Origin of the sequence: Croceivirga sp. JEA036 (assembly GCF_011882165.1) — a bacterium.
In the GTDB taxonomy this organism is placed as follows: Bacteria; Bacteroidota; Bacteroidia; order Flavobacteriales; family Flavobacteriaceae; genus Croceivirga.
On the sequence record NZ_JAATON010000005.1, the window covers coordinates 1 to 115343 of the forward strand.

General features: G+C 36.3%; 108 protein-coding genes and 1 other RNA gene (1 of these 109 running past the window's edge). 32 read left to right on the top strand and 77 right to left on the bottom strand.

The annotated features are described in order from the left end of the window. The 13 genes from HCO57_RS13055 to HCO57_RS13115 form a co-directional block, all read right to left on the bottom strand. Positions 1–2526 (bottom strand): beta strand repeat-containing protein (locus tag HCO57_RS13055; RefSeq protein WP_167989389.1); only part of this gene is annotated, 2526 nt, incomplete at its 3' end. Positions 2527–2792: 266 nt separating this feature from the next. Further along, complete coding sequence (locus HCO57_RS13060; RefSeq protein ID WP_167989390.1) at positions 2793–4688, bottom strand: OmpA family protein; 1896 nt, start codon at positions 4686–4688, stop codon at positions 2793–2795. Between the two features lie 6 nt (positions 4689–4694). Next, positions 4695–5627: a type IX secretion system membrane protein PorP/SprF gene (locus tag HCO57_RS13065; RefSeq protein WP_167989391.1), complete on the bottom strand. Its 933-nt coding sequence runs from the start codon at positions 5625–5627 to the stop codon at positions 4695–4697. A 3-nt stretch (positions 5628–5630) separates the two neighbouring features. Next, positions 5631–10721, bottom strand: coding sequence for a gliding motility-associated C-terminal domain-containing protein (locus tag HCO57_RS13070; protein WP_167989392.1), 5091 nt, complete (start codon positions 10719–10721; stop codon positions 5631–5633). Between the two features lie 166 nt (positions 10722–10887). After that, positions 10888–12315 (bottom strand): CCA tRNA nucleotidyltransferase, encoded by a 1428-nt coding sequence (locus HCO57_RS13075; protein WP_136950852.1) that lies wholly within the window; start codon positions 12313–12315, stop codon positions 10888–10890. A 5-nt stretch (positions 12316–12320) separates the two neighbouring features. Further along, a complete protein-coding gene (locus HCO57_RS13080; protein WP_167989393.1) occupies positions 12321–12881 on the bottom strand; it encodes an L-threonylcarbamoyladenylate synthase in 561 nt (186 codons plus the stop codon). Positions 12882–12883: 2 nt separating this feature from the next. Next, positions 12884–13654, bottom strand: a complete 771-nt coding sequence (locus HCO57_RS13085) for a glycosyltransferase family 2 protein (protein WP_167989394.1) — start codon at positions 13652–13654, stop codon at positions 12884–12886. Further along, complete coding sequence (locus HCO57_RS13090) at positions 13647–14723, bottom strand: glycosyltransferase (protein WP_167989395.1); 1077 nt, start codon at positions 14721–14723, stop codon at positions 13647–13649. The genes HCO57_RS13085 and HCO57_RS13090 overlap by 8 nt, the downstream gene beginning before the upstream one ends. After that, complete coding sequence (locus tag HCO57_RS13095) at positions 14724–15836, bottom strand: glycosyltransferase family 4 protein (RefSeq protein WP_167989396.1); 1113 nt, start codon at positions 15834–15836, stop codon at positions 14724–14726. It abuts the gene before it with no gap. Positions 15837–15856: 20 nt separating this feature from the next. Next, positions 15857–16663 (bottom strand): glycosyltransferase, encoded by an 807-nt coding sequence (locus HCO57_RS13100; protein ID WP_167989397.1) that lies wholly within the window; start codon positions 16661–16663, stop codon positions 15857–15859. Positions 16664–16670: 7 nt separating this feature from the next. Then, positions 16671–17414, bottom strand: coding sequence for a glycosyltransferase domain-containing protein (locus tag HCO57_RS13105; protein WP_167989398.1), 744 nt, complete (start codon positions 17412–17414; stop codon positions 16671–16673). A 102-nt stretch (positions 17415–17516) separates the two neighbouring features. After that, a complete protein-coding gene (locus HCO57_RS13110) occupies positions 17517–18335 on the bottom strand; it encodes a glycosyltransferase family 2 protein (RefSeq protein ID WP_167989399.1) in 819 nt (272 codons plus the stop codon). A gap of 219 nt (positions 18336–18554) precedes the next feature. Then, positions 18555–19370: a 2,3,4,5-tetrahydropyridine-2,6-dicarboxylate N-succinyltransferase gene (locus HCO57_RS13115; protein ID WP_167989400.1), complete on the bottom strand. Its 816-nt coding sequence runs from the start codon at positions 19368–19370 to the stop codon at positions 18555–18557. Between the two features lie 101 nt (positions 19371–19471). Here HCO57_RS13115 and ruvX point away from each other — a divergent pair, with 101 nt between their 5' ends. The 3 genes from ruvX to HCO57_RS13130 are packed head-to-tail and all read left to right on the top strand — an operon-like array spanning position 19472 to position 20955. Then, positions 19472–19882: a Holliday junction resolvase RuvX gene (ruvX, locus tag HCO57_RS13120; RefSeq protein WP_167989401.1), complete on the top strand. Its 411-nt coding sequence runs from the start codon at positions 19472–19474 to the stop codon at positions 19880–19882. 4 nt (positions 19883–19886) lie between these two features. After that, the gene (def, locus tag HCO57_RS13125) at positions 19887–20477 is read left to right on the top strand and encodes a peptide deformylase (protein ID WP_167989402.1); all 591 of its coding nucleotides are present in this window, start codon (positions 19887–19889) and stop codon (positions 20475–20477) included. A gap of 55 nt (positions 20478–20532) precedes the next feature. Next, on the top strand, positions 20533–20955 hold the full coding sequence (locus tag HCO57_RS13130; RefSeq protein ID WP_167989403.1) for a DUF5606 domain-containing protein: 423 nt from the start codon (positions 20533–20535) through the stop codon (positions 20953–20955). A 52-nt stretch (positions 20956–21007) separates the two neighbouring features. Here HCO57_RS13130 and HCO57_RS13135 read toward each other — a convergent pair whose 3' ends face one another. The 4 genes from HCO57_RS13135 to rlmD are packed head-to-tail and all read right to left on the bottom strand — an operon-like array spanning position 21008 to position 24405. Further along, positions 21008–21733 (bottom strand): carbon-nitrogen hydrolase family protein, encoded by a 726-nt coding sequence (locus HCO57_RS13135; protein WP_167989404.1) that lies wholly within the window; start codon positions 21731–21733, stop codon positions 21008–21010. 5 nt (positions 21734–21738) lie between these two features. Then, positions 21739–22512 (bottom strand): DUF6048 family protein, encoded by a 774-nt coding sequence (locus HCO57_RS13140; RefSeq protein WP_167989405.1) that lies wholly within the window; start codon positions 22510–22512, stop codon positions 21739–21741. Next, on the bottom strand, positions 22493–22987 hold the full coding sequence (locus tag HCO57_RS13145) for a DUF6452 family protein (RefSeq protein ID WP_167989406.1): 495 nt from the start codon (positions 22985–22987) through the stop codon (positions 22493–22495). The genes HCO57_RS13140 and HCO57_RS13145 overlap by 20 nt, the downstream gene beginning before the upstream one ends. Before the next feature lie 8 nt (positions 22988–22995). Continuing rightward, positions 22996–24405: a 23S rRNA (uracil(1939)-C(5))-methyltransferase RlmD gene (gene rlmD / locus HCO57_RS13150; protein WP_136950867.1), complete on the bottom strand. Its 1410-nt coding sequence runs from the start codon at positions 24403–24405 to the stop codon at positions 22996–22998. A gap of 276 nt (positions 24406–24681) precedes the next feature. Here rlmD and rocD point away from each other — a divergent pair, with 276 nt between their 5' ends. Then, positions 24682–25965, top strand: a complete 1284-nt coding sequence (gene rocD, locus HCO57_RS13155) for an ornithine--oxo-acid transaminase (protein ID WP_167989407.1) — start codon at positions 24682–24684, stop codon at positions 25963–25965. Here the strand turns inward: rocD and HCO57_RS13160 are convergent. The 4 genes from HCO57_RS13160 to HCO57_RS13175 all read right to left on the bottom strand — a co-directional run bounded on the left by HCO57_RS13160 (position 25962) and on the right by HCO57_RS13175 (position 31220). After that, positions 25962–27017, bottom strand: a complete 1056-nt coding sequence (locus tag HCO57_RS13160) for an LD-carboxypeptidase (protein WP_167989408.1) — start codon at positions 27015–27017, stop codon at positions 25962–25964. The genes rocD and HCO57_RS13160 overlap by 4 nt on opposite strands. Positions 27018–27039: 22 nt before the next feature. Then, on the bottom strand, positions 27040–28314 hold the full coding sequence (locus tag HCO57_RS13165) for a carboxypeptidase-like regulatory domain-containing protein (protein WP_167989409.1): 1275 nt from the start codon (positions 28312–28314) through the stop codon (positions 27040–27042). Positions 28315–28389: 75 nt separating this feature from the next. Continuing rightward, complete coding sequence (locus HCO57_RS13170) at positions 28390–28773, bottom strand: VOC family protein (protein WP_167989410.1); 384 nt, start codon at positions 28771–28773, stop codon at positions 28390–28392. After that, the gene (locus HCO57_RS13175; protein WP_167989411.1) at positions 28773–31220 is read right to left on the bottom strand and encodes a M14 family metallopeptidase; all 2448 of its coding nucleotides are present in this window, start codon (positions 31218–31220) and stop codon (positions 28773–28775) included. The genes HCO57_RS13170 and HCO57_RS13175 overlap by 1 nt, the downstream gene beginning before the upstream one ends. 126 nt (positions 31221–31346) lie before the next feature. Here HCO57_RS13175 and bshC point away from each other — a divergent pair, with 126 nt between their 5' ends. Continuing rightward, a complete protein-coding gene (gene bshC / locus HCO57_RS13180) occupies positions 31347–32948 on the top strand; it encodes a bacillithiol biosynthesis cysteine-adding enzyme BshC (RefSeq protein ID WP_167989412.1) in 1602 nt (533 codons plus the stop codon). Here bshC and HCO57_RS13185 read toward each other — a convergent pair. Continuing rightward, positions 32937–33479 carry a pyridoxamine 5'-phosphate oxidase family protein gene (locus HCO57_RS13185; RefSeq protein ID WP_167989413.1) on the bottom strand — a complete coding sequence of 181 codons (543 nt, stop codon included), beginning with the start codon at positions 33477–33479 and terminating at the stop codon, positions 32937–32939. The two genes, bshC and HCO57_RS13185, sit on opposite strands and share 12 nt — an antisense overlap. Positions 33480–33681: 202 nt before the next feature. Next, entirely contained in the window at positions 33682–34341 is a 660-nt protein-coding gene (gene pgmB / locus HCO57_RS13190; RefSeq protein ID WP_167989414.1) for a beta-phosphoglucomutase, read from the bottom strand. Between the two features lie 226 nt (positions 34342–34567). Between pgmB and guaA the strand changes: the two genes are divergently transcribed. Genes guaA through HCO57_RS13210 form a run of 4 tightly spaced genes read left to right on the top strand, consistent with a single transcriptional unit; the run spans position 34568 to position 39202 of the window. After that, entirely contained in the window at positions 34568–36100 is a 1533-nt protein-coding gene (gene guaA, locus HCO57_RS13195; protein WP_167989415.1) for a glutamine-hydrolyzing GMP synthase, read from the top strand. Then, positions 36100–38259, top strand: a complete 2160-nt coding sequence (locus tag HCO57_RS13200; protein ID WP_245167597.1) for a LysM peptidoglycan-binding domain-containing protein — start codon at positions 36100–36102, stop codon at positions 38257–38259. The genes guaA and HCO57_RS13200 overlap by 1 nt, the downstream gene beginning before the upstream one ends. A 5-nt stretch (positions 38260–38264) precedes the next feature. Next, on the top strand, positions 38265–38678 hold the full coding sequence (locus tag HCO57_RS13205; protein ID WP_136950878.1) for an OsmC family protein: 414 nt from the start codon (positions 38265–38267) through the stop codon (positions 38676–38678). Next, positions 38657–39202 carry a DUF922 domain-containing protein gene (locus tag HCO57_RS13210; protein ID WP_209066167.1) on the top strand — a complete coding sequence of 182 codons (546 nt, stop codon included), beginning with the start codon at positions 38657–38659 and terminating at the stop codon, positions 39200–39202. Before HCO57_RS13205 ends, HCO57_RS13210 begins: the two co-directional genes overlap by 22 nt. A 31-nt stretch (positions 39203–39233) precedes the next feature. On the opposite strand, the gene HCO57_RS13215 is transcribed toward HCO57_RS13210, so the two are convergent. From HCO57_RS13215 to HCO57_RS13230, 4 genes are all read right to left on the bottom strand, one after another. Beyond that, positions 39234–39785, bottom strand: coding sequence for an HNH endonuclease (locus HCO57_RS13215; RefSeq protein ID WP_136950879.1), 552 nt, complete (start codon positions 39783–39785; stop codon positions 39234–39236). A gap of 252 nt (positions 39786–40037) precedes the next feature. Then, a complete protein-coding gene (locus tag HCO57_RS13220) occupies positions 40038–41618 on the bottom strand; it encodes a family 20 glycosylhydrolase (RefSeq protein ID WP_167989417.1) in 1581 nt (526 codons plus the stop codon). A 10-nt stretch (positions 41619–41628) separates the two neighbouring features. Then, the gene (locus tag HCO57_RS13225; RefSeq protein WP_167989418.1) at positions 41629–42276 is read right to left on the bottom strand and encodes a GDSL-type esterase/lipase family protein; all 648 of its coding nucleotides are present in this window, start codon (positions 42274–42276) and stop codon (positions 41629–41631) included. A gap of 100 nt (positions 42277–42376) precedes the next feature. Continuing rightward, positions 42377–43255, bottom strand: a complete 879-nt coding sequence (locus HCO57_RS13230; protein ID WP_167989419.1) for an alpha/beta hydrolase — start codon at positions 43253–43255, stop codon at positions 42377–42379. 131 nt (positions 43256–43386) lie between these two features. Here HCO57_RS13230 and mazG point away from each other — a divergent pair, with 131 nt between their 5' ends. From mazG to HCO57_RS13255, 5 genes are read left to right on the top strand one after another with little or no spacing between them, the layout of a single operon-like run. Then, positions 43387–44163: a nucleoside triphosphate pyrophosphohydrolase gene (mazG, locus tag HCO57_RS13235; RefSeq protein WP_167989420.1), complete on the top strand. Its 777-nt coding sequence runs from the start codon at positions 43387–43389 to the stop codon at positions 44161–44163. A gap of 6 nt (positions 44164–44169) precedes the next feature. Beyond that, positions 44170–45558: an MATE family efflux transporter gene (locus tag HCO57_RS13240; RefSeq protein WP_167989421.1), complete on the top strand. Its 1389-nt coding sequence runs from the start codon at positions 44170–44172 to the stop codon at positions 45556–45558. A 17-nt stretch (positions 45559–45575) separates the two neighbouring features. Beyond that, entirely contained in the window at positions 45576–45803 is a 228-nt protein-coding gene (locus tag HCO57_RS13245; RefSeq protein WP_136950885.1) for a hypothetical protein, read from the top strand. 11 nt (positions 45804–45814) lie between these two features. Then, positions 45815–46387, top strand: coding sequence for a phosphatase PAP2 family protein (locus tag HCO57_RS13250; RefSeq protein ID WP_245167598.1), 573 nt, complete (start codon positions 45815–45817; stop codon positions 46385–46387). Then, the gene (locus HCO57_RS13255; protein WP_167989422.1) at positions 46377–48035 is read left to right on the top strand and encodes an ArnT family glycosyltransferase; all 1659 of its coding nucleotides are present in this window, start codon (positions 46377–46379) and stop codon (positions 48033–48035) included. Before HCO57_RS13250 ends, HCO57_RS13255 begins: the two co-directional genes overlap by 11 nt. Here HCO57_RS13255 and HCO57_RS13260 read toward each other — a convergent pair. From HCO57_RS13260 to meaB, 3 genes are read right to left on the bottom strand one after another with little or no spacing between them, the layout of a single operon-like run. After that, entirely contained in the window at positions 48028–48906 is an 879-nt protein-coding gene (locus HCO57_RS13260) for a lysylphosphatidylglycerol synthase transmembrane domain-containing protein (protein ID WP_167989423.1), read from the bottom strand. The genes HCO57_RS13255 and HCO57_RS13260 overlap by 8 nt on opposite strands. Beyond that, positions 48887–49849, bottom strand: coding sequence for a glycosyltransferase family 2 protein (locus HCO57_RS13265; protein WP_136950889.1), 963 nt, complete (start codon positions 49847–49849; stop codon positions 48887–48889). The genes HCO57_RS13260 and HCO57_RS13265 overlap by 20 nt, the downstream gene beginning before the upstream one ends. A gap of 38 nt (positions 49850–49887) precedes the next feature. Beyond that, positions 49888–50928 carry a methylmalonyl Co-A mutase-associated GTPase MeaB gene (gene meaB, locus HCO57_RS13270; protein ID WP_167989424.1) on the bottom strand — a complete coding sequence of 347 codons (1041 nt, stop codon included), beginning with the start codon at positions 50926–50928 and terminating at the stop codon, positions 49888–49890. A 163-nt stretch (positions 50929–51091) separates the two neighbouring features. On the opposite strand from meaB, the gene HCO57_RS13275 reads away from it, so the two are divergent. From HCO57_RS13275 to HCO57_RS13290, 4 genes are all read left to right on the top strand, one after another. Beyond that, positions 51092–51514, top strand: coding sequence for an Ohr family peroxiredoxin (locus tag HCO57_RS13275; RefSeq protein WP_167989425.1), 423 nt, complete (start codon positions 51092–51094; stop codon positions 51512–51514). Between the two features lie 131 nt (positions 51515–51645). Next, on the top strand, positions 51646–52188 hold the full coding sequence (locus tag HCO57_RS13280; protein WP_136950892.1) for an RNA polymerase sigma factor: 543 nt from the start codon (positions 51646–51648) through the stop codon (positions 52186–52188). After that, positions 52172–52753, top strand: coding sequence for a hypothetical protein (locus tag HCO57_RS13285; protein WP_167989426.1), 582 nt, complete (start codon positions 52172–52174; stop codon positions 52751–52753). Before HCO57_RS13280 ends, HCO57_RS13285 begins: the two co-directional genes overlap by 17 nt. Further along, positions 52728–54161 (top strand): hypothetical protein, encoded by a 1434-nt coding sequence (locus tag HCO57_RS13290; protein WP_167989427.1) that lies wholly within the window; start codon positions 52728–52730, stop codon positions 54159–54161. Before HCO57_RS13285 ends, HCO57_RS13290 begins: the two co-directional genes overlap by 26 nt. Positions 54162–54196: 35 nt before the next feature. Here HCO57_RS13290 and msrA read toward each other — a convergent pair whose 3' ends face one another. Beyond that, a complete protein-coding gene (msrA, locus tag HCO57_RS13295) occupies positions 54197–54892 on the bottom strand; it encodes a peptide-methionine (S)-S-oxide reductase MsrA (RefSeq protein WP_167989428.1) in 696 nt (231 codons plus the stop codon). Positions 54893–54947: 55 nt separating this feature from the next. Then, on the bottom strand, positions 54948–55631 hold the full coding sequence (locus HCO57_RS13300) for a metal-dependent hydrolase (protein ID WP_167989429.1): 684 nt from the start codon (positions 55629–55631) through the stop codon (positions 54948–54950). Between the two features lie 91 nt (positions 55632–55722). On the opposite strand from HCO57_RS13300, the gene HCO57_RS13305 reads away from it, so the two are divergent. The 3 genes from HCO57_RS13305 (at position 55723) to HCO57_RS13315 (ending at position 57345) form a co-directional block, all read left to right on the top strand. Next, on the top strand, positions 55723–56391 hold the full coding sequence (locus HCO57_RS13305) for a peptidoglycan DD-metalloendopeptidase family protein (RefSeq protein WP_167989430.1): 669 nt from the start codon (positions 55723–55725) through the stop codon (positions 56389–56391). A 183-nt stretch (positions 56392–56574) separates the two neighbouring features. Beyond that, complete coding sequence (locus HCO57_RS13310) at positions 56575–56814, top strand: hypothetical protein (RefSeq protein ID WP_167989431.1); 240 nt, start codon at positions 56575–56577, stop codon at positions 56812–56814. A 297-nt stretch (positions 56815–57111) separates the two neighbouring features. Continuing rightward, the gene (locus HCO57_RS13315) at positions 57112–57345 is read left to right on the top strand and encodes a hypothetical protein (protein ID WP_167989432.1); all 234 of its coding nucleotides are present in this window, start codon (positions 57112–57114) and stop codon (positions 57343–57345) included. A gap of 51 nt (positions 57346–57396) precedes the next feature. Here the strand turns inward: HCO57_RS13315 and HCO57_RS13320 are convergent, their stop codons facing one another. The 4 genes from HCO57_RS13320 to HCO57_RS13335 all read right to left on the bottom strand — a co-directional run bounded on the left by HCO57_RS13320 (position 57397) and on the right by HCO57_RS13335 (position 60713). Continuing rightward, positions 57397–57879, bottom strand: coding sequence for a MepB family protein (locus tag HCO57_RS13320; protein WP_167989433.1), 483 nt, complete (start codon positions 57877–57879; stop codon positions 57397–57399). Between the two features lie 48 nt (positions 57880–57927). Beyond that, positions 57928–58830, bottom strand: coding sequence for a GTP-binding protein (locus tag HCO57_RS13325; RefSeq protein ID WP_167989434.1), 903 nt, complete (start codon positions 58828–58830; stop codon positions 57928–57930). Between the two features lie 74 nt (positions 58831–58904). Continuing rightward, positions 58905–59807, bottom strand: coding sequence for a class A beta-lactamase, subclass A2 (bla, locus tag HCO57_RS13330; RefSeq protein WP_167989435.1), 903 nt, complete (start codon positions 59805–59807; stop codon positions 58905–58907). 66 nt (positions 59808–59873) lie between these two features. Beyond that, entirely contained in the window at positions 59874–60713 is an 840-nt protein-coding gene (locus tag HCO57_RS13335) for a type 1 glutamine amidotransferase domain-containing protein (RefSeq protein WP_167989436.1), read from the bottom strand. Between the two features lie 367 nt (positions 60714–61080). Here HCO57_RS13335 and HCO57_RS13340 point away from each other — a divergent pair, with 367 nt between their 5' ends. Then, positions 61081–61401 (top strand): hypothetical protein, encoded by a 321-nt coding sequence (locus tag HCO57_RS13340; protein ID WP_209066169.1) that lies wholly within the window; start codon positions 61081–61083, stop codon positions 61399–61401. Positions 61402–61496: 95 nt separating this feature from the next. Here the strand turns inward: HCO57_RS13340 and HCO57_RS13345 are convergent, their stop codons facing one another. Beyond that, the gene (locus HCO57_RS13345) at positions 61497–61877 is read right to left on the bottom strand and encodes a DUF4345 domain-containing protein (protein WP_209066170.1); all 381 of its coding nucleotides are present in this window, start codon (positions 61875–61877) and stop codon (positions 61497–61499) included. Positions 61878–62169: 292 nt separating this feature from the next. Between HCO57_RS13345 and HCO57_RS13350 the strand changes: the two genes are divergently transcribed. Then, positions 62170–62418: a hypothetical protein gene (locus tag HCO57_RS13350; RefSeq protein ID WP_167989438.1), complete on the top strand. Its 249-nt coding sequence runs from the start codon at positions 62170–62172 to the stop codon at positions 62416–62418. 3 nt (positions 62419–62421) lie between these two features. Here the strand turns inward: HCO57_RS13350 and HCO57_RS13355 are convergent, their stop codons facing one another. From HCO57_RS13355 to HCO57_RS13395, 10 genes are all read right to left on the bottom strand, one after another. Next, on the bottom strand, positions 62422–63969 hold the full coding sequence (locus HCO57_RS13355; protein ID WP_317171174.1) for an amidohydrolase family protein: 1548 nt from the start codon (positions 63967–63969) through the stop codon (positions 62422–62424). A gap of 18 nt (positions 63970–63987) precedes the next feature. Further along, on the bottom strand, positions 63988–66498 hold the full coding sequence (locus tag HCO57_RS13360; RefSeq protein WP_167989440.1) for a M14 metallopeptidase family protein: 2511 nt from the start codon (positions 66496–66498) through the stop codon (positions 63988–63990). A 37-nt stretch (positions 66499–66535) separates the two neighbouring features. Then, positions 66536–67414, bottom strand: coding sequence for a sensor histidine kinase (locus tag HCO57_RS13365; RefSeq protein WP_245167599.1), 879 nt, complete (start codon positions 67412–67414; stop codon positions 66536–66538). A gap of 147 nt (positions 67415–67561) precedes the next feature. Further along, the gene (secA, locus tag HCO57_RS13370) at positions 67562–70927 is read right to left on the bottom strand and encodes a preprotein translocase subunit SecA (protein ID WP_167989442.1); all 3366 of its coding nucleotides are present in this window, start codon (positions 70925–70927) and stop codon (positions 67562–67564) included. 137 nt (positions 70928–71064) lie between these two features. Next, complete coding sequence (locus tag HCO57_RS13375; protein WP_010520089.1) at positions 71065–71289, bottom strand: DUF2795 domain-containing protein; 225 nt, start codon at positions 71287–71289, stop codon at positions 71065–71067. Positions 71290–71411: 122 nt separating this feature from the next. Continuing rightward, a complete protein-coding gene (locus tag HCO57_RS13380; RefSeq protein WP_167989443.1) occupies positions 71412–71972 on the bottom strand; it encodes a cob(I)yrinic acid a,c-diamide adenosyltransferase in 561 nt (186 codons plus the stop codon). A 36-nt stretch (positions 71973–72008) separates the two neighbouring features. After that, positions 72009–72143 (bottom strand): hypothetical protein, encoded by a 135-nt coding sequence (locus HCO57_RS16755; RefSeq protein ID WP_255578253.1) that lies wholly within the window; start codon positions 72141–72143, stop codon positions 72009–72011. Positions 72144–72166: 23 nt separating this feature from the next. Beyond that, entirely contained in the window at positions 72167–72661 is a 495-nt protein-coding gene (locus HCO57_RS13385) for a hypothetical protein (RefSeq protein ID WP_167989444.1), read from the bottom strand. Then, positions 72661–74538 carry an ABC-F family ATP-binding cassette domain-containing protein gene (locus HCO57_RS13390; RefSeq protein ID WP_167989445.1) on the bottom strand — a complete coding sequence of 626 codons (1878 nt, stop codon included), beginning with the start codon at positions 74536–74538 and terminating at the stop codon, positions 72661–72663. Before HCO57_RS13390 ends, HCO57_RS13385 begins: the two co-directional genes overlap by 1 nt. A gap of 6 nt (positions 74539–74544) precedes the next feature. Next, positions 74545–75714 carry a DUF4105 domain-containing protein gene (locus HCO57_RS13395; protein WP_167989446.1) on the bottom strand — a complete coding sequence of 390 codons (1170 nt, stop codon included), beginning with the start codon at positions 75712–75714 and terminating at the stop codon, positions 74545–74547. A 99-nt stretch (positions 75715–75813) separates the two neighbouring features. On the opposite strand from HCO57_RS13395, the gene HCO57_RS13400 reads away from it, so the two are divergent. Next, complete coding sequence (locus tag HCO57_RS13400) at positions 75814–76542, top strand: CDP-alcohol phosphatidyltransferase family protein (protein WP_167989447.1); 729 nt, start codon at positions 75814–75816, stop codon at positions 76540–76542. Here HCO57_RS13400 and lptB read toward each other — a convergent pair. Genes lptB through HCO57_RS13420 form a run of 4 tightly spaced genes read right to left on the bottom strand, consistent with a single transcriptional unit; the run spans position 76539 to position 79481 of the window. Further along, positions 76539–77279 (bottom strand): LPS export ABC transporter ATP-binding protein, encoded by a 741-nt coding sequence (gene lptB, locus HCO57_RS13405; RefSeq protein ID WP_136950912.1) that lies wholly within the window; start codon positions 77277–77279, stop codon positions 76539–76541. The genes HCO57_RS13400 and lptB overlap by 4 nt on opposite strands. Positions 77280–77336: 57 nt before the next feature. Beyond that, positions 77337–77687: a carboxymuconolactone decarboxylase family protein gene (locus HCO57_RS13410; protein WP_136950913.1), complete on the bottom strand. Its 351-nt coding sequence runs from the start codon at positions 77685–77687 to the stop codon at positions 77337–77339. Next, the gene (gene tatC, locus HCO57_RS13415) at positions 77680–78516 is read right to left on the bottom strand and encodes a twin-arginine translocase subunit TatC (protein ID WP_136950914.1); all 837 of its coding nucleotides are present in this window, start codon (positions 78514–78516) and stop codon (positions 77680–77682) included. The genes HCO57_RS13410 and tatC overlap by 8 nt, the downstream gene beginning before the upstream one ends. Continuing rightward, positions 78516–79481: an SIS domain-containing protein gene (locus HCO57_RS13420; RefSeq protein ID WP_167989448.1), complete on the bottom strand. Its 966-nt coding sequence runs from the start codon at positions 79479–79481 to the stop codon at positions 78516–78518. The genes tatC and HCO57_RS13420 overlap by 1 nt, the downstream gene beginning before the upstream one ends. A gap of 176 nt (positions 79482–79657) precedes the next feature. Here HCO57_RS13420 and HCO57_RS13425 point away from each other — a divergent pair, with 176 nt between their 5' ends. After that, a complete protein-coding gene (locus HCO57_RS13425; protein ID WP_167989449.1) occupies positions 79658–81859 on the top strand; it encodes an ATP-dependent DNA helicase RecQ in 2202 nt (733 codons plus the stop codon). Positions 81860–81938: 79 nt separating this feature from the next. Here the strand turns inward: HCO57_RS13425 and HCO57_RS13430 are convergent, their stop codons facing one another. Both HCO57_RS13430 and HCO57_RS13435 read right to left on the bottom strand, forming a co-directional pair. Continuing rightward, the gene (locus tag HCO57_RS13430; RefSeq protein ID WP_136950917.1) at positions 81939–82277 is read right to left on the bottom strand and encodes a CCC motif membrane protein; all 339 of its coding nucleotides are present in this window, start codon (positions 82275–82277) and stop codon (positions 81939–81941) included. A gap of 10 nt (positions 82278–82287) precedes the next feature. Then, complete coding sequence (locus HCO57_RS13435) at positions 82288–82584, bottom strand: DUF2752 domain-containing protein (RefSeq protein WP_136950918.1); 297 nt, start codon at positions 82582–82584, stop codon at positions 82288–82290. Between the two features lie 87 nt (positions 82585–82671). Between HCO57_RS13435 and HCO57_RS13440 the strand changes: the two genes are divergently transcribed. After that, on the top strand, positions 82672–83208 hold the full coding sequence (locus HCO57_RS13440; protein ID WP_136950919.1) for a Smr/MutS family protein: 537 nt from the start codon (positions 82672–82674) through the stop codon (positions 83206–83208). On the opposite strand, the gene HCO57_RS13445 is transcribed toward HCO57_RS13440, so the two are convergent. After that, positions 83205–83708, bottom strand: a complete 504-nt coding sequence (locus HCO57_RS13445) for a hypothetical protein (RefSeq protein ID WP_136950920.1) — start codon at positions 83706–83708, stop codon at positions 83205–83207. The two genes, HCO57_RS13440 and HCO57_RS13445, sit on opposite strands and share 4 nt — an antisense overlap. Before the next feature lie 108 nt (positions 83709–83816). On the opposite strand from HCO57_RS13445, the gene HCO57_RS13450 reads away from it, so the two are divergent. Continuing rightward, a complete protein-coding gene (locus HCO57_RS13450) occupies positions 83817–84965 on the top strand; it encodes a cysteine desulfurase family protein (RefSeq protein ID WP_167989450.1) in 1149 nt (382 codons plus the stop codon). On the opposite strand, the gene HCO57_RS13455 is transcribed toward HCO57_RS13450, so the two are convergent. Genes HCO57_RS13455 through HCO57_RS13465 form a run of 3 tightly spaced genes read right to left on the bottom strand, consistent with a single transcriptional unit; the run spans position 84962 to position 89787 of the window. Next, entirely contained in the window at positions 84962–85612 is a 651-nt protein-coding gene (locus HCO57_RS13455; RefSeq protein ID WP_136950922.1) for a hypothetical protein, read from the bottom strand. The genes HCO57_RS13450 and HCO57_RS13455 overlap by 4 nt on opposite strands. 7 nt (positions 85613–85619) lie before the next feature. Beyond that, on the bottom strand, positions 85620–88121 hold the full coding sequence (locus HCO57_RS13460; RefSeq protein WP_245167600.1) for a carboxypeptidase regulatory-like domain-containing protein: 2502 nt from the start codon (positions 88119–88121) through the stop codon (positions 85620–85622). Then, positions 88096–89787: a M23 family metallopeptidase gene (locus tag HCO57_RS13465; protein WP_167989452.1), complete on the bottom strand. Its 1692-nt coding sequence runs from the start codon at positions 89785–89787 to the stop codon at positions 88096–88098. Before HCO57_RS13465 ends, HCO57_RS13460 begins: the two co-directional genes overlap by 26 nt. Before the next feature lie 158 nt (positions 89788–89945). Here HCO57_RS13465 and HCO57_RS13470 point away from each other — a divergent pair, with 158 nt between their 5' ends. The 4 genes from HCO57_RS13470 (at position 89946) to rny (ending at position 92342) form a co-directional block, all read left to right on the top strand. Beyond that, positions 89946–90239 carry a hypothetical protein gene (locus HCO57_RS13470; RefSeq protein ID WP_136950925.1) on the top strand — a complete coding sequence of 98 codons (294 nt, stop codon included), beginning with the start codon at positions 89946–89948 and terminating at the stop codon, positions 90237–90239. A 14-nt stretch (positions 90240–90253) separates the two neighbouring features. Further along, positions 90254–90550 (top strand): cell division protein ZapA, encoded by a 297-nt coding sequence (locus HCO57_RS13475; protein ID WP_136951082.1) that lies wholly within the window; start codon positions 90254–90256, stop codon positions 90548–90550. 54 nt (positions 90551–90604) lie between these two features. Continuing rightward, a non-coding RNA gene (gene ssrS / locus HCO57_RS13480) (6S RNA) lies at positions 90605–90713 on the top strand. A gap of 57 nt (positions 90714–90770) precedes the next feature. After that, entirely contained in the window at positions 90771–92342 is a 1572-nt protein-coding gene (gene rny / locus HCO57_RS13485; protein WP_167989453.1) for a ribonuclease Y, read from the top strand. A 35-nt stretch (positions 92343–92377) separates the two neighbouring features. Here rny and HCO57_RS13490 read toward each other — a convergent pair whose 3' ends face one another. From HCO57_RS13490 to HCO57_RS13570, 17 genes are all read right to left on the bottom strand, one after another. Beyond that, the gene (locus HCO57_RS13490; RefSeq protein ID WP_209066171.1) at positions 92378–92872 is read right to left on the bottom strand and encodes a hypothetical protein; all 495 of its coding nucleotides are present in this window, start codon (positions 92870–92872) and stop codon (positions 92378–92380) included. Positions 92873–92926: 54 nt separating this feature from the next. Further along, complete coding sequence (locus HCO57_RS13495) at positions 92927–93301, bottom strand: hypothetical protein (protein WP_167989455.1); 375 nt, start codon at positions 93299–93301, stop codon at positions 92927–92929. A gap of 35 nt (positions 93302–93336) precedes the next feature. Beyond that, a complete protein-coding gene (locus HCO57_RS13500) occupies positions 93337–94794 on the bottom strand; it encodes a potassium/proton antiporter (protein ID WP_167989456.1) in 1458 nt (485 codons plus the stop codon). Between the two features lie 111 nt (positions 94795–94905). Beyond that, positions 94906–96906, bottom strand: coding sequence for a DUF349 domain-containing protein (locus tag HCO57_RS13505; protein WP_167989457.1), 2001 nt, complete (start codon positions 96904–96906; stop codon positions 94906–94908). 150 nt (positions 96907–97056) lie between these two features. Then, complete coding sequence (locus HCO57_RS13510; RefSeq protein ID WP_167989458.1) at positions 97057–97800, bottom strand: shikimate dehydrogenase family protein; 744 nt, start codon at positions 97798–97800, stop codon at positions 97057–97059. Then, complete coding sequence (locus HCO57_RS13515; protein WP_167989459.1) at positions 97760–98791, bottom strand: DUF368 domain-containing protein; 1032 nt, start codon at positions 98789–98791, stop codon at positions 97760–97762. The genes HCO57_RS13510 and HCO57_RS13515 overlap by 41 nt, the downstream gene beginning before the upstream one ends. Then, positions 98791–99720 (bottom strand): DUF368 domain-containing protein, encoded by a 930-nt coding sequence (locus tag HCO57_RS13520; protein WP_167989460.1) that lies wholly within the window; start codon positions 99718–99720, stop codon positions 98791–98793. Before HCO57_RS13520 ends, HCO57_RS13515 begins: the two co-directional genes overlap by 1 nt. Positions 99721–99750: 30 nt before the next feature. After that, on the bottom strand, positions 99751–101157 hold the full coding sequence (locus HCO57_RS13525) for a tetratricopeptide repeat protein (RefSeq protein WP_167989461.1): 1407 nt from the start codon (positions 101155–101157) through the stop codon (positions 99751–99753). A 98-nt stretch (positions 101158–101255) separates the two neighbouring features. After that, positions 101256–102434: an aspartate aminotransferase family protein gene (locus HCO57_RS13530; protein ID WP_136950935.1), complete on the bottom strand. Its 1179-nt coding sequence runs from the start codon at positions 102432–102434 to the stop codon at positions 101256–101258. Positions 102435–102461: 27 nt separating this feature from the next. Continuing rightward, positions 102462–104180 (bottom strand): OstA-like protein, encoded by a 1719-nt coding sequence (locus HCO57_RS13535; RefSeq protein WP_167989462.1) that lies wholly within the window; start codon positions 104178–104180, stop codon positions 102462–102464. A 102-nt stretch (positions 104181–104282) separates the two neighbouring features. Further along, positions 104283–104882 carry an aminotransferase class IV gene (locus HCO57_RS13540; protein WP_167989463.1) on the bottom strand — a complete coding sequence of 200 codons (600 nt, stop codon included), beginning with the start codon at positions 104880–104882 and terminating at the stop codon, positions 104283–104285. Continuing rightward, positions 104866–105840, bottom strand: a complete 975-nt coding sequence (locus tag HCO57_RS13545; protein WP_167989464.1) for an aminodeoxychorismate synthase component I — start codon at positions 105838–105840, stop codon at positions 104866–104868. Before HCO57_RS13545 ends, HCO57_RS13540 begins: the two co-directional genes overlap by 17 nt. 15 nt (positions 105841–105855) lie before the next feature. Continuing rightward, a complete protein-coding gene (locus tag HCO57_RS13550; protein ID WP_167989465.1) occupies positions 105856–107124 on the bottom strand; it encodes an adenylosuccinate synthase in 1269 nt (422 codons plus the stop codon). A gap of 11 nt (positions 107125–107135) precedes the next feature. Further along, a complete protein-coding gene (locus tag HCO57_RS13555) occupies positions 107136–107594 on the bottom strand; it encodes a Fur family transcriptional regulator (RefSeq protein ID WP_136950940.1) in 459 nt (152 codons plus the stop codon). 39 nt (positions 107595–107633) lie between these two features. Then, a complete protein-coding gene (locus tag HCO57_RS13560) occupies positions 107634–109838 on the bottom strand; it encodes a RelA/SpoT family protein (RefSeq protein WP_167989466.1) in 2205 nt (734 codons plus the stop codon). A gap of 44 nt (positions 109839–109882) precedes the next feature. Beyond that, positions 109883–111115, bottom strand: a complete 1233-nt coding sequence (locus HCO57_RS13565) for a M48 family metallopeptidase (RefSeq protein ID WP_136950942.1) — start codon at positions 111113–111115, stop codon at positions 109883–109885. 3 nt (positions 111116–111118) lie between these two features. Further along, the gene (locus HCO57_RS13570) at positions 111119–111916 is read right to left on the bottom strand and encodes a TrmH family RNA methyltransferase (RefSeq protein WP_167989467.1); all 798 of its coding nucleotides are present in this window, start codon (positions 111914–111916) and stop codon (positions 111119–111121) included. Between the two features lie 72 nt (positions 111917–111988). On the opposite strand from HCO57_RS13570, the gene HCO57_RS13575 reads away from it, so the two are divergent. Beyond that, positions 111989–112792 (top strand): DUF6503 family protein, encoded by an 804-nt coding sequence (locus HCO57_RS13575; protein WP_167989468.1) that lies wholly within the window; start codon positions 111989–111991, stop codon positions 112790–112792. Here the strand turns inward: HCO57_RS13575 and HCO57_RS13580 are convergent, their stop codons facing one another. The 3 genes from HCO57_RS13580 to HCO57_RS13590 all read right to left on the bottom strand — a co-directional run. Continuing rightward, positions 112793–113614, bottom strand: a complete 822-nt coding sequence (locus HCO57_RS13580; protein ID WP_167989469.1) for an endonuclease/exonuclease/phosphatase family protein — start codon at positions 113612–113614, stop codon at positions 112793–112795. A gap of 91 nt (positions 113615–113705) precedes the next feature. Continuing rightward, a complete protein-coding gene (locus HCO57_RS13585; RefSeq protein WP_167989470.1) occupies positions 113706–114998 on the bottom strand; it encodes an amidohydrolase family protein in 1293 nt (430 codons plus the stop codon). Positions 114999–115011: 13 nt separating this feature from the next. Continuing rightward, positions 115012–115343: the 3' end of an amidohydrolase family protein gene (locus HCO57_RS13590; RefSeq protein WP_167989471.1), read on the bottom strand. 2605 nt of this gene lie beyond the right edge of the window; the window shows 332 of its 2937 coding nt (coding positions 2606–2937); its start codon lies off the right edge, out of view; its stop codon occupies positions 115012–115014.

Consider the following 115343-nt stretch of genomic DNA (forward strand, 5'->3'; position numbering starts at 1 on the left):
TAAAGTAATTGGGTCGTTATCGGTAGCTGGGTTGCCCGCTACATCCGTAACATCCGCAGTTACGGTGATGGTACCGTTATTCAATCCAGAGATATCGGCATCGGTAGCCGTCCACGCGTTACCAGTTACGGTAGCGGTAGTGGTCACTGGAGGATTAATACCATCATCAAAAGTTACGGTCACGACTTGTCCATCTTCTACACCTGTGGTAGTTCCTGAGATGGTAACGTCGTTATCTTCCGTTGCACTTACAATATTATCGAACTCAATAGGAGTTGTAATATCGATAGTTGGAGCGGTATTATCCAGGGTAATTGGGTCGTTATCGGTAGCTGGGTTACCACCAAAATCGGTGACATCCGCCGTTACGGTGATGGTACCGTTATTCAATCCAGAAATATCTGCATCAGTAGCGGTCCACGCATTACCAGTTACGGTAGCGGTAGTGGTCACTGGAGGATTAATACCATCATCAAAAGTTACCGTTACCACTTGTCCATCTTCTACATCTGTGGTAGTCCCTGAGATGGTTACATCGCCATCTTCGGCAGCACTTACAATATTGTCACCCTCGATAGGTGTGGTGATATCGATAGTAGGAGGGTTTTTGGTGCCATTTAGTGTAATAATAAGGTTAGCCGTATCACTGGTATTACCATCTGTTAACCTGTAGAGAAAATTTTCTGTTAAGGTTTCTCCAATTAATAAACCAGCAACAGCAGGATTGCTAGTATCTGGGGTATATACATAACTTCCATCATTATTAACTACAATGCTACCATAGGTACCCATGTAAGTAGTATTTACATTTGCGCCGCTACCATCAATTTCGGACACCATAATATTCGGATTGTCTCCCTGCCAATAAATGTCAGAAACACCAGCAATTTGTCCAGAAGGATTTGCTGCGGTCACATCTGGTCCGTAGTTATAGCTTAATCTAAGCTCATTAATGGGTTGGTCAAAAAATACATTAATGTTACCAGTAGCATCACTTTGTATAGCATTCCCAGTTCCATAAAATGTATTATTGCCAGCATCTACAACTCCACCTGTAGTAGTAAACATATAATTAGAAGGTGTACCATCTAAAGAGCCATTGATTTTAATAAGGTCTTGCCATACTGTACCTTGAGAATAATCAATATCAACCAGTAAAAAGCCTAAGTTAAAAACTGGTTCAGAAAAAGTAATTACCAATTCGGTGTCATTAACCGGATTAGTTGCTCCATCTATTACAAAACCAAAATATCCCGTGTGCCCGCCATTCGTAGAATTTTGATACACCACTTGGTTTCTTGTTGCAACCCCTGCATTAGATGGGTCAGTAGAAGAAAAATTAACAGTAACTCCGTTAATATTTCTTGTTGCTCCGTTCACAGACGTTGATCTATTTGGGTCGTTAGCTACTACAGCACTAAATTCATTTTCCCAAATAAGTCTAGAGAGCCCTCTATCTATAAAATCGGCTCCATCTACACCAATATCAGTAACAATATTTCCTTCAACACTTGTTTCAGTAATAACATCAATTTGATTAGTATTATCTAAAGCTACCGGAGCGTCATCCACACCATTAATAGTCACTGTTAGGATACCATAGTCTATAAAGCCATAGGTATCTCTTATAGTATAGGATACAATATCTTGTATGCTTTCACCATTTTTTAATCCTACCACAGAGGTATTAGTCTCATCTACATCATATACATAAGAACCATTAGATTGTATGGTAATGCTACCATATAAGGTAGAATACGCGTTACCAACTTGTGCAGGATATACGTCTACTTCGGTTACACTGATAGAATTTCCCGTATCCGGAGTGCCACCAGTCATAACATTACCTGATACCGTTCCTGCAGTATTGGCAATAATGCTATTGGTGTCATCATTTGCAACAGGACGCGTATGAACAATAAGTTGCGACCTGGAGGTAGACACACCACCCACAGCAGTTACTGTAATATCTATGTTACGTACACCATCTGTATACGGATTGGCAAGATCTCCATATTGTAAAGCATTGATAAGTATTAAGAAGTCGGAGTTGGGAATAGGATTACCAAATTGCTCTGTAATGGTGAACGTGGTATTAGAAGTTTGTCTCAATACCAGTCTAGAGCCAGGTAGGTTGTATACGTAAGTATCGAATGCTGTATTAAAGAACAACAAATCAAAATTGCCACCACCTTTATTTACTGCTAATAATTCTCCATTTGGGGTATCCTGAACACCAGTTACAGTTATGGTAGCACTAGTGATGGTGTTTAAATCTGAAGTTAAGGTAGCTCCAGACGATATAGGATAAACATTAGATGTTGTTGGAATTATAATGTTTTGGTACGTTGTACCGGCACCTGTCCCGTTCAAATCCAAGACAGGAACAGCGAATGGCGCATTTGTAACTGTTTTAGTATTTGTTGCTAAATTTTTTAAGGGCCTACCAGAAAAAAATAGTAACACACAAAATGTTGCAGTCAAAACGCTTCCCAATTTTGACAATGCTTTCCAATACTCTTTCATACCTAAAATACCTAAATCTTTAATTATTCAGTTCTTGTAACTGAAATTTAAAATAAATCAGTAGTTAAATTCTTACTAAAAAAATGTTGTCATATGTCGATAACTGTAGGTAAAATCTTATATAAATGTAATGAGTATTAACGTAGCTGTAAGATTTTTATCGGATTATTTTGTTAGTTTATCTAAAAAATAACCCTAGCTTAAGACAAAAAAAAACCTTCAACTGGGAGTTGAAGGCGATACTTTTTTTTGATGTAAAAGGCAATCTATTTTTTAATAATAAATTCAGACCTTCTGTTTTTTTGATGTTCATTTTCAGTGCATTCTATGTTGTTGCTACAAGAATTTACCAAGCGTGTTTCTCCATACCCTTTTGCAGAAAGTCGAGCAGTAGATATTCCCTTACTAATAATGTAATCTTGGGTACGTTTAGCGCGCCTATTAGATAACCACAAATTATAGGCGTCTTCTTCTCTACTATCTGTATGAGAACCAATTTCTAAATTAACTTCTGGATGTGCTTTTAAATAAGTAACAACCTTATCTAAATTGGCGTAGGCATCAAAACGTAGGTAAGAACTATTTAAATCAAAATAAATGGGGTCTAATTGTAATAATTTAACCAAGTCTGTGCCAGTTGCATCGTCATTACCAATAGTAACAGTTATAGGTTCATGGGCTTCGTCATTCTTAAAATTGCGTATCTCAAAGGTACCTTGCCTATAGCCATCTTTACCCGCTATTATTGTTACTTCTTCTTGGCAAGGTAGTGTAGCGGTAAAGCTCCCATCTGTAGCCGTATTAACAGTAAGTAATTCTTGGCCACCATCACCAATAAAAAGTATACTAGCATCTGCTACAGTACTTTCAGTACTTTCTTCCTTAACCCAGCCCGTTATCGTTTTTTCACAGTTAGCATCTGCCAGTTTTACTGCGTAGATGTCGTCTTGTCCAGCACCGCCAGTACGGTTAGACGCTAAATAGGCAAAGGTAGCATCAGGATTTGTAACATAAGAAAAATCGTCGGCCTGACTATTTATAGGAGCGCCAAGATTTATTACTTTTTGTAGTTCCTCATCAAACTTAAAAATATCCATTCCACCCAAACCAGGATGTCCATCAGAGGCAAAATGCAATTTGCCATTTGTTGCTACAAAGGGAAAATTTTCTTTAGCTTCTGTATTAATTTCTGGACCTAGGTTTACGGGTGTTCCAAAACTACCGTCTTTTCGTATTTCCACTTTAAATATGTCTGATGCCCCATGCGTACCAGGCATGTCAGAACTAAAATAAAGGGTAGTGCCAGTGGTATCTAGTGCCGGGTGTGCAGTAGAGTATAAGTCACTATTAAAAGAGAGGTCTTCTGCTGGGCTCCATTGTCCATTTTTAAAATGGGAACGGTAAATTTTTAAACGACTAATACCATTTTTGTCACGTACAAATTTGCCCTTTTTCATATTATTTCTGGTAAAGTACATGGTTTTACCATCTTTACTAAACACAATAGAACTTTCATTAGCTTCTGTATTTATACTAGTAGAAAATTGTTTTGGACTCTCTGCTGGTATACCTTCGGTCAGTTCAGCAGAATACAAATTTAAATAAGGACGTTTCAGCTTTTCATCAGTATCTTTTGTTTTGGCTGTGGCATACACCAATTGTTGGTTTAGAATGGCAGGTGCAAAATCTGTTTCGCTGGTATTTATATTTTTAAGGTTGATGAGTTCTGTACCCACAGAGGCTTGGTTAATTTTTTTGAGGTAGTCTCTATTTGCCGCAAACTGCTTGGCGCGTAAATCTGAGGGATTTAACAAAACGAACTTTTCCATCCATCTGTCAGAAGCTTCATATTCCCCAATACTTTTAAGACACAAAGACAATCTAAAAAGGTAATTTGGGTCATAATCTTTTTCTGCTGTACGCTCCATCAATTTTGCATACCAATAAGAGGCAACATCATATTTTCCTTTTAAGTAATTAGCATTCCCTAGGGTCTTGTAAATTTCTAAGGGAGGCATGCCATTGTCTAATAGTTTTTTATAGGGCGATGTGTCTACCATGTACCCGTAATGGTCATAGTTTTTGGCTTTGTCCACTTTTTTTTGAGCGCTTAGGGATACAAAGCACAAACTGATAATTGCTATGGTGATTTGTTTAATCATTAGGCACTAAAAAAATCTGGGAGTTAAATCTATTTTCTCTTTTTTGATAAATTCATATCTAAGAAAAACTTCAAAAGAACCATTGTTAAAAGTTTCTCCTCCAAACGTAGAAGTCTCCTTATCGTAAGCTAGTCCCATCAACAGTTTTTCGTTCAATTGAAAACCAACCAAACCACTTAATGCATTATTAATACGGTAAGCACCGCCCAATATGAACTTTTGGTTAAACATAAAGTTGGCAGATACATCCACCGCTAATGGAGCTCCGTTGGTCATCTTAACCAAAGCTGCAGGTTTAAATTTGGTTTTAGCACCAATGTCAAACACATATCCCATAATTCCGTACCATGTAATATTTTCTAAATAAATACTACTATCATTGCTGTTATCGGTATCAAAATGCTCAGTTTTTAAAAAGCTAGGCGTGGAGAATCCCGCATAGAATTTTTCATTGTGATAATAAATTCCTGCGCCCACTGTGGGGGCAAACTTTTTATAGACGTCGCCATTACCAATGGGAGCTGTAGAGGCATCATAATTGGTGAGATTGGCAAAATTTACATTTAAAAAACTAGCTCCCGCAGATAATCCAAAAGATAGCGTGGAGTTGCCAGTGGGTACATGATATGCAAATACGCCTTGAAAAAAGGAATCTTGTATAGTTCCATTTCCTATTTCGTCATTTACAAAAGAGAATCCTAACCCAACACGCTCGCTTACTGGCGAACTTAAACTTAAAGTCTGGCTGGTAGGGGCGCCATCTAGACCCACCCATTGAGAGCGATGCAACCCGGTAATTCCTAAGCTTTCTCGCGAACCGGCGTAGCCTGCGTTTACTACCTGTGTATTATACATATATTGGGTAAACTGGGCATCTTGCTGACCAAATACAATTTGGATGCCTTGGAAAACCAATAAGAATAAAAGAATTTTTTTCATGGCTTATTTGTTGATAAACAGGTATCCTTTTTTTGTTTTATAACTGTCGTTTACACGGTATCTAATGGTGTAGTAATAAATACCACTTGGTAACTGTTTACCATCATTACCATAACCCTTAAAATTGTTACTTTCATTATGGTACTGCTGTGTATTCCAGACTAAGGTGCCGTATCTATTTAGTAATTCTACTGTATTTTCTGGATAATAAGCGATATTGAAAATTCTAAAATATCCATTTGTAGCGCTAGGAGTTACAACATCATTTTTAATAAACAGTTCACAATCACTGTTTGCAGGGGGTGTGCCTCCTAAGGAATCACATGGATCTAGGGGACTTGTACCGTCTAGTACTTCTTGTCCATCATCTATACCATCACCGTCTGTATCTGGATTGTTCGGGTCCGTACCCAAGGTGTTTTCCTCCGTGTCTATTAAGCCATCGTTATCTGCATCCATAGTGTCATTTAACCTAAAATCTATATTACCGTTTCCAGCATTGTTTACGGCGTCACTAGCGGTTATTTGTAGCACTGTGTCATAACTGTCATTTTCATAAAAACCAGAGATAGGTGTGGCTATAGCCAAATCTATTTGCCAATTTCCGTTAATATCTGTTGTGGTTTCATAAACAACGTCGGTTACGGAATCACTATCGATATCAATCTCTATAAGCAATTGTTCGTTAATATCAGCTTGACCAGTAATTACAGGAGCAAGAATAGTAGCTGTATAACTATCTACTATTGGAGCATTTATATCCACATTATAATTATGAATAATGGCTGCAGAACCTGTATTTCCAGATATATCTCTGGTCACAATTTGTGCCACTAGTCCCCAATCATCATCTAGTATCAAATCTTGTCCAGATACGTCAATGGCAAAAATTCCATTAGTATCAATAATACCAGAATAGGTAGTGTTATTACTGATTAGATTTACCGAATCTCCTGGACTAAAATCACCACCGACTATCCCTGTAACCATAATATTTGTTGTGGATTCAGCAATATTTATGATATTATCTAATGTGATTGCGTCTACCTGAATTGTAGGCAATAAAATTATAGGTGGACTTTCAGCACAATCGGGAATAGAATTACCATTTGCGTCTGTTGTATCCTCTATAACTTCCACTTCTGCAATGGCATCAACAGTACAAGGCGAAGTTGCGGGGACAGTGTAAACATATGTTCCAGCACCAGCCAAAGCGGGTGACCAAGTTCCAGTGTTGTCCGGAGTGCCACCGAGTTGCGCAAAAAGTTGTGCAGCGGTGACGGTTGCTCCTTCGCAAATGACTAAAGTTCCATTACTGCCTGCATCTGGAGCAGCTTGTTCAGTTACTTCCACTTCTGCAATGGCATCTGCAGTACAAGGCGAAGTTGCGGGGACAGTGTAAATATATGTTCCAGCACCAGCTAAAGCAGGTGACCAAGTTCCAGTGTTATCAGGAGAACCACCAAGCTGCGCAAAAAGTTGTGCATCGGTAACGGTTTCTCCCTCACAAATGACTAAAGTTCCATTGCTACCTGCATCTGGAGCAGCTTGTTCCGTTACTTCCACTTCTGCAATGGCATCTGCAGTACAAGGCGAAGTTGCGGGAACAGTGTAAGTATATGTTCCAGCACCAGCTAAAGCGGGTGACCAAGTTCCAGTGTTGTCAGGAGAACCACCGAGTTGCGCAAAGAGCTGTGCAGCGGTGACGGTTTCCCCTGCGCAAATGACTAAAGTTCCATTACTGCCTGCATCTGGAGCAGCTTGTTCCGTTACTTCCACTTCTGCAATAGCATCTGTCGTACAAGGCGAAGTTGCGGGGACAGTGTAAGTATATGTTCCAGCACCAGCTAAAGCAGGTGACCAAGTTCCAGTATTGTCAGGAGAACCACCGAGTTGCGCAAAGAGCTGTGCAGCGGTGACGGTTGCTCCTTCGCAAATGACTAAGGTTCCATTACTGCCTGCATCTGGAGCAGCTTGTTCAGTTACTTCCACTTCTGCAATAGCATCTATCGTACAAGGCGAAGTAGCTGTAACTGTGTAAGTATATGTTCCAGCACCAGCTAAAGCAGGTGACCAAGTTCCAGTATTGTCAGGAGAACCACCGAGTTGCGCAAAAAGTTGTGTAGCGGTAACGGTTGCTCCTTCGCAAATGACTAAAGTACCATTGCTACCTGCATCTGGAGCAGCTTGTTCCGTTACTTCCACTTCTGCAATAGCATCTATCGTACAGGGCGAAGTTGCGGGGACGGTGTAAATATAAGTTCCAGCACCAGCTAAAGCGGGTGACCAAGTTCCAGTGTTGTCAGGAGTGCCACCGAGTTGCGCAAAAAGCTGCGCAGCGGTGACGGTTGCCCCTTCACAAATGACTAAAGTTCCATTACTGCCTGCATCTGGAGCAGCTTGTTCGGTTACTTCCACTTCTGCAATGGCATCTGAGGTACAAGGCGAAGTTGCGGGGACAGTGTAAATATATGTTCCAGCACCAGCCAAAGCGGGTGACCAAGTTCCAGTATTGTCAGGAGAACCACCGAGTTGTGCAAAAAGTTGTGCAGCGGTAACGGTTGCCCCTTCACAAATGACTAAAGTTCCATTACTGCCTGCATCTGGAGCAGCTTGTTCGGTTACTTCCACTTCCGCAATAGCATCTATCGTACAAGGCGAAGTTGCGGGGACAGTGTAAGTATATGTTCCAGCACCAGCTAAAGCAGGTGACCAAGTTCCAGTGTTGTCCGGAGTGCCACCGAGTTGCGCAAAAAGTTGTGTAGCGGTAACGGTTGCTCCTTCGCAAATGACTAAAGTTCCATTACTGCCTGCATCTGGAGCAGCTTGTTCCGTTACTTCCACTTCTGCAATAGCATCTGCAGTACAAGGGGAAGTTGCGGGGACGGTGTAAATATATGTTCCAGCACCAGCTAAAGCAGGTGACCAAGTTCCAGTGTTATCAGGAGAACCACCGAGTTGCGCAAAGAGCTGTACAGCGGTGACGGTTTCTCCTTCGCAAATGACTAAAGTTCCATTACTGCCTGCATCTGGAGCAGCTTGTTCAGTTACTTCCACTTCTGCAATAGCATCTGTCGTACAAGGCGAAGTAGCTGTAACTGTGTAAGTATATGTTCCAGCACCAGCTAAAGCAGGTGACCAAGTTCCAGTATTGTCAGGAGAACCACCGAGTTGCGCAAAGAGCTGTGCAGCGGTGACGGTTTCTCCCTCACAAATGACTAAAGTACCATTGCTACCTGCATCTGGGGCAGCTTGTTCAGTTACTTCCACTTCTGCAATAGCATCTATCGTACAAGGCGAAGTTGCGGGGACAGTGTAAGTATATGTTCCAGCACCAGCTAAAGCAGGTGACCAAGTTCCAGTATTGTCAGGAGAACCACCGAGTTGCGCAAAAAGCTGTGCAGCGGTAACGGTTGCTCCTTCACAAATGACCAAACTGCCGTTAGTTCCAGCATCTGCTTGAGCAGCATAAGAAACAAAAACAGTAGCCGATGCATCTTGCGTGCATGGAGCTGTGGCAGTCACCGTATAAGTGTAACTATCGTTTCCATTATCTGTCCACGTTCCACCAGTATCTGGAGTCCCAGTAAGTGCAGTAAATAAATCTGTTTGAGTTGGTGTGGAACCCTCACAATACTTTAAAAGTGCGTTTCCACCGGCTTCAGGACAACCATTAACGGTAATAGATACGTTTGCATTTACAATATGTCCTAAGGCATCAATTATACCATATATAAAACTATCTGAACCCGAAAAGTCGGGGTTTGGAGCGTAGGTAAAAAAATCGTCTGTTGGGTCCGTTGGTGTACCGTTTACATTGAGATTAGCGACTCCGTTAGAAGGGTTGCTAAATAAAAATATACCTACAGTTCCAGGACCATTGCCACCGAAAGAATCGTTCGTTGTAACATAGATAGCTCTTGACACGTCTTCATCTGTACTCACATTGTCATCTTGTGGCACGGGAAAGAAGCTCTCAGTAACATCATTTTCAGTATTACCATCCGTATCGATGCCATCGTCAGAAATATCTATTGTATCTGCAGGACCATAAGGACTATCTCCTGTAACAGTAACTTGATTTAAAAATCCACCATTAGGTAAATCGCCTGCTGTAAGCGTATAGCTAGCAACATAGGTGGCTACTTCACCAGCTTGTAATGTGCCCATAGGAGACCCCATAGTATTAGTAACATAATTAGGTCCGGTAATGGTTAATGGGTTTAAATTGGCATCCGTAAAAGAGTCATTTAGTGTAATGTTATTCAGGGTTACATTACCTGTGTTTTCTACTTCTATAGTATACTGCACTACATCGCCTGCAGAAACAGGGTTACTATATGCTTCGGTTACGGTTTTTGTAACTTCAATTTGAGGTTCAGCAATAATGAGATTTGATAAAACAAATTCTACTTTATCAGAAGCCGTAAAAAGAGGAATTCCTAATAAGCCTCCAGTTACATTTGTATTCATTTGAATAACGTGCGAGGGCTCATTCACCGATAGGCTTCCAGCACCTGTTCCACTATCTAATCCATTTCCACACTCGCCACCATTACTTATTAGAAGCGCAGAATCATTTATATTAAAGGATGTTGCAGTAGATTGAAAAATTGGTCCAACCGAACTCAATTCGTTCCAAGTGCCATTGGTAAAATTAAAATTTGCTGTAGCCGAGTCTCCTAGTGTTATTGAAAATGTACCTATTTTATCTACATTTATGATAGGGTTTACTATATATACTGGAATGTTACCCGGAGTATTTTCATAAAATTCAAAAGATAGATTGCCTGCAGCTATAGAACTGACTTCAATCTCTATAGAAGAACTGCCCACAATAGCCGGGTCGGAATACGTATTGGTTTTAGCACAATCTATATTCTCGTTCCCATTAATAGCGGTACCGTTACTAACTTTACAAACCACAAGAACTTTTCCATCACTAGAAACACTTTGCCATTCGGTAAGACTATTTTGTGTCCATGTAGTAGTTTGTTGGGCTAAAAGGGTAGGTGCACCAAAAAAACTAAACAAAAATAAGGCACATATAGCACGTATATAAAACAAAGTTTGGTTGGTCAGTTGTTTACGCATATAAGTATACTGGTAGCCAATAAAATATGGGGGGAGTCTTGACTATTTTAATTAAGCGTAAAAGTATATGGGACTAACAGTTGCTAAAATTTTATGTTGTAAAATAGGGCTACACCCACGTGAATACCCTTGTTTCTGTGGGGATACAACTAAGCTTTATACTGTTTTAGTTGTTTTGTTCTAATCCTAATTCTTTTCCTTTAGTAAGCATAAAAGCAAAGGCAGCTACTTTATCGTTAGGAATTTCACCTTCTAAAATAGCTTCTTTAATAGCTTCTTTTATGATACCAATTTCTTTGGAAGGTTTAAGGTTAAAGGTCTCCATAATTTCTTCACCACTTACTGGAGGCTGAAAATTTCTGATGCGGTCCCGTTCTTCTACTTCCTTTATTTTTTGACGTACCAACTTGAAGTTGTTAAGATAACGACGTTGCTTTTTAGGATTTTTAGTGGTAATGTCTGCTTCGCATAAAGTGAGCAAATCCTCCACATGTTCTCCGGCATCAAACACCAATCTTCTAACAGCGGAATCTGTCACATGGTCTTCAGATAGAATAATAGGCCTAGAGCTCATTAAAACCATTTTCTGGACAAACTTCATCTTGTCATTTAATGGCATCCGTAAACGCTTAAATAATTTGTAGACCATTTTACTACCCACAAATTCATGCGCATGAAAAGTCCACCCTATTTTTTTATGAAACTTTTTAGTAGGTGCCTTACCAATATCGTGTAATAATGCAGCCCAACGTAGCCAAAGGTTATCTGTGGTTTTAGCAATATTGTCTACCACCTCTAAGGTGTGCCAAAAATTGTCTTTATGACGTTGTCCTTCAATCTCTTCAATACCTTGGAGTGCTTTTAATTCGGGCAATATATAGGGTAGTAGGCCAGTTTTATGCATTAGGGCAAAACCAATAGAAGGCTGCTCACTATTTAGGATTTTGTGCAGCTCATCAACAATACGCTCTTCGGAAATGATTTTGATACGCTCTTTATGTTCACTAATAGCTTGTAAAGAACTTAATTCAATTTCAAAATTCAACTGTGTCGCAAAGCGTATAGCACGCATCATTCGTAACGGGTCATCAGAGTAAGTTATCCCTGGTTCTAAAGGGGTACGTAGAATACCTTTTTGTAAATCGGCTAATCCTTTAAAAGGGTCTAATACTATTCCAAAATTATGTGCATTGAGCCCCAATGCCAAAGCATTAATGGTAAAGTCTCTACGGTCTTGGTCTTCTTGCAAGCTGCCGTCTTCTACAATAGGTTTTCTACTATCCCTAGTGTAACTCTCTTTACGTGCGCCAACAAACTCTATTTCCATGCCTTTATAATTTAGCATGGCGGTACCAAAATTCTTAAAAACTTTTACGTCAGAACTACCCTTAAGCAATTTAGCAACTGCTTTTGCTAAAGCAATGCCACTCCCAACAGCAACTACATCTATATCTTTGGCAGAACCTCGTTTTAAAAAAAAGTCGCGTACATAACCACCAATAACGTAGGCTTCCAGACCAAGTTCATCGGCAGCGGCACCAATAGATTTAAAAACAGGATGGGTTAATGCTTCTAGATATTTTTCCGACTTCATGTATGCTATTCCCTAATTACCTTTACCGTACCGTCATTCCCTAATTTAATAATGGAAGAAGGAGAAGGATTTGTTTTTTCGCGATGCAAATTTACTACATAATCTACGCCTTCTAAAATACGGTGGTCTATTTCTGAGAATTGCGCTGGTGTTGGTGCTCCAGAAATATTTGCAGAGGTAGATACGATGGGTTTTTTAAACCGTTGAATAAGATTTCTGCAAAAATCGTCCGAAGCTATCCGTATGGCTAAAGAATTATCTGCTGCAATTAGGTTTTTGGCCACACCTTTGGGTTGGTCGTAAATTATAGTGGTGGGCTTTGTTGCTAAATCAATAATATCCCATGCTACATCTGGAACTTGTTCTACCGTACGTTCTAACATAGCATCATTGGCTACAAGGCAAATCAATGCTTTAGAATCCTCCCTATTCTTAAGTGCGTATACTTTTTTTACAGCATCTACATTAGTAGCATCACAACCTATGCCCCAAACCGTATCTGTGGGGTACAAGATAAGTCCACCATTTTGTAAGGTTTCCAAACATTTTGCTAGGTCTTCTTTCATGGCTATTTTAAATTAGATTTTTGTAATCGTTTTAGTTCTTTATATCTACTGTGAACGCCTAATGCATTAAGGTAACAAATGACTATTCCTCTTTTACCGTCTAAGAAACCAAACCGTAAAATATAGTGGTTAATAAATTTCCAAAAAGGTCTAAATATAGAATGATACCATCTTGCTTTTTTACCATTGTAAAAAGCTTCTTTAGCTTTCATTTCTCCATATTTTATCATTTTATCCTTATATGTGCTGTAAGAGTTAAATGAATAGTGAATTAGTTTATTTTTTAATGTTTTGGAAACGCCATTAACTTCTAATGTTTCGTGAACAATCCTATCCTTCACAAACTTTACTTTATTTTTTTGAAATAGGCGATAATTCTTATCTGTCTGCCAACCACTAAAACGAAGCACTTTATTTTTATACATAAATGTCCTTAGAAAGTAATAAGCAGCCGCAGGGGATTTTAAATTAATGGTTACCTCAATTTCATTTTTGAGTTTTGGCGTAACTCTTTCATCAGCATCCATAAATAAAACCCAGTTGTTTGTGGCTTGGTCTAAGGCAAATTGTTTTTGGTCTGTATAATTTTTAAAGGCTCTTTGAATTAGTTTAACATGAGGATAATTAGCAATAATTTTTGTGGTATTGTCAGTGCTAAAAGAATCTACAACAATAATTTCATCACAAAAAGAAAGGTTTTCTAACACTTCCTTTATGTGTTTTTCCTCATTGAGAGTTATTAATAAAGCTGTTATTTTTTCTGTTCTATCCATGCAATAAATAGCCTTCTATTTCTTTGAGCTTTTTTGCTTTATCAAAATGATTAATAATATACTCCCTAGCTGCTTTCCCTTTCTCTATCAAATCCTCCTTATTTTCACTCAATTTCAGGATTGCTTCTACAAAAGCGTCTACATCGTTTGGAGGAGTTAAAACACCGGTTTTATTTTGTTTAATAACCTCTGGGTTACTACTAATATTAAAAGCCACCGATGGTAGTCCACAAAGGCCAGCTTCTGCTAACACATATCCAAAGCCTTCCCAGTGAGAGGGTAGTAAAAAAATATCTCCTTGCTTAAGAAACTCCATCGGATTATCTATAAAACCAGCCATGGAAATAGTTTCCCTTAGATTAAATTCTGATATTTTTTGTTCTAAATCTGTTCTTAAACGACCTTCCCCACCTATAATCATCTTAAATTCTACCTTACGGTCCTCTAATTGTTTTGCAACATCAATTAAAAAGGTCTGATTTTTTTGGTATTCTAATCGACCTAAATTAATTAAAGTGAAATGCTTTTTGTTATCCCAAGAGATACGATTTAAATTATCAGGAATGGCAATTCCATTATGTATTACAGTTATCTTATCTTTTGGAAATAGAGTGGGATTTTTTTGATTTATTGTTTTTTTAGTTGCTAGTGAGTTAGCTAATATTTCGGTTAGTACATTTTTAAAAAGATATCTGTTTAACCGATTATTTTTAATGGGAATAGCGCTACCTCTTCTGTAAATAATTCTTTTAACACCCAACTGTTTGGCAATGGGACCAGCTATTTTTACATCACTAGACAGATTCATGACAATGGTTTCTAATTGTCTTTTTGCTAAGGTCTTCTTTACAATTACTCTTTTTACTGGGTTTAAAAAGCTTAAATTACCGAGTGCGATGGTTTGAAAAGGAATATTGGTTTTGCTTAGTTTGGCGGCCAATACACTATCTGGATGCGCAATGACAAAAACAGAAAATCCTCGGTCATTCAAGTATTGACTAACTTCTAAATGCCATTTTTCTCCTCCACCCCAAGCTTTTGCGGTATTAAAAAAGCAAATTGTTTTCATCTACCTTAATTTGTTATAGATTGCTAATAAATCTGCTCCTACTTTTTGATCGGTAAACCGCTGCGCAAAATCGTACCCTTTGCTTGCCATCTCTGCTCTTATAGCAGGGTTTTTATACAAGTACTCAATTTTTTCTAGTATTTCTTTTGGGTCGTCTGGATTTACATAGATACTATGCGGACCTGCAGCTTCTGGAAAGCAACCATCTTTAGTTACTATAATAGGTAATTTACTAAAAAGCGCTTCTATCAACGGTATTCCAAAGCCTTCACAATAAGAAGGATAACAGAACACTGTAGCCGCTTGGTATAATTTAGGTAAGTCTTGTATGGAAATGTTTTTTACAAAAGTAACCTGTCTTTCCATTTGGTGATCAGCTATGTATTTTTTAAGTTTTTTAGCATACCCCTTTTCACCACCCACCAATGCCAGATGATACGTAGTGTCTTTTATAGCCTTTATAATGGTTAAAGCATTTTTACGCTCTTGTATGGTGCCTACATTTAAAATAAACTTATTTGGCAAGTTGTATCGTCTCCTTATGGCTTCCACATCTTTTTCTAGAAATTGTTGCTTAAATGCATTATGACAGCCTTGATATACCACACTAATTTTGGTAGGTTTTACCTTTAAAAAATGGATGATATCTTTTTTGGTCTGCTCGCTTATGGCAATTACATGATCAGCAGCATGTACCGCATAATTGAATTTTAATTTATAGATAATTCTATCCCAAATTTTGTAATAATGTGGGTGACTAAGAAAAATAAGGTCGTGGATAGTAACAATGGTTTTTACCCTCTGTTTTTTTAGTTTAATTGGGATTTCTCCAGATAAGCCATGATAACAGTTTAACTCATTTTCATTTATTTGTTTCCACTGTCCAAGTATCCTCCAGAGGGCAGGTATTTTTTTCCAAAACCATCCTTTAGGATAAACAATGGTGGTCTTTACATCTGGGATACTTCTATTAACGGTGGGTTGTCTGGTGTTAAATAAGTAAAAGGACTCTATTTCTGTAAAATCTGTTAGGATACGAATAACATCCCGGCCATAATTACCCAAACCGGTTTTGTTATGAAAAATTCGTTTGGCATCGTATCCAATTTTCATGTAAACTTTAAAATTTTAATTTAAGACTTACTTAATGTATCTAGCCCATTTAAACATACAAAGTTATTCGCTTCTTGTTTTTCTCTCAACAATTCTCGGTTTTTTTCAACCCCTTCCGCAGAATACCCTTTTTTATGGTATAAGTGGTAAACAATTGCCTTGTTTTTCATGGATTTACTGCCGATTCCATTCTTTTTTAAACGCCATTCTATATCTGTATCCTCACCAACGGCAGCTCTTATATAATCTTCATCGAATCCATTTATGGCAAGTAAATGTTGTTTCTGTATTCCCCAATTACAGCCCAATAAACCTTTGTCTTTTAGTGTAAAAATTAAGCTTTTGTTTTTTAAGTATATGGCTTCTTTTTTCTTGCCAGATTTAGATGTTAGAATATTAAATAATGCTAAATACCTTAGCGAATTTGTATTTTTAATTTTATTGGTAGTCACTTCATCTAGCATAACTCTTCTGCCTTTGAGCATTACATTGGGTATGGTTTGGTCAATATATGCTTTAACAAAATGTTTATGAGGTATACAATCACCGTCTATAAAAACAATGGTTTTGCCTTCAGCAACTTTTATAGATTTATTAAGCATTTGGTTTTTTCTGAACCCAATATCCTGTTGTTGGCAGGTATGCTTTATGGGAAAATTATACAGACCTTTATTTTTTTGTAAAAACAAAGATGTTTCTGGATTATTATCGTCCTCAGAAATTATTGCCTCAAATTCTTTTGCACTTTGATTGTTTAAGGCTTTTAGGATAAGCTTTAAGTTGTCTAGTGCTTTGTAGTAAGAAATTATAACAGATACTTTAACCATTGCAGTATCAATATTTACGTATTCCTAGTAATCGTTTAAACTTTAGTTTAAACAATCTATAGGCGTATGATTTTTGCGCTATAGATACAAAATAGAAATAGGGGTTTCCTCTTCTTAAATCACCATTAATTATAGATGTTTTAAAATTGTTTTTCCAAGCGGCATAATCAAAACTTAATTGGTCTCTCTTACTTCTGGTAGAGACCATTTGCCACCAATCTTCCATAACTTTTATAACCTCTGGGTCATTGTGTTTACGTACAAGGACAGCAGAAAAAATTAAACCATTATTCTTTGGGTAATTTTCTGATTTTAAAAATGCTATTTGCTTTTCCATTACTTCTGGAGCATCTTTAAAACTACCACGTTCCTTTCCCAGTTTTATAAGGGCATCAAACTCATCGTAGACGCAGTCTCTTTTATCATCACATTGGTTGTGGTCAAAAATTGCCATTTTAAAATTTCCTAGGCTTTGGATAAGCTCGTGTATGTCCCCAACAATTAAATAATTAGAGTCAATATAAATGCTAATATCGTAATCCTTAAAATAAAGATGAGGAAGTATTTTTGGATGTCGATTTTTTCTACCCTCATCAGGATGGTCACTGAGTAATTCTATGGTTTTCCAAGGTGATTTTATCTTGGTTTTATCATCAGTAAAGCAAAAGAAGTCGGCACCGGGTATTTTTTTTTGAGGAATTATACCGTAATTTTTCCCAAATGCACCTGTATAAATTGCAATTTTGTTCATCTAGGGGTAAAGATAGAACTATTATTATAGTCTTATATAAGTAAGCCCATTTACTTAGTAGAAAGGCTGAAATTCAAGAAAAAGAGGTGCAAATAGCCTTAATTAGGCTGTTTTTAGATGGTATTCCTTTTCTTGTTCAGTAGTAGAAGAAAGATGAAGTTCATTTTTAAGAAGATACAGTTTAGAATACCGTATGTATACACTCAATGCATTTAAATAGCAAATGATAAACCCTTTGTAGCCATCTAAAATTCCTAAACGGAAGAAATAATTATAGACAAACTTCCAAATAGGTTTAAAGACCAATTTTAAGATATTAAAAGATTTATTTTTTAAAAAAAGCTCCGAAGCTTTTAGACTTCCATATTGAACCATTTTTCTTTTGTAGTCCTTATAACTTTTGTAACAATAATGTGTCAACTTCTCATTTAGAGCAGAGGTCTCTCCTTTAACTTGTAAGGTTTCATGCACCAATCTACCTTTAGTAAAAGAGCAATGACTCTTTTTAAAAAGCCTTATATTTTTATCGGTTTGCCAACCACTAAAATTTAGGCTGTGATTTTTAAACATGAATTTTCTATAGAACCAATACGCACTGCTTGTATTTAAACTATTAATTGTAGTTAATATTTCATTTTGTAAAGGCTTGGAGACCACTTCATCTGCATCAATAAACAAAACCCAATTGTTAGAGGCCTTACTTAAGGTATATGCTTTTTGATCTGTAAAGTTTGAGAATTCTTTTTGTAGCACAATTACGTTTGACAACGACTTTAAATATTCAAAGGTGCCATCTGTACTGAAAGAATCCACTACAATAATTTCATCCGCGAATGATACGGAGGCAACACTTTGTTTAATGTGCTCCATTTCATTATAGGTAATTAATAAAGCGGTAAGCTTTTGGTTTGCCTTGCTCAAATCAACAACTATTTTGGTTAGAATTGTTATTGTACCATTATTAACTTGCAAAAAAGGTTTTAATTGTATTAATGAATACTTTTCTTACAAATTATTCTTTAGCTAGACTACATTAGTTCATAAAGGTTGCGTGTAAAGGTTGTTAAATTAATAAAAAAGCCCACGGCTATTTTTTGCAAACGGCCATGGGCAATGTTTTTTATCGGATGAGCAAACAGTCTATACTGCTACGTCATATTCGCGTAAAGCATCGTTTAAACTGGTTTTTTTATCCGTACTTTCTTTACGTTTTCCAATGATTAATGCGCAAGGCACCTGATATTCACCAGCAGCGAATTTTTTTGTGTAACTACCAGGAATTACCACAGAACGAGCTGGGACTCTACCTTTCATCTCAACAGGTTCCTCTCCAGTAACATCAATAATTTTGGTAGATGCAGTAAGCACAACATTGGCGCCTAGTACGGCTTCTTTTTCTACGCGTACACCTTCTACAACAATACATCTAGAACCTATAAAAGCGCTATCTTCTATGATAACTGGGGCAGCTTGTAGCGGTTCTAAAACGCCACCTATGCCAACACCACCACTTAGGTGAACATTTTTGCCAATTTGAGCACAACTCCCTACAGTAGCCCATGTATCTACCATGGTGCCTTCGTCTACATATGCACCTATATTTACGTAAGAAGGCATTAAAATAGTACCCTTAGAAATGTAGGCGCCGTGGCGTGCAACCGCATGTGGTACAACACGAATACCTTTTTCTTTATAACCTTTCTTTAAAGGAATTTTATCATGATATTCAAAAATGCCAGCTTCTAGAACTTCCATTTGCTGTATAGGGAAGTATAGCACAACACCTTTTTTTACCCATTCATTAATTTGCCAACCGTCTGCAGTTGGTTCTGCACAACGCAAACTACCTTCATCAATTAAGTCTATTACTTTTCTTATAGCGTTCTGAGTCGCTTCTTCTTTTAATAATTCACGATTATCCCAAGCCTTTTCTATAAGCGCTTTAAGTTCTGTCATTGCTTCAATTTTGCGGTAAAGATAGCTTTAGGAAGGCAATAAACTCGTCAATTTTTAAATGCATAACATTTTTAAGGCTATTTTTGCCAAAATTTAGTATTGTGGCTAGAATCTTAGCGTTGGATTATGGTAAAAAGAGAACAGGTATTGCAGTTACAGATGAACTGCAAATAATTGCTTCTGGACTTACTACTGTAGCTACGGAAGAATTGTTACCATTCTTAACCGCATACATTGAGAAAGAGTCTGTAGAACGTATAATTGTTGGTGAACCCAAACAGATGGATGGTTCTGCTTCCCAGTCAGAAGAGTTAATTCTTCCATTTATAAAAAAGTTACAACAACAATTTCCGCAGGTTCCTGTAGAACGCCAAGACGAAAGATTTACCTCTAAAATGGCGGTTAGAACCATGATAGATGGTGGATTAAAAAAGAAAAAGCGACAAGACAAGGCTATGGTAGACCAAATAAGTGCTACCCTAATTTTGCAATCTTATCTAGATAGAAAATAGAATTATGATTTTACCGATTACGGCTTACGGAGACCCCGTATTACGAAAAAAAGCAACAAACATAACCAAGGATTATCCTAACCTAGAAACCTTACTTAACAATATGTGGGAGACCATGTATAATGCTAGCGGTGTAGGTTTAGCCGCTCCACAAGTAGGTTTACCTATCCGTATTTTCTTAGTGGATACTACTCCTTTTTCTAAGGACGAGGATTTAACGGAAGATGAACAATCCCAATTAGACGGATTTAAAAAAGTGTTCATCAATGCAGAAATTTTAGAAGAAACAGGAGAGGAATGGGCATTTAATGAAGGTTGCTTGAGCATTCCGGACATAAGAGAAGATGTACAACGCAAGCCAAAAGTAACTATTAAATACATGGACGAAAATTTTAAGGAGCATACAGAAACTTTTGATGGACTGTTGGCGCGTGTTATACAGCATGAATATGACCATATAGAAGGAATTTTATTTACCGATAAACTATCGTCTTTAAAAAAGCGTTTACTTAAAGGACGTTTGGAAAAAATTTCCAAAGGAAAAATTAATGTTGAGTATAAAATGAAGTTTCCACAAATGAAAAAAGGACGTTAATCCTTTGGTGGTTACTTTAAAAGTATAAATTTGCGCGCATAAAATTTGAATAAGCATGGCGTTGGAGAAAATATTATCTATAGGTGGTAAACCAGGATTGTACAAATTGCTAACACAAACCCGTTCTGGTTTTGTAGGTGAATCTTTAATGGACGGAAAGCGTATTTCTGTGGGTTTACGTAGTAATGTTAGTGTGTTGTCAGAAATTGCCATCTACACCTTAGAAGAAGAAGTGCCTTTAAGAGAAGTGTTTCAAAAGATTAAGGAGAAAGAAGACGGTGGTAAAACTTCGGTACACCATAAAGACGAAAAAATTAAATTAGAAGAGTACTTTTTTGAAGTGTTACCTACTTATGATGAAGATAGAGTGTACGCGAGTGATATTAAGAAGATTGTACAATGGTACAATTTATTGCATGATAATGGTATCACCGATTTTACTTTAGAAGCAGAGGAGACTTCAACAGAAGAGGAATAAATAGAATTAGGTTCTATTACACAACTATAAAGCTCGGTTAGCCGAGCTTTTTTTATGGGATAATTTTGGTAGTATTTTGTAGGGTGTCAATAAGTAAAATACCCTCTTTGTTATAAGGTAACATTCCAAGTTGTTCCCCTGCAGTGTTGAAAAAGCTAGTCAGACCCCCGCTTACATAAGAATCGTTTGGTCCTATGGCATTGACGATTCCTAGGCCTAAAGATGTTTTTGTAGCAAGCTTTTTAAGATAGTTAAAGGAGTTTAGGCAGCTTTCTTCAGTTTTGGCCACACTGGCTATAACCATATCAGGTTGCTCATTGCTAATTTCTTCTGCTATTTGGGGTGTAAATGTTTCGTAGCAAATAGTGGGTTTTATGGTTTTATTTTTAATTGTCGCAGTATAGGATTCTTTCCCTTGTTCAAAAAAAGGAAATTCGTCTGCATGTAAAAAACGTTTAGCATAGTGGGTAAGCGTTTCATCTGCTTTGGTGATTCTTAAACCTATTTTGGACTTATTGAGCCCTGGAATGGGTAAGCCTAACCAAATTTCAGAATTTAATTGTGTGGCAAATTCTTCAATTTGGCTATAATCTAACTGGTTTAATGGCTCTAATAGGTTCTTTGCTAAAGAAGGCTCATAACCACTTAAACTTAATTCAGGAAATACCACTAAATTGGGTTGGAATGGTATGAGTTTACGTAACCAATTTAGATGGTTGGCTAGGTTGTACTCTAGATTACCCGGTTGAGCTTGTAGTTGTACTAGCGCAACATTCATTAGTATTAATTTTCTAGATTTTCTTCCTCTGGCTTTTTCTTTTTAACCTTTTTATAGAGTGGTATAAAATAAGATATGCTGTAGTTGTAGCCTACTCCCCATTTAGCTTCTTCTGTAACCTTATTAAAACCAGGAATCCATAAGTTGTCAAAATTATCGGGTTTGGTGTTAGATAAAAGGTGACTCATCCTAACACTCATCCCCAAATACATATTCTTAATCAATTCTACCTTTAGCCCTAAAACAAATTCTAGCCAAGTAGCGTTAAGCCCTTCATGATTAATTGGCGTGTCGCTACCAAAAATGAGCTCATTTTCTGGCGCATACGTTCTATTTAAGTTCCAATAATTAAAATTGTGAATAGTAGAGGAAAAGCTGCTATGGGCTAAACGCCCACCTACGGTTATTTGATTCCGCATTCCGTACCAGTTAGAGTAGGTATTGTAGTCCATACCTGCTTTGGCATAATTACCTTTTGTGGTATAGCTGTATAAGATAGATTGATTTAAGTTTTCATCATCAGACTTTTCTTCGTTACCTACTTCTACAGCTATGTACCATTTATCTGATAATCGGTAATCTGCTACAAACTCTAATCCATTATAATCTTCATTAAGCACACCCATTACAGGTTTGCTTAAATCTACCCCAATTCGTAAACCGTAGGCGTATTTTCTGGTAATCGTATCCTTAGGATTAAGGTCTATAGATTTATCCTGAGCCCAATTTAATTGGCTAAAAAGACCAAAAATTATAAGACTAATGAAATATCTTAACATGTATTAAAGTGTCTCTTTTAACAGTAGTTTCTACCACAGCTACGCTGTCTATCCAATTAGCAGAATCATTACTAAGTGTATAGCTTAACTCGTTGTAATTAGCAATAAATCCACAAGCTCTAGATAAGAATTCTTCCTGTACAGTGTAATTAAAAGTAATAGTATCAGAGTTACCAGATACGGTGCCATCGGTTGCTTGGCTATAGTTATTGGTAAGTACAAAAGTGGAGTTGTTAGTTTCTATGCGTAATGGTAAAGAGTCACTGGTTTTAGCTCCAACCGTATTTACAACTACATTTAATTCTGTCTCTACTGACCGTAAATTAGGAACCGATTTTTCGGTATCTGGGTCTTCGTAGTTAAAGAATCCAAGCATTAATACTGGCGTGTCTCCGGCAACACAAATGTCATCTTTTTCACAAGAGGAGAATTGTATTATAACTAGCAACAAAACAAATGGCAAAAATCGCTTCATGCGGTATTTTATCGTTTTTGTAAAAGTACTACATTTTCTACGTGATGGGTCTGCGGAAACATATCTACGGGTTGTACCTTAACAACTTTATACATATGGTCTAATAAGGCTAAATCACGTGCTTGTGTAGCGCTATTGCAACTTACATAAACAATTTTAGCTGCCCCAACGTTTAACAATTGTTCAACAACTTTTTTATGCATACCATCTCTAGGTGGATCCGTAATAATAACATCTGGCTGACCGTGTGTTGCTATAAATTCCGGGGAGAAAACATTTTTCATGTCGCCCACGTAAAATTCTACATTGTTAATCTTATTGTGCTCGGCATTTGCTTTTGCGTCTAAAATTGCTTCTGGTACAGATTCTATACCTATCACTTTTTTGGCCTTTTTTGCCACAAATTGAGCAATGGTTCCAGTGCCAGTATATAAATCGTACACCAATTCTTCCCCTGTCAATTCTGCAAAATCACGGGTTACCTTGTAAAGCTCGTATGCCTGCTCAGGATTGGTTTGATAAAAGGATTTTGCATTTATTTTAAATTGCAATCCTTCCATTTCTTCAAAAATGTGGTCACGACCGTGGTAACAAATAATGTCTTGGTCGTAAATAGTGTCGTTTTGCTTGTTATTGATTAGGTATTGCAAAGAGGTGATTTCAGAAAAGTTTTCTTGTAAGCCATTTAATAAGAGTTCTCTAGAGGCTTTATCGTCCTCAAAAAACTGTATCACTACCATTACCTCACCTATGGTGCTAGTTCTGAGCATTAAGGTACGTAGTAGTCCTTCTTGGTTTCTAGGATTAAAAAAAGACAGTTGGTGTTTTTCTGCAAATGCCTTTACCCACAATCGGATAGCATTACTGGGGTCTGGTTGTAAATAACATTTTTTTACATCCAAAATTTTATCCCACATTCCAGGAATATGAAAACCTAAGGCGTTTCTGTTTTCTATCTGTTGGTCAGAGATTATTTCTTCTTGACTCAGCCATCTAGAGTCAGAAAAAGAAAATTCCATTTTATTGCGATAAAAATACTGTTTACCAGAACCAAGAATTGGTGTAACCTCTGGAAGATTTACCTGCCCTATACGCGTTAAGTTTTCTTCTACTTCCTTTTGTTTGTAAAACAATTGATGTTGGTACTCCATGTGCTGCCATTTACAGCCGCCACAGGTACCAAAATGTTCGCAAACTGGGTTCGTACGTTTATCAGAATAGGTATGGAACTTTATAGCTGTGCCTTCAAAAAAATTCTTTCTTTTTTTAAAAGTCTGTACATCAACTACATCGCCAGGAATGGCGTTAGAAAGAAAAATTACTCTACCGTCTGGGGCTTTGGCAACAGATTTGCCTTTAGCGCCAGCATCTACAACAGTTACATTCTCAAAAACTTTTCTTCTATTATTTCTTCTCATGCCGCAAAAATACATCTTCTTTAAACTTTGAACTTACGCATGGCTTTTTAAAATGATTTTAAATTGATTTTATAGGTGCTGGGGATACTTTCGATTTTCGCACAGATTTATAAGATGTAATTCATCTTTCTTAAACGAATTACGTACAAACTTTTAAGTTTTATTAACTTTGGCACTCTAAGGGATGATTTCTCTCCCACGCTGCTTTTCTGAAGCTCTTCAGGAAAAAAAAGGTACAGAAGGAATGGTTATTTTAACAATTATAAAACTATTAAAATGGCTGTTTTACAAGATTTAACTTCACAGCAAGCAATTGAATTAGAAGACAAGTACGGTGCTCACAACTACCACCCACTGCCTGTGGTATTAACCAAAGGAGAAGGTGTTTTTGTATGGGATTTAGAAGGAAACAAATATTATGACTTTCTTTCTGCATATTCTGCCGTTAACCAAGGACATTGTCATCCTAAAATTATTAAAGCACTAACTGATCAAGCTCAGCAATTAACCCTAACGTCAAGAGCGTTTTATAACGACCAATTGGGAAAGTTTGAAAAGTTTGCCACTGAATATTTTGGATTCGATAAGCTTCTACCAATGAATACCGGAGCAGAAGCTGTTGAAACCGCTTTGAAATTAGCGCGTAAATGGGGGTATGAGAAAAAGGGAATTCCTGCAAATAAAGCAAAAATCATAGTTTGTGAGAATAATTTTCACGGTAGGACTATATCTATAATATCTGCATCCAACGACCCTGTAGCAACGGAAAATTTTGGCCCATTTACTCCTGGAATTGTTTCTATTGCCTATAATGATTTGTCTGCTTTAAAAACTGCTTTAGAAGAAGATAATATTGCGGCATTTTTAGTAGAACCTATACAAGGAGAAGCGGGTGTTTTTGTGCCAGACGAAGGTTACATTAGAGCAGCTAGAGCATTGTGTAAGGATAAAAATGTACTCTTTATTGCCGATGAGGTACAAACCGGTATTGCAAGAACAGGAAAGCTTTTGGCTACTTGTGGGGACTGTAATTGCGCGGATAGAAATTGTTCTGGAGAGCCAGAAGTGAAGCCAGATATTTTAATTCTTGGTAAGGCAATTTCTGGTGGTGTATTTCCAGTTTCTGCTGTTTTGGCAAATAATGAAATAATGGAAGTGATACGCCCTGGTAACCATGGTTCTACCTTTGGAGGTAATCCTCTAGCCTGTGCTGTTGCAACTGCTGCTTTAGAAGTAGTTAGAGAAGAACGTTTAGCCGAAAATGCTGCCGAATTGGGAGCACTTTTCCGTTCAGAAATGGAAAAAATTATTGCAGAAACTGACTTAGTAGTAAAAGTTAGAGGTAAAGGCTTGCTTAATGCAATTGTAATCAACGATACCGAAGATAGCAGTACGGCCTGGGATATTTGTATGGCCCTAAAAGAAAATGGTTTATTAGCCAAGCCAACCCATGGTAATATTATTCGTTTTGCTCCTCCTTTGGTGATGAATAAAACGCAATTGCAAGATTGTGTGGCAATAATAGCTAAAACCTTAAAAGGTTTCAAAAAACAAGCTTAGACCACAGCATTTTCTAACAAATGTAAAGACAATTGGTCTGCATCTAGTTGGGCCATAATTCCTGTGGGTAAGGTAAAGTTATTGGGAACATGCCCAAAACTGAATCCATACGCCGCAGGAATCCCCATTGGGGAGATTCTATCCAGGATGACTTCTTTTAAGGTGAAATTACGATTATCTTTAGGGGTGTCACAACCAATGCAAACACCAAAGAAAATACCTTTTGCTTTATTAAAAGTCGACGTAGATAACAGTTGGGTAAGCATGCGGTCTATGCGGTAAGGCCGCTCTTCTATATCTTCTAAGAAAACTAATTTATCTGTAAAGTCAAGTTCGTATGGTGTGCCAATTAGCGCCGTAACCAATGTTAGGCTACCGCCTATAAGTTCACCCGTTGCTGTACCAGCTGTAATTGTGTAGCGTTCATAGGTGGTATCTGATAACATTTCCACTTTAGTTAAAACCACATTTTTTAAGGTTGTGTGCTGCTGGTTGTGCATCACAACTTTTTTCAAGTATTCTTGGCTATAAGCATCATCCAGTGTGCTGCCTACGGGACCATGAAAGCCAACCAATCCCGTCTTTTTGTAAATGGCATTCAAAAGTGCTGTAACATCACTAAAACCTATAAGTACTTTTGGGTTATTCTGTATAGCATCATAATCCAAAAGATGTAGTATTCTGGTGCAGCCGTAACCGCCTCTAGCACACAGGATGCCATCTATTTCTGGATTTTTAAACATCGCCATAATATCTGCTGCGCGTTCTTCATCAGTATTACTAAAATAGCCGTAGTTACCTATAATACGTTGAGTATGTACAGGCATAAATCCCATTTTTTTTAGCGCATCTAAACTAGTTTCTAGTACTTCTTTTTTAACAGCATAACCAGGGGCGATTACACCAATGGTAGCTCCTTTTTCAAGTTTTTTCGGCTTAATTTTAGATAAGTTATTGTCTGAATGGGGTGTTTTACCCAAAGCAAATTGAGAAAAGTAAGTTGTTGCTCCCAGAGCAAGAGAGGATTGTATAAATAACCTTCTTTTGGTCATAGCAATTGTTTATTTAATAGGACTAAGGTTTAGCAGCACCATTTTTATTGGCTCGTTTTATTTGGCGTTGTATTTTTTTTATGGCACTCTCAATAGATTTTTCAGGTTCAATAATATTGTATTCTCCCCAGAAATCTGGATCAGAGAACCCAATAGCTTCATCTGCCAGAATAATACTTCGTTTTAGTTTTTCTTTATTCTTAAGATTTTGTTGTTCTGTATTTTGTTTCCAATCTGTTACTGCCATTTCAGCAGCCATGCTGTAGAGTGAATTAAAGAGCTTTCCTTCCCAATTTACTTTAAATTCCATCAAAATATTACTATAACCATAATACCATTTTCCGTTCTTTTCTCGGTAATCAACACGGTAAGCTACTTCTGTTGGCCACACATCTACTTGTGCAGGTTTTCTTCTGACAAATAATCTAGATGCTTTTTCGCGGTCTGTAATATTCAATTGGTATACGGCGCTTGCCAAAGTTTTGTTTTCTACATCAATATATAATTTTCCCTTATACAAAGGGTCTGCAATGCTCTCTAATTGATTAAAAGCGATGACGTAAATCTGGCGGTCATCAATTAATGTGGAACCTTCGTATTTAAATCGGTATTCATCTACTAAGCCACCAGCAAAGATGTATTCTGGATATTTCATCAGGTCTACATACAAGGTGTTAAATGGGCCGCCTTGTAGCTTTAAAGCCACGGTATCTAATTTATTATAATCGGTACTTTTACGAGCTTTGTACAAGCGCATCGCATCGTTTTTGTCTGATGCGTAGGGCGATTTATAAATGTTGACAACTGCTTCTGATAGCGAAACATTTCTTCTTCGCTTTTTAATAGTCTCTCTGTAAAAAGCTGTCATAATAGATGGCGCATCAAGGTAATGTTCTCCTTTTTTACTCAACACTTCACGCACCAATTTCTCTGCATCTTTTGGTGCATTAATATTTACTGGTTCTAAAGCGGTCACTGCCACTTTAAGGTGAATTTTATTATTTTTTTGATTTAATGTTGTAAGCGGAATTGATTTAGTTTCATACCCCAAAAAAGCAATTATTACTTGCGCATTTTTGGTGGTTAAAGGTACTTTTAAACTGAACTCACCGTCTGTATTTGTGATGGTGCTAATATTGGTATTTTCAATGCTTATGGTAGCAAGCGCTAAAGATTTGTTGCTGCCTTCTTCTAAAACTTCTCCATTATATTCTCGGAACTGTCCATTTTGGGCTACAACGCTAAATGTTGTAGTACAACATACAGCGAATAAAATAAGGGTGAATATCTTTTTCATAATCAACAGTTTCTAAGTTTAACTAGTTTGCAGTTTTACTACTAAAATTACAAAATATCAGCTTAAATTATGATTTCATACTTCATATAATTCTAACGGTAATTGGTCTGGGTCTTCAAAAAAAGTAAATCGTTTTCCCGTAAGTTCATCTATCCGGATAGGTTCTGTAGCAACATCAAAGGAATGCAAGCGTGCAATAGCATCATCTAAATTGGTAACGCAGAAGGCTAAATGACGCAGACCAGCTGCTTCTGGTCTAGAAGTTCTTTGTGGTGGATTGGGAAAAGAAAAGAGTTCAATACAATACTGATCAGCAACGTCTAAATCTAATTTGTAAGAAGCCCTAGCCTCTCTATAGGTCTCTTTACGAATAGAGAGACCTAGAATCTCCGTGTAAAAATGTTTCGACTTTTTATAATCAGAACAAATTATGGCGATATGGTGTATTCCTGTAAACATTAGTCTACCATGAACAGGGCATTAGCAAAGAATAGCTTGCCGTTTTCCCAAAAACCTCTGAATAGAGGATTATCTACCATATAAATTACTTGTCCACGACCGTAGTTTTGATTGCCAAAAACAAGAGTGTTACCCAGTTTTTTTTGTGCGTTAGTGCCTGCAAAGCCAGAAACTGGAGTAGCATCTTTCTCTAAGTAAACTGCGTTGCCTTGTTTTAGATAATCATAACTGTCTGTACCTAGTTTTAATGTAAAGTAGCTGTTGCCATACCCATATGCCAAAGGATTACTATTATCTATTCTAGTTTTAAAAATAGCTCCAGTAATAGCATTTTTCATTCGCTCTCGTTCTATAGCATGGCTAGGCGTAAGGGATGTAGCTTCAGTTTCCTTTTCTAATTCTTTTGTTTTTAGACCAAACCCATTACTGCCGGTTAAGCTTTTTAAGGCGCCACCCATAGCAATGAGTTTGCCACCTGCTTTAACCCAATCTTTAAGCTCTGCCATGGTGGTATCATCCAAATAAGAACTGTAACGGCCATTGGGCAGAATCAGTACATCATAGGCGTCTAAATCTATATTTTTAAAATAAGCTTCGTTTAAAATGGTCACGGGATAGTTCAATTGTTGCTCAAAGAAATGCCATACTTCTCCAAATTGTAGGGTGGAGCTAGGTTTACCATTAAAGACTGCAACCTTAGGCTTTTTAATCATTCTTACAGCACTAGAACCAAAATCTTTGCCGCCATCCACAAATCCGGTGTTTACGGCCTCTAAACTTTTAAAATGTTTGGTAGCTACTTCTTGCAATTTTGCTTCCATATCAGCCACTTGTTCGTTATCAGTTTTGGTGATAATAAGACTACCACGTTCAAAAGATTTTCCATTAAGTGTAAACGAATGGTGTGCCGCACGTATTTTTATTCCATTTTGGAGTAATTCTGCTAAAAAACGAGCATCATACATACTGTTCCAATCTGTTACATACGCATACGCATTAGAGGTTACTTTGGTTGTAATAGGTTGGTCCATGAAATTTTGCTTGCTAACAGTATTTGTGCTTGCTACGGCATCCAGACCGTACGCATAGGGTAAAGACCAAGCCGTGATATCATAAGTTAAAGAATCACTCAACTTGGCAGCGGGTTCAAATAATACTTTTACCATGGTACCTTTGGGTTGGTTGGTAGAAACCACTAAGCTATTCTCATTACTTTTTAAAGAAGTTTGGCGATTGGTTTGGTAGCCAAAACCCTTAACGGTACTGTTGGTACCTTGATGATATGCTATTTCATGTTTGTTCAATAGAGAACTAAGAGCCCTAATTTTATCAACATCACCATTTAATACATAATCTTTATAGGTAAAGTTTTTTTGCTGATAGAACTTTTTAAACTCGCTATTTAGACGTTTTGCGTTGCTAGCAGCTACTTCTACTGTAGATAAGCCTGTTGTAAAATGGTGGTCTATACGGTCTTGTAGCGTAAGCGTGTCCCCATTTTTTGTAATAATACCTAAGCCAGCACGGCCACTGCCGCCTTGCTCATACGTCATTCCAATACTTCCATTATACATAGGGTAGGTGTCTCCATAACTAGGATAGAGCAAATCAAAAACCTCTTTGGTGAAATAAAACCAACCCTTGGCATCAAAATATTTTGCATGATTTCTGCCTATAGTTTCTTGAAATTCGCGCTGAAAATCGGTTATCACCTCATGGTAAGGTTCTGCAGCAGGTGCAAAATAATATGGATTATCTACGCCTTGTTCATGAAAATCTACATGTACATGCGGTAACCATTGATTAAAAATTTTTAATCGTTGTTGACTTTCCACTTGGGTCAACCATGCCCAATCCCTATTTAAATCGAACATATAATGATTACTTCTGCCAGACAACCAACCCTCGTGATGCTCCACACTATTTGGGTCTACCTGATTAGGAGTGTTTTTATTCTGATTATACCAGTTTACATACCAATCTCTACCATCCGGATTAATACAAGGGTCTATAATCACTATGGTGTTTTTAAGATATTCTTTTTTATCGGTTAATAAGCTGTAAATGGTTTTCATAGAAGCTTCTGTACTTACGCTTTCATTACCATGAACGTTATAACTTAACCAAACGATAGCCTTATCATTAGTGCCAGTGCCCGTAGTATTTTTTAAATGCTCTTTGCGTATTTCTTCTAGATTTGCTAGGTTTTCTGCACTAGAAACATAAGCCAGTTGTAAAAGTCTACGTTCATTAGTCTTACCGTAGGTAATTAACTTTACATTTTCTGGTGCTACAAGGGCTAAATATTTATAGTAACCTACAACCTCATGGTGTCTGCTAAATTCGGTTCCTAGCTCATATCCCAAGAACTCAGAAGGACTTTTAAGGGTCTGTGCATAAGTGCTTAAAGCGATAGAAAGGACTAGTAGCGTAAAAATTTTTTTCATAAATGTGTTTGATTGTGGCGTAAACTCAAAGCTAGCAATATTTTTTGCAAGCGGCAATTAACGAAATTTTTAGGCTTCTACTGTTTGAAGTAACTTATCTTTAACCCGATTTTTTTTCTTGAGTTCATGGATGTAGACTGTATACCTTACCAAAAAACCGGTTATTTTTCCAAGCTTATTTGCGATTATATTTCAGAAGAGCCAAAGCTTTCTAAATTCTATGGACACTTTCCTAGAATTGAAAATTTTGAATCACAGATTAAGACAAAAGAACAATCGTTTTCTGTAACCACAAGAAAAATATTGGTGCAGGCCCTCAAAGCACAGTATCAAGGAATATCCACATCACCCAATACACAAGCAAATATAGAGGCACTGGGCTTAGAAAATACGTTTACTGTTGTTACAGGACACCAACTGAATTTGTTTACAGGACCCCTTTATTTCTTATATAAGATTATTAGTACAATTAATCTTACTGAAGAATTACAACAAAAGTACCCAGATAAAAACTTTGTGCCTGTGTACTGGATGGCAACAGAGGACCACGATTTTGAAGAAATAAACTACTTCAATTTTAAAGGCAAGAAAATACAATGGAATAAAAAGGCTGCTGGACCAGTGGGTAGGTTAGATACTACGGGTTTAGATGAAGTATTTAAAGTTATAGAGGCTCAAATGGGAACTACCCAACGAGCAGAAGAACTAAAAAAGTTATTTAAAGAGGGGTATTTACAGCACGCTACTTTGACAGAGGCTACACGGTATATTGTCAATCAGTTATTTAGGTCTTACGGACTGGTTATCGTAGACGGGGACGATGCTGATTTAAAGCGATTGTTAATACCGTACATGAAAGCAGACATTTTAGATCAGCAGCCTTATGCGTTGGTTTCTAAGACTATAAATGCTTTGAGCAATGCTTCTGAGGATTATAAAATTCAAGTAAACCCAAGAGAAATTAACTATTTCTACATTAAGGATAATTTGCGAGAGCGAATTGTACAGCGTGGTGCCGATTTTTTTGTAAATGATACTGAGATAGCATTTTCTAGGGAAGCACTCTTAAATGAGATGGATGCGCATCCAGAACGGTTTTCTCCTAATGTAATTGCTAGGCCGCTATACCAAGAAGTAATTTTACCTAATTTATGCTACATTGGGGGTGGCGGAGAATTGGCGTACTGGCTACAACTTAAACAGTATTTTGATGCATTAGAAGTTCCTTTTCCTATACTTCTACCGCGGAATTCTGCACTATTAATAACACAAAAAGCAGTGCAGAAGATTCATAAAATGGAGTTGTCTGTTGAAGATTTATTTTTAAAGCAAAGTAGGTTAATCAATAAGAAAATTAGAAAAATATCTAATATTGATATAGATTTTACACCACAAAAAAAGGCCCTAGAAGCACAGTTTAAAGCACTTTATGAGTTAGCGAAGCAAACCGACGAATCCTTCATCGGAGCTGTGAAAGCACAAGAAGTTAAGCAAAAAAAGGGATTAGATAATTTAGAAAAACGTCTTTTAAAGGCTCAAAAATTAAAACTTAAAGACCATGTAATTCGTCTTACAGAACTTCAAAATCAATTATTCCCTAATTATTCGTTACAAGAAAGACAACTCAATTTTTCTGAGATGTATTTAGAATATGGAGATGACTTAATTGCAATCTTAAAAGAAAAGTTGCGTCCACTACAGTTAGAATTTTTAGTATTACGGGACTAATAACAGACTCTCCCATCCACCATTTTGCTTGGTAAATTGAATCCGTTGATGTTGGCTGTTTGTGAGTTTTAAATATTCTAATGTTATGGTTTCTATTTCTACTTGGCAAAAAAAGTTTTGGTCACTCAAATAATCAATATCATCTGTTGGTGTTATAGTGCTTCCCGGAGCTTTTTTGGTGGTATAGTCTTTCTTTGCTTTATCAGATAATTGCGTCCATATTTTTTGCAATTCTTTGGTTTCCGTAACAATAGTCGCATTCCCAGTAAAAAGGAGTTGTATTTTTTTTTCTGGATGATAAAATAGTGCGGATATGGTGGAGTTGTTTCTTAATTGTTCCACTTTTGCAGATCGTCTGTCCGTGTAAAAGATTAATTTAAAATCTTCTTCTATAGCCCTAAGTACTACAGTTCGTTGTTTTGGCGTTCTACTTGCTATGGTACCACAGGTAAAATATCTAAAGGGATGTCCATAAGTGTTAAGTGCTGTTTGGAGTTCTTTTTTGATGCTTTGTAAAACTAATTGATTCACTTTAAAACTTTTTTTAAAAATAATTCAATTTTAAGGTAGGGTAAAGCAAAAACTAATTGTTATACTACAAATTGCTTTGATTAAAAAGCAAAGCTTTAAGTATGTGGATTAGTTAATTCATGTGTTTAGGTTGGTTTTGATTTAAAATTAAAAGCCCCGGAGTGGTTCCCGGGGCTTTTGCCATTTATTATGTTGACTTGTTTTAAAACAAATCTTTAAAATGAGATTTTACTTCAAACAAAGTCGCTTGTTTCATATCATCAAACCGAACGTCTGCATGGCCAACACGCTCCTTAGGGCCTATCCCTACAGCGTGGAAACCTCCTGCTTTAGCAGCATCAACACCGCTTTCGGCATCTTCATAAACTACACATTCCTCTGGCTTTAACTCAAGTTTCTCTGCTCCAAACAAAAAGATATCTGGCGCGGGTTTACTTTTACTCACACTATTACCGTCACCAATTACATCAAAATATTTGGTAGCATCTAGTTGTGCTAAAACTTTAGTAGAATTTTTACTTGCACTGCCTAATGCCACTTTAAAACCTTCTTGTCTTAAATGTGTAAGTAATTCTCTAGCACCAGGCAAATAATCCTCAGGAGTAATTTGGTTTAAACTTGCTACGTAAATCTCATTCTTTTTAGTAGCTAGTTCAACTACCTCTTTTTCTGGTAAATTAACAGCGTTGTGGTCCATAATAATACCTATGGAATCTAACCTAGAAACACCTCTAAGTTTTTCGTTCACTTCACGGTCAAAATTCCAGCCCATCTCGTCAGCAAGGGCTTTCCAAGCAAGAAAATGTAGTTCAGCGGTATCCGTAATTACACCGTCCAAATCGAAGATAAATCCTTTTATCATTTTAAATTTTGGTTTGGAGCACAAAGAAAGGTTTTAAATTGTTAAGAAAAAAGCTACAGAATGTTATATGTGCCTAGAATAATTAAAAATAAGGATAATCTTTAGGTTTATAGGTAGTTAGAAAAAAATAATGTCCTAATTACCTCATAATTAATCAATTTCAAAAGAACTGATAATAATCTTTAAAATTACCTTTCGGTACTATTTCAAATTGCTATTTTTGCTCATGCATAACCAAGTTTTAATCCTCGATTTTGGTTCCCAGTATACTCAATTGATCGCCAGACGCGTTCGGGAACTTAACATTTACTCAGAAATTAAACCATTTAATAATCCGCCTAAGGATTTATCTCCTTACCAAGCTGTGATACTTTCTGGTTCACCACATTCAGTGAGGTTAGACAATCCTCCGCATCCAGATTTATCGCAAATAAGGGGCAAAAAACCATTATTAGGTATTTGTTATGGAGCACAATACTTAGCTCATTTTAGTGGAGGTAGCGTAGCACCATCTGCTACTAGAGAGTACGGTAGGGCACATCTGTCTAAGTTTAAAACAGATGAAGCGTTTTTAAAGGGTATAGACGAAGGTACTCAGGTGTGGATGAGTCACAGTGATACCATTAAAGAATTACCAGAAAACGGAGTGTTATTGGCAAGTACGGAAGATGTTGTCAACGCAGCATACCGTATAAATGGGGAAGATACCTACGCAATACAATTTCATCCAGAAGTGTACCACTCCAAAGACGGAAGTACGTTTTTAAAGAATTTTTTAGTAGACATTGCAGGCTTAAAGCAAGACTGGACACCCACAGCATTTGTAGAGGAAACTGTATCTGAGTTAAAAGAAAAAATTGGTGATGAGCGCGTCATTTTAGGACTTTCTGGTGGTGTAGATTCAAGTGTTGCAGCCATGCTTTTGCATAAAGCTATTGGTGAACAATTACATTGCATCTTTGTAAATAATGGTTTACTGCGTAAGAATGAGTATGAGCAGGTTTTGGAGCAGTATAAAGGAATGGGGCTAAATGTTAAGGGAGTCGATGCTTCGGCACGTTTTTTGGATGCTTTAAAAGGGGAGTCGGATCCAGAAGGTAAACGTAAAATTATTGGTCGAGTATTTGTTGAGGTTTTTGATGATGAATCACATCAAGTAGAAAATGCAACATGGTTGGCGCAAGGAACCATTTATCCAGATAGGATAGAATCAGTATCTGCAAGTGGTGGGCCATCGGTAACCATAAAAAGCCACCATAACGTAGGTGGTTTGCCAGACTATATGAAGTTGAAGATTGTAGAACCTCTACATTTATTATTTAAAGATGAGGTAAGAAGAGTGGGTAAGAGCCTAGGCATGCCAGACAATATTTTAGGCAGGCATCCTTTTCCTGGACCAGGATTAGGTATTCGTATTTTAGGTGATATTACCGCAGAAAAGGTGTCTATGCTACAAGAGGTAGATGCCATTTTTATTGAAGGTCTTAAAAAAAGTGGACTTTACGACAAAGTTTGGCAGGCCGGAGCCATGCTTTTACCCGTAAATAGTGTAGGGGTAATGGGAGATGAACGTACGTACGAAAAGTGTGTGGCGCTAAGAGCGGTAGAAAGTACTGATGGTATGACGGCAGATTGGGTTAATTTACCTTATGAATTTTTACAGAAGGTATCTAACGATATTATTAATAAAGTAAAAGGTGTAAATAGAGTGGTGTACGATATTAGTTCTAAACCACCAGCCACTATAGAATGGGAATAATGAAAAATTCTTTTATCACTGCATTTTGTGTAGTTTGTACGTTTGTTTTGAGTACGTTTTGTGTTTCTGCACAGCAGCGTTATATAACCCACGGGGTAGAAAAGGGAGAAACACTATATAGCATTGCTAAAAAGTATAGGGTAACTCCGTTTGCAATTCTTAAAGAAAATCCTGAAATCACAGACAAGGAAAATATAAAACCAAATACAATTTTGGTCATTCCTGTGGGTGAAGACATAGATGGAGCTACAGAAGAAAAACCTATAAAGCCTAAGCCCGAGGTTGAAGAAAATCTAAACCAGGATAGGCCTATTGGCTACACAAGGCATAAGGTGCGTAAAAGAGAAACTTTATTTGGTATTACCAAGGCTTATAATATTACAGAAGAACAATTAAAAAGATACAATAAAGAGTTGTATGCTACGCCCCTTAAAAAGGGAATGGTTTTGCAAATTCCTAAATATCCAGAAGTTCCTGAGGAAGAAGAAAAAGATATTGAATTTTTTCAATATCAAGTACTGCCTAAAGAAACTAGGTGGAGTATTGCTAATAAATATGGTATTACCGTAGATAGCTTAATAGCTCTTAATCCTAATTTGCCAAAGAATAGTAGTTATTTGGCAGAAGGGCAAGAATTACGTTTGCCAAGGCCTAAAGGCGATAGCTTAAAAGAACAACAAGTTGGGATATTTGAGTCGTATACCGTTCCAAAATCAATTGGAATTTATAGAATTAGTCAGAACTATGGTATCCCTGTAGATTCAGTCATTGCACTAAATCCAGAGATAAAAGACCTAGGCGGCTTAAAAGAAGGTATGGTGTTGCGTTTGCCTAAACGTAAGCCTAGTGATGAGATAGTTAACACTGAGAACTTTATTTTTTACCAAGTAAAGCCTAAGCAAACGGTTTTTACATTAACTAGGAATTTAAAGATTAGTAGGGATTCTCTTTTATTGCTCAATCCAGAATTAGAAAATGGACTAAAGGCTGGCATGGTACTTAAATTACCAAAAAAGAAAGAAGAGGTACTGCAAGTTAAAAACGCTCTAGTGATTGACCAAATTAATTTGCTAGACAGTATAAATGTGGTAAACAAACCCAACCTAATGTTTTTGCTGCCCTTTAGGTTAGATAGAGTAGATTTTTCTAATAGCGATAAAACGCAAAATCAAATTACAGGTAGAAAAGACATCAGCTATGCTATGGGCTTATATTCTGGTGCTATGATAGCATTAGATAGTTTAAAGCATTTAGGAATTTCTGTAAACGTAAAAGCCTTTGATACGGAAAGAAACGCGGATAAGGTTAATGCAATTTTAGCACAGCACTTGTTGGGTATAGACGCTATTGTGGGGCCAGTAGATCCTAGTTTATTAAATACAGTAGCAGCGCAGGCAACTCAAAAAAATATTCCTGTGGTGGCTCCATTTGCATCCGCTAATGCGGTGAATTTTAACAATGTTTTTTATGCTATGCCCAATGATGAGTTGTTGAGAAATACATTGTTAGATTATATAGAAAAAAATAGAACTAAAGAACAAGTTATTGTTATTGCAGATGCCAAACACTTAGAGGCTAGGCAAGCTATTTTAAAACGATTACCCTACGCAAGAGTAGCCAATATGGCTAAAGACGGCTCGTTACACCTAGTAGATTTTAAGGGAATGCTTACTAGAAATGAAGAGAATTGGGTTATAGTAGAAACAACGGACGAAAGTTTGGCGGCTAGTGTTAGTTCTATTCTTAATGCATCTAACCATAATAATGAGACTGGAGGTAAAACTAAAGTACGTATGTTCACTACCAATTATAATAGTGCCTTTGAAGGAGAAGATGTTTCTAGACCTCATTTGTCTAATTTAAAATTCACCTTTCCTGCACCGTTTAAGGTAGATGAAACAAGTTCTTTTGTAAAAGCTTACAAGAAAAAATATGGAATTGATCCAGATAGGTATGCAGTAAGAGGATATGATATGACTATGGATTTAGTTTTAAAATTAGCTTACAAGAAAAATCTATTTGAAACCAATAAAGAAATTGGAGTAACGGAGTACAGTGGAAATAAGTTTGATTACTACCATAAATACACTGCGGGTTATTACAACAATGCTGTTTATGTACTGGGTTACGATAATTTGTATATTAAAGAGCTAAAATAATTAGGATGACTTCTAAAGTAACATATACTGGAGATTTAAGAACAACTTGTGAGCATTTACGTTCTGGAGCCGAGTTTGTAACTGATGCCCCTACAGATAATAATGGACTAGGACAGGCCTTTTCACCAACAGATACAATAGCTACAGGTTTGGCCAGTTGTATGCTTACTGTAATGGGTATAAAGGCTAGAGATATGGGTATAGACTTGGCGGGTTCTACTGCTAATGTTGCTAAATATATGGATAGCAACCCTAGACGAATTTCTAAAATTGAGGTAGAACTTAGTTTAAGAGGGGTGCAAGAACAAAAGCAGCGCACAATTTTAGAACGTACAGCAGAAACCTGCCCTGTACACTACAGCTTACACCCAGATATAGAAAAGGTAATTACATTTAATTGGGATTTAGAAAAGGAATAATTGTTATTAGCCTATTATTAGGTTTTGTTCTATCTGCGCAAGATAAAGAAGCAGGAGTACCATGGCAATCCAAGCAAAAGCTAAGCTGGAGCGATTTTAAAGGTAAAATACCTAAAGACGCTGCCGCCGCCGCAACTACAGCAAGCGGAATAACCTATAATTACTCTGCCAATATTTGGTATCATGAGGTTAAAGTTACAATCACTATTACCGCATTCTTTTACCCTAATCAATCTTGGTATAGACCAGAACTAGTAAATGAAAGGGTATTGCAACATGAGCAGTTGCATTTTAATATCACTGAATTGTACGCACGTAAGATGAAATTAATTGTAGAGCGTACCGCTTTTACAGAAAATGTAAAAGAAGAAATTCAAAAAATCTACAAGGATACGCTTAAAGAAATGAAAGATTTACAAGAGCGCTATGACTGGGAAACCAGTTTCTCTAGAAATGCAGAGGCCCAACAACGTTGGAACAAGCGCATTGCAGAAGCCTTAGAAAGGCTTAATGATAAAGCGTAGTGCTCTTGTAAATACTAACAAATGTGTTTTGTTACCAATCGGTAACAGAACCCCAGTTTTCTCCGCTTTTAATGCGGTATAATTGCATTTCAGAGATACCGAACTGCTTTGCAATCATTTTCATACGGGTTCTTCTGTTTGGATCGTGGATCTTTCTTTTGATCAACTTAACTTTTGCCTCTGTTAGTTTGGCGTAAGTTCTTTTCCTAGGTCGGTTCTTGTAGGCAGGATTGCTGAACTGGTGTTCCTCTTTCTCCTTTTTAGTAGCCCATTTAAGGTTTTCCACCCTATTGTCCTTCTTGTCGTAATTTACGTGGATTACGTACTGGTCGCCTTCTTTTTTCTCTAGAAAATGCTCTGCGACTAACTTATGGACGTATCTACTCGTAGATTTTCCATTTTGCTCCTGCTTCAATGGAAGGTTCTGGTATCCGTTGATAAAGGATTCAGTTACCAAAAATTCTTTATCTCCTTTACAGTTGATTACTCTACCGTAATTGGAAATCTTGAATTTGGCATCTTTTGAAATCTTTTCATCAAACTTAATCTCCTTCCATTCTTCGTTCCAAAAATTCCTAATCATTTGCTATCACTTAAAAGTTTTTATTTCACTAATGTGTATCCCCCATAAAAACTAGGGGAAATGTACAAAAAAACGGGGGGTTTTATAGTGTTAACCGTTAACCGGTTTAATTAAAACGCTGAAAATTAATAAAATAATATTAAAAAAGTAAGTATAATATTACAAAATTGTTAATCAAAGACTAATAAAAGCAAACTTAAACCATAAATTTTAACAATAATTTATAAGTTGTGCAGGGGTAAATGGATGTGTTTAGCGCTCCCAAGGTACCTCTTGAGCATTAAAATAGTTAATAGAATTGCGTTTTAAGTAGGGAACTTGTAGGCCTAACCGTTTTTTGTACGATTCCCAATCATAAAATTCTTCTTGTGTCCAGCCTAATTCTGCTATTCCAATAACTCTTGGAAAAGCAAGGTATTCTAAATCATCGCTATTAGTTATCGTTTCTGACCATAATGGTGCTTCAATCCCTAAAATATGTTCTTTCCCTAATCCTTTTATAAAAGTGGATGGCCTCCACTGGTAAGCAGAATCTACAGGTATAAATCCTGCCCATGTTAGCCCTAGTTTGGTATTTGCATCATACTTCATATCTAAGTACGATTTGTTACCAGGACTTAAAACTATTTTAGCTCCTTTTTTAGCCGCATCTACGGAATGATGTTTTTCTTTCCATAATTGATGAATGGTATTGCTAGAAATATCGGCTTGGGATATTTCATTCCATCCCATCATTTGTTTACCATGTTGGTTTACAATAGCTTCAACTTTATTAATAAAGTGTAGGTAATCTTTCTTTTTGGTAGCGAATGTCTCGTCACCACCAATATGAAAGTACGGGGACGGGGAAATAGCTGCCAGTTCACCAATTACATCATCTATAAATTTATATACAGTGTCTTTACGGGTATCTAAAGTGCTAAAGCCTACTCGCATTCCAGTGTAATTGTTTACAGATTTTCCATTACCATTTAAAAAAGGATAGCTATAAACTGCCGCATTGATATGACCAGGCATGTCTATTTCTGGGATAACTTCTATATGCCGTTCTGCTGCATAGGCTACAATTTCTTTATAATCTTCCTGTGTGTAAAATCCGCCTTTTGTGCCGCCAACTTCTGTCTTAGCACCTATAGTTGTTAGTTTTGGCCACGATTTTATTTCTATGCGCCATCCTTGATCATCTGTTAAATGCAAGTGAAACTTATTTATTTTATAGTAGGCCAATTGGTCCAGGTATCTTTTTACTTCTGCTACAGTAAAAAAATGTCTTGCCACATCTAACATTGCTCCGCGGTAAGCATATTGTGGAGCGTCTATTATTTTTCCACTAGGTATTAACCACATGGGACTACTACTTAGTGTGTCATTAGCCGCTTCGGGAATAAGTTGTCGTAGGGTTTGAACGCCTCTAAAAGCACCTGCCGCAGTACGTGCACTCAATAAGATAGTATCATTCTGTATATAAAGTTCATAAGCCTCAGGAGAATCCTGGGCTAAACTGTCTGTTTTAGTGATATAGATAATACGCCTTACACTCTCATCTATACTGGTATTGACGCCCAATTCTAAGGGAGTAACTTCTTTAATTTTATTAGCTAAAAATTGTCCTACCGCTTCAAAACCAGTGGCGCTTTGGTCTGTGAAAATTACGGTACTACTATCTAATCCAAAGGCTGTATGGGTAGGTATTACTTTAATGGGTTTAGGTATTAGGGCATTTACAGATAAATCCGTTTTAGGATATTCAATTTTTTTCTTCTCTTCTTTACATGATATTAAGGCAAGTAGTAAAGAAAATATGGTTATGGATTTTAGAATGGTCGATTTCATTATGGCTTGGTCAATAAAGAAATTGTTTTAGTTGTTGGTGCCAGATATCATAACCCGTGGGATTCATATGTAAGCCATCTGCTATAAAAATATCTTTACGTAATTTTTTACCATCGAGCATGGCATACCAAACATCCGCATAACTAATATTGGGAGAATTTTTGGCCAGTTTATCTAATTTTTTGTTGAGACGTTTGTACTTTCCTTTCAATTTCCAGCGGGCAATACTAGGCTTGGTAGATATAAGTACTACTTCTAAATCTGGGTCGTATTTGTAAAGTCGTTCTAAAACTTCTTGTAATGTTACTATAATTTCTTTAGGTCTTTTTTTGGCTGAAATATCATTATCTCCTTCGTAAATAAATACTTTTTTAGGATGGTAACGTAACACCACATCATCTAAATAATGTAATAAATCACTAGTTTGTGAACCGCCAAAACCTGTATTTAATACTTGATGTTCAGGAAAACATTCTTTTAGGTTTTTCCACATTCTTATACTAGAGCTACCAGTAAAAATTACCGTGGCTTTTTCTTGATTCCAAAGCGAATCATTATGCTTTACCAACGCAGTTATTTCGTCTTTAAATACATCTTGGGCGTTAGTAGATCCAATAACCCACAAAAGTGATATGAACAGATAAAATTTATTGAGCATAATATTTCTATTAACTATGGAAGGTAAAGATTTTTTTATCCTTTTGGTCAAAATGGAACAGCTCTTAAGTCTAATTTAACTTTTGGTGCAGCACGTTATTTTATGGTGTAATTTTAACCAGTTTCTCACTTACTGCCCAATCATAAAATCGGTCTATCCATTTATCAGAAGGTAGGTTTTGTGTTTTCATTCCAAAACCATGTCCGCCCTTAGCATACATATGCAATGCCACAGATTTACCTGCATGTAGATACGTATTATAAAGTGCAATACTACCACTAGCAAGTTGTAGGGGGTCATCTGTAGCGCAAACAAGTAGCATTGGTGGAGCATCTGTTTTAGGGGGTAAGGGTAATAATACGGTAGACCAATAATACACAGGGACCAAAAAATCTGGTCTGGATGCTTTGGTATAATTTTGGCTTACCCCAACCGTAACTGCGCCACCAGCAGAAAAGCCCATAAAACCAATTTTGTTTTTTACGATGCCATAAGTTTCTGCATTATTGCGCACATATTCAATAGCATTTAAACCATCCTTAATAGATAGTGGTATGTATTTAGTAACTTCTGTAACAATTTTTGCAGGATTGGTTTGACCTAATTCTGATATTTCTTGAACCCCATCGTCACCCGTAGGCACTAAGCGGTATCGCAATACAAAGGCGGTTATCCCTTTATCAGCAAGCCATTTACCAACGTCTCTACCTTCACTATTAATACTAAGACCATATAGTCCGCCGCCAGGAGCAACTATAACAGCTGTACCTGTATTTATAGCGGGGTTTGGTCTAAATACTTCTAGGGAAGGCATGGCTACATTGGTAACAACTTGGGTTTGCCAAATGTTAGAGAAATACTCCTTTTCTGGATGGGTATAGGCTTTTGTAGTTTCATCATTGTAAGGAAGGATAATTTTTTCTTGACTATAACCTAGGGTAATCATAATTGAAAAAACGGAAATAAGATAGGTTTTCATGCTATTTAGTTTCTTAAATGTAAGGATAATTTATGCAGTGCATTGACACCAAAACCATAATTGTTACTTTTTACAAATTAGCAGGTAAAACCGTTCAACAAATTGTAGTTTTGAAGCCTGAAAATTTCAGCATGAACTCTAGACAGGAACAACTCCAAGCTTTTGACCGATTATTAACCATTATGGACGAGCTCAGGGCTCAGTGCCCATGGGATAAAAAGCAAACCATGCAGTCTTTAAGGCATTTAACTATAGAAGAAACCTATGAGTTAGGCGATGCTATTTTAGATAATGATTTGGAAGAGGTTAAAAAAGAATTAGGAGATGTTTTATTGCACATTGTATTCTACGCTAAAATTGGTTCTGAGACTAAGGATTTTGATATTGCAGATGTAGCCAACAGTATCTGCGAAAAGCTGATACATCGTCACCCACATATATATGGTGATGTTAAAGTAACCGATGAAGAAGATGTAAAGCGAAATTGGGAAAACATCAAATTAAAAGAAGGCAAAAAGAGTGTGTTAGAAGGAGTGCCAAACAGTTTGCCTGCTTTGGTAAAAGCAAACCGGATACAGGAAAAGGTAGCTGGTGTGGGTTTTGATTGGGAACAACCAGAACAAGTATTTGAAAAACTCCAAGAAGAGCTGGGAGAACTACAAGAAGAAGTGCTAAAAAATGATGCTGATAAAATGGAGGCAGAATTTGGAGATGTACTTTTTTCTATGGTAAATTATGCTCGCTTTTTAAATATTAATCCAGAAAACGCTTTAGAAAGAACCAATAAAAAGTTCATTAAAAGATTTCAATATTTAGAACAAAAGGCTAAAGAATTAGGTAATACTTTGCAAGAGATGACCCTGGCAGAGATGGATGTTTTTTGGGAAGAAGCTAAAACTAAAAAGTAGGTTTAAATGAAAAAGTACACCAATGAGTTTGCCTACAATCTTAAACTAGCTGCCCCGGTAGTACTTGGTATGCTGGGACATACTTTTGTAGCTTTTGCAGACAATGTTATGGTGGGCCAACTGGGAACAGCAGAATTGGCAGCAGTGTCTTTGGGCAATAGCTTAGTTCTTATTTTTATGTACGTAGGTATTGGTTTTACTACAGCACTAACACCTCTAGTGGCAGAAGCGGATGGTGCTAATGACATTCCCATGGCTAAAAAATTATTTAAACATGGGTTGTTAATTTGTCTAATAATAGGTGCGGTAATGTTTACCTTAATTATGTGTAGTAAAAATTTGCTTTATTACATGGAGCAACCACCAGAAGTGGTTGCGCTGGCTATGCCTTATTTAAATTTGGTGGCAGTATCCATGGTGCCTATGATTATTTTTCAGGCATTTAAGCAGTTCGCAGATGGGTTTTCACAAACCAAATACCCCATGTATGCTACCATAGTTTCTAATGTGGTAAACATTCTACTGAATTATATTTTTATTTTTGGAGCATTTGGGGCACCCAAATTAGGTATTATTGGAGCTGCAATAGGTACACTGGTTTCTAGAGTGGTTATGGTACTTTTTGTTTGGTATTTAATGTATCATAAACCAAAGTTTAAAGTCTATTTTCAAGGTCTTACCTTTAAAACTATAGAGAAAAAGATAATAAATAAGATTATGGCACTGGGTTTCCCTTCTGCTATGCAAGTGTTTTTTGAGGTCGGAATTTTTACATCTGCTGTTTGGCTCAGCGGAGTCTTGGGTAAAAATGCACAAGCTGCCAACCAAATAGCACTTAATTTAAGCAGTATGACCTATATGGTAGGCATCGGCTTAAGTGTTGCTGCTATGGTAAGAGTGGGGAACCAAAAAGGATTACAGAATTTTAAAGAATTGCAACGTATTGCTTCTTCAGTGTTCTTTTTAACCTTGCTTATAGAAGTTGTCTTTGCTGCCCTTTTTCTAGTGTTTAGGCATGCTTTCCCAACCATATATTTAGATGTAGACGATTTAGCTAATCAACAAGACAACATTGCTGTAATTGCTTTGGCAGCTAAACTGCTTTTGGTTGCAGCTTTTTTTCAGATTTCAGATGGGATACAAGTTGTTGTCTTAGGCGCATTAAGAGGACTACAAGACGTTAAAATACCTACTATTATATCGTTTATTGCCTATTGGCTAGTTGGTTTTCCCATAAGCTATTACCTCGGCTTACACACGGAATTGGCAAGTACCGGAATTTGGTTAGGGCTTTTATCCGGCCTTACGGTTTCTGCAGTATTATTGTATATTCGATTTAAATTATTGACAGATAAACTGATTGTTCAAAAATCCCAGCAAGCTACGGCAAGCTAGGTACTATTAAATGTGATATGGAACTACCTAAATTTCTTTTGGGCGATAATACCGATTTTCCTGATGCAATTTTTATTGTGCATACAGACTACCCAAGGTTCATTATAAATCTAGAAAATGATGAGGTTGAATGGCTGGAAGAGTTTTCTAAGGAGGACGAAGAAGAATTAATGACCGAGGCAGAAAATCTGATAGAAGAGGCTACTGCTTTTTATGATAGAGAAGTTAGTAGATACGAAGATTAGCAGTGATAGGTTTGGAGCGACTAGATGCCATAGACAGAACAATTTTTTTATTTCTGAATAACCTTGGAACACCCCAATGGGATGGTTTTTGGTTATTTATGAGCGACAAATGGGGTGCTATACCGTTATATGTGCTCTTATTGTTTCTTACGTATAAAAAATTAGGCCCCAAGAAGACTGTTTTTTTACTCATTTTTATTGCATTGTTAATTACCTGTACAGACCAGCTTAGCAACTTTTTTAAATATGGTTTTCAACGTCCACGACCCTGCCATAACCAAGAGGTATTCAGGGTAATGCGTTTGGTAAAAAACAGCTGTGGAGGTAAGTATGGTTACTTTTCTGCACATGCCGCTAATGCATTTGGCGTAGCTGTATTTTTTGCATCTTTCTTTTTTAGAACGTACAAGTGGTTTGCCATATTTCTGTTAATTTGGGGTATTGCAGTGGGCTATAGTCGCATTTATCTTGGCGTACATTATCCAGGAGACGTTTTAACCGGTTTTATGGTAGGTATAGTTTTTGGCTGGGTGTTCTATAAGTTGTTTAAAACAATATTGCAAAAGGTTGGGTATGATATCTAATAGGCGGTATTGGTTCTTAATAGGCTTAATTTGTTTGGTATACTTAGCAGGCATGTTTGTTACCTTATTTGAAAACGACTCTGCCCAATTTGCTGTTATGGCGATGCGAATGGTACAAGAAAACGATTTTACGCATTTATTTAAAGGTCCAAACGAATACTTAGACAAACCCCATATGCATTATTGGTTGGCGGCCTTATCTTTTAAAATTTTTGGCATTCACGATTGGGCCTATAGAATCCCAGGAATTTTGGCCACCCTATTGGCGGCTTATAGTTGTTTTGGTCTTGGTAAACTATTATATAATGCAGATGTGGGTAGGTTTGCAGCTTTAATTTTTATGACCTGCCAAACTATAGTTTTAGGTGCCATAGATGTCCGTACAGATGCGGTTCTTACAGGGTTTACCATACTTTCAGTTTGGCAATTAGCTGCCTATATAGAAGAACAGCAGCTTAAAAATTTACTTTGGGGTGCATTTGCTGCCGCAATGGCTTTTGCTACAAAAGGGCAAATAGCTCTTGTGGTTATAGGATTATGTGTTTTATGCCATTTAGCGTATACAAGAAGATGGCATTTGTTACTAAATTACCGTGTGCTTTTGGCTTTGCTTGTTTTTGGTGTAACCATAAGCCCTATGTTATATGCATATTACCAACAATTCGATTTACACCCAGAGAAAGTTATTAGAGGTAGAAATGAGCGCAGTGGTATCTTTTTTATTTTTTGGGAGCAGAGTTTTGAACGGATGAGTGGAGAAGGTATCGGTAAAAATAGTAGCGACTTCTTTTTCTTTTTTCACACTTTTTTATGGGTTTTTCTTCCCTGGTCTTTATTGGCCTTGTTAGGTTATTTTTGGAGAGTTAAGACTTTTGTTAAAATGCGATTTAAGTACATACAAGGGTTTGAGTTTTTGACTTTAGGCGGTATTACATTCATATTCTTTTTAATCAGCTTTGCCCAATTTAAGTTGCCACATTATATGAATATTATGATGCCGTTGTATGCTGTACTCACCGCATCTTACATTTACAGCTTGCAAAAGTTTACCAAAAAGTCGATGATTAAAGCGCTGTTAGGTTTTCAGTATTTTGTATTGAGTATCGTGTATATTTTTGCGCTATTGGTTTGCTTTTACGTGTTTAAGTTTACAACTTGGTATAATTATGTGTTGCTTTTTAGTGGATTAGGTCTGGTTATTTATTTTTGTTTAAAACGAGAACCTAGCTATGTAAGACTAATTACCTTATCTGTCTATACCAGCCTGTTGCTTAATGGTGTTATGAATTTGCATTTCTACCCATATTTATTAGAATACCAAGCAGGTTCTACAATGGCAAAACAGATAAAGGCAAATGCTATTGATGTCAATGACATTTATAAAATTAGTGAAGAACATACTTGGTCATTGGATTTTTACAATAAAAAACCTGTGACTATTAGTAGTATTACCGACTTAATGCAAGTGGAAAATGCATGGGTTTATGCATCGGATAATGAGCTTAAAAAGTTACAAGAGGCTGGGATAGATTGGGATAAAAAGTTAACGGTTAATCAATTTAGAATTACTCGTTTACAAGCTAAATTTCTAAATCCCAATACTAGAAAAAAGATTGTCCATAAAAGGCATTTGGTACACCTTAAATAGTTGGGTTTGTATGTAGTTCTGGTTTTTTTAAATGGTAAATTATACCGGCTAACGAAACCAAGGCATTAATTATAAAGAATACAAAACTAATGCCAATAGCGGTGTCTGCTTGCAACCCCAACCAATGTGATCCGTATAAAAAAGTAACTTCTCTACTACCTATGCCACCTATAGTTAGGGGAATAACGGATACGACTGAGGAAACCATGAAAATAAATAGATAGGCCATAGTATTTAGGGTGATGCCTATAGCTTGTAGAATAGCTAAGATTGCTAAAAGTTGTATTCCCTGAACTAAAAAGGAATAAAAGAAGGAAGTCCAAAATACTCCTAGGGTATAACTAAAGTATTTTTTTACCACCAACCAAAAACTTACAATAGCTAATGGTATTGCGAGGACAAACAGCCATGTAAATTGTTGTAGTACAGGTGCTTCAACAAAAACGGCAAAAATGCAAGCAAAAATGCCAATTAATAACATTCCACTTAAGCGGTCTAGCAAAAGAACAGAAACTATTTTGCGTGTGCCCGTTTTATATTTTTTCTTAATAACGTAGCCTTTGTAAGCATCCCCACCAATACCGCCAGGTAAGAATAGATTGTAAAACATACCCAGTATATACAATTTAAAATTGCTAACATGGGTAAGTGGAATGTTGATACTATGAAAGTATAGATTTAAACGTAGGGCGTTGAAAGTTTTAGATATTATAAATAAAAAGAGCGCTAAAATTAAATAACCTATATGCGCTTTTTTTACAACCGCAATGACATCGCCAAAATTAATTTTGGTGAAAATAAAGTAAATCAAGACTACACTTATAACAATTTTAAGCGTAGTTAAGATGGATTTACGTTGTTTCTCCGTCACCTATGGTTATTTTCTTTATTCTATATGGTCTTTTAGACTGACTCTCATAATACGTACGTATAAGAAGCTCCATAACAATACCAATGGTAAAAAGCTGTATGCCACCTAAGATAAACATCATCCCAAAAATTAATAGTGGTCTTGTACCTATATCTTGGTCGAATCCAAATTTTACAATTAGCAAGTACATTTCTATAAAGACTCCTAGTATAATTAACAAGAATCCAAATATTCCAAAAAGATGAATGGGACGCTGAAAGTACTTTCTTATAAATAAGAGTAACATCATATCCGCTACAACTTTAAACACACGCTCTAATCCATATTTAGATTTGCCAGCATGTCTTGCATGGTGTTTAACAGGTACTTGCTTAATTTGTGCTCCTTCTAGATAGGCCAAAAGCGTAATAAACCGATGCATTTCTCCATAAAGGTTAAGCCCTTTAGCAATATCTTTAGTAAATACTTTTAAAGCACACCCATTATCTTTAATGTCTAACTTAGTCACTCTACGGACTAAAAAATTAGCAATTTTAGATGGAATTTTCTTTACTAGGGAATCCTTTCTTTTTTGACGTATTCCTGTAATTAAATCGTATTCGCCATCTACCGCATATTGCAACATGGAAGGGATATCGCTTGGATCGTTCTGTAAATCTCCATCCATAGTAATGATGAAATCCCCAGTAGCATAATCAATACCAGCAGCTAGCGCTAAACTTTGCCCATAGTTCTTTTTTAATTCAATCAACGCCACCTTGGGGTCGTTCATTTCTTTTACCACTTTTTTAGTGTGGTCTGTAGAAAAATCGTCCACATAAACAATTTGATAAGTGTACCCCACTAAAGCCTCATGTATCTTTTGGGTTAATAGTTGTACATTATCTTGTTCGTTATATAAAGGAACTACAATAGAAAGGGGAGAATCTGTTACCACCTGCATGTATACTGTTTAAATCGCCGCAAATTTAGGCTTTTTAATTATGTGTTTTCTGTTTTACCCTCTATGAGTACTTTGGCAGCGGCAAAAGGCGATATTTTATTGGTTTCTATTTGTGTTAATAGTGTTTTTAATTGCTCTTGAATGCCAGGGGTATTGTAAAATTGATGTTTTAGCAAGCCATCTACGGCTTGTAGAAACCAGTTTTTGTCTTGTTTTTTTCTGTTGGCCACAAATTGATGGTTATCTCTCATAGTAGACACAAAATGGGTTACAGTATCCCATATTGCATCTATCCCAGTATTGTTGAGCGCAGAACAACTTAAAACTTTTGGGAACCACCCGTTTGGTTTAGGTGGGTATAAATGTAGGGCTCTTTTAAACTCTTTTTTGGCCAGTTGCACTTGTTCTAAATTAGTACCATCTGCTTTTGTTATGACGATGGCGTCTGCCATTTCCATAATGCCACGTTTTATACCTTGTAATTCGTCTCCAGCGCCAGCTAGTTTTAATAGTAGAAAAAAATCTACCATACTATGCACAGCTGTTTCACTTTGGCCAACCCCTACGGTTTCTATCAAAATGATGTCATATCCGGCTGCTTCGCACAAAATAATGCTTTCACGAGTTCGTTGAGCAACGCCCCCTAAAGAATCACTCGCAGGGGAGGGTCGTATAAAAGCATTAGCATCTTTAGCTAGTGTTTCCATTCGGGTTTTATCACCCAAAATACTTCCTTTAGAAATAGAACTTGTGGGGTCTACAGCAAGTACGGCAACTTTTAACCCTTGCTGGGTTAAATAAGACCCAAAAGTTTCTATAAAAGTACTTTTGCCAACGCCTGGAACTCCTGTGATACCAATCCTAATACTGGTGTTGGTTAGTTGTAAGCATTGAATAATTAATTGGTCTGCTAATGTTTTATGGTCTGTATGGGTACTTTCTATTAAAGTTATGGCCTTTGCCAAAGCTGTTTTGTTCCCTTTTTTTAGTTCTGAGAACAAATCGTCTACCGCAATGGGCGCCTTTTTTTTATTTTCTGACGATTGCTTATTGTTTTTAAAAGATGGATTTATACCCAAGACACTTTGAATTTATTGCTAAAATAACAAGAATGCGCTCCTAAAGAACGCAAATGCTAGCTAATTGTACTGTATTGCTATATTTCACAAATTTTTAATATACCTTATTGTTGTGGTAGGGCAAACAAGTCTTAACTTCTCTCCTCGTAAAGAAAAATTAGATATGAAAACACTTTTTGAAACCTTTGCAACTAATGAAGGTGGTAGGGTAGGACACGTCACCAGTGATAATGGTGCTATAGATTTAAAGGTACAAATGCCAGATAACAATGGGCAACCAGAGGGTACCACAAATCCAGAACAATTGTTTGCTGCGGCTTACGCTTCTTGCTTTGCGGGGGCTGTACAGGCAGTAGCACAACAAATGGGAATTAAAGATTTAGGCGATTTTAGCGTAAAATCCACCATTTCTTTAAATAAAGATGAAGATGGTTATTTTTTAGAAGCTACTCTAGATACCTACTTGCCAACAGTAGATAAAGAAAAAGGAGAAGATATTATAAATGAGGCGCACGAAATGTGCCCATATAGCAAAGCAACAAGAGATAATATTACCGTTCACCTCAATTTATTGTTAGACGAATAAGTTTCTCATAAATACACATTTACCATCCCGTTGTCTAACGACTTCGGGATTTTTTTTTATAAATTTTGACAAAACTTGCCACATTGTATTTTTTAAATCGTCCTTAAAGAAAACAACAAAACAAACCAATCATTTTGCATCTAGAGTTAGTAGAAAAATGTAAACAAAATGACAGGGCTGCACAGCTTTCGCTTTATAAAAAGTATTGCGATGGCATGTATTGTGTAGCAATGCGCTTTTTACAAAATGAAAAGGATGCAGAAGATGTATTGCAAGAAGCGTTCATTAAAGCCTTTCAAAAAATAGAGCAGTACCAAGGAGAAGTAACTTTTGGCGCATGGCTCAAAAAAATTGTGGTGAATAGGAGTATCGATTTTTTAAAAGCGAAAAGAGAAAAGACTATTCCGTTAGAGGATGGTTACATGCATGTAGCTGAAGATGATAGTTGGGAAGTAGCAGACCATTGTACAATAGAAATGGTAAAACTAGCTATAAACAATTTGGCAGATACCTATAAATATGTAGTGCAATTGTTTTTACTAGAAGGGTACGACCATCAAGAAATTGCAGAAATACTGGCAATAAGTGAAACAGCATCTAGAACACGATTAGTAAGAGGTAAAGCGCAATTAAAAGAACAGTTAAAACAGATGGACTATGGCACAGGATCTTAGAAAAATGTTTAGGGAGGAACGGTGTAAAGAAGATTACCAGTTATCCCATGGGCACGAGACCCGTTTTTTGGAACGCTTAGATAAAGACTTGCCAAAACGGAAGGGTATATCCTATACTAGGTACATGATTGCCGCAAGTATTGCCCTCTGTGTTGGTATTGCTACGTATTTGTTTTTTGCAAAACCAGAAGCTTTGCCTAGCACTACCACAGTGGTACAGCAAGATGTAAAAAAAGAAGATGCTAAACTTTCTCTAGGAGCCTTGTCTCCAGAATTGCAAAAAGTAGAAACCTATTATACCGCTAATATTAATTACGAATTAAGCAAGTTAGATGTTTCTAAAGCTAATAAAGAAGTAGTAGATGGTTATATGGATCAGTTGGGGGCGCTAGATGAAGAGTATCAAAGCTTAAATAATGATTTAAACGTTTACGGCCCTAATGATGATACTATTGCAGCACTTATCCAAAATCTACAGTTGCGCTTACAACTACTACAAAAATTAAAAGCAAAATTAAATCAATTAAAATCATCAAAAAATGAACAGGAATCAGTTACTATTTAATGGTATAGGTATGTTCTTGCTCCCTATGGTATTTTGGGCGCAGGGCAAGAGCAGAACCTATACTGAAACCTTTAATGTAGGAGAAGAAACGGTATTGGAAATTAATACCAGCCATACGGATATAGCTTTTGAAGCTTGGGATAAAAACCAAGTAGAAATAATTGCTACAGTTACAGTAGAAGAAGCTACGGATGAAGAAGTAAAAAATTTTTTTAAAAACGAACCTTTTACCATTCTAGGGAATAGCAAAAAGATAGCTGTAAATAGTAGAGATGGGAGTAGTACATGGCAATTTATGGCTAATGATTTTAGCGGTGATGTGTATATGGACGTTGAACCTATATTTCTAGATTTAGAAATACCAGATTTGCCAGAAGTAGAAGCTGTAATTGGTACCATGCCTGCACCACCAGTACCGCCTTTGCCCCCAATGCCGAATAAGACTTTTGACTACGAAAAATTTAAAGCAGAAGGGGAATCGTATTTAAAAGAATGGTCTAAAGATTTTGAAAAAGGTTTTGATAAGGAATATCAAAAGAAAATGGAAGAATGGAGTAAAAAGGTAGAAGAGCAAGTAAAGCAGTGGGAAAAAAAGCATGGTAAACGTGCCAAAGCTATGGAAAAGAGAGCCGAGCTCATGGAAGAGCGTGCTCAAAAAAGAGCAGAATTACAGGAACGTAGGCAAGAAATAATAGAGGAAAGAATTTTAGCCAGAGAAGATGTTAGGGAGGCTATAAGAATTAGTCGTGCAAATGATACACCCAGCGTATTTTATTATAACAATGCTGGAAAATCTACTAAGTACAAGGTTAAGAGAGAGTTAAAAATAAAATTGCCAAAAAGTGTACGTTTAAAAATGAACGTAAAACATGGCGAAGTTAAACTAGCTTCATTGACCAAAAATTTAGAAGCAAGCTTGCGGTATGCAAGCTTGCTTGGCCAAACAATAGATGGTGACCATACTACAGTTAGCGCTGCATATTCGCCCATAGAAGTTCAAAAATGGAACTTAGGGCAATTAAATACCAAACATTCTGATGCTGTTTATTTAAAAGAAGTGGGGGAGTTGCAATACACCCTTGTTTCTTCTAACGCTAAAATTGGTAAGGTTAATAGTAAGGCTTACATAACCAACAACTTGGGTAAATTAAGTATTGCCCAGTTGGGGCAAGGCTTTAAAGATGTTGATGTAACCTTGGTGAATGGAGAACTTAACTGTAAGTTGCCAACCTCCCCATTGTCACTATATGTAAATGGTACAGCTAGTGAGGTGAGTTGTTCTAAAAATTTACAATTAGAACGTACCACAAATAATTCTACTGTTATTTACAAAGGTTATCAACAACAAAAAAATGGCGGCGGAGCACTAACAATAAATGCAAAATATAGTGAAGTGGTTTTGGAATAGCCGCTATAAAGTTGTCCCAAAACCACCTACTATTTTTAATGCAATTTGGCTTCTTCTTTTAAATAATCTGTGAAATTTTCTTTAAATCGGTTTAATCTAGGAATAGAAACAGATTTTATATACGGATGTTCTGGATTACGTTTTTCAAAATCTTGATGATATTCTTCTGCCTCCCAGAATTTTTTAAAAGGTTCTACCTGAGTTACAATTTCATTTGGAGCATATACCTTTTCAGAAACTAATAAGTTCATATAATCCATAATTATCTTTTTCTCCTCTTCATTCTTATAGAAAGCAATAGAACGGTATTGAGGTCCTTTATCTGGTCCCTGCCTGTTTAATGTTGTAGGGTCGTGAGAGCCAAAGAATATTTGCACTAGGGCAAAGAAAGAAACTTGCTCTGGGTCATAATATACCTTTACGGCTTCTGCATGTTTGGTTCTACCATAAGAAACTTCTTTATAGCTAGGATTTTGCTCTTCCCCACCAGCATATCCAGAAACTACTTCTTTTACGCCTGTAACACTCTCGTAAATAGCTTCTACACACCAAAAACAACCAGAAGCAAAATATGCTGTTTTAAACTGACTTAAATCTTGTTGTTCTACTACTTTTTCTTCTAGTTTGATATCATTCTTTGTTGCATTTTCCGTATCCGTTTTGGTTTGGTTCGGAGTTCCGTTGCACGAAATACTGACTAATGCTAAAAGGAGTATACTTAAATGTTTCATCTAATTTTTCTTTTCTTAGTAGTAATTAAGCCTTAATGCTTACAGTTTTTAGTACTTATATAAGGATACTTTCTCCAATTTCTGGAAGCAACAATTTCTTTTGCAGCCCGTCAAAATGTGCTTTTGCCACTTCTGCATCTAATTTAATAGGTGGAAAAGTATCGTAATGGCAACCTAAGATGGTATTACACGCTATAAAATCAGAAGCATGGGCGGCATCTTTGTAATCCATCGTAAAATTATCTCCGATAGGTAAAATGGCCATGTCCAGACTACCAGAGGTTAACGGTATAAGTTTCATATCCATGGTAAGGGCAGTATCACCAGCAATATACAATTGTTTACCGCCAGAGTTTAAAATAAAACCCCCAGGATTACCCCCGTAAGTACCGTCTGGCAAAACACTAGAATGGATTGCATTTACATATTTAAGAGTGCCAAAATCAAAAGTAAAGCTACCTCCATGATTCATAGGATGCCCATTAAAACCTTTTTCTTGGTACCAACTTATTATTTCAAAATTAGAAATCAGTGTGGCGTCTGGATTGTTTTTAGCAATCTGTTCTACATCTAAAACGTGGTCTTGATGGCCATGTGTAATTAAGATGTAATCTGCTTTAAGTTGATTAACATCTATATGACTTGCAAGTTCATTGCCAGAAATAAACGGGTCAATAATTAAGGTTTTGCCTTCTGTCTCTATTTGAAAAGAGGCGTGTCCTAGAAAAGTGATTCTCATAGTATGTGTCAAATTTTTAAGGGAAGGTAACAAAAACTGTACGCTTTTTAAATACCTTGGCGGTCTTAACCTAAGCTTTTAAGGTAGAATTATGATACCAGCACATTCCTTTTTACAAGAAATTGGTCCAACACGTTTATTTAAAGAGACTTTTAGCCATGCAGATTATATTCCGTTAGATTTATCTGTGACCAATAAAAGACTAAATGCCTATAATATTACAGACGCTCAGGAATGCCAAGATTACATTGATGAGGTGTTACGTGAGCAGAACGGTAAAATTGCCTATGGTGGTTATCTAGAAAAAAGAAACTTATACGGGAGTGCAGATAGATTTAAAGGAGAAGCGTTAAGAAACATTCATTTAGGAATGGATTTTTGGATAGCCGCTGGGACACCCATCTACTGCCCTTTGGCAGGTACTGTTCACAGTTTTGCAAATAATTCGGATTTTGGTAACTATGGACCAACAATCATTTTACACCATATATATAAGGATTACAGCTTTTATACTTTATATGGACACTTATCTTTAGAAAGTTTGGAAGGTTTGTTTGTGGGTAAAGCTATTCCCAAGGGAACTGTGCTTGCTACCTTAGGAGTACCAGAGGTAAATGTTGGGTATGCACCCCATTTGCATTTTCAGGTAATTTTAGATGTAGAACAGTTTAACGGTGACTATCCAGGAGTTTGTGCAATTGAACGGTTACCTTTTTATCAAAATAACTGTCCAAACCCCAATTTAATGCTCGGTCTTTAGATTTCTATCGACGAAATGCACCCCAGTTCGATGTGTTGTTTTTTAGTTAAGAAACGGTTATCGATAGATTTTTGCACTTCATCTAAACAAGTGCATTTAATCGACTAAAGCCCTATCCATGGCGATTTAACTTAGGTCTCGTTTTATCTGGTGGTAGTTTTACAGTATAAAATTATCAAAGACATGAAAGCAATAGTAACCTTTATCTTCATCATCTTAATCGGAAACGTAGCAATGGCTCAAGCTGATACTAAGGTAGAAGTTAAACCTCAAGGTGTTGAGTTGAACATCGCTGTGGCTAAAGAAGAGGTTAAGCAAGAGGTTAAAGAAACTGAAGTTGCTAGATTGTACATGTTTAAAAACTCTAGAGTTAAGAAAGCGCTTTCTTTTAACACTAAAAGAAACAAAGCTAAATTAGCTTAATCCATAAAAGCCTATGATAATTGCAAGTTTAATATTTAGTACGCTACTTTTAATTGGAGCAGCATACGTAATTTACATCAATCAAAAAAAAAGTAAAAAATTAAAACCTATGAAAGTAAGGGTTCGTTAAACGGAATTAATTTACCGATTAATAGATAAACGGTTAGGAGCTAAAATAAGCATTACCAGTGCGTTTCGTCGGTGTTTTAGTCGTTAATCGAGCTAAATTGCCATCCATCGATATATTTTGAAGTCGGTTTTGCATCAAAATTAAATTTGTAGCAAATCCTACTGACAATGAAAAGCTTAACCACCCTTATCTTAATCCTTATAACGAATACCTTGGCTTTTGCACAGACCGAAGCAAAAGTTGAAACCAAACTAAAGCCTGTTAAGCTAACAACTACTACTATAACGACAGCAACCCCGAACCAAACACAAAAAGTTGCCTTTATCCATTTATTTAAACAAACTAGAGTTTTAAAGGAACTAACCTTTCAACCAAAAGTGGTAGAGGCAAAAATGGCGTAATGGATTTATAAATTTTTTAATAACTACTTTATAATGTAGTGTATTTGCTGGTTAAGCCTGTAAAAGATTGTGTAATTGCATAGCACTGTTTTCAACAATATTCTCTATAAAGTATAAAGATTGCCATTTCTGTGTATTAAAAGCTTGTTTGCTTGTAGGAGCGTCCCCGCTTGGGTAAACCCTAAACCCACGTTTACCAACTTTTAGGTGGGTAGTTATAATACCTTTTTTTACTAATACGGTTTTTGGAAAAAGGAACAGCCCGGACTTACCATTGGCTTTTACATGAATAAGATAAAAGTGAAATTCATCTGTATGTTGATAGGGAATGGTAACCCCTTCTGAATTTCTTTTCCAGAAAGTAACAAACTGACCTGTTTTTTTAGGCGTAATTTTAGCGGTGCGGCACATTATGGTTTTGTTATTTACTTTAAAAGTACAAGCTAAATACTCCTGACTCTCCTGTTCAATCTTAAAATCTGCTATGGTATAGCCTGCTTTAGAGAATAAAAATGCGTTGACGTGTTTTCTCATTACTGTCGTATACTTAGTGGATAGCCTTTATTGTAGATAGGTATTTCATTATTTATCTTTCAAGACTTCTTTAATAATATTATTCAATAATTCTGGTGAACTACCAGGACCAATCGTTAAAATTTTTGGACCTGTAATAGGTTCTCCATTAAAAGGTCTTATAATAACCTCATTATTCGGCTTGCGTTCAAAAAAAGTAAACTTAGTATTTGTCCCTAATTGTGTACATCCTTTTATTCTTAAAATACTCCTTGGAATGGCATCACATATGGAATACAGATAATTTTCATTTGGAAATCTTGGTAAATCTATAGCGCTAGAAGCCCAATGGGATTTTAAGTGCTCCCATGGTTTTGGTTTATTATTGTTGGGTAATAGTATGGGGATTAATTGGTGGGTAACATGTTCCAGTAATACAATTTTTGTATTTGGATTTAAACGCAATATGCCATCTTTTACCGAATTTAAACGCTTATTGGTTGCATTGTTGTAATGGGTCAATACAATTGAGGAAGATACTTGTATTTGAGAAGCTTCTAAAGAATTGTGTTCCCCTCTTTTTTGCCAATTACTTACATCTACAACTGCTATCTGAATGGGTGGTAAAAACCTTTCTTTTAATCCTACGCCTAAGAAACTCATTAAGGAATAAGAATCAGAGGTGCCATTAGCCTCTATAAGTGTAACACCATTTTTTCTTTCTGGAATTCTATTAACATATTCTCTAAGTTCTTGTATGCCACTACAACATATACAGCTTCCACTTAACGCTTTTACTTGGCCTACAGGTAACTCTTGTATAAAATGTTGTGCATCCAGGAAAGCATTTTGGTAATCATTTAAAACGATAAATGGTTGCCAATTTGCAGACAAGTAACTGTTAGTCAATTGTTTTAATAAAGTAGTTTTTCCAGCGCCTAAAAAACCAACGATAGTTATAATTGCTTCCAATAGCTCAATTTAATTTTGATCGTCTATAAATTAGTTTCTGCGATGTGATCTTTTGCAGTTATACTTAATCCTCCTTAACTCTCATTAAAATAATCCCATGCCGCTTTGCAGATTTCTGCAATTAAACGTTCATTAGTAGCTGTGTCTTCCGTAGAATTTGTAATAAAAACACTAATGGTAAAGGTATCTCCATTAGGTAAATACACTATACCTACATTATTTACTGCTGCGCTTACACCCGTTATTTTATGTACTCCAGAATATCCTGTTTTATGCGCTACAATAGTTTCTTTAGGTAAAAGACCACGTAATCTTTTTTTACCTGTTTTGGTATTTTTTAATACATCCCAAAAGAAGGTATGGCTATCATTGGATAATAATTTTTGTTTATTGGTAAAAAAGGCATTTAGTACCCGGTTAGATTCTGTGGGTGTAGTCCAATTTAAAAATTGTTTATCCCAATTGTTCTGCATCTCCTCTTCATTAATTTTCACCTCGAAGTCAGTAAAGCCAAGATTATGAAAATGATTCTCTATTTTTTCTGGACCTCCCAGAAGCCGCAAAAGGGCGTCGCACCCTGCATTATCACTCAAGGCAACAGTATATTCTAAAACTTTAGCTAAGGAAAGGCTCGCTCCTTCTGGATAATCCTCTCTTATTGGACTCCATAATCCAGGGAGTAATTCATTCTTTTTGATTAGGACAGTTTGGTTTAGGCTAAGATTACCTTTATCAACTTCTGCTAATATGGTTAGCGCAATGTGTAACTTAAAAATGCTTTGCATAGGGTAGTGCATATCCGCGTTTATGCGGATGCTATCTCCATCTTTTGGGCCATCTATTGCCACACCAATTAAGGCTTTTTTTGTATTCAATAGGGCTTCTAGTGCTGCCCCTAATTGATTATCATTTTGAGCCCTTAGATTAGATGTTAGGCTTATCAATAAGACTAGCAGAAGCGTGATTTTTCCGTACATAGGATGGTGTATGATTAACCCGTTAATTTTCTAGTAAACCTATAAGTCTGGTACTTTTTATGATTTCTAGTCTTGTTGATTTATACTTTTGATTACCTGTTCTGCTACAAAATTACCGCCGCTAGCAAAAGCTGCCGTAACCAATCTGTTTTCCATGTCTACAACCTCATAATTAGTCTTTTTTTCATGATTATAGATTTTTAAATTGGCTCCTCTTTTTTGTAATTCTACCTCCATGTCATAGGGTAAAAGTTGTCCATAGTTAGACTGTTTCATAATGTTTTTTTCGTTCCATGAAGGGAAACTTGTCATAGTTTTGTCTTTTACTAGATATGCTCCAGACCTTAATTTTACGTTAATTAATGTGGCAGTTCCATGACCTAGAGAACCAATTGTACCTCCATTTTCGTAAATGGAGGAAATTAGTTCCTGTATATCCTTATTCTGGTGAGTATCCCAAAATTGTCCATATCCGCCAGGGATAATCACTGCAGCATAATTTTTTGCGTTTATTTCTGAAGGAACTAAGGTGTTATTGGTCTTATGAACAAATAGCTCACTTTTTATCACTTTTTTAATCACATCTGTAGTATCTCCGCTGTGGTAAATGGGGATTTTTCCACCTTTAGGAGAAATCAAGTCAACAGAATAGCCTGCTTCTGAAAATTTGGCGAAAGGAACCGCGAATTCTATCAAATAGGTGCCATTAGGAGCTCCATTTAATACATCTACGTTAGTAGTTATAAATAATATTTTGGATTTTTTTTGTTGTGACGTGCAAGAGAGGCTTAATAGCAAGATGAAAAGCAAGGAATAAATACGATGCATATGGTGATGGTGGGTATTAATAATTACAATAAAAATTGGTCTTCCAATACATGGAAAACTATACTCAAAGGTAAACATTGTAAGAGTTTAGAATGGAGCAGAATAATCATATTTTTAGTGTAACTTATTTTATTTAATATTGGGTAGGTTAAACATAATTATTTAAAACCGTGGATTATAAGCTTATGAAGCAATTTCTTGGAATTCTCTTAATTGCTGTGATGTTATTGAATTCTTGCATGAAGAAAACAAAACAAACGATTGAGAAACAAGTGGTGATAAAAGATTCGCAATCAAAATCGGAAGAAGAGCAGTAGAAGATAAGCTACAAGTAGGTTTAGAAGTATGGTCTAACCCTACTTGCAATTTAGGAAATTACATTTATAGCATCACAATTACCCCAGATACTACTAGAGCAGTAACCGATATGAGTTATAACCTACTCATGATACGTGAAAAGATGAAATTTAATGATTATAATAATTTGAAACTTAAAGATACCGTAGTAAATCTGGATGTCAATAAAAAGACCTTCTTAGAGGAATATAATAGGAGAAAAGGAGACACCTTAGTATTGCCCAATTTTTACATTACTAATATGGTGTATAATTACGCTAGAGCTTCTGAAATACATTTTGATGCAACCATGTTTTCTATCAAAGATACTGTGCATGCAGACGCTAGCTATCATATCTCCTATACAACGGGAGATTACCGATTAACTTATGATGTAGACAGTGTGAAAAACTCGTCAGTACCACAATAGAGATGATACAACACTAATGAATAGGAAGATTATTAAGTTTTCATAGGACTGAGGAAACTAAAATTTTAGCTGAAATCATTTAGAAATGGTACAGTTTAAAAGTGTCCATAATTTTTAAGATTGTAATAGCCCCAAACAGCCATTGCACATTCTAAAAGCATGCCAATGCTGTAAAGTAGAGAAAAACCATCCAAAAAGAGACTTACTAATTTACCAAAAGCTAAACCAGCCATAAAAATGATGTTGCTTGTGGTAGCACTCTTCCAATAGGTTACTTCATAAACGCCATACAACCAATAGAGTCCAATTGTAATATAAAGCCCCATTATAGATCTAAAAATGTTTTTCAGTTCTAGATTTTGAACTTCAAAGTCAAAAATTAGGGGCAAAATTTTTTGTGGATTACCACCATAAATAAAAGAAACAGCTATAACAACTAAGGAAGAAAGTAAGAGCTGAAGGTTTTTGAGTTTCATAATACAGTAATCAGACTAGGATTCAAGCTCTTATTATTAGGATTGAAAACGGCTTATAAGGTATAAAACGTGCAGACCAAATTCCGATGAATAGCATATTTAAAAGATAAAAGGTAAAGGTTTACACCTAAATAGATTCTCTACTCTAATGTTTAACGGAGCAAAAATAGGTATTCATCGGTTAACTGTTACTTTTTACCGTTCATCGACACTCTCTCGTATCCCATCTCAAAGCAATTAAATTTTTTCTATTTGCATTGTACTTTTAGATTATAATCAAAAAATTACACCCATGAAGACCCTTTTAATTGTTGCTTGTTGTCTATTTACTTCTGTAGTATTATATGCACAAAAGGAAGAGAAAGTTACTAAAACAGAAAAAATAGTAGTTGTGATTACTAAAAAAAAATGTTTTAATGATATTATTATTAAAAACCGTGTGAGGTATCCAAGTACAGTTTTTATTTACAGATACAAGAACCAACGAATAGATAAAGCTTTAAATTTTATTACTAAAGACACTGAAGTAAAAGCTGCTTAATCATTAATGCGGTATACCTGGTTGTGTAATAGTAAAATTTGTTTTTTTCTTTGCATCAGAGACCATTGTTCTCACCTCTGATAGTAACTTTTTAGCGTCATAGATGATTCCGTCTTTTATCGTATAACTAACACCACCAATACGTACTACTTTATTGTCATCGGTTAATTTTATAGCCCCTGTTCCATAGAGAACCTTTAAATTTTTAAGAGGATTTTCTTTTAGAATTACAAAATCTGCTAATTTTCCAATTTCTACAGACCCTATTTGGTCTGCCATCCCAAGAGCTTCTGCGCCGTTGAGTGTGGCACTTCTAATAACCTCTAAAGGATGAAAACCAGCTTCTCTTAACAATTCTAACTCGCGTATATAGGCAAATCCATATAACTGAAATATAAACCCAGAGTCAGACCCCGCTGTTACGCGGCCACCTCTATTTTTATATTCGTTAATAAAGGTCATCCATAGCTGGTAATTTTCTTTCCAAGCTACTTCTTGTTCCGTTCCCCAATCATGCCAATAAGAGCCGTGACTAATTTTACTGGGTTGGTAAAATTTCCACAAAGAGGGGAGTGTATACTCCTCATGCCATTCTGCACGCCTAGCTCGGTGCAAGTCCCTGCTAGCTTCGTAAATGTTAAATGTTGGGTCTAAGGTAAAATCTAAGCTAATTAGCTCATCCATAACCTTGTTCCAATGTTCAGAATACGGTTTGGCAGCTTGTTGCCAAAGTTTGCCTGCATTTTCAAATCGGTGTTGTTCGTTCTGGTAATTATAATCTAATGGATAATTCTGTACGGTTCTATCATCAAACAAAGCCTCTGGTAAACCATACCAATGTTCCATACTGGTAAGACCAGCCCTTGCAGAATGTAAAACGTTCCATCTGGCAACATCCATTTGAGCATGGTGGCAGGCAGAACGTAAACCTAACTTCTTATTCTCATCCAGGGCAGCTTCCATAATTTCTGGTGGCGCACCAAAGAACTTTATACCATCGGCACCTTTTTTTGCATTCTCCCTTACCCAAGCACGAGCCATTTCTGGTGTGCTAATTGAGTTCTTACTGCCTTGTCCAAAGCCAGTATAGGCCAAAATTCTAGGAGCAACAATACTATTTTTAGCACTTCTTTCTTTTAAATCCAAAGCCCAATCTAAACCACGTCCACTGGGTTCTCGCACAGTTGTGATGCCATGTGCCATCCATAAACTAAAAACATATTCTGGTTCTGCGCCTTGGGCAACACCACCTATGTGGCCATGCATATCAATAAAACCAGGTAATAAGTACATACCCTGGCAATCCAATTCTTTACCTCCTGGTTTTAATTGTGGTCTTTTGGTTGGTTCAATAGCCACACCAGGATAACCAACTATAACTATATCTGTAATTTTATTCTGCTCTACTACAATATCCACGGGACCCCTTGGGGGAGCTCCATTACCATTTATGAGGGTAACGCCTCTTATGATAAGTTGGTTAAATGGTCCTTCACGTGTATTGATTTGGGCGTTTAGCGTATGTAATATCCCAATAAAGAATAGAGCTATAAGTTTTTTCAAGGCTATTTATTGTGGAAGATTAATATAATTGCCTAAAAAGAGCGCATTCAAAAACAGGCGATTGGTTCCATACCATGACCCTCTAAAATTGGGGTTGTCTGCAAATAAAATAACCTTACCAGCTTTATGCTTACTCACTAGTAATGATGCTGAGGGTTTTAAATATTCTTCTATATTCTTTTTAGTGATAAAACCATCTATATGTGGATTACTACTATACTTAGCTACAGTAGCGAATGGGTTTTTACTTGGTTGTAACCAAACCGTATTGTTTTTGTAAACTGGTATTTGCGTATCTCTATACCCAAAAGCTAGGGGGTGTGTAATATCTAAATCCACCTTAAAAATAGCACCGCCCACACGTTCTTTTCCTAAGAATTCTCTCGCATCTACATAAGGCTGTCGCTCAGTTGCTGTAGAATCTTTTTTGCTTTCTGTCAAGCTTTCTTTTACCCATTCTTTCTCTATCACAAATTTAGACGCTGTACCAACGGTGACCAAGGTATTACCTGCTGCCAACCAATTTTTAAGCTTTTCTTCTTCTGCTTTAGAAAAGTTATATTGGCCAGAAACCATTACCAAGGTGGTATATTTAGCTAAACTGGCTCTGGATAAATTTCGCATAGGGATTTTAGTTATGGGCATATGTACTCTAGTGTCCAATAAGTGCCATACTTCTCCTGCTTCATAAGAATTGATGCCCTCCCCAATTAGCATCGCCAATTTGGGTTTTTTAATTGGGGTGAGATACCCACTACCTAAATCGATACCCTTGGTATTATAACCGGTAGATACACTATACATGGGCACCTGATATTTTTCTTGTGCTTTAATAAGTAACTCATGCACTTCTGATGCGGTTTTCTTTTGTAACGAAACAGGGACAACTAATGTGCCATAATTAAATGCTATTTCTCCTTTATTAGTAGCTGCAGTAAATGGTTTAAAAGACGATGAAATAACTAAACCATTTTGTTGTAAATAATTGAGAACTGCTACAGCATTATAATCATCATAATCTATAAGATAAGCATAATTGGTTGAAGGAACAGGTGTTAAGGAAACCAAATCCTCAGTAGTCTTTATTTTAGTTCCTAGAGCTCCATTAGTGGTACTTTTATACTTAATATTGTAAAAATTGGCTAAAGACCATGCCGATGCATCATAATAAACGCTATCTCTATACTTACTATACGTCTCGAACATGGTTTGCACCATTCGGTACTGTGGTTGCTGTGTAGGGACTACAAATGCATCGCCGTTTTTGTAAACATCTATTTGGTGTAAAAGCAGTTTATCCACAAAGGCTTTTACTCTATTTTTATCATTTTCAGCATTGAATGTATAAGCTTTGAGCTTGTTCTTGCTTGCATTTGTTAAGGCACTTTTAAAAAACTTTTTTTGGTAATTGTAAAGTACTTCTCTGTTTTCTACGGCTGCTTTAACCGTGGTAATACTGCTGGTGTATTGATTACGAATGGTAAAGGGAAAAGTGATTTCTCCAAAAGCGGTTGTCTGTTTGTGCCCGCGAGAACTTGCTTGCTCAAATAATAATCCAAGGCCTCCTTGTAAATCTGGATAAGAAGACCCATAACCAGGATAGGTGCCATCAAAAACTTCCTTGGTAAAATAAAAACTACCAATACTATCTAGTGCTTTAGCATAATAATCACCAAATAAATTATTTAAGTCTTCATAATTTTCTTTGGGCATAATAGGGTTTAAGCTTCCATTATCCTTCATGGGTTCAAAAAAGTAGGTGCTTTGAGAGCCCATTTCATGAAAATCCGTTACTACATTAGGATACCACTCGTGGTACCACTTTAATTTGCCTCGGCTTTCTGGGTGAATAGCCAATAACCAATCCCTATTTAAATCAAACCAATAGTGGTTAGTTCTACCTCTTGGCCAATATTCATTATGTTCAGCATCTTGTGGGTCTGCAACCAAGGGGTTTCCTTGGTAAGCGTTTGCATATTGCGTGTGTCTATCACGACCGTCGGGATTTATGGTAGGGTCTATAAAAAGAACCGCATTTTGTAGGTAGTTTTTAATTTCTGCATGTTCTGAAGCTACAAAAGTATACGCCGCTAGTAATGCAGCCTCTGAACTAGAAGGTTCATTACCATGTACGTTGTAGGCTAAATTAATAAACACAGGTAAATCTTCTGTATACGTAGGGTTTTCTTCTGGTTTGGTAAAGGCTAAATGTTTTTCTTTTAAGGACGATAAATTCTCTAGGTTTTCTGGGGAACTAACTTGCAGTATAACAAGTTTGCGCCCCTCATGGGTTTTACCATAATAGGTGATTTTGGCTCTGTCTGAAACAGTGGCAAGTTTTTCTAAATAGGCTACAATTAAATCGTGCCGTGTGTGGTGTTCCCCAATACCATATCCTAAAAAGGCTTCAGGTGAAGGAATATCTGGGTTAAACGGGTAAAACTTTTTGTAGAAATAGTCTTGTGCGGAAAGGCCTGTGGTGCATAAAAGCACTACAAATAGTAATTTTTTTAGCATGGTTGGTATAATTAGTCCATCTAAAGATAGGACATCCTTATGAATCCAACGTATTAAAGCCTTCTATTACTTCTTCAAATGTTATTTGATAATATGTGCCTTTCTTTGAAGTATCTCTTAATAATGTGCCGCGCAACTGTCTAGATAAGTTATGAATAAGCTTTAAACCTAGAGATTTTGTGGTTTTAGGGCTCACATCTTCAGGAAAACCGATACCATTGTCTCCCAAGTACATCTCATAGCCGTTAGCTCTTTTTTTAACCAAGTTTACTTCTATTTCTCCGTGGCTGTCTCCAGGAATACCATATTTAAGGGCATTGGTAATGGTTTCATTAATAATTAAGCCTAAAGGAATAACGGTATCAATACTAAGCTTGTAATCTCCTAAATCCATCTTAGTGGTAATGTTATGTGTGTTTCCTTTTACAGAACGAATAAGGTACTCGCATAACTCCTCAACATAAGGTTTAAAATCAATTTTAGAGGTATAATCGTCCCTTTTGTATAGCATCTCATGAACCATAGACATAGAAACTACGCGGTGTTGACTACTACGGATAATGTTTTCTATTTTTTCATCGCCAACGGAACGGGATTGCAAACTTAAAAGACTAGATACTGTTTGTAAGTTGTTTTTTACTCTATGGTGAACCTCCTTTAATAAAGTTTCTTTCTCGTTTAGTTTTTTAGTTAGGTCATTTAAATGTTGTAGCGTTTCTGTAAAGGAAGCTCCCATAATTAAATTGGTTACAAAAACAGCAGTTAATGCAGTAAGGGCAATAGGTACTAATAAGGCTCCCCCAAAAAAATAATAGGCAGCCAGGGCTATTGCAATTAATGCTCCTAAACTATTAATAACTTTTAAAATTAAAAGTCTGTTTTTGTCCTGTGAATTATCAACAGTGCGTTGCTCCATATGCATGGTTTGCCCTTTTTATTGAAAAATAACAACAAAATGTAGGGACGTTCTTACCGTAAATCTAACTATGTTTTAGAATATAATCAAAAAAGGTAACCAAAAATTGGTTACCTAAATTTAACATATTTTAATAAAGTCTGGTAATTAATCATTTACCAAAACCCATTCTCCTTTACTAATAAGTGGTTCTGCCTGCTTAAACTTTACAGTTTTGCTTTCGCCAGACATTACATTCTTAATGGTAACCTTGTCATTACGTCCAATTTTTGGAGCCTCTCTAACAATAGTTTCTGTTTTTTGAGGACGCTGTTGTGATTGTGTTTGACCTGCAGCTCTATTCTGCGCGGCAAGTTCATCACTATTTGGAATTTCTTCTTTAGAAGTCTGTAATTTTTCTTTAGGCTTACTTACCATTTTAGCCTCTTTTATCTGGGTACTATCTTGTGTTGGTAATTCGCCTTTAAATAAGAAAGAGATTACTTCTTTATTCACTTTGTCTATCATCGATTTAAATAGTTCAAAAGCTTCAAACTTGTAAATCAATAAAGGGTCTTTTTGTTCGTGTACCGCCAACTGCACAGATTGCTTTAGCTCATCCATTTTTCGCAAATGGGTTTTCCAACTATCATCAATAATAGCTAAGGTAATGTTCTTCTCAAAATCATTGATAAGCTGTTTTCCATTGCTTTCATAAGCTGCCTTTAAATTGGTAACAACATTCAAAGATTTTATCCCATCTGTAAACGGTACTACAATGCGCTCAAATCTATCTGCCTGATTCTCAAACACGTTTTTGATAACTGGGAATGCTTGTTCTGCACTGCGAGCTACTTTTTCTTGATAGTGTTGATAAGCACTATCATACACCTTTACGGCAATAGCTTGGAAGTTCATTTTTTTGAATTCTTCCTCAGTAATTGGTGCGGTAATAGAAAAATACTTAATTAACTCGAATTCAAAATTTTTGAAATCGTCTGCCGTCTTATTAGTTTCAGCAATTACTTCGCTGGTATCATAAATCATGTTGGCAATGTCCACCTTAAGACGTTCACCTTGTATGGCATGTCTTCGTCTTTTGTAGATTACTTCTCTTTGGGCATTCATTACGTCATCATACTCTAACAATCTTTTACGAATACCAAAGTTGTTTTCTTCTACCTTTTTCTGGGCACGCTCTATGGATTTGGTCATCATAGAATGCTGGATAACTTCGCCTTCTTCTAAGCCCATTTTATCCATCATTTTAGCTACGCGGTCAGAACCAAACAAACGCATCAAATTATCTTCTAAAGACACATAAAACTGAGAACTACCAGGGTCTCCTTGCCTACCAGACCTACCACGCAACTGTCTGTCTACACGTCTAGAATCATGGCGTTCTGTACCAATAATGGCCAAACCACCCGCATCTTTAACTTCAGTGCTTAATTTAATATCCGTACCACGCCCAGCCATATTTGTTGCAATTGTTACAATACCGCCTTTACCTGCTTCTGCAACAATGTCTGCTTCTTTTTTATGCAACTTAGCATTTAATACATTGTGTGGCACTTTACGTACGCTTAGTAATTTGGAAAGTAATTCAGAAATTTCTACAGATGTAGTACCAATAAGTACGGGTCTACCAGCTTGCGAAAGTTTGGTTACTTCCTCTATGATGGCATTGTATTTTTCTCGCTTTGTTTTGTAGATTAAATCATTTCTATCATCACGCGCTATAGGTCTGTTGGTTGGGATTTCTACCACATCTAATTTATAAATTTCCCAAAACTCACCTGCTTCTGTTACGGCAGTACCTGTCATCCCAGAAAGCTTGTTGTACATTCTAAAATAATTCTGTAGGGTAATAGTAGCAAAGGTTTGTGTTAACGCTTCAATCTTAACATTTTCCTTAGCTTCTATAGCTTGGTGTAAACCATCAGAATACCTACGGCCATCCATGATACGGCCAGTTTGTTCATCTACAATGAGAACTTTATTCTCCATTACAACGTACTCCACATCTTTCTCAAACAATGTGTAAGCCTTTAGTAATTGGCTCATAGTGTGGATACGCTCACTTTTAATAGCAAACTCTTTAAATAGTTCGTCTTTAAGTTCCGCTTCTTTTTCTATTTCTAGGTTCTGATTTTCTATTTGGGCAATTTCTGCTCCAATATCTGGCATTACAAAGAAATCAGTGTCTTGGCCGCCAGATAGGTATTCAACTCCTTTTTCTGTTAGTTCTATCTGGTTATTCTTTTCGTCAATCGTAAAATACAGGTCTTCATCTACCTTTACCATTTCTCGATTGTTGTCTTGCATGTAAAAGTTTTCCGTTTTTTGGAGAAGTTGTTTTACGCCTTCTTCACTTAAAAACTTAATTAATGCTTTGTTTTTAGGCAAACCGCGGTGTACGCGCAACAATAGAAAACCACCTTCTTTTTGGTCACCTTCCTTAATTAATCGCTTCGCTTCCGCCAATACGCCTGTTAAGTGTTGCCGTTGTTTTTGTACAATGTCTGCTACTTTTGGTTTTAATTCTGTAAACTCATGTCTATCACCTTCTGGTACAGGACCAGATATGATTAAAGGTGTACGAGCATCATCTATTAAAACAGAGTCTACCTCATCTACAATAGCATAATGATGCGGGCGTTGCACTAAATCTTTTGGCGTATGCGCCATATTATCTCTTAGGTAATCAAAACCAAATTCGTTATTGGTGCCATAGGTAATATCTGAATTGTAAGCCGCTCTTCTGCCTTGAGAATTGGGTTGGTGATTGTCTATACAATCCACAGAAAGCCCATGAAATTGAAATAGCGGCGCCATCCAAGCACTATCCCTTTTTGCCAGATAATCATTGACTGTTACCAAGTGCGCACCTTTGCCAGAAAGGGCGTTTAAGTAAAGCGGTAGGGTAGCCACTAAAGTTTTACCTTCTCCTGTTTGCATTTCTGCAATTTTACCTTGGTGCAATGCAATACCACCTATGAGCTGTACGTCATAATGTATCATATCCCAAGTAACCTCCTTGCCGGCTGCGTTCCAAGAGTTTTTCCAAATGGCGTTGTCTCCTTCTAAAGTTACATAGTCTGCGTCGCCAGACAATTGTCTGTCAAACTCATTAGCTGTAACGGTAAGGGTAGGGTTGTTGGCAAAACGTTTGGCTGTTTCTTTGACCACTGCAAACGCTTCTGGTAGAATTTCATTTAAAACGTCTTCAGAAAGTTTATAGGCCTCTTCATTCAGCTTGTCTATTTCTGCATAGATTTCTTCGTTTCTATCTATATCTGTAGAGGCTTCTGCTTCTTGCTCTAATGCTTGTATTTGCTCGTTAACACCAGCGCAGCGTTCTGCGATCTTATCTTTAAACTCTTGGGTTTTTTGTCTTAGTTGGTCATGGCTAAGGCTCTCTAGCGCCTGCTCAAAAGATTTTATCTTCTTTACTAAAGGTTGTAAGGCTTTTACATCTTTCTCGGATTTATCCCCTACAAAAACCTTTAGTACAGCGTTTAATATGCTCATGAATTAATATTTGTTTAGTTTCAGCAAAAGCTGTTCCATTGTCCAGAAGGACAAAAAATTGGTTACTAGGCTGCCAAAATTACATAAAAAAAAGCCTCTAAAAGAGACTTTTTATTGAGTTGTTTTACTAAAGGATGTTAATACTCATCCTCATTCCATAAGTAATCTTCTTCGGTTGGGTAGTCTGGCCAAATCTCTTCTATGGATTCATATATCTCTCCACCTTCTTCTTCCATAGATTGTAGGTTTTCTACAACCTCTAAAGGGGCTCCTGTTCTAATAGCGTAATCTATAAGCTCATCTTTAGATGCTGGCCAAGGTGCATCACTTAAATAAGAAGCCAATTCTAAAGTCCAATACATAGCAATGGTCTGATTTTAAAATTTTTGCAAAAATAATTTTTAAACCCTAAGTTCCAAGGATTTTCCAATTTAATTAAAGATTATTTTTAACATTTCAAAATTGAAACGGTAAAATTCTCAATTTATTGGTCGACTTTGGTCGGAATCCATTTCACCTCTTCGGCTTTTAATTCTTTTGACAACATCCGTGCCAACACAAATAAATAATCTGATAAACGATTTACATAAGCTAAAACGGTCTCTGGAACCGCTTGTTCTTCGTTTAAATAAGATATCATCCGTTCTGCACGTCTACATACCGTACGTGCAATATGACAGTATGACACTGTAGTATGGCCGCCAGGTAATATAAAGTGTGTCATTTCTGGCAATTCATCATTCATTCGGTCCATTTCCTGCTCTAAAACGGCAATATCTTCTGCGCTTATTCTTGGAATTTTAAGCCGATTATCTTTATTGGGCTCGGTAGCTAATATGGCTCCTAAGGTAAATAGTTGGTGTTGTAACTGTGCTAAAAAATCCTTGTAAAACGTAGGTATTTCTTGGTCTCTTATAAGCCCTAGATACGAATTAAGCTCATCAATTGTTCCGTAACTTTCTATTCTAATATGGTGCTTAGGCACTCGTTTTCCTGTAAATAGAGCGGTGGTAGCCTTGTCACCTGTTTTAGTATAAATTTTCATGCAATTCTTTTCAGTTGTCAAAATGTTTCTCTTCAACTAGTTATCAAACCTACGTTTATCATCCATGAACTTTCTAGATTTTCTATTGCGTTGGTTCCGCTTGTTGTTAAAAAGGATAATAAAATACACCAAGGCTAAACCTCCTAGAATAAAATATATGGTGTTGTTCATCTTTTTGTTTTAAAATTAAGGCATTAAATTCTTATCGTGAAATGCTCTTTCTCTTGCTCTTTGCGGATAAATAAAATTCCGCACCAGAAAGCATCAATACTAACTGTAATATCTTTTGTGTTAATAAGTTGTTTCCAATCCCTTTTATTAGTTTTAAAAAGATTTGTAATAACAAAAACAGTGTCATTATGAATTTCTCCTATTTCCATAAGGAAATCAAAATTGATTTGAGGTAATTCTTCTACAAAAACCAAATCATAAGGGGGGCTGCCAAAAATTACATGTGGGTAGCATGCAGCTATTTCCTTTTTAAATTCTGCATGACCGTGCCAGAGGACATGCTTAATATTGAAATAGGGTATACTTTTTAAGACTAAATTTTTTGTTCTATTGTAATGTCTTCTCGGTCTTTTATACAAGCACTTAGTGAGTAAATTATATACAAACGGACTATGTACGCCATGCTGGTTGGTAGACTTTACCAAGAAACTTAAATATGTGATAAAGTTAGCAATCATTAGCCTTCTAAAATAGAAGAAAGGTGAAACCACCGCTCTGTTTTGGCTTCAATTTCAGCTTCTACTTCTCCTAATTCAATAGATAGCGATGTAATTTGCTCCCCATCTAAAGTATCGTCTGTAAATTTTTGCTGTAGTTCTTCTTTTTTCTTTTCTAGTTTCTGAATTTCTTTTTCTAAGTTTTTGTACTCCTTTTGTTCCATGTAGGTTAACGTAGGGGTATCTTCTTTAGTTTTCCAGTTGGCTTTTTCAGAGGCTACATTGTTTTCTCTTTTTTCTTCTCTTGCTTCTTGCAAGCGGCTACTCTCATACACCCTATAATCCGTATAATTGCCAGGGAAATCTTCTATTAAACCATCGCCTTTAAAAACAAATAAGTGATCCACTATTTTGTCCATAAAGTAGCGGTCGTGAGATACCACAATTAAACAGCCCGGAAAATCTAGAAGAAAGCTTTCTAAAACGTTTAAAGTGACAATGTCTAAATCGTTGGTAGGCTCATCTAAAATTAAGAAGTTGGGATTTTGAATTAATACGGTACACAGATATAATCTTTTACGTTCTCCTCCGCTTAACTTTTCTACAAAATCATATTGTTTTTTACGGTCAAAAAGAAAGCGTTCTAACAATTGCTGCGCAGAAATTTGTCTACCTTTTTTAAGTGGAATATAGTCGCCAAACTCTCTAATAACATCAATTACTTTTTGGCCTTCTTTAATTGTAATTCCTTTTTGAGTATAATAGCCAAACTTAACTGTTTCTCCTACTACAATTTTACCGGCGTCTAACTTTTCGCCCCCTGTTAGTACATTTAAAAAAGTAGATTTTCCTGTTCCATTTTTGCCAATAATGCCAACACGCTCCCCTTTAGTAAAACTGTAATCAAATTTTTGAAGCATTACCTTATCTCCAAAACTTTTGGTAAGATTGTGTAGTTCTACAATCTTGCTGCCCAAACGTTCCATATTGAGTTCTAATTGCACCTCGTGCTCCTTTCTACGCTGGTGTGCTAAAGATTTTATTTTGTAAAAATCGTCTATTCTAGATTTAGATTTAGTAGTACGGGCTTTAGGCTGTCTCCGCATCCAATCTAACTCTTTCTTAAACAAAGATTTATTTTTATGTTGTTCTACGGCTTCTCTTTCTAGGCGCTCTCCTCGCTTTTCTAAATAATAACTGTAATTACCCTTATAACTGTATAATTGATTGTTGTCTAGCTCTATAATCTCATTACATACACGTTCTAAAAAATAGCGGTCGTGCGTTACCATAAAAAGCGTAATGTTCTCTTTTCTAAAAAACTCCTCTAACCACTCAATCATTTCTAAATCTAGGTGGTTGGTGGGCTCATCTAAAATTAGGAGTTCTGGTTTATTAATTAGGGCGTTAGCAAGAGCTAAACGTTTTTTTTGCCCGCCAGAGAGCACTTTTACTTTTACATCTAAATCGGTAAGGTTTAATTTAAATAATATTTGCTTGTATTGGGTTTCAAAATCCCAAGCATGGTGGCGCTCCATAGCATCGAACGCTTTTTGATATTGCTCTTGGTCTTCTGGGTTGGCAATGGCCTCTTCATAAGCCGCTATTACGGTAAGGATTTCGTTTCCAGATGCAAAGATGGTTTGTTCAATGGTTAGTTCCGGGTTTAAATCTGGCTCTTGTTCTAAAAAAGAAACTTTAATTCCTTTTCTGGTATTTATTTGTCCTGTTTCTGAGGTGTCTTTGCCAGATAAGATGCGTAAGATAGAAGTTTTTCCACTGCCGTTTTTGGCAATTAATGCAATTTTCTGGTCCTTATTTATACCAAAAGAGATATCAGAAAACAAAACTACCTCGCCATAGCTTTTAGAAATGTTTTCTACCGTCATTAAATTCATCTTACCCTATTTTATTTTATTGTAAAGGAACAAATATCGGATGGATAATGCTGCCATCAAAAATAGATTTAGAGGTGATATGGCGTGGATGCCAAAAATCCACAAAAGCATCATAATTACAATTCCGCCTAGAGCTACCAATAAATAAGTTTTTAGCCATTTTGGAAACCCAGCAGATTTGCTAACTGTAAAGGCCATATAAGTGTTAAATGGTAAAAGCCAAATAAAATTTAGATTAAAACGTGTAACCTCATGGTCAGTAGCTAACCATAGTAATAGAATAAAACAGCCTGCGAAACCACTTAAAAAGAACAAGCTAAAATCTAATATTTTGCTTCTAAACCCATGCTTTCTGTCCAAATAGGTTATGGCAATAACTAATCCTAAAAGAATTAGAAACCAAAACATAGGCGTAGTGATAAAAATGCTACCCTTTTTCACTTCTGGGTACTCTAAAACCGTGCGCTCCCTTTTAACTATAGGTTGGTCATCTATAGTGGTGTTTTTTAATTGTTCATGGGCGTAATACGGTAAAAACATTTGTTCTATCGCACTTGCTTTACGGTCAGTAATACCGCCAAAAGCTAAATCTATCCCAAAAGCGCCCCATGAGTTAATGGGTATAAACTCGTGGACTAAATTTCTAAAGGTTTTTTGTTCAGTAAGGTGATGGTCTTTAAAAGTTATGCGACTGCCAAATTGATTTTTAAGGACGACCCCAGTAATGCTAGAGCAATTGTTAAATAGAGGGTCATATAAATATTCTCTGTTCTCTGGCAGATAATTCTGTTCAAAAAACTGAAACATCTCATTTGTTTCTTTTGGTGTTAAATTCAAGATTTGCTCCTTTACCCATCGCTTATCAAGTTCATATTCGTACAAGAAGCGGTCAAAGCTCCGTCTACTAAGGGAGTAAATTAATTTCCCTTTTGTGAAATTAAGGTAAAAATTAGGCCTATTAAAATCGAACGTGCCATAATTGTAAATTACATCAATACCTTGTGCAGGGTCCTGTACTCTAAAAGCAGAATGTCCAAAGGAGTAATACAAAACATCACCCGCTCCACAAGTCATTACGCTAATTGTAGCCTTGTCAGACAAGGTAATTTGCTGTGCAAATGTCCATTTAAAACTCAGTAAGCACAACAGTATAAGGAGGTAGAAAGTTCTTTTCATAATCTGATATGCGCAAATATCCATATAATTGTTAATTGTTAAAAAAGTACAGTGCTTATATGCTTGTTTTTTAGCTTATTTTTACCAAAACACTAATAGATGAAACAATACATTCCTAATTTAATTACGCTTCTTAATCTTTTTTGCGGTTGTGTTGCCATACTCTTTGCTGTAAAGAATCAGTTAGATTTGGCTGCTGCATTTGTGGTTTTAGGAATTTTATTTGATTTTTTTGATGGATTTGCAGCACGATTGTTAAATGTTTCTAGTGAAATAGGAGTGCAGTTAGATTCTCTAGCTGATATGGTAACGAGTGGCGTAGTCCCAGGAATCGTAATGTATCAACTACTAAGTATGGCTCAGGTGGGGGGCTGGAATGTAGATGTATTTGGAGTGCACTCATCTGTAGCTCTTTTGCCTCTCTTTGGTTTTGTAATTACATTGGCATCTGCCTACCGTTTAGCTAATTTTAATGTGGATGAGAATCAAGTTTCTTCTTTTATAGGCCTGCCAACACCTGCTAATACTTTGATGGTATTGTCTTTACCATTAATTTTGCTATTTCAGCATAATGATACTTTGAATTCTATCATTTTAAATCAATGGTTTTTGTTAGGTTTTACTGTTCTCAGTGCCTATTTGCTAAATGCGAAGATTGTATTATTTGCATTAAAGTTTAAGAACTGGGATTTTAAAGAGAATGGTGTAAAATATCTGTTTTTGATTGGGAGTTTGATTCTCTTGCTTACCCTAAAATATTTAGCAATACCCATAGTGATATTGCTTTATATAGGGCTGTCTTTAGTTTCTAAAAAGGAAGGGGTTTAGAATTCTAGCTTCTTTTTACGTAGTTCAAAGTTTTGACCCAAATACACTTTACGTACCATTTCGTCTTGTGCCAAATCTTCTGGAATACCTGCTTTCAAGATTCCACCTTCAAACATCAAATAAGAACGCTCTGTAATGGCTAACGTTTCTTGTACGTTGTGGTCTGTGATAAGAATACCTATATTCTTATTTTTTAGCTGCGCTACAATCCGCTGAATATCTTCTACGGCTACAGGGTCTACACCAGCAAAAGGCTCATCTAACAAGATGAATTTTGGGTCTGTAGCCAAGGCTCTTGCAATTTCGGTTCGTCTACGTTCCCCACCAGACAGCAAGTCACCTCGGTTTTTACGTATATGCCCAAGGCTAAATTCATCTATCAAAGACTCCATCTTCATGTGCTGTTCTTTTTTAGAAAGATTGGTAGTTTGCAACACACTTAAAATGTTATCTTCTATACTTAGTTTTCTAAAAACAGAAGCTTCTTGCGCCAAATATCCTATACCGTTTTGTGCACGCTTATACATGGGAAACTCGGTTATCTCCATGTCGTTTAAAAATATCTTTCCACCATTGGGTTTAATAAGCCCAACAATCATGTAAAAAGAGGTGGTTTTACCAGCGCCGTTTGGGCCTAGAAGACCAATAATTTCGCCTTGTTTTACTTCTAAAGATATACCTTTCACTACCTTTCGGCCGCGATAGGATTTCATAATATTGTCTGCGCGTAGAATCATAATGGATAGTCAAAGCTAACCAAACCAACTGAAATGCCTAGTAGGTTTGTGAAAAAATTAGTTCTCGTTTTCTTCCAAAGCTTCCCAATACTCGTAGGCCCTTCTTAAGTGTGGAATTACAATGGTGCCGCCAACTAAAGTTGCTATACCTAAAGTTTCCATTACTTCTTCTTTAGTTGCTCCGTTTTCCTTAGAACTTTCTAAATGGTATTTAACGCAATCATCACAGCGTAATACTGCTGATGCCACTAACCCTAAAAGCTCTTTGGTTTTAATGTCTAATGCCCCTGGCATAAAAGCGTTGGTGTCTAGATTAAAAATCCGTTTGATTAATTTATTGTTATCACCTAGAATTTTATCATTCATTTTTGCCCTGTAGGCATTAAATTCTTCTACTTGATTAGCCATTTTTTGCTGCTTTTTCTTTTTTAAGGTCGCGCTTAATTACCACGCCTGAAATATAAATACTTACTTGATATAAAATAAGAACTGGTATGGCCACCACTATTTGGCTGGCTACATCTGGAGGTGTAATAACTGCAGAAAGTATAAGAACCACAACCAGTGCTATTTTACGGTATTTCTTGAGAGTTTCTGGAGTAACTAGTCCAATTTTAGTTAGGAAAAAGATAATTATGGGGAGCTCAAACATTATACCACATGCAATAACAGATGCTCTTACAGTAGAGATAAAAGAACTAATGTCTATCTCATTAGTAACCTCTTTACTAACTTGGTACGTTCCTAAAAAATTTATAGACAAGGGAGCAACTACGTAGTACCCAAATAAAACCCCAAGAAAGAATAAAAAGGAGGCAACAAATATGAAGCCTTTACTGTATTTGCGTTCTTTCTCGTACAATCCAGGACTTATAAATTTCCATAGTTCATATAACAAATAGGGAAAGCCAAGAATAAATCCAGCCCATATAGATGTCCAAATATGCGCGGAAAACTGCCCTGCCATTGTTCTGTTTTGTATGGAGAAAGGGAGCGACTCTCCACAAAACTCAGAATCAATACCAAAGGTAGTCGCTATTTTGCAAAAGAATTTATAGGTGGGGAAGTCCATTTTTTTAGGACCAAAAATGACGGTGTCAAAGATAAAATCTTTCATAACAAATGCTACACAGCCAATGATAACAATGGCTAATGTGGAGCGTATTAAGTGCCATCTTAGTTCTTCTAAGTGGTCAAGGAAAGACATTTCGTTAGGGTCCTTTGCTACTTTTGCCATTAGGTTATTCCTTCGTTTATAAGATTATGAATGTGTATAACACCCTTGTACTCGTTATCTTGTACTACTAAAAGCTGAGAAATTCCGTGTTGCTTTAAGAGTTCCATGGCTTTTACTGCTAAGATATCAGCTTCTATAGTTTTAGGAGCTCTGGTCATAATATCTTTTGCGGTTAGGGTGCTTATATTATCGTGTTTATTTAACATCCTACGGATATCACCATCGGTCACCACACCAACAACCTCCTTGTTTTCCATTACGGCTGTTACCCCTAACATTTTCTTAGAGATTTCTACAATAACCTCTTTAACGCTAGCATCTGCCGCTACTATAGGTTTTTCATTAGTCTCTACGATGTCTGCTACCCGCAAATACAAGCGTTTGCCTAAAGAACCTCCTGGGTGGTATTTAGCAAAATCTTCTTTACCAAATTCTCTCAATTCTAGCAAGCAAATGGCCAGTGCATCTCCCATAACCAATTGCGCGGTTGTACTTGTGGTTGGTGCTAAATTGTTTGGGCAAGCCTCTTTTTCTACATAGGTGTTCAAAACAAAATCTGCCTGTTTAGCTAGAACTGATTCTGCGTTACCGGTTAAACCAATTAAAGTATTGCCGCCTCTTTTTATAAGAGGAATGAGCATCTTAATTTCCTCCGTATTGCCACTTTTAGATAGGCAAATAACCACATCATTATTCTGTATGGTACCAAGGTCTCCATGTATAGCATCGGCAGCATGCATAAATATAGAAGGTGTACCTGTAGAATTTAAAGTTGCTACTATTTTAGAGGCAATGAGCGCGCTTTTACCTACGCCAGAAATAACTACCCTTCCCTTACTATTAAAAATGGCAGTAACGGCACCTTCAAATTGTGTATCTAAAAAGGGAATTAAATCAAGTATGGCTTTGCCCTCGTTCTCTATAGTTTTGCGGGCAATTTCTAGAATTGCTTTGTTAGCGTTCAATGTTGTTGTGCTATTATGGGTTGTAATCTAAAAGAATGTATTATCTTTAATTTTACAAAATTAAACAAAGAAATCTGTATAGTTTATATAAAAAGGACGCTTGGATAAAAACTATGACCAAATCCTCTCATCTTGACCAACTTAATTGTTTGTCCTTTTTAAACTGAAATTAGAGAATGAGTGCTATTGCAATGGAATTACAGAACGCATTAAAGAAGTATTTTGGTTTTTCACAGTTTAAAGGACTTCAAGAACAAGTAATCACCAATATTTTAGAAGATAAAGACACGTTTGTAATAATGCCTACAGGTGGTGGTAAATCGCTTTGCTATCAATTACCTGCATTAATGCAAGATGGAACGGCAATTGTGGTTTCTCCTTTAATCGCCTTAATGAAAAATCAGGTCGATGCTATAAGAGGGGTGTCATCAGAACAAGGTATTGCCCATGTATTAAATTCGTCTTTAACTAAAACAGAAATTAAACAGGTTAAGAATGATATATCCTCAGGGGTTACAAAATTACTGTATGTAGCTCCAGAAAGCTTAACCAAAGATGAGAACATAGCGTTTTTACGTAGCGTTCAATTATCTTTTGTTGCGGTGGATGAAGCACATTGTATCTCTGAATGGGGACATGATTTTAGACCGGAATATAGAAACTTAAGGAGTATAATTTCTAGATTAGGAGATAATATTCCTATCATAGGGCTTACTGCAACGGCAACGCCAAAAGTGCAAGAAGACATCATTAAAAACTTAGGGATGGTAGATGCTAAAGTGTTTAAAGCATCTTTTAATCGTCCTAATTTGTTTTACGAAGTACGCCCTAAAACTAAAACAGTAGATGCAGATATAATTCGTTTTATTAAGCAAAACGAAGGCAAATCTGGGATTGTATATTGTCTTAGTAGAAAACGCGTAGAGGAGTTAGCGCAAGTATTGCAAGTAAACGGTATAAGCGCAGTGCCCTATCATGCGGGGTTTGATGCTAAAACTAGAGCCAAATACCAAGACATGTTTTTGATGGAAGATGTAGATGTTGTGGTGGCTACTATTGCCTTTGGTATGGGTATAGACAAGCCTGATGTTCGTTTTGTCATTCATCATGATATTCCTAAAAGTATAGAGAGTTACTACCAAGAAACAGGTAGAGCGGGTAGAGATGGTGGCGAAGGCCATTGTTTGGCATACTATGCGTACAAAGATGTGGAAAAACTAGAAAAATTCATGTCCGGGAAGCCTGTAGCGGAGCAAGAAATTGGTCATGCTTTATTACAAGAGATAGTTGCCTATGCAGAGACTTCCATGTCTAGAAGAAAATTCATTTTACATTATTTTGGAGAAGAGTTTGATGAGGTGAATGGGGAAGGAGCAGACATGGATGATAATGCTCGCAATCCCAAACCAAAAGAGGAGGCCCAAGATAATGTGCTAAAACTTTTACGTACAGTATCAGAAACAAATGAAAAGTTCAAAACTAAAGAGATTGTAAAAACCCTAGTGGGGAAAACTAATGCACTAATAACATCTCATAAAACCAATGAACGGGAGGTTTTTGGTATAGGTGCTGATAGAGAAATTGGCTATTGGATGGCGCTCACCAGGCAAGTATTAGTTGCAGGCTATCTAAAAAAAGAAATAGAACGGTACGGCGTATTGGGAGTTACTAAAGAGGGTAAGGATTTTATGCAAAATCCTAGCTCTTTTATGATGACCTTGGATCATGAATATTCTGAGGCGGTCAATGATAACATCATTACAGCAGGCAAAGGAGCTGGTGCTAGTACGGACGAAAATCTTTTAAAACTGTTAAAGGATTTACGCAAAAAAGAAGCAAAAAAGAATGATGTACCACCATTCGTTGTGTTTCAAGACCCTTCCTTAGAAGATATGGCACTTAAATATCCTATTTCTATGGAAGAATTACTCAATATCCACGGAGTAGGAGAAGGTAAGGCTAAAAAATATGGGAAACCGTTTGTTACCTTGATTAATAACTATGTGACGGAGAATGATATTGTTAGGCCAGAAGATTTAGTGGTGAAAAGCACTGGAGCCAATTCTGGATTGAAACTATACATCATACAAAATGTAGATAGAAAATTACCCTTAGATGATATCGCTTCTGCAAAGGGATTAGAGTTGCCCGAATTGATTAAAGAAATGGAACAGATTGTCTTTAGTGGTACCAAGCTTAATTTAGGCTATTGGATAGATGAGATTTTAGACGAAGACCAACAAGAAGAAATTCACGATTACTTTTTAGAAGCGGAAACCGATAGTATTTCCGCAGCTATGGAGGAGTTTGATGGAGACTATGAAGACGAAGAACTGCGTTTATATCGCCTTAAATTTATAAGCGAAGTAGCGAACTAGTTTATAATGGAGAATTATCAATATCAAAAAAAGCCCTTGAATTTGTTCAAGGGCTTTTTATTATGAGAAAATTGAAATTTTAATCTAATTCAATTCCTAATTGCTCATAAACTTCTCTCTGTTGTTCCATATAGCCTTCCCAGCCGCCAGCAGATATAATTTGGAAAATGCCTAATCCAAGAACTAGAATGCCTAAAACCAAGCCTACAATTGCCAATATTCTGGCTGTATTTACTTGACTATAGTTAGAATATTGTTCAGGAGCAAGTGCATATGTCTTTTTATCTTTATTAGCTAATACTAGTGCTATAGCAGAAAGGATAATACCACCAATACCAGCACTAAAACAGCAGCATAGATAGCCAAAAATGCTAAGTACGATAGAAATGGTTGCATTAGGTAACTTTTGTTGTTCCATAAGAAATTGTTTAATGTAAAAGTTTGATTATATAGTTGATTATTATTAACCCTACAGTAGCGAAACTAAAAATATTGATAAGCAAGGTTACATTTTTTTTGGGACTTAACTTGCTAAAAATGAATAAACCTAATAGCGGAATTAAGGTGTATATCGCCGGATACATAAAAAAAGCATCTATAAATTCACCTCTAAGCAATAGTGCAATAGATCGTTGCAATCCACAGCCAGGACACTCTATCCCAAAGAGCTTTTTATTCATACATGGTAGCATGAATTTTTCTAAGGAGGCATGTAATGCTAACATAGAATTTAAGTTTCGGTTTTAATCAGGTTCAAATTACTATTATTTTTGAACTAGAAAACAGATAAGGTTAAAATTGTTTTAACAAATATGTTTAAAAAAGGAGATTCGGTAGAGGTGTTAGACGAGCCCATTAAAGGTAACGTCATCGCTATCAATAATAATCAAATTACAATAGAAACCGAAGATGGTTTTCCATTAACTTTTTCTGCTAAGCAATTGGTTAAAGTGGCTGGGGAAATTAAAGTAAGTAATTTTGAGGCTTTTCAAGTCCAAAAACAAAAAGACCGCCCACAGAAAAAGCGCAAACCTGTTGTTAAGCCAAAGGAACGTAATGCTCCTAAAATGGAGGTAGACTTACATATACACCAACTTACCAAATCTGTAAGGGACCTAACTAATTTTGATATGTTGAACCTTCAGTTAGATACTGCAAAACGTCAGTTAGAATTTGCAATCAACAAACGCATACAAAAAGTTGTCTTTATCCATGGAGTGGGAGAGGGCGTATTAAAAGAGGAGTTACACTATCTATTTGGCAGGTATAGCAATGTGTCTTATTACGATGCCGACTACAAAAAATACGGCCTCGGAGCCACGGAAGTATATATTAGCCAAAATGGTTAATTACTCGTAGTGGTAATTACGCCAAACTCATTGATAGTTAAATCTGTAATTCGCTCTTTGTTATCATTTTCTAATGTGATGCCTTGTAATTGAATCGTATGCTCAAAGGTAGTCTCATCTACAGCAACAGTGGTAATTAAGACCTGACCATCAGAAGCTTCTATCTCTTCTGTTACTGTTGGTGTGGCAGGCGGAAAATCTGAGCAGAAGTATGCGCTAGTCACATTATCAGAAAATATTCGGTAGGTTAATTGGGAACCGCTAGTGCCAATGTTACTGGTTATGGTACTTGAGCTAGCTTCGTTTTTTAGTAAACCGCTTGCTAATTTTAATATAAGGGCTTGGTCGTCATTTAGTTTAAAAAATAGCGTTGTACTTGTGGTAAGTGTACCACAATTTTGTGGGTCAACACTATCAAAATCAATGGTTTCTATTTGTAAATCGCCGTCGCTGCAGGCTATAAAGCTGCCCAAGGCCAAAAGTAAAAGTACTCGTTTCATGTTTTCAAATTTAAAGCAAATACATTTTATGCCGCAGGGCAAGCACATCAAATTTAGAAGTAATTAACAGAAGAATGGCTAATTTTGCTTTTTAGAAAATACGGATAGATGCAACAGGTTTACTTAGATAATGCGGCCACAACCCAAGTAAGACAAGAGGTTATTGTTAAAATGCAAGAAGCTTTAGCGACTGTTTACGGCAATCCTTCTTCTATACATAGTTTTGGTAGGTCTGCTAAAACAGTTGTAGAAAAAGCAAGAAAGACCATTGCTAAGTATATAAATGCACACCCTGCAGAAGTTATTTTTACATCTGGTGGTACAGAGGCGGATAATATGATATTACGTTGCGCTGTAAGGGATTTAAATGTTGAAACTATAATTACCTCTAAAATAGAGCATCACGCCGTGTTGCATACGGTAGAAGAATTGGCTAAGGAATACCAAGTAAAATTACATTTTGTGCAAATAGATGCTTATGGTAATCCAGATTTAAACCATTTAGAATCTTTGTTAGCTAAAGATGAGACTAAAAAGTTGGTTAGTTTAATGCATGTAAATAACGAAATAGGGAATCTGTTAGATTTGCATGCAGTTGGTAATTTGTGTCAAAAATATGATGCACTATTCCATTCAGACACGGTACAATCTTTAGGTCATTATCCTTGGAACTTTAAAGAAACACCTATTCATTTTTTAACCGCTGCAGCTCATAAATTTCATGGGCCAAAGGGTATTGGTTTTGCTGTAATTAAGAGAAATTCTGGGTTAAAGCCACTACTATTTGGTGGTTCTCAAGAGCGTGGCTTTAGAGCAGGAACGGAGTCCTTTCATAATATTGTTGGGCTAGAAGAAGCATTTACCATTTCTTACAACTCGTTGGCAGAAGAAATGGCCTACGTTAAAGATTTAAAGGCACATTTTATTAATGGTTTAAAAAGAGAATTGCCAGGGGTGGCTTTTAATGGCTATTCTGCAGATATGGATAAAAGTACCTATACTTTAGTCAATGTTAGGTTACCGTTTAATGAGCAAAAGTCTTTAATGCTTCTATTTCATCTAGATTTAAAAGGGATTGCTTGCTCCAAAGGTAGTGCATGCCAATCGGGGAGTGATTTAGGGTCTCATGTATTGACTGAGATTTTACCAGAGGAAGAACTTAAAAAGCCGTCGGTTAGATTCTCTTTTTCTAAATACAATACTAAAGAAGAGTTAGATTATACCATTAGTATACTTAAAGAATTTGCCAATAGCTAGTTATTCTTTCTACGTTTCTTTTCTTTATCATATGGAAACTTTCTAGAAGCTGCTTTCATCATTTTGTCAATTAACTCGGTTGTGTTTTTTCCAGTTTTTTTTGTGATGGCCTTTTCGTATTTCCAAAGTAGTTTTCCAGTATCGCCATCTGCAATTTTAATGCCGATACGACCGTAATTGGCATCACCTCTAAAATAATCAAAGAAGCTAAACTCTGTAGATACGCCCTTAGAAAGTAAAACATTAAGGTCTAAGCTACCACTGATAATACCATCTACACCCAATATTTTGGACAGCTCTTTAGTGCTATACACATCTAAATTAGTGTAATCTATACCCTTTTCTTTTAAAATACGGTTGGTTTCCTTGGTTTCTTGAAAATCTACATTAAATTTCTTTTTCTTTTTGCGAATAGAAAAATATGTTTCTAAAGCATTTTGCACAGCATACGCTTCTCTTTCAGTAAGCGATTTTAATTCTTCTCCTGGACTTTGTTCTAGCTCTAATTGCGTGATAAAAGGTAAAATGGCTAGTATTTGGTGGTCATCCGTAAGGTCGTCAAAAGAAGCGCTCTCATAAATATTTTTCTGTGCATCAACTGTAAAACCTAGAAAAAGTAAACTAACTAAAAGTAAATATCGAATCATGAGTTCATTAAAAACGCATATTCATTTTTAAATTGAATAAGCGAGAGGTTAAAAAATTGGGTACCGCAATTTGATTTTGGCTTTCTACATCTCTAACCCATGTATTTGTAATGCTATTTTGATTGTTAAAGAGGTTAAAAATTTCAAAACCTACATCTAACTCTTTAAAAACGGCCAACCAATGGTTTTTAGGTCTGTTAGAATTTCCGTCCGCTAAAATATAGGAAATTCCTAAATCCACCCGTCTATAGTCTCTTAATCTACGTTGAAACTCATAAGGATCTTCATAGTTAGGCGAGCCACCTGGCACTCCTGTATTATAAATAAGATTCAGGTATAATTTTAAATTGGGTATTGTAGGCATATAATCTTGGAATAACACTCCAAATTTTAATCGCTGGTCGGTTGGCCTAGCAATATAGCCACGGTTGTTCCAATTTTCTTCTGTTTTTAAATATCCTACGCTCACCCAAGAATCTGCGCCAGGAACAAAGGTGCCGTTTAATCTTAAGTCCACACCGTACGCGTACGCCTTTGCAATATTAGCCGCAGCATAGCGGATGCGTACATCTTCTATAGTATAAGGGTTTACGTTATTTAAGTGTTTATAATAAGCTTCACTAATCAATGTAAAAGGACGAGAAAACCACTGAAAGGAATACTCATTACCTATAACTAGGTGTGTTGAGCGTTGTTCCTGTACAGAAGGCTGCACTATGCCTCTAAAGTTTCGCATTTCTCTATAAAATGGAGGTTGTTTATAACTCCCTACAGCAATTCTAAATAAGGCATCTTGTTCCCAGTTTGGTTTTATAGAAAACTGGGCTCTTGGACTAAAAAAAAGATGTGAGTTATTGTTGCCATTCTCCACACGAGAGTTCCAATAATGACCACGAATGCCAAGGTTGTAATAAATGTCATGGTTGCCCCATTGCGTTCTATTTTCCCATTGTAAATAAGCACTTAAACGGTCTGTCTTAACGTAATTTAGGGCTGCTACCTGTTCAAAAGGGATTATGGCGCCGGTAAATGGTTCTTCTGGCTGGTTATTAGGTATTGCCGTATTTGGAGGTCTTAAAGAAAAACCTGCAGAATCTAAGAAAGTCGCCTCTTGTAGCTGGTCTCTAAAATCTTCTAAACTAAATTTTACACCCCATCTAAATTGTTGGCTATCATTTTTAATTATCCCTTTATGTTCTAAATTTAAAATCAGGGCATCCAATTCGTTCCTAGCTCTACTTAGTTGAGCGCCTATACTTCTTGCATTTACTGCTTGTCCAAAATCAGTAGTCCCCAAATTATTTGCCACTTCACCAATTTGGTAGGCCGCAATAACATCAGATAGTTCACTCTCATTAGTATGGTAGGCACTGGCAATAACATCTAATTTTACATTGTCTTTTGGTAAAATACTTGCTTTTAGGGCTCCAAATTCAGTTTGGTATTGTGTTTTTTCTTTTCCATCATAATAAACAATTAAAGCCTTGGGCTCATTTATGGTGCCAAAATTAGTTTGCCTAGCTATAGGCGTATTGGTGTAATTGTTAAGTGCTACATGCCCCAAAACATTAAAAGAAAGAGTGGGGCTCACTTTAAAAATAAATTGAGATTGAGCATCTAAAAATCGAGGTCTTACTGTAGTTTGCGTTTGTTGACTATTTACAAAAAGGCTATTATCTCTGTAGCGTACGCCAGTGATACTGCTTACATTTTTGTTTTTAGAAATCGTTTCTAAAGTACTGCCGAATCCAAGAAAGCTAGCATTGGCCGTAACTGAAAATTGAGTTGGCCTCTTATAGGTTATGTCCAGTACAGAAGACAAGCGGTCACCATGTTTGGCTTGGAAACCACCTGCAGAAAAATCTACCTTAGAAACCATTTGTGGATTTATAATACTAAGACCTTCTTGTTGCGCAGACCGAATTAAAAAGGGACGATATACCTCTATTCCGTTAATATATATAAGGTTTTCATCAAAGTTGCCACCTCTTACATTGTATTGTGTGCTGAGTTCGTTGTTAAAATAAACTCCAGGAAGTAGTTTTAGTATGTTTTCTACTCCGGCGTTGGCAGCAGGAATTTTACGTACAAGTTCTGGAGCTATGGAGGTAATACCTTTTGTAATCCTATCTCCTGTGGGGCTTACCTCTACATTCGCCATTTGTATGGCATCTGCACGTAACACGGGATTAAATTCAAACGTTTCATTCGTGTTTAAAACCAAATTATTTACGGTAATTGTTTTAAAACCAATGTGTGTAAAAGTCAGTTGTAGGTTTTTATCTGCTATAACCTCTAATAAGTAACTGCCATCGCTGTTGGTTACCGTGCCATAGGGAATAGCGGTAATGTTAACGCCAGCTATGGGTTGTTGTGCTTCATCTAAAACAATACCTGTTATCACTGCGTTTTGAGCAAGAGACAAGGGAAGGGAGCAAAAGAAAACTAATAGAATTAGTAGGCCCCGATTGGTAATTTGTGCGCTATTTTCTAAAGAAAGTTTGTTCAAGTGTGGTAGTATTACCAACATTATCGGTTACCGTAACTTTTAAATTGCATTCGGTCTTATCCATAATCTTATCATCAAAAGTGTAGGTTATGGTTCGGGTCTTTGGCTCATATTCCATTAGAATCCATTCGCCATTAATTGTTGCATTGTAACTGTTTATGCCACTTAAATCATCAGCAATGGTTAAGCTTAAATAACGATAATTAGTTAACCATTGTTTCGCTTTAAAATTTTTAGGCGTAATAACTGGTGGTGTTGTATCTTTTGCTATTGTATAAGTGCCAAACGTTCTAGTTCTAGCCGTAAATGTGTTGCCTCGTTTATACGTTTTGGTGTAACTCGGGGTTTGGTCACTATCTTTTAGTCTGGCTATGAATAGTTGTTTTCTTTCTTCAGCAGGGAATGCGGAAGCATCAAAACTTATGGTAAAGTTTCTGTGTGCAGCGACCGTGTTATCATGAATGCCAACCGTATCTTTTCCTTTTTTTAGGTCGATGTAAAAATCGTTGTAAAACGTATTCTCAGGAAAAAAAACCTTAGCAGCACCAAGGTCAAAGCTATTGGGCTTATTGGCTAAGATATAATTATCAGTTTTTTCCACTTTTTTAGGGCTCTTAATGGCTTCTTTAGCTCCTTTGACAGGAATAATTAATTTGGTTTTATTTCCTTTATAATCTGCTAAAAGGATTTCCACATTATAGGATAACCCTTGCTCAATAATAATCTTACCGTCTAAGTATAGCTGTTTATATATGCTTAACTTATTATAGGGTTCTTTAAATAATTTCTGAATTCGTTGACGGTGTTTACCAAAATGTTTGTAATCTATTAACGTATTGATGTAGCGCGATTCCGCAAAAGAAAAGGTTTCAAAATCAAACTCAGAGTATACTTTTCCGTTTACAATTTGTTTTACAGAATAAACACCATTTTTATTTGCGGCCATATCTAAACGGTCAAATCCATTAACTCCAAAACCAATGGTGCCTAAAGCAGTAACTTCATCCGCCAAAAAACTACCATCTTTTTGTTTGGTAAAATTAATTTGTAACTGATTCTCACTTCCGTTTATATGAGCATTTTCTAAAGGATAACCATATAGCCCAAGTAAGGTGGGGTTGGTTGCATCCCTTACTTCGTAACCATATAACAACGGATTGGTGGGTTTTTCTGTAACACTGCTACGGATTTCAAAATGAAGATGAGGACCACCAGAGCTCCCCGAGTTTCCGGAATATGCAATTACATCACCTTGTTTTATTTTTAATTCACCATAATCAGGAAATACCTCTACCTCATAAGACTTTTTCTGGTATTGTATTTTTTTAATATACGCTTCTATTTCTGGACTAAATTTCTGTAAATGTGCATAGACAGAGGTATATCCATTAGGGTGTGCAACATATAGTGCTTTACCATATCCCCAATGAGATATTTTTATGCGGGTTACCGTTCCATCTGCAATGCCGTAAATTGGTAAGCCTTCCCTTAACTGAGTTTTAATATCTATCCCTGCATGAAAATGATTGGAGCGTAACTCGCCAAATGTACCAGCCAAAATTATAGGTATATCCATGGGAGACCTAAAGACATCTTGTGGATATTTTGTTTGTGCCAATGAGCTAAAAACGGATAAAAATAATACACAGATTAAGGGTATGCGCATAGCAAGGAAAAGTATTTAGGCACTAAAGTAACTATTCGCTCTCAATATAAAAAGCAGGGAAAATGTTAAGAAAGTGAAAATGTAAGAATAATGTAAAAACTATTGTAAGGTATTTTTAGGATAGTTAACTTTGTTTGAATACGCATTGCAATTTGCATATGGCCGAACTTATTGAAATAGTTGATGCTTTAGAAAACAGAATGAGCAAAGTGTTGCACAAATTAGAAGTGTTGCAGCAGCATAATTTAAGTTTAACCCAGGAGGTTAACCGTTTAAAAGGGCAACAACAGGTAGACAAAGAGGCTTTAGAGGCTTGGGAAGAAAAGTACAATTCCTTAAAACTCGCAAATTCTATGCTGGGTAGTAATACAACAAATAAAACAGAAGCAAAGCTCAAGATAAATACACTGATACGCGAAATTGATAGCTGTATAGCACAATTAGCGGAATAGTGGAGAAGGATAATATGGGGGAAAAGCTAAAAATAAAGCTTTCCATTGCGGATAGGGTCTATCCATTGACCATTGACCCTAAACAAGAGGAAGGTTTAAGAAAGGCGGCCAAAAACATAGATATGTTGGCCAAAAAATTTGAGCAAAACTATGCGGTTCGTGACAAGCAAGATGTGCTTGCCATGTGTGCATTACAGTTTGCCTCCAAAATTGAGCAAGGAGATATACAAGAAGCAGAAAGCGTTAAAGAGGCAAAAGAGAGATTAAAAGCCTTAGACCAATTGGTCCGCACTAAGCTTGGCGTAGAATAAGTTCTTTTAAATAGAAAATTGTTACTGCCCACATTGGTACTATTTTTTTGACAAACTCAACACTAATACAATTAAAAAGGGTGAGTTTGGATTGTAAAGGCATGCCTTCTTTGTCAAGGATCCCTGATCAGTCTGGTAGCCCTAAACCTGTTAATAGGAGTTTGTACAAAACTTCTTGGCTAATGTGGGCTTTTTTTTTTAAATCAAACTAAATATAGAGATGGATATTACAATTATTTCAATTGTAGCGGTGATTATAGGATTAGCAATAGGTTTTGGTATTGCTAAGATGTTAGAGAAGGGAAAGGCTACTAAGACAATCGCAAATGCGAAAAAAGAAGCAGAAAAAATACTTAAAGATGCCCAGAAGGAGGGCGAAAACATAAAAAAGGATAAGATTTTCCAGGCAAAGGAAAAATTTTTAGAGCTGAAAGCGGAGCACGAGAAAGTTATAATAAACAAGGATAAGAAGATTGCAGAAGCAGAAAAACGTACTAGAGACAAAGAATCTCAAGTGGGTAGTGAATTGGCTAAAAACAAAAGGTTAAAAGATCAACTAGATGCTGAACTAAAAGACCTTGAGCACAAAACCGACATTCTAGAAAAGAAAAAAGCAGAGGTAGACCGTTTGCATAAAAGTCAAGTACAACAATTAGAAGTTATTTCTGGATTGTCTGCAGATGAGGCTAAAGCACAATTATTAGAGTCTTTAAAAGAAACTGCAAAATCTGATGCCATGGCATTTATGCAAAGTACCATGGAAGAAGCTAAACTTACTGCACAACAAGAAGCGCGTAAGATTGTAATTAATACTATACAGCGTATTGGTACAGAGGAGGCTGTGGAAAACTGTGTCTCTGTATTCAACCTAGAGTCAGATGATGTTAAAGGTAGAATTATTGGTAGAGAAGGTAGAAACATACGGGCTATAGAGGCGGCAACAGGAGTAGAGATAATTGTTGATGATACGCCGGAGGCTATCATTCTTTCCTGTTTTGATTCGGTAAGGAGAGAAGTAGCACGTTTGTCTTTGCACCGTTTGGTAACCGATGGAAGAATACACCCAGCGCGTATAGAAGAAATAGTAAAGAAAACAGAGAAGCAGATTAATGAAGAGATTGCTGAAATTGGTAAGCGTACGGTTATCGATTTGGGAATACACGGTTTGCATCCAGAACTTATAAAAGCGGTCGGTCGTATGAAGTACCGTTCTTCTTACGGTCAGAATCTATTACAACACTCGAGAGAGGTGGCAAAATTATGTGGTGTAATGGCTTCAGAATTGGGTGTTAATCCTAAACTAGCTAAACGTGCAGGTTTATTGCATGATATAGGTAAAGTTCCAAATTCTGAAGTGGATGTAGAAACACCACACGCAATTTTGGGAATGCAGTGGGCAGAAAAGTATGGAGAAAAGAAAGACGTTTGTAATGCCATTGGGGCTCACCATGATGAGATAGAGATGACTAGCTTAATATCACCTATTGTTCAAGTGTGTGATGCTATTAGTGGAGCAAGACCAGGGGCTAGAAGACAAGTGTTAGATTCTTATATACAAAGATTAAAGGACCTTGAGGATATTGCTTTTGGTTTTGGTGGTGTACAAAAGGCATATGCTATACAAGCAGGTAGAGAGTTACGTGTTATTGTAGAGAGTGAAAAAGTTAATGATGATCAAGCAGCAGAATTATCTTTTAATATCTCTCAAAAAATACAAACGGATATGACCTATCCTGGACAGGTTAAGGTAACGGTTATACGAGAAACACGCTCTGTTAACGTTGCTAAATAATATGTAAAGCCCCGAAATTACTTCGGGGCTTTTTATTATAACTTCTCGGTAATTAATTTACTCCATTTTTTTGCTAAATCAAATTCACCATTAGGTTGAATTTTTTCATTTAAATTAAAAAATTCTAATAGCAGTGGTGGTTCTCCTTCTGCTTTTGCATAAAGCTTAAGTCCTAAGGAATTAATTGTTGCTATCCTTTTACTACCTTGTTTTGTGTTTATATAAGTGTCATAGAACTCACATTTGCGGTATAATTCCAAATCTATTGTTCTTTGTTCATTATTCTTGATGAAAAAGAGAATTTTGTCGTGTGCATCTAGCCCTATGGCCATATCTAACAATATGTCTTTTTCTACAATAGTAGCGTGTATTGGAGTAGCCATTGCAGCTAAACCTAGGGTTAATTTTTTACCATTTTTATTACTCATCTTGCTTAACCAAACAATAGGAGATAAGGATACGATAAGTAGTAGTACCCCTATTAAGGTATTGTAATAGTCCATGATTAATATGTATTTTATGTGATACATGCGTTTAACTACCTAATAGTTAGCGCCTTTAAAACTTAGTTGTAAAGTGTATTGTTACACAAAATCATGGAAGGGGTAGACAATGTCTTCCTTAGAAAATTTAGGAAATAAAGTGTTATTTTCTAATAACTTTTGGGCAAGTTGCTGGGTTTTATTTGCAGATAATACCTTTGTAATTATCGATTTGTTAAACCATTTTGTAAAAGGATTTTGTTGCCGCTTAACAGTTAAGATAGGTTTATAATCTACCTCTTGTACTTGTTGCTCGTGCTTTTGTATACTTTGGTGTACTACAAAGGTCTGCTCGTCTTTAGAAAGTACATCCTTTTGAATCTGCTCACTTGGTACAAAAGCCAATTGTTGTACCAATGTAACTAGGTACAATAACAAAAGGGGCAATCCTCTATACTGTTTGCAAATAATATTCATGCAAACAAAGGTATAGCTTAAAAGTAAAAGCCCTATTATTTTAAGCAGTTCTTAACGTTCTTTAGTTCGTGCTCATTTTCTGCCAGGACAACAAGAATATCATTTGGTTCTATTACGGTAGAACCGTTTGGAGTGATAAAAGAATCATTGCGCTTAATCATAGCAATAATGGCATTCTTAGGAAAACTTAGCTCTACAATTTTCTTATGTACTGCTGTACTATTGCTGTCGATACTAATTTCAGTAATGGTGTTTTTTGGTAATTCTGCGATAAATTGCTCGGTTTCGTTGGTTGTTTTTTCACCTTCCGGATGTATTACATTAAGCCACTTTGCAACTACCGATAGCGTTGTTCCTTGCACTAATACAGAGGTCACCGATATAAAAAATACAATGTTAAAAATGATGTTAGCCTTATCTATGCCTGCTAATAAAGGATAAGTTGCAAAAACGATAGGTACTGCACCACGTAACCCTACCCAAGAGATGTAGAACCTGCGTGCTAATTTCATTTTAAAAGGCATTAAACTTAAAAAGACTCCTATAGGGCGAGCTATAAAAATTAAAAACAAAGCTATTAATAACCCAATACCTATATAAGGCACTACCTGTGTGGGAAAAACTAGTAAGCCTAAAGTTAAAAAAAGTACGATTTGCATTAACCATGCCAGTCCATCATACATTTTTAAAATAGTCTTTTTGTGTATTAAATCTTGATTGCCTAAGTAAACAGCACAAATATAAATGGCTAAAAATCCATTACCTTCGATTGCATCTGTAGCAGAGAATGTGATAAACATTAATGTTATCACTAAAACCGGATATAAACCCTCAAAACCGAGTTCTATTTTATTAATAATCCATTTGCTTAGTAAACCAAAACCGTAACCTGCCATCGCACCTAAAATCATTTGTAAGAAGAAGGTGGGCACTACACTTAGTATGTGTTGATCTTGATTTACAACCAAGGATAAAAAGGCAATGGTAAGTACATATGCCATTGGGTCATTACTACCACTTTCTAACTCTAAGGTTGGTCTTAGATTGGTTTTAAGAGCTATATTTTTAGACCTTAGAATAGAAAATACGGCCGCAGCATCAGTAGAAGATACAATAGAACCTACCAACATACTCTCATACAAAGTAAAATCACTTATAATGTATACAAAAGTACCTAGGCTTGTTGCAGTAAGTAAAACTCCAATAGTAGATAATGCCATGCCTTCTTTCCAAATAGGTTTTACGGCATTCCAATTGGTATCCAAGCCACCAGAAAATAAAATAAAGTTTAAAGAGACAATGCCAATAAACTGTGCCTGTTTGGGATTGTCAAAGGCTATGCCACCAATACCATCAGAACCTGCTAACATTCCTATGAATAAAAATAATAGTAATGTAGGTACACCAAATTTATAAGAGGTTTTTCCTGCTACAATACTTATAAAAAGTAGTACGGAACCCACTAGTAGTATATTTTCAATGGTAAGTTCCATAATTCGGTTTACTATGATTAGGTTTAAGCGCAAAACTAAAGCCTGAATTTTTATAGGAAAGTTAAATAACCTATAAAAGTTCAGGCTCTGTTTTAATGTTGTAGAAGAAAATTATTCTTCTTCCGAGCTGGCAGTGTCTTCTTCGTCTTCTTTAGCCAGCTTATTTTCCATGATATTCAGGTTTTTAAGTTTTGCTTTCCAAGTAGCTAAAGCATCTTTATGTCTATTTATGTTGTTGACTACCTCTTTAACTAGCGGATTATCTTCTGATGCGTTAGAGAAAAACTGCAGGTTATTTTCTAATTGACGAATTTCACTTTTGCTTTCGTCAATTTTACGTTTTATAAAGGTACGTTCGTTACTAATAGCGCGTTCGTTATTATCTGCATTGGCTAATTGCTTTATTTTATCGCCATATTTCAATAACTCAGATTCTTGCTTGCTGATGTCTAGCTTCTTAAATAGCGCATCTATAATTTTATTAAACTTACCGTTAATATGCCTTTTGTTGAAAGGAACGTGACCTACCTTTTTCCACTCGTTAATAAAGCTTTTTATTTTTGGTAAATCTTGGTCTTTGTCACCTACCAACTTAAATTCTTTTAAACGACCAAGAATTTCATTTTTTAGGTTAAGGTTGGTAATTTCTTCTTTTTGACTTTCATTTTTTTGCGCATGTAACCTGTCAAAATAATGGTTGCAAGCATCTTTAAAATCTTTCCAAATGCTATCAGAATACTTTCTTGGAACATGACCAATCTTTTTCCATTCGCTTTGAATGCGCTTCATTTCTGGAGTCGCATGGTCTAAATCTTCAGAATCTTTAAGCGCCTTTGCAGTCTCTAATAAGGCTCTTTTCTTTTCTAGATTATCATGCTGTTCTTTTTTTAGGTCCTTGTAGAAGCTATTTTTCTTTTTATTAAAACCTCTAACGGCATCTTTAAATCTGGCCCAAGTTTCTTCATTAACGCGTTGTGGCACTTTCCCTGCTTGGAAAAACTCTTCACGCAATGCTTCAACTTGTTTTATTTGGTTTTGAATTTCTTTGTGGCTATTACCAACAGCATTAGAAATTTCTTCTATACCAGCAATTATTTTGTTTTTGGTAACAAGGTTTTCTTCGTAGGTAGATTCTAATGCAGCAAAATGCTCTTGCCTTCTTGCATGCATCGCTTTTGTAGCCGCACTAAACTTATCCCAAATCTCTTCCCTAATTTCCTTTGCAACAGGACCAACCTCTTCTTTCCAGATTTTGTGTAATGTTTGCAGTTCGCGGAACGCTTTACCTAAGTCTGGCTCTTCTTGTAGTGCTTCTGCACGTGCAATAAGTTTTTGTTTTTCTTCTAAATTATGCTTAAAATCTAAATCGCGTAGCTCACGATTTAAATGAAGAAAATCATAGAAAATTTCTATGTGGTGATGGTAGGTGCGCCATACATCATTATAAGAATTACGCGGTATTGGCCCAGCATTACGCCATTTTTCTTGTAAATCTTTAAAGTTTTTGTACGTAGTATTAATATCTTCTTCTACATTAACTAACCCTTTTAACTCTTCTATTATCGCTAAACGGTTCTCTAGATTAGATTTTAAGGATTTTTCTAAATCCATGTAATAGGCATCTCGTTTCTCTCGATACTCCTTGTACACTTCATTAAATTGTCTTTTAGTAACAGAATTGTATCTAAAATCTATTTCATTACCACCAGCATCAATAAATTCTTCCTTTTTTTCTTCTAAAAATGCTTGAAATTTAAGGTCAAACTCATGCTTAATCGCATTTACATGTTTGCTTATGGCTTGTACTTTTTCATTCTTTACTAGACGTTGCAATTCACCAACCAAGTTTTCCATGCTAAGGGCATGATAATCTAGGAACGGAATTTCATGTCTTTTTTCATTTTCAGAATCCTCTGCGTCTTCCGCATTTTCTTGGTCAATTTCATCTTGCACCTCGTCATTTATCGCAGCATCAGAAGGAGTAGTAGTACTTTCTACATGTATTGTTTTCTCTTCTGCGCGTTCTTCTGGCGTAGGTATCAACCCGTCTTTGTTTTCTACTTCTTGGTTCCCCCCAGCAGTTTCCTGTGGTTTATTTGCTTCATTGTCCATCTTAAATGGTCGTTTTAATTATTAGATTGATGGCTGTGTGCGGTAAGTTATAAAGAAAACCCACCGTAAACAAAAGTAATCATTCTTCTTTTGTCTCTGTACCTATAAGACGAACAACTCTATAAATTAGATGGTAGTCTGAATCTTAAGTTAAGAATTCCATATTTCCCAAGCCTTTTCTGCTTGGCCTACCAACATAGGATAACCATTTTGTACAACACAACCTTTTTTTTTGCCTTCCGCTAGAAAGGCTGTCACTTCTGGATTGTAAATTAAATCGAACAGTACATGGTTTTTGCCTAAATATTCGTAGGGTATGTTAGGCTTTTCTGCTACATTAGGGAATGTGCCTACAGGACTGCAGTTCACAATTATGGTATTAGATGTTATAATTTCTTTATCTAATTCTATATAACTCAATTGCCCTGGCTTTGCGCTTCTAGAGACATAGGTGTATGCAATACCTAATGTTTTAAAGACATATGCAATGGCTTTGGAAGCACCTCCGGTACCTAAAATCAAGGCATTTTTATGGCTTATGTTAAGTAAAGGGGTAATGCTATTTTTAAATCCGTACGTGTCTGTATTGAATCCAATCCGTTTATTATCAATAAATTTAATGGTGTTAACAGCTCCAATTTCTTGTGCTGTTTTATCCAATTCATCTAAATAGGGTAGTACTTGTTCTTTGTATGGAATGGTAACATTGAGCCCAAATACTTCTGGGTTTTTTAAAATAGATGCTATTTCTTCAATATTTTGTAAATCAAAGTTTTCGTATGAAAAACCTTCAATTTTCATCACATTAAATTTTTCTGTAAAATAGCCCTGAGAAAAGGAGTACGAAATATCTTTACCTATTAGTCCTAGTCTTTTCTTTCCTGTTTTTTCCATACCAATCTAAACTTAATAACACAAAGATGCCGAAGATAATAAAGAAAATTGCGCCCCAAGTTTCCATTACCAAGATATCTGGCCAATATCTTTTGTAATTGAGTATTATGCTATCTCCATTGCTGTCCAAAAGTACCATTCCTGAGAGGTCTGTTTTAAAGACTGTTTTTTTCCAAGGCCATAAGACGCCCAATGAACCTGTGATAAAGCCAATAATAATTGCAGTGGTATGCGCTTTGTAATGTTTTAACAAAAAGCCTAGGAAATGAGATAGTGTTACTAAGCCTGTTGCAGAACCTAACGTAAAAACTGCTAAAATTTTTAATGTTTTTAAACGTTGTGGATTACTCCAAAAGCTAAAATCACCTTGTAGTACTTCGGCTATCGTAAAATATAAACTATTAACAGAATCTACCAATAACAATACGTAGTTGCCAATAAGGATAAGGATGAAAGAACCAGATAGGCCAGGGAGTGTCATCCCAGAAACACTAATTATACCACAAAAAAAGATAAACCAAAGGTTGTCATTCTCTTTTGCAGGATTTAAAAAACTAATGCCAATCCCAACCAATAAACCAATGATGCCTAGGGGAATGGTTTTTTTGTTCCAATCCTTAAAATCTTTAGAAATATAGTAAATGGAGCCAATTATCATTCCAAAGAATGCAGCCCAGACATAGAGTTCTTTTCGTTCTAAGAAATAATCTAATAATCTAGAAACGCTAAAGTAACTGATAAGCATTCCTGTGATTAATAGCACTAAAAAAGCTCCGTTAATATACCTGAAAAAACTTTTAAAACGACCGTTAAACAGTAACTTGAATGCTTTAAAATTTACTTTTTGAAGGGAATAAATAAATTCCTCATAGAAGCCACCTACAAATGCTACGATTCCACCAGAAACTCCTGGAACTTTATTAGCAGCCCCCATGCAGAGGCCTTTAATAATTAAGAATATTTTATCTGATAGCGTTCTTTGTGTTTGCATTAATCACTTATCGGTCTGTTTTTAGCTGCAACCCTTTCCAAGATAAAAATAAGTGAAAATCCTAGGATAGCTAAACCGATAGCGGGAATTAATTGCGCATCACCCTCAAAAGCAAAAGGAGAAACATTTTGTTCATTTATTGGTATCACCTTATCATCAAACACCTTAGTTTCTAAAACTACTTTCCAAGGCCATATTTTATTTAAAGAACCAAGAATAAACCCTGTTAATAAAGCTAAGGTTACATTTTTATAGTTTTTAAACATCCATTTTAATAGGCGAGCAAAACTTAACAAGCCAAAAACAGCACCAAAACCTACCGTTGCTATGGTTATTAGATCTCTTTGGTGTACAGCATCTAAAATAGTTTTATAAGACCCTAGAAGTACCAAAATAAATGCACCAGAAATACCAGGTAAAATCATGGCACAAACAGCCAATGCGCCTGATAGGAATAAGTAAGGAATACTATCTACATTTTCAGATGGGGGTATTGTGGTTATTAAATACGCGCCGACCGCTCCAACAATAAGAATTATAATACTCATAGCGTTCCATTGCTTAATTTCTTTGCCTACTAGGAAAATACTGGCTACCACAAGGCCAAAAAAGAAGGACCATAATAAAATAGGTTCATTGGCTAGTAACCAGCTCAAAAACTTAGCTAAAGAAAGTACGCTAATAAAGATGCCTATAAATAAGGCTACTAGAAAATTACCGTTTAACTGTTTCCAGCAGGCTTTAAAACCTTCCTTACGTAAGGTTTTGATTAAACTTAGATTAATGTTATTGATGGAACTAATAAGTTCTTCGTAGATTCCAGATATAAATGCAATGGTTCCTCCGGATACTCCTGGGACTACGTCTGCAGCACCCATGGCCATTCCTTTTAAACTTATGATGGCATAATCCAATAACTTTCTAGGCATGAATCTTATGTTTGGCTACAAAGATACTATTTAGGTAGATGCTTTTGGACTTCTTTTAATGGTATCTTGAATCCATTTAACTTGTTGGAATTCTGGATACAATTCTGAAAAAACCTTAGATTTTTTAGGGTTTAGTTGTAGTGCTATGGTTAATTGTTCTTTAGCTAAATCTTGCTGATTATTTGTAAGATACAGACCTGAAAGCTGATAAATAAGTTCCGCATGGTTAGGGTAAAACTCTAACCCTTGCAGTAGAACTTGTATAGCAGCCGCACTATCCTTTAAATGATGTAGTGTTTTTGCCCAATTAGACCACGTACTAAACTCGTAATTACCCAATTCCACAGCTTGTTTATAGGCGAAGTCTGCTTCTGCATAATTACCCAAGGCATAAAAGGTATCTGCATTTAATCTCCAATATGTAGGGTTGTCTCCGTCTATATTAATAGCCTTGTTTACGTAGTGAAGAGCCCTTTCATAGTTTTCTTTTCTATAATAGAATTTGGTAATGGCAAGCCAGCCTTTATCCAATAAAGGGTCTTCATGTACGGTATGGTAATAATAATATTTGGCCAACTCGTCATTGCCTAATTTTTCATGGCATTTGCCAATACGTAAATAAGCGTGAGAGGTGGGGTCTTCTATTTCAATAGTAGTTTCGTAACAAGCTATAGCTTCATTAAGTTGCCCCATCTTTTCTAAAATCTTGGCTTTCTCAAAATAAGCACCCAAGAATGTATCATCAGAAATGATGGCGAAATCAAAAGCACTCAAAGCCTCTTTATGCATGTTTTTTTCGTCATACATTTTTCCCAATTGATGCCAAGCTACTTCGCAATACGGGTTTTTCTCTAAATAATCATTTAAAAATACTATAGCGCCATCAAAATCTTCTAAAAACTCAAAGCAGTAAATAACATTATACAGAGAAGAGTAATCAGAGTCATCCACATCCAAGCATTTTATGAAACACTCTTTTGCTTTTTTATAGTTATCCATAAACAAATATTCCATGCCCATTAACGAATAGATATCAAAATTATCTTCGTTAGCATTAAGAATTAATGCTTTTCTAAGCATGTTTACTGCTCCGTTATGGTCATCTTTTTTAGAAAGAATATTAGCACGTTGAATATAAATTTCCTCGTTGTGTGCATCAATAGTTTCTAGCTCGTCTAACAAATCTTGTGCTAAGGTAAATTGGTCTTCAAAAACCAAAACTTCTACCTGTAAAAGTTTTATTTCCATACAATTTGGATGCTGTTGCAGTCCAATTTGTATGGCCTTTTTTCCTAGGGTTACCTTACCAATGTTTAAGTAGTGGTGAATAATCTCCTCAAAGTCCTCTGCATCAAAAAAATAGACATCGTCTGTTTTAAGCATGGACTCAAATTTGTGAATGGTAGGGTTATGATTTTCGTTAGTATTTAACGCCATAGGTCTAGTTGTGGTTAACTATAAACTTAAAATTAGGATGATATTGCCCTAATTTTTGTCGATAGACAGTGTTGTTATTAACAAATTAGTTAACAGGTTTAGGAATTTGTGTTGTTCAGAATGTCTAAAATCTGCTTACAACCCTTTGTAATTTCTGCTTCGGAAATGGTTAATGGTGGTGTAATTCTGACCGCTTTTTTTTCAAATAACAACCAAAAAAGAATAAGTTTCTCTTTTGCGGCTGTTAGTACTAAATGGTTTGCAATTTCTTCATTATCTAAAATCAAAGCCAGCATTAACCCTTTACCTCTTATTTCTTTAATCAAAGGATGTACCAAAAGAGTTCTAAAAAGCTTTTCTTTAGCTACAGTAGCTGATATTAGTTGGCTTTTCTGCAGTTCCTGTAAAGTAGCCAAAGATGCTGCCGCAATGACAGGGTTGCCGCCAAAAGTTGTAATATGACCTAATTTTGGGTTTTGTAAACATGCCATTATTTGGTTAGAAGCTACAAAAGCACCTACGGGCATGCCAGATGCCATGCCTTTGCCAACTACTAAGATATCTGGAATACATTGGTAGTGTTCAAAAGCGAAGAGTTTGCCCGTTCTGCCAAAACCGGGTTGAATCTCATCTAAAATAAGTAACGTCCCAGTTTGGTCGCATTTTTCTCTAACTTTTTTTAGGTAATTATCTTGTGGGGTAATAAAACCTGCTCCCCCTTGTATGGTTTCTAGAATAACGGCAGCTACTTTGTCAGTAATTAAGTTTAGGTCTTCTTCTACATTAAACCCAATAAAACCTACATCTGGGATTAATGGGCGGAAAGAGGCTTTACGTTCTTCCATGTTCATAAGACTTAAGCTACCCATGGTATTACCGTGATAGGCATTTTTTGCTGCTAATATTCGTGAACGCCCCGTATATCTTCTAGCTAACTTTAGGGCACCTTCTATGGCTTCTGTACCCGAATTTACCAAATAGGTGCTCTCTAATGATTTGGGCAATACTTGGGCTAATGCCTTAGCATAATCTACTGCTGGCTTTTGTACATATTCCCCGTATACCATAACATGCATGTATTCTTTGGCTTGTTGGGTAATCGCAGCAACTACGGCAGGGTGGCAATGCCCCAACGTACATGCAGAAACTCCTGCAACAAAATCTAAATGGGCATGCCCCTCGATGTCAAAAATATAACTCCCAGATGCCTTACTAACTTCTAATGCTAGTGGGTAAGGCGATGTTTGTGCTTGGTATGTATAAAAATCTTCCGTCATGTAACTCCTACAAAATACCTGGTACTATTATCTAACCGCTTTTTTTACTTTGGATTTAGTGGGGGTAGTGGCTTTGCTGTTGGGTTTTGCATTAATGGGTTGTTTCTTCAAGGGTTCACCACTACGTTCACTTTCTTCTGCATCTATATCTATGGGTGCGTCTATACCTCTTATTTTAACTAAGACAATGTTGTTATCATCCTCATCAAAAATATCTTCTTTCTTATAAATACGCTCGTCTCCACGCCAGATAAACCCTTTTAGTTTTCTGTTTTCTAAGGGCAAATCCTTTTCTGGATATATTTTACCTTCTGGATTTACAAAAAACGTAATATTCTCAATATCACTATTGTTGAGTTCTAATCTTATTTTACTGCTTATTGTCTTGTCTATGCCAATGAGTTCATTGTCATCATTATACATGTAATAGATTACCTCTGTATTTTTTATAAGATCAACAATTTTAAGCTCATTCTCTATAAACTTACCCAGTAAATCTTTGCCTTTAGCTTGGTTATAACCTTGTTTACCAATGGTATCAAAAGAGCTAATAAATGCGTTGTTAATTACCTTTAAAGAATCTAATTCCTCCGTTTCTAAATTGGATAATAAATGGATACTATCACCTGTCATTTGGTTGTCCATGTTCCAAAGTACAGGATTGGTAATTAATTGTGTAATTCCTGTTTTCTCAGAAGAATGTATGGAATCGCACTTGCCACTCATGTCTGTTTTATAGAATTTAGCATTACTAAATGCCCGTAAAATTCTATTTTCTGGTTGCCCTGTTACCATTAGGGTATCGCCATGAATATAAAGTGAGTCTTGCTGAACTAAATTAATTGCCACAGCACGTTTAGTAGCGAAAACGGAATCTTTATCTTTAAAAACTTCAGCATAATGGGCGCGTATTACCCCGTTATTTACGGTGTCTGTAACTTTAATATTATTGGTAGCCGAGGCAAAAGAACTTGCTTTGTCAAAATATACGCTATCCCCTTCAATGATTCTATTACTGTAATCTATTCTTGTATTTTTTACACCATACCCTTGTTCTATCTTAGTATCATAAAACCCACGTTCGCAATAGATTTTATAAGCCTCTCCAGTAATGGTAGATGGTCCGTACATGTACGCATTTTTAGATACTCTGTAGTAGTTTAATTGTTCAGAGTCAATCACGTATTCTGGATTGTCTATATGCACATTCTTTTGGAATTGCACTTTTTTCAGTTCCATAAAGTACGTGCCAATAATACTAGTCAATACATTAGCAGAGTCTACCACTTTACCACCAGATTTATAATAAGACTCCTGCTTTTCTCTATCAAAGTATAGTGTATCTGTAGTCAAAGTCATTTGTTGGTCGCTCAAATCTACAGCTTCATAAGCTCTGGCTAGTTTGGTATTACCGTTATAGTCTAGCTTGCCACTATTCATTTCTATAGAATCTCCTTGCTGTAAACGTACATTGCCAATAGCACGTAAGCGGTTTTCTTGGGCATAAAATACGGCAACATCACACCACAAATCGGCCCCTTGATGTTCAAATTGTACTTGTCTCTCTTCATCTTTACTAAAAATAGAGGCTCCTGGAAATTTAGCTTCATCCTTGGTAAAGTTTGCTCCGTAAACAATGTTTATTTGTCTGCCCTCAGCTGGTTTTTCTTGCGCAAATCCAACAGAAAATACTAGTAGTAATAGTAGTGATGTAAATGGTTTCAATTGCTTGAAAATTTTGTTCAAAAGTAGCGTTTTTGAGCTTAGATTACTTTTTGTTTAATATAGATTTAGCAGAAGGATGATTCAGACCTATTTCCTTCGCTTTAAAAGCCGTAGTATATGCGCTTATAATTTTATGTTTTCTATTGGTATATAGAACGTAGGAGAAAAGGTAAGCATAGCGTTCATAAGTTGAAATCCACTATAGTTTTGTAAGGATGCAAGCGTAATTTTTTGCTCTATAAGTATACCTTGGTCTAACAAGCGCTGTCTACAAGTACCTTGCAACAAACAACTATCTGGCGTAACCCATTGCTCACCTTCTAAAAAAGCTATGTTGGCAAAATAGGTGTCTGTAAGTAGCCCATTTTTTAAGATGATAATATCATCACAATCTCCACGTTCTTGCCACAACTGGGTTAAAGGAGAGCGGTCTGTAAATTTTAAATCGTAATCTATAACGTTATCCTCAACTACTTTAAGGGTTGTAATTTTCTTTGGAGCGTAGGTAGAAAATTCATATTGCTTATTGTACTGATTATAACAGATTTTTAATTTTACAGTTCCTTTTTTATAAGTATTTGGTATGGTTATACCTTGTAGCAATGAGAAAGAAGGGCTTGTTCCGTAAAATTTTAGAAACGACCTTAAAAAACGAACCTCATGATATTCAGCATGCTGAATATCCCCATCCATTATACAAATAGTTTCAAAGAGTGGGAACATACACTTTTTTTAAAAGTTCATCATACTCTTCATCTAAAACACTTTGGTGTGTTATACCTCCGCCACTTTTAAAATAGGCTTTGTCATTTATTTGTTCAATAAATCTTATGGCAACTCCTATATCTATTGTATTACCGTCATAAACACCAAAAACACCAGTGTAATATCCCCGTTTATACTGTTCTGCTTCTTTAATTATGGAGATTGTTTTGTTTTTGGGAGCACCACTAATAGAACCAGCAGGAAGTAATTTAAATAATAGTGTTGCAAAATTGTCTTTCCAGTTTAAAGGTAATTTGCCTCGTATTTCGGAACTTGTTTGGTACAGTCCGCCCGTGACGGTATTTATTTTATCTACATATCTAAACTTAGTCACAGTAATTTCTTTAGCTACTAAGGATAAGTCATTTCTAATTAAATCTACAATGGTGTTATGCTCTTGTATTTCTTTGTGATTTTTAAGTAACAACTCTAAAGCATTAGGCAAATGTGCAGGTATGGTACCCTTCATAGGGTAGGAGTAGATGTGGTCTTCTTTTATTTTGACGAAGCATTCTGGAGAAAAGCATACAAATTGGTCTTTGAATAGTAATTTGTAAGGCGCATTGGCCAGATTAAATACTGTTCTTAAGTCCACGTTGCGCTTTAATTCCGTTGGGAAAGTTAAATTCAACAAAAAGCTATTGCCGGCATGAATATTATTCAGAACATGGTCGAAAGCTTTTTTATACCGTTCATAGTTGAGTGGTATTGGGTCTAAAGTAATGTTTGAATCCGGTTCTGTTTTTAGGCTGGGAGCGTTAGAGAATCCTTTTATATTAAAAAGGATATTTTGTCTTTCCGCTTCCTTAGGAGATAGCGCAATGCAATTTTCTTGTTCAAAGTCAATAATAAAAAAGAAAGGCTCTCCGTTGCATAAAAAACCTTTGGTCTTTTGTTCAAAAGAGAGCCTATCCATTAAAGTAATACTATTTTAACGTAGAATGGTCTGTAGTCTATCTGGTCCTACAGAAACAATCTTAATTGGAACATTCAATTCTTTTTCTAAATATGCAATGTATGCGTTCAATTCTGCAGGTAATTCTTCTGCCTTAGAAAGTTTGGTTAAATCTTCTTGCCAACCTTTAAGTTCTGTGTATACAGGAGTTACATATTCTGCTTCTATATTATACGGTAAATGTGTTATCTGTTCTCCTTTATAGTGGTATGCTGTACAAACTTTTATGGTGTCAAAACCACTTAGTACATCAGCTTTCATCATCATTAATTCGGTAACACCATTAATCTGTACGGCATATTTAAGTGCTACTAAATCTAACCAACCACAACGTCTTGGTCTGCCGGTAGTAGCGCCAAATTCGTTTCCAACACGGCCCATGGTAGCACCAGCCTCATCAAACAACTCAGTAGGGAATGGACCACTACCTACACGTGTAGTATAGGCTTTAAAAATACCAAGTACGCTGCCAATTTTACCAGGTGCAACACCTAAGCCGGTACAAGCCCCTGCTGCAGTAGTATTAGAAGAGGTTACAAAAGGATAGGTTCCAAAGTCAATATCTAAAAGAGAGCCTTGCGCACCTTCTGCTAGTATTTTTTTGCCAGCCGCCATGGCATCAAAAATGTACTGTTCACTATCTATAAATGTCAGTTTTTTTAAGGTTTCTACGCCCTCAAAGAACTCTGCTTCTAATTCATCTAAATTATATTGAATGTCTACATCATAGTAGGCAATCATTGCCTCATGTTTATCTGCTAGGGCTCTGTATTTTTCTTTCCAATCGGTAAATTCTAAATCGCCTACACGCATTCCGTTTCTGCCTGTTTTATCCATGTAGGTTGGTCCAATACCCTTTAAGGTAGAACCTATTTTTGCTTTACCTTTTGCAGTTTCTGAAGCTGCATCTAATAAACGATGTGTTGGTAGTATTAGGTGCGCTTTTCTAGAGATTAATAATTTAGCAACAAAGTCTATTTGAAATTGTTCCAAGTTATCTAACTCTTTTTTAAAAATTACAGGGTCTATAACTACCCCATTACCCACTACGTTCATAGCATTTTTGTGGAAAATTCCAGACGGAATGGTGTGTAGAACGTGTTTTATACCATCAAATTCTAAGGTGTGGCCTGCATTTGGACCACCTTGGAAGCGTGCTATAATGTCATAGTCTTTGGTTAAAACATCAACAATTTTTCCCTTGCCTTCGTCTCCCCATTGGAGTCCAAGTAATAAATCTACCATTAAGTTTGTGCTTATTTGGTTACGTTTTCTTCGTTTTTGTTTCTGGTGCCGTAGAAGTATAAAGAATGGTTGTTGATTTTAATATCAAAAACCTCTTCAATGGTCTTTTTAATAGATTGTATACGTGGATCACAAAATTCTACTACCTCTCCCGTATCGGTTAAAATAACATGGTCATGTTGGCGGTCAAAATAGGATTTCTCGTATTGCGCTTGGCTAGTGCCAAATTGGTGTTTACGCACTAATTTACAATCTAAAAGTAGTTCTATAGTGTTGTAAAGGGTTGCTCTACTAACTCTATAATTTTTAGTTTTCATTTTTATGTACAAGGATTCAACATCAAAATGCTCATCACTGGCATAAATCTCTTGTAAAATAGCGTAGCGTTCCGGCGTTTTTCTATGCCCATTCTCTTCTAAGAAGGCAGTAAAAACGTTTTTTACGATTTCCTGATTTTTATCGTTCCCCATAATAGTGTAACAATCAACCCAACAAAGTTACATCTTTATTTATATACGTACCACTTTATCAATACCGTTGATGCCTTTTAAATTGTCGATAAGTTTTTTTAGTATGGTCTTGTTTTTTACAATTACGGTGATTTTGCCAGTGAACGTTCCGCCTTCAGCACTAAAATTTAAATTACGCATGTTAACATGCATATTATCAGAGATAATGTTGGTAATCTCATTCATTAGCCCCAGGTTATCAATACCAGTAAGTTTAATGTCTGCGGAGAATTCTTCTTGGGTAGAGTCTATCCATTTGGCACTGATAATTCGGTACGCATAGTTAGACTGTAATTGTATGGCATTGGGGCATGTTTTGGTATGTACCTTTATGCCATCTGTGACGCTAACAAAGCCAAAAACTGGGTCTCCAGGGATGGGATTACAGCATTTAGACAGTTTATAATTTAATTTTTCTTCCTCGCTCCCAAATACGAGCATATCGTATTTTTGGGTTATTTCATCTTTGTCTAAATCTTCATTTACCTGAGTACGTCTTATCTTATTTTTAAAGAAATTGATAAACGCATTGTTATACGTAGAGGTAAAGTCTTTTATTTTTTGATTGTCTATAGCGCCATTGCCAACTCGGAAAAATAAATCTAAGCTAGTTTTAAGCTTAAAATAGTTCACCATTTGGTTCACTACATCTTCATTTAAGGTAATACGTTGTGAACGCAATTTTCTGCGCAACATTTCCTTACCCTCATCTGCAATTTCTTTTTTCTCTTCTCTTAAGGACGATTTTATCTTTGCTCTTGCCCGTGCAGTATGGGCATAATCTAACCAGTTCTGGTTTGGCTTGCTATTACCAGAGGTAATAATTTCTACTTGGTCACCACTCTTTAATTTGGTGTTTAGGGGTACCAATTTACCATTAACTTTTGCGCCCCTGGTTCGCATGCCAATTTCCGTGTGGATGTGAAATGCAAAATCTAATGGCGAGGCTCCTTTTGGTAAGGATTTTAGTTCTCCTTTTGGAGTGAAAACAAAGATTTCTTTGCTGTAAAGGTTTAATTTAAATTCTTCTACAAAATCTACAGCATTAGTGTTAGAACTCTCTAAAGCCTCTTGTAGGCGGTTTAACCATTCCTCAATACCCTGCTCGTTTTGGGCGCCATGTTTGTATTTAAAGTGAGCCGCGTATCCTTTCTCTGCAATTTCATGCATACGCTCACTACGTATTTGTACTTCTACCCATTTGCCTTGCGGTCCCATTACGGTAATATGCAGGGCTTCATAACCTGTGGATTTTGGAGAGGTTATCCAATCTCTTAAGCGTACAGGGTTAGGTGTAAAGTGGTCTGTAACAATAGAATAGATTTTCCATGCTAAGAATTTTTCATTTTTACGGTCAGACTTATAGATGATTCTTATGGCGAATTTGTCATATACTTCATCAAAACCAATATTCTGTGCCATCATTTTTCTTCTTATAGAAAAGATGGATTTCATTCGCCCTTTAATATGATAATTTAGGCCTTCATCGTCCAAAGCATCCTCAATGACCTTGGTAAAATCTTGTATGTAACGCTGTTGTTCTTCTTCGGTATCTTCAATTTTATTAAAGATGTCATTATACACCTCTGGTTCGGTGTATTTTAAACTTAGGTCCTCTAAGTGTGTTTTAATATTATATAATCCAATTCTATGGGCTAAAGGCGCATAAATATAAAGTGTTTCTGAAGCAATTTTAACCTGTTTATGCTCTGGCATGGAATCCATAGTGAGCATATTGTGGTAGCGGTCTGCAATTTTTATAATGATTACCCTAACATCATCATGCAGCGTCAGCAACATTTTACGAAAGTTTTCCGCTTGCTGACTAATATTCATGTCTTTTTTAAGGTGGGCAATTTTGGTAAGACCATCTACTATGCGGGCTACAGTTTCTCCAAATAGTCTTTCTAAATCAGCTAAAGTATATTCCGTATCCTCTACAACATCATGCAATAGAGCGGAAGCTATTGAAACAGCATCTAGACCAATTTCTGAGGCTACAATTTTAGCAACGGCTATTGGATGAAAGATGTAGGCCTCCCCAGATTTTCTACGCTGGTTTTTGTGGGCATCTACGGCAACATCAAAGGCAGAGCGTATCAATTTTTTGTCCTCATCGGTCAATGTTTGATAGCTAATGCGCAGCAATTCTTTGTATTGCTGTGCAATTTCTTTGTTTTCTTTTTCTATTGCAGCTTCCGTCATAGTAAATTAAAATTACGTCAATCTTTATTTGGAAGCAACAAAAATTATGCCTTAAGATTTCTAATGCGTTCTACAAGCGGAGGATGGGAATAATACATGAAAACGTAAGCTGGGTGGGGACTCAAATTACTTAGGTTATTTTTAGATAATTTTTTTAAAGAACTGATGAGCGGTTGTGCGGCATATGTTTCTTTGGCATAATTATCTGCTTGAAACTCGAATTTTCTAGACAGATAATTCATCACCAAACCAGTAAGGGTAGAAATAGGGCTGTATAGCAGTCCAAAAGCAAGTAGCGCAGCGTGGTAGCTTGGTATTTGGACTTTTATGGCTTTGGATAAATCTGGATTGTTGATGAATAACGAAAGAACAAAAAGGGTAAAACCTGTCGTTAATACAGATGCCAATAAGTTAACTACAATATGTCTTTTTTTATAATGCCCAACTTCGTGCGCTAAAACGGCAACTATTTCTTCTTGTTCCAAATCATTTAGTAAAGTATCAAACAAGGTCACGCGCTTTTGTTTGCCAAAACCAGAAAAATAGGCGTTGGCTTTAGTAGACCTTTTAGAGCCATCTATTACAAAAATGTTTTGTAATTGAAAACCAACTTTTTGAGCATAATTTTCAATCTTCAATTTTAATGTACCAGAACCTAAAGGTTCTTGCTTGTTAAATAATGGAACGATTAATTTGCTGTAAAATAAGTTTATAACAAGCATAAAGACTATAAAAACTCCCCATACGTAGAGCCAAAATTGAACACCAGCCCATTGTAAAAACCATATTAGAATGCTTAATAAGGCACTGCCAAAAACTATGGTTAATCCCCATCCTTTAAAAATATCTGTTACAAAAGTGGTTATCGTGGTTTTATTAAAACCAAACTTACTTTCTATTTTAAAGGTTTGGTAGTATGCAAATGGGATGGCAGCCAAGTTGCCTACAAAAAAAAGAATACCAAAAAATAATAAAGCTAGAACGTAGGGGTTGTCTGTATAAATACGTAAAGTTTGGTCTAACCAATTAAAACCACCAATCAATAGAAAAATAAGGGTGCTAAAAAAGGAAAACGCTTTTTGCAAAAAGCCAAAAGAATAATTGGCATTCTGGTAGTTTTTGGCTTTGCGGTATTCTTCTTGGTCAAAAACATCTGCCAGTTCTGGGGGAACTTTTTGTAGAAAGCTTTTGTGGTTTAATACCTCTAAAACCGTTTCAATTAAGTATTGTATCAGTAAAATTAATACGATACAATAAAAAAGGATGTTGGTATCCATGGTTTAGTTGAATCCGCGTTGGCGCTTCGCCTCAAAGATAAGAATTGCTGCGGATACAGACACATTCATACTATCAATTTCACCCTGCATAGGAATAATAATGTTTTGCGTAGAAGCTGCTAACCAATTGTCTGATAAACCTGTAGCCTCTGTCCCTACTATAATGGCAGCGGCTTTACTATAATCAATTTCTACATAATTTTTAGAAGCGCTAAGAGCAGCACAATAGATAGCAATATGCTTCTCTTTAAGAAAATTCAATATCTCTTTGGTAGACCCCATACCTATTTGTGTGGTAAAAGAACAACCTACACTAGAACGGATTGTATTGGGATTGTAAATATCTGTTTTTGGGTTTGCAATTAAAACCGCATCTATATTCGCCGCATCTGCCGTACGTAATAAAGCACCTATATTGCCTGGTTTTTCTGGAGCTTCTGCAACAAGGATAAGCGGATTGGCTGTAAGTTCTAAATTATTTAAAGTATGGCTTTTTGTGTGTGCTAAGGCTACGATACCTTCAGTGGTATCCCTATGTGCAATTTTTTGGTACACTTCTTTGCTCACCCCAATAACTTCTTTAGCCGGGTAATTAATTAGGATTGAAGTGTCTGTTAAAATTGCATCGCAAAATAATATAGTTTCTAGTTGATAACCGCCTTTTAGGGCTAAGGATAATTCTCGTATCCCTTCTATCATAAATAATCCAGATTTTTTACGTTCTCTAGATTTGTCCTTTATTTGTACGAGCTTCTTAACCAAAGGATTATTTGGGCTACTGATGTATTTGGCGCTTTCCATACGCCAAATGTACTTATTCCTGTAAACTATTCCAGTGCTTTACGACCAAAGCAAAAACTACAATAACAAAACATGAAACAACTTACGCTATGGGTGTGGGTACTTATTTTTGTATCCTGTCAACCTAAAAAAAAAGAATCTGAAATTAGCAATGTATCCGAGGAGACTACACAAAAAGAAGTTCCTCATAAGTATCCAGAAGCCTTAGAACAGGTATTAGAAGCGCATGGCGGATTGGTTAGTTGGAAAAAGCAACGCACCTTAAGTTTTACTATTCCAAAATCCGATAATGAAGAAGTACACACTGTCGATCTAAGAACAAGGATGGATAAGATTGAAACACCTGCGTATGATATAGGGTTTGATGGCCATAATCCATGGTTTTTAGCCAAAGAAGGAGCGTTTAAGGGTAATGCTGAATTTTACCATAACCTGATGTTCTATTTTTATGCCATGCCTTTTGTATTGGCGGATGATGGGATAAATTATGCAGAAACTGAACCATTGGAAGTTGAAGGTGTAATGTACCCCGGCGTTAAAATTACCTATAATGAAGGCGTTGGCACCTCTTCTAAGGACGAATATTATTTGCATTATGATGCCAACACATATAAGATGAAGTGGTTAGGGTATACCGTTACGTATAGGACTGGCGAAAAGTCTGATAAAGTGAGTTGGATAAACTATAAAGAATGGGATAGCTTTAATGGCGTAGTGTTACCTACAACTATAGCATGGCACAAAAGCGAAGGAAGAAAAATCATGGAAGAACGAAATGCAGTGTCGTTTAAGGCTATTAGTTTAAGCGAACAAGCCAAACCAATAGCGTTTTATGCTAAACCAGAGGCGGGTGAATTTTATGTAAAACCAGAATAATTAAAACTGTATTAGTATAGGTAAATGGTCCGAAGGGTAAAGTAAATTTGCTCTTCGGTCATCTATGGTGCGATAGGTTTTTGGTTTCAAATTTTTGGTCAGTATGTAATCAATTCTTCGGTCTAAAGGATGGGTTAGGTTAAATGCATTGTACGTACCAAAAGGACCATACACTTTTTCAGAGTTACGGTAGGCGTCTTCTAATTCTTCTATCAATATTGTTATTGGTGGTTGTTCTGGACTAGCATTTAAATCGCCCATAACAACAACTCGTTCCCCTTCTAGTTTAAGCGCATGTATAAGTTTTAGGATTAGTTTAGACGAAGCAATTCTTGCTTGCTCCCCAAGATGGTCATAATGGCAATTAAAAACATATAGGTCTTGACCTGTATTTTTTTCCTTAAAATGGGCAAAAGTGGTTATCCGTTCCATGGCGGCATCCCATCCAACGCTTACCTTTTCTGGAGTATCAGATAACCAATATGTTTTGGTCTTAATCAAAGATACCTTAGTAGTGTCGTAAAAAATTGGAGCGTATTCGCCCTTAGTATTTCCGTCTTCTCTACCAACACCAACATATTGATAGGCACTTAGATTGGAATCTAAAAAGGTTACTTGATTATTCAGGGCTTCTTGTACACCAAGTATAGTAGGTTGGTAAAAGTTAATCAATTGGGCAACTTCATTTTTTCTATGTTCCCACCAGTTTTCTTTATCCTCTGGATTGTTATATCTAATATTATAGGTCATAGCTGTAGTTTGCCCTAAGGCAACTAAAGTAATATTTAGTAGTAGAAGCGATGTTAAGATATTCTTAGTCATTTTTAGTCTGTTAGGTTGATTTTACACTACAAAAAAACCGATATGCCATAAATTATCAGCATATCGGTTTATTAATTTTAGGCTAAATCGGTTATTTTCCCGCTTCGTATTTGCCCATATAACGTTTCCATAATTTGGTTTGATGACTTTCTAAAGAAATATCTCTACCATCAATAAAGGCCTTATCTAGTACATTTCCTTGCATATCTAACGCATCGCCTTCAGCAATAAATAAGGTAGCACTCTTACCCACTTCTAACGTTCCGTAAGCATTATCTATGCCTAGAATTTTAGCGTTATTACCAGTGATGATTGCTAATGCCTTTTCTTTATCCATACCTTGAGCTACAATCTGCCCCGCATAAAATGGCAAATTCCTTGTTTGAAAGTTTGCAGCATCTGCATTTTGCATGCCTACCAAAAGACCAGCATCGGCCAAAATTTTTGGTAATTTGTAAGGATAATCATAGTCGTCATCTTCAAATAGGGGTAAGTTATGGGTGTGTCTTACCAAAACTGGAACGTCATGCTTTTTAAGCAAGTCCGTAGTGGCTGGCGCATAATACCCACCTACTAACACAACAGAAGCAATACCTGCAGCTTTTACGTTGGTTATAGCGTCTATAATTTCTTTTTCTCCATGAGCATAAACGTAAAGCTTTTTGTCCCCAGTAAATAAACCATTCATGGCTGCAAAAGCAGGATTTTCCTCTACAGATTTTCCTTTATTATAGGCCGCAGCATTAGCTAAAAATTCCTTTAACTGCGTTACGTTTTTATCATAATCTTTGTCTGGTCTGTATCCTCTAGGTTCCCCCATCCACCAGCGACCTCTACGGTAAGAACTTGGCCAGTTTAAGTGAACACCATCATCTGTCTTAACTGCAGCGTCCTCCCAGTTCCAAGCATCAAATTGCACAATAGAAGAGGTGCCAGATATGGTGCCTCCTTGTGGGGTAACCTGTCCAATTAAAACGCCATTGGGTCTCATGCTTTCTACTACTTGAGACTCTGCGTTGTACGCTATGATACTGCGTACATGCGGAATCATTTCACCTATTTCGTCTTGGTCTCTTGTAGGCCTAACTGCATCTATTTCTACCAAACCTAAAGATTTGGCTGGTGCAATAATGCCTGGGTATACATGTTTACCTTCTGCATTTATGGTTTTACCTAATCTTGCAATTTTGGTATTAGCACTGCCAACAAATTTTAGCTTGCCTTCTGCAAACATAATTAAGGAATTCTCTATAATTTCTCCATTACCTAAATGTGCTGTAGCCCCTTCTATGGATATGGGTTCTGATTGCGGTTGTGCTGGAGTTTGTTGTGCATGGGAATAGAAACCTAGGGCAATCACAACTACTGCAAATATTTTTTTCATTTCTGGTTGAATTTTAAAGGGTTTCACACTCAAACAATGGCTTCTTACGTTGAATAGGAGCTTGGGTTTTAGCACCGCTAGCTTTTTTATTTAGCATCATAGTAATTAGCTTAGCACGCTCAGCTTTTATCGCTTCTCTTTGTGCCTTGTCTTTTTCTATATCAAAATAAACGGCTCCTTCTATCAATGTTTTTTCAGCTTTAGCGTATACAGACATTGGGTAATCTGACCAAAGCACTAAATCTGCATCATTACCCTCTTTAATACTACCCACGTGGTGGTCTATATGTAATAGTTTTGCTGGGTTTAGCGTCACAGTTTTCCACGCTTCTATCTCTGACATGC

Bases quoted from the DNA above. Each gene is read 5' to 3' on its own strand.
- rny (WP_167989453.1), top strand. From the start codon at position 90,771: ATGGATATTACAATTATTTCAATTGTAGCGGTGATTATAGGATTAGCA.
- HCO57_RS13065 (WP_167989391.1), bottom strand. From the start codon at position 5,627: ATGAAAAAAATTCTTTTATTCTTATTGGTTTTCCAAGGCATCCAAATT.
- HCO57_RS13580 (WP_167989469.1), bottom strand. From the start codon at position 113,614: ATGACTAAGAATATCTTAACATCGCTTCTACTACTAAATATTACTTTA.
- HCO57_RS13245 (WP_136950885.1), top strand. From the start codon at position 45,576: ATGGAACTACCTAAATTTCTTTTGGGCGATAATACCGATTTTCCTGAT.
- HCO57_RS13285 (WP_167989426.1), top strand. From the start codon at position 52,172: ATGGCACAGGATCTTAGAAAAATGTTTAGGGAGGAACGGTGTAAAGAA.
- HCO57_RS13105 (WP_167989398.1), bottom strand. From the start codon at position 17,414: ATGAACAAAATTGCAATTTATACAGGTGCATTTGGGAAAAATTACGGT.
- HCO57_RS13200 (WP_245167597.1), top strand. From the start codon at position 36,100: ATGAAAAATTCTTTTATCACTGCATTTTGTGTAGTTTGTACGTTTGTT.
- lptB (WP_136950912.1), bottom strand. From the start codon at position 77,279: ATGATTCTACGCGCAGACAATATTATGAAATCCTATCGCGGCCGAAAG.
- HCO57_RS13095 (WP_167989396.1), bottom strand. From the start codon at position 15,836: ATGAAAATTGGATACGATGCCAAACGAATTTTTCATAACAAAACCGGT.
- HCO57_RS13115 (WP_167989400.1), bottom strand. From the start codon at position 19,370: ATGACAGAACTTAAAGCGCTTATAGAAAAGGCTTGGGATAATCGTGAA.
- HCO57_RS13320 (WP_167989433.1), bottom strand. From the start codon at position 57,879: ATGAGAAAACACGTCAACGCATTTTTATTCTCTAAAGCAGGCTATACC.
- HCO57_RS16755 (WP_255578253.1), bottom strand. From the start codon at position 72,143: ATGAACAACACCATATATTTTATTCTAGGAGGTTTAGCCTTGGTGTAT.
- HCO57_RS13215 (WP_136950879.1), bottom strand. From the start codon at position 39,785: ATGATTAGGAATTTTTGGAACGAAGAATGGAAGGAGATTAAGTTTGAT.
- HCO57_RS13360 (WP_167989440.1), bottom strand. From the start codon at position 66,498: ATGCTAAAAAAATTACTATTTGTAGTGCTTTTATGCACCACAGGCCTT.
- HCO57_RS13365 (WP_245167599.1), bottom strand. From the start codon at position 67,414: ATGGAGCAACGCACTGTTGATAATTCACAGGACAAAAACAGACTTTTA.
- HCO57_RS13145 (WP_167989406.1), bottom strand. From the start codon at position 22,987: ATGAAGCGATTTTTGCCATTTGTTTTGTTGCTAGTTATAATACAATTC.
- HCO57_RS13455 (WP_136950922.1), bottom strand. From the start codon at position 85,612: ATGATTCGATATTTACTTTTAGTTAGTTTACTTTTTCTAGGTTTTACA.
- HCO57_RS13390 (WP_167989445.1), bottom strand. From the start codon at position 74,538: ATGAATTTAATGACGGTAGAAAACATTTCTAAAAGCTATGGCGAGGTA.
- HCO57_RS13545 (WP_167989464.1), bottom strand. From the start codon at position 105,840: ATGGATAGGCTCTCTTTTGAACAAAAGACCAAAGGTTTTTTATGCAAC.
- tatC (WP_136950914.1), bottom strand. From the start codon at position 78,516: ATGGCAAAAGTAGCAAAGGACCCTAACGAAATGTCTTTCCTTGACCAC.
- guaA (WP_167989415.1), top strand. From the start codon at position 34,568: ATGCATAACCAAGTTTTAATCCTCGATTTTGGTTCCCAGTATACTCAA.
- HCO57_RS13540 (WP_167989463.1), bottom strand. From the start codon at position 104,882: ATGTTCCCACTCTTTGAAACTATTTGTATAATGGATGGGGATATTCAG.
- HCO57_RS13160 (WP_167989408.1), bottom strand. From the start codon at position 27,017: ATGACCAAAAGAAGGTTATTTATACAATCCTCTCTTGCTCTGGGAGCA.
- HCO57_RS13470 (WP_136950925.1), top strand. From the start codon at position 89,946: ATGGCCGAACTTATTGAAATAGTTGATGCTTTAGAAAACAGAATGAGC.
- HCO57_RS13090 (WP_167989395.1), bottom strand. From the start codon at position 14,723: ATGAAAACAATTTGCTTTTTTAATACCGCAAAAGCTTGGGGTGGAGGA.
- HCO57_RS13205 (WP_136950878.1), top strand. From the start codon at position 38,265: ATGACTTCTAAAGTAACATATACTGGAGATTTAAGAACAACTTGTGAG.
- HCO57_RS13075 (WP_136950852.1), bottom strand. From the start codon at position 12,315: ATGAAGTCGGAAAAATATCTAGAAGCATTAACCCATCCTGTTTTTAAA.
- HCO57_RS13130 (WP_167989403.1), top strand. From the start codon at position 20,533: ATGGCGTTGGAGAAAATATTATCTATAGGTGGTAAACCAGGATTGTAC.
- rlmD (WP_136950867.1), bottom strand. From the start codon at position 24,405: ATGAGAAGAAATAATAGAAGAAAAGTTTTTGAGAATGTAACTGTTGTA.
- secA (WP_167989442.1), bottom strand. From the start codon at position 70,927: ATGAGCATATTAAACGCTGTACTAAAGGTTTTTGTAGGGGATAAATCC.
- HCO57_RS13585 (WP_167989470.1), bottom strand. From the start codon at position 114,998: ATGAAAAAAATATTTGCAGTAGTTGTGATTGCCCTAGGTTTCTATTCC.
- HCO57_RS13170 (WP_167989410.1), bottom strand. From the start codon at position 28,773: ATGTTTACAGGAATACACCATATCGCCATAATTTGTTCTGATTATAAA.
- HCO57_RS13340 (WP_209066169.1), top strand. From the start codon at position 61,081: ATGATACGTGAAAAGATGAAATTTAATGATTATAATAATTTGAAACTT.
- HCO57_RS13275 (WP_167989425.1), top strand. From the start codon at position 51,092: ATGAAAACACTTTTTGAAACCTTTGCAACTAATGAAGGTGGTAGGGTA.
- HCO57_RS13290 (WP_167989427.1), top strand. From the start codon at position 52,728: ATGAACAGGAATCAGTTACTATTTAATGGTATAGGTATGTTCTTGCTC.
- HCO57_RS13265 (WP_136950889.1), bottom strand. From the start codon at position 49,849: ATGCAGGTGGTAACAGATTCTCCCCTTTCTATTGTAGTTCCTTTATAT.
- HCO57_RS13350 (WP_167989438.1), top strand. From the start codon at position 62,170: ATGAAGACCCTTTTAATTGTTGCTTGTTGTCTATTTACTTCTGTAGTA.
- bla (WP_167989435.1), bottom strand. From the start codon at position 59,807: ATGTACGGAAAAATCACGCTTCTGCTAGTCTTATTGATAAGCCTAACA.
- HCO57_RS13490 (WP_209066171.1), bottom strand. From the start codon at position 92,872: ATGTATCACATAAAATACATATTAATCATGGACTATTACAATACCTTA.
- rocD (WP_167989407.1), top strand. From the start codon at position 24,682: ATGGCTGTTTTACAAGATTTAACTTCACAGCAAGCAATTGAATTAGAA.
- HCO57_RS13345 (WP_209066170.1), bottom strand. From the start codon at position 61,877: ATGAAACTCAAAAACCTTCAGCTCTTACTTTCTTCCTTAGTTGTTATA.
- HCO57_RS13475 (WP_136951082.1), top strand. From the start codon at position 90,254: ATGGGGGAAAAGCTAAAAATAAAGCTTTCCATTGCGGATAGGGTCTAT.
- HCO57_RS13550 (WP_167989465.1), bottom strand. From the start codon at position 107,124: ATGGTAGATTTATTACTTGGACTCCAATGGGGAGACGAAGGCAAGGGA.
- HCO57_RS13395 (WP_167989446.1), bottom strand. From the start codon at position 75,714: ATGAAAAGAACTTTCTACCTCCTTATACTGTTGTGCTTACTGAGTTTT.
- HCO57_RS13410 (WP_136950913.1), bottom strand. From the start codon at position 77,687: ATGGCTAATCAAGTAGAAGAATTTAATGCCTACAGGGCAAAAATGAAT.
- HCO57_RS13080 (WP_167989393.1), bottom strand. From the start codon at position 12,881: ATGAAAGAAGACCTAGCAAAATGTTTGGAAACCTTACAAAATGGTGGA.
- pgmB (WP_167989414.1), bottom strand. From the start codon at position 34,341: ATGATAAAAGGATTTATCTTCGATTTGGACGGTGTAATTACGGATACC.
- HCO57_RS13375 (WP_010520089.1), bottom strand. From the start codon at position 71,289: ATGTATTGGACTTTAGAATTGGCTTCTTATTTAAGTGATGCACCTTGG.
- HCO57_RS13500 (WP_167989456.1), bottom strand. From the start codon at position 94,794: ATGGAACTTACCATTGAAAATATACTACTAGTGGGTTCCGTACTACTT.
- HCO57_RS13140 (WP_167989405.1), bottom strand. From the start codon at position 22,512: ATGTTAAGATATTTCATTAGTCTTATAATTTTTGGTCTTTTTAGCCAA.
- HCO57_RS13565 (WP_136950942.1), bottom strand. From the start codon at position 111,115: ATGGATACCAACATCCTTTTTTATTGTATCGTATTAATTTTACTGATA.
- HCO57_RS13225 (WP_167989418.1), bottom strand. From the start codon at position 42,276: ATGCTCAATAAATTTTATCTGTTCATATCACTTTTGTGGGTTATTGGA.
- HCO57_RS13530 (WP_136950935.1), bottom strand. From the start codon at position 102,434: ATGACGGAAGATTTTTATACATACCAAGCACAAACATCGCCTTACCCA.
- HCO57_RS13305 (WP_167989430.1), top strand. From the start codon at position 55,723: ATGATACCAGCACATTCCTTTTTACAAGAAATTGGTCCAACACGTTTA.
- HCO57_RS13255 (WP_167989422.1), top strand. From the start codon at position 46,377: ATGATATCTAATAGGCGGTATTGGTTCTTAATAGGCTTAATTTGTTTG.
- HCO57_RS13310 (WP_167989431.1), top strand. From the start codon at position 56,575: ATGAAAGCAATAGTAACCTTTATCTTCATCATCTTAATCGGAAACGTA.
- HCO57_RS13525 (WP_167989461.1), bottom strand. From the start codon at position 101,157: ATGGCGTTAAATACTAACGAAAATCATAACCCTACCATTCACAAATTT.
- HCO57_RS13240 (WP_167989421.1), top strand. From the start codon at position 44,170: ATGAAAAAGTACACCAATGAGTTTGCCTACAATCTTAAACTAGCTGCC.
- HCO57_RS13445 (WP_136950920.1), bottom strand. From the start codon at position 83,708: ATGAAACGAGTACTTTTACTTTTGGCCTTGGGCAGCTTTATAGCCTGC.
- HCO57_RS13495 (WP_167989455.1), bottom strand. From the start codon at position 93,301: ATGAATATTATTTGCAAACAGTATAGAGGATTGCCCCTTTTGTTATTG.
- HCO57_RS13220 (WP_167989417.1), bottom strand. From the start codon at position 41,618: ATGAAATCGACCATTCTAAAATCCATAACCATATTTTCTTTACTACTT.
- HCO57_RS13465 (WP_167989452.1), bottom strand. From the start codon at position 89,787: ATGCGCATACCCTTAATCTGTGTATTATTTTTATCCGTTTTTAGCTCA.
- HCO57_RS13400 (WP_167989447.1), top strand. From the start codon at position 75,814: ATGAAACAATACATTCCTAATTTAATTACGCTTCTTAATCTTTTTTGC.
- HCO57_RS13315 (WP_167989432.1), top strand. From the start codon at position 57,112: ATGAAAAGCTTAACCACCCTTATCTTAATCCTTATAACGAATACCTTG.
- HCO57_RS13450 (WP_167989450.1), top strand. From the start codon at position 83,817: ATGCAACAGGTTTACTTAGATAATGCGGCCACAACCCAAGTAAGACAA.
- HCO57_RS13335 (WP_167989436.1), bottom strand. From the start codon at position 60,713: ATGTTTACCTTTGAGTATAGTTTTCCATGTATTGGAAGACCAATTTTT.
- HCO57_RS13085 (WP_167989394.1), bottom strand. From the start codon at position 13,654: ATGGATAGAACAGAAAAAATAACAGCTTTATTAATAACTCTCAATGAG.
- HCO57_RS13510 (WP_167989458.1), bottom strand. From the start codon at position 97,800: ATGGAAAAAACAGGAAAGAAAAGACTAGGACTAATAGGTAAAGATATT.
- HCO57_RS13440 (WP_136950919.1), top strand. From the start codon at position 82,672: ATGTTTAAAAAAGGAGATTCGGTAGAGGTGTTAGACGAGCCCATTAAA.
- HCO57_RS13165 (WP_167989409.1), bottom strand. From the start codon at position 28,314: ATGAAAAAGATATTCACCCTTATTTTATTCGCTGTATGTTGTACTACA.
- HCO57_RS13430 (WP_136950917.1), bottom strand. From the start codon at position 82,277: ATGGAACAACAAAAGTTACCTAATGCAACCATTTCTATCGTACTTAGC.
- HCO57_RS13515 (WP_167989459.1), bottom strand. From the start codon at position 98,791: ATGCAAACACAAAGAACGCTATCAGATAAAATATTCTTAATTATTAAA.
- HCO57_RS13425 (WP_167989449.1), top strand. From the start codon at position 79,658: ATGAGTGCTATTGCAATGGAATTACAGAACGCATTAAAGAAGTATTTT.
- bshC (WP_167989412.1), top strand. From the start codon at position 31,347: ATGGATGTAGACTGTATACCTTACCAAAAAACCGGTTATTTTTCCAAG.
- HCO57_RS13060 (WP_167989390.1), bottom strand. From the start codon at position 4,688: ATGATTAAACAAATCACCATAGCAATTATCAGTTTGTGCTTTGTATCC.
- HCO57_RS13435 (WP_136950918.1), bottom strand. From the start codon at position 82,584: ATGTTAGCATTACATGCCTCCTTAGAAAAATTCATGCTACCATGTATG.
- msrA (WP_167989428.1), bottom strand. From the start codon at position 54,892: ATGAAACATTTAAGTATACTCCTTTTAGCATTAGTCAGTATTTCGTGC.
- HCO57_RS13070 (WP_167989392.1), bottom strand. From the start codon at position 10,721: ATGCGTAAACAACTGACCAACCAAACTTTGTTTTATATACGTGCTATA.
- HCO57_RS13505 (WP_167989457.1), bottom strand. From the start codon at position 96,906: ATGGACAATGAAGCAAATAAACCACAGGAAACTGCTGGGGGGAACCAA.
- HCO57_RS13555 (WP_136950940.1), bottom strand. From the start codon at position 107,594: ATGGGGAACGATAAAAATCAGGAAATCGTAAAAAACGTTTTTACTGCC.
- HCO57_RS13380 (WP_167989443.1), bottom strand. From the start codon at position 71,972: ATGAAAATTTATACTAAAACAGGTGACAAGGCTACCACCGCTCTATTT.
- HCO57_RS13300 (WP_167989429.1), bottom strand. From the start codon at position 55,631: ATGAGAATCACTTTTCTAGGACACGCCTCTTTTCAAATAGAGACAGAA.
- HCO57_RS13100 (WP_167989397.1), bottom strand. From the start codon at position 16,663: ATGGTTAAAGTATCTGTTATAATTTCTTACTACAAAGCACTAGACAAC.
- HCO57_RS13560 (WP_167989466.1), bottom strand. From the start codon at position 109,838: ATGACGGAAGCTGCAATAGAAAAAGAAAACAAAGAAATTGCACAGCAA.
- HCO57_RS13570 (WP_167989467.1), bottom strand. From the start codon at position 111,916: ATGGAAAGCGCCAAATACATCAGTAGCCCAAATAATCCTTTGGTTAAG.
- HCO57_RS13385 (WP_167989444.1), bottom strand. From the start codon at position 72,661: ATGATTGCTAACTTTATCACATATTTAAGTTTCTTGGTAAAGTCTACC.
- mazG (WP_167989420.1), top strand. From the start codon at position 43,387: ATGAACTCTAGACAGGAACAACTCCAAGCTTTTGACCGATTATTAACC.
- HCO57_RS13230 (WP_167989419.1), bottom strand. From the start codon at position 43,255: ATGAAAACCTATCTTATTTCCGTTTTTTCAATTATGATTACCCTAGGT.
- HCO57_RS13175 (WP_167989411.1), bottom strand. From the start codon at position 31,220: ATGAAAAAAATTTTTACGCTACTAGTCCTTTCTATCGCTTTAAGCACT.
- HCO57_RS13135 (WP_167989404.1), bottom strand. From the start codon at position 21,733: ATGAATGTTGCGCTAGTACAACTACAAGCTCAACCGGGTAATCTAGAG.
- HCO57_RS13575 (WP_167989468.1), top strand. From the start codon at position 111,989: ATGAAACAACTTACGCTATGGGTGTGGGTACTTATTTTTGTATCCTGT.
- HCO57_RS13520 (WP_167989460.1), bottom strand. From the start codon at position 99,720: ATGCCTAGAAAGTTATTGGATTATGCCATCATAAGTTTAAAAGGAATG.
- def (WP_167989402.1), top strand. From the start codon at position 19,887: ATGATTTTACCGATTACGGCTTACGGAGACCCCGTATTACGAAAAAAA.